The 115,343-nt window shown below is 71.0% G+C and carries 80 protein-coding genes and 4 pseudogenes (2 of these 84 only partly in view); 48 read left to right on the top strand and 36 right to left on the bottom strand.

What is annotated here, in order from left to right:
* The 4 genes and pseudogenes from AB0F89_RS31780 to AB0F89_RS31765 all read left to right on the top strand — a co-directional run.
* A protein-coding gene (locus AB0F89_RS31780; RefSeq protein WP_367129345.1) for a restriction endonuclease fold toxin crosses the window boundary here: on the top strand, nt 1–2,000 show its end. The gene continues 7,846 nt to the left of window position 1, outside the view; 2,000 of the gene's 9,846 nt are visible here — the last part of the coding sequence; the start codon falls outside the window, past its left edge; it ends in the stop codon at nt 1,998–2,000.
* 58 nt (nt 2,001–2,058) lie between these two features.
* On the top strand, nt 2,059–2,421 hold the full coding sequence (locus tag AB0F89_RS31775; protein ID WP_367129344.1) for a hypothetical protein: 363 nt from the start codon (nt 2,059–2,061) through the stop codon (nt 2,419–2,421).
* Nucleotides 2,422–2,499: 78 nt separating this feature from the next.
* Entirely contained in the window at nt 2,500–2,730 is a 231-nt protein-coding gene (locus AB0F89_RS31770; protein ID WP_367129343.1) for a hypothetical protein, read from the top strand.
* A gap of 93 nt (nt 2,731–2,823) precedes the next feature.
* Nucleotides 2,824–4,133 (top strand): annotated as a pseudogene (locus AB0F89_RS31765) (IS701 family transposase).
* Between the two features lie 503 nt (nt 4,134–4,636).
* Here AB0F89_RS31765 and AB0F89_RS31760 read toward each other — a convergent pair.
* The 3 genes and pseudogenes from AB0F89_RS31760 to AB0F89_RS31750 all read right to left on the bottom strand — a co-directional run.
* Nucleotides 4,637–4,762 (bottom strand): annotated as a pseudogene (locus AB0F89_RS31760) (integrase); the annotation flags it as partial.
* Between the two features lie 63 nt (nt 4,763–4,825).
* Entirely contained in the window at nt 4,826–5,626 is an 801-nt protein-coding gene (locus AB0F89_RS31755; RefSeq protein WP_367129342.1) for a transposase, read from the bottom strand.
* Nucleotides 5,627–5,836: 210 nt separating this feature from the next.
* Nucleotides 5,837–6,286 (bottom strand): DUF2690 domain-containing protein, encoded by a 450-nt coding sequence (locus AB0F89_RS31750; protein ID WP_367139067.1) that lies wholly within the window; start codon nt 6,284–6,286, stop codon nt 5,837–5,839.
* Nucleotides 6,287–6,435: 149 nt separating this feature from the next.
* Between AB0F89_RS31750 and AB0F89_RS31745 the strand changes: the two genes are divergently transcribed.
* On the top strand, nt 6,436–6,996 hold the full coding sequence (locus AB0F89_RS31745) for an RHS repeat domain-containing protein (RefSeq protein WP_367129341.1): 561 nt from the start codon (nt 6,436–6,438) through the stop codon (nt 6,994–6,996).
* A 76-nt stretch (nt 6,997–7,072) separates the two neighbouring features.
* Here the strand turns inward: AB0F89_RS31745 and AB0F89_RS31740 are convergent, their stop codons facing one another.
* Nucleotides 7,073–7,942 carry an SDR family oxidoreductase gene (locus tag AB0F89_RS31740; RefSeq protein ID WP_367129340.1) on the bottom strand — a complete coding sequence of 290 codons (870 nt, stop codon included), beginning with the start codon at nt 7,940–7,942 and terminating at the stop codon, nt 7,073–7,075.
* On the bottom strand, nt 7,899–8,261 hold the full coding sequence (locus tag AB0F89_RS31735) for a nuclear transport factor 2 family protein (protein WP_367129339.1): 363 nt from the start codon (nt 8,259–8,261) through the stop codon (nt 7,899–7,901). Before AB0F89_RS31735 ends, AB0F89_RS31740 begins: the two co-directional genes overlap by 44 nt.
* 78 nt (nt 8,262–8,339) lie before the next feature.
* Between AB0F89_RS31735 and AB0F89_RS31730 the strand changes: the two genes are divergently transcribed.
* From AB0F89_RS31730 to AB0F89_RS31720, 3 genes are all read left to right on the top strand, one after another.
* Nucleotides 8,340–9,134, top strand: coding sequence for a MerR family transcriptional regulator (locus AB0F89_RS31730; protein WP_367129338.1), 795 nt, complete (start codon nt 8,340–8,342; stop codon nt 9,132–9,134).
* 473 nt (nt 9,135–9,607) lie between these two features.
* Nucleotides 9,608–10,111 (top strand): IS3 family transposase, encoded by a 504-nt coding sequence (locus AB0F89_RS31725; protein WP_367139065.1) that lies wholly within the window; start codon nt 9,608–9,610, stop codon nt 10,109–10,111.
* 707 nt (nt 10,112–10,818) lie between these two features.
* Complete coding sequence (locus AB0F89_RS31720) at nt 10,819–12,108, top strand: helix-turn-helix domain-containing protein (protein ID WP_367129337.1); 1,290 nt, start codon at nt 10,819–10,821, stop codon at nt 12,106–12,108.
* Here the strand turns inward: AB0F89_RS31720 and AB0F89_RS31715 are convergent.
* Both AB0F89_RS31715 and AB0F89_RS31710 read right to left on the bottom strand, forming a co-directional pair.
* The gene (locus tag AB0F89_RS31715) at nt 12,078–13,343 is read right to left on the bottom strand and encodes an MFS transporter (RefSeq protein WP_367129336.1); all 1,266 of its coding nucleotides are present in this window, start codon (nt 13,341–13,343) and stop codon (nt 12,078–12,080) included. The genes AB0F89_RS31720 and AB0F89_RS31715 overlap by 31 nt on opposite strands.
* A complete protein-coding gene (locus tag AB0F89_RS31710; protein ID WP_367129335.1) occupies nt 13,340–13,960 on the bottom strand; it encodes an ArsR/SmtB family transcription factor in 621 nt (206 codons plus the stop codon). The genes AB0F89_RS31715 and AB0F89_RS31710 overlap by 4 nt, the downstream gene beginning before the upstream one ends.
* A 228-nt stretch (nt 13,961–14,188) precedes the next feature.
* Here AB0F89_RS31710 and AB0F89_RS31705 point away from each other — a divergent pair, with 228 nt between their 5' ends.
* From AB0F89_RS31705 to AB0F89_RS31660, 10 genes are all read left to right on the top strand, one after another.
* Entirely contained in the window at nt 14,189–14,404 is a 216-nt protein-coding gene (locus AB0F89_RS31705) for an MbtH family protein (protein ID WP_367139063.1), read from the top strand.
* A gap of 85 nt (nt 14,405–14,489) precedes the next feature.
* Nucleotides 14,490–22,460, top strand: a complete 7,971-nt coding sequence (locus AB0F89_RS31700; protein ID WP_367129334.1) for an amino acid adenylation domain-containing protein — start codon at nt 14,490–14,492, stop codon at nt 22,458–22,460.
* A complete protein-coding gene (locus AB0F89_RS31695; protein ID WP_367129333.1) occupies nt 22,457–25,603 on the top strand; it encodes an amino acid adenylation domain-containing protein in 3,147 nt (1,048 codons plus the stop codon). The genes AB0F89_RS31700 and AB0F89_RS31695 overlap by 4 nt, the downstream gene beginning before the upstream one ends.
* Entirely contained in the window at nt 25,600–32,673 is a 7,074-nt protein-coding gene (locus AB0F89_RS31690; protein ID WP_367129332.1) for an amino acid adenylation domain-containing protein, read from the top strand. The genes AB0F89_RS31695 and AB0F89_RS31690 overlap by 4 nt, the downstream gene beginning before the upstream one ends.
* A gap of 86 nt (nt 32,674–32,759) precedes the next feature.
* Nucleotides 32,760–33,722, top strand: coding sequence for a TauD/TfdA family dioxygenase (locus AB0F89_RS31685; RefSeq protein WP_367129331.1), 963 nt, complete (start codon nt 32,760–32,762; stop codon nt 33,720–33,722).
* A 4-nt stretch (nt 33,723–33,726) separates the two neighbouring features.
* The gene (vioD, locus tag AB0F89_RS31680; RefSeq protein ID WP_367129330.1) at nt 33,727–34,893 is read left to right on the top strand and encodes a capreomycidine synthase; all 1,167 of its coding nucleotides are present in this window, start codon (nt 33,727–33,729) and stop codon (nt 34,891–34,893) included.
* Nucleotides 34,894–34,945: 52 nt separating this feature from the next.
* On the top strand, nt 34,946–36,742 hold the full coding sequence (locus AB0F89_RS31675; protein WP_367129329.1) for a carbamoyltransferase: 1,797 nt from the start codon (nt 34,946–34,948) through the stop codon (nt 36,740–36,742).
* A complete protein-coding gene (locus AB0F89_RS31670) occupies nt 36,729–40,004 on the top strand; it encodes an amino acid adenylation domain-containing protein (protein WP_367129328.1) in 3,276 nt (1,091 codons plus the stop codon). Before AB0F89_RS31675 ends, AB0F89_RS31670 begins: the two co-directional genes overlap by 14 nt.
* Nucleotides 40,001–41,497 (top strand): amino acid adenylation domain-containing protein, encoded by a 1,497-nt coding sequence (locus AB0F89_RS31665; RefSeq protein WP_367129327.1) that lies wholly within the window; start codon nt 40,001–40,003, stop codon nt 41,495–41,497. The genes AB0F89_RS31670 and AB0F89_RS31665 overlap by 4 nt, the downstream gene beginning before the upstream one ends.
* 24 nt (nt 41,498–41,521) lie before the next feature.
* The gene (locus AB0F89_RS31660) at nt 41,522–42,556 is read left to right on the top strand and encodes a Rieske 2Fe-2S domain-containing protein (RefSeq protein ID WP_367129326.1); all 1,035 of its coding nucleotides are present in this window, start codon (nt 41,522–41,524) and stop codon (nt 42,554–42,556) included.
* Between the two features lie 190 nt (nt 42,557–42,746).
* Here the strand turns inward: AB0F89_RS31660 and AB0F89_RS31655 are convergent, their stop codons facing one another.
* The 4 genes from AB0F89_RS31655 to AB0F89_RS31640 form a co-directional block, all read right to left on the bottom strand.
* Nucleotides 42,747–43,301, bottom strand: coding sequence for an IS481 family transposase (locus AB0F89_RS31655; RefSeq protein WP_367129325.1), 555 nt, complete (start codon nt 43,299–43,301; stop codon nt 42,747–42,749).
* Nucleotides 43,301–43,744, bottom strand: a complete 444-nt coding sequence (locus tag AB0F89_RS31650) for a hypothetical protein (protein WP_367129324.1) — start codon at nt 43,742–43,744, stop codon at nt 43,301–43,303. The genes AB0F89_RS31655 and AB0F89_RS31650 overlap by 1 nt, the downstream gene beginning before the upstream one ends.
* Nucleotides 43,741–47,601, bottom strand: a complete 3,861-nt coding sequence (locus AB0F89_RS31645) for a toll/interleukin-1 receptor domain-containing protein (RefSeq protein ID WP_367129323.1) — start codon at nt 47,599–47,601, stop codon at nt 43,741–43,743. Before AB0F89_RS31645 ends, AB0F89_RS31650 begins: the two co-directional genes overlap by 4 nt.
* A 249-nt stretch (nt 47,602–47,850) precedes the next feature.
* The gene (locus AB0F89_RS31640; protein WP_367129322.1) at nt 47,851–48,315 is read right to left on the bottom strand and encodes a group II intron maturase-specific domain-containing protein; all 465 of its coding nucleotides are present in this window, start codon (nt 48,313–48,315) and stop codon (nt 47,851–47,853) included.
* A gap of 151 nt (nt 48,316–48,466) precedes the next feature.
* On the opposite strand from AB0F89_RS31640, the gene AB0F89_RS31635 reads away from it, so the two are divergent.
* Nucleotides 48,467–49,996 carry a serine/threonine-protein kinase gene (locus tag AB0F89_RS31635; RefSeq protein ID WP_367129321.1) on the top strand — a complete coding sequence of 510 codons (1,530 nt, stop codon included), beginning with the start codon at nt 48,467–48,469 and terminating at the stop codon, nt 49,994–49,996.
* Between the two features lie 18 nt (nt 49,997–50,014).
* Nucleotides 50,015–50,188: a hypothetical protein gene (locus tag AB0F89_RS31630; protein ID WP_367129320.1), complete on the top strand. Its 174-nt coding sequence runs from the start codon at nt 50,015–50,017 to the stop codon at nt 50,186–50,188.
* 186 nt (nt 50,189–50,374) lie between these two features.
* Here AB0F89_RS31630 and AB0F89_RS31625 read toward each other — a convergent pair whose 3' ends face one another.
* The 5 genes from AB0F89_RS31625 to AB0F89_RS31605 form a co-directional block, all read right to left on the bottom strand.
* The gene (locus AB0F89_RS31625; RefSeq protein WP_367129319.1) at nt 50,375–52,669 is read right to left on the bottom strand and encodes a sialidase family protein; all 2,295 of its coding nucleotides are present in this window, start codon (nt 52,667–52,669) and stop codon (nt 50,375–50,377) included.
* A gap of 696 nt (nt 52,670–53,365) precedes the next feature.
* Nucleotides 53,366–53,890 carry an integrase core domain-containing protein gene (locus tag AB0F89_RS31620; RefSeq protein ID WP_367129318.1) on the bottom strand — a complete coding sequence of 175 codons (525 nt, stop codon included), beginning with the start codon at nt 53,888–53,890 and terminating at the stop codon, nt 53,366–53,368.
* A 224-nt stretch (nt 53,891–54,114) separates the two neighbouring features.
* On the bottom strand, nt 54,115–55,500 hold the full coding sequence (locus AB0F89_RS31615) for a serine/threonine-protein kinase (protein WP_367129317.1): 1,386 nt from the start codon (nt 55,498–55,500) through the stop codon (nt 54,115–54,117).
* A gap of 207 nt (nt 55,501–55,707) precedes the next feature.
* Nucleotides 55,708–55,929 (bottom strand): hypothetical protein, encoded by a 222-nt coding sequence (locus AB0F89_RS31610; RefSeq protein WP_367129316.1) that lies wholly within the window; start codon nt 55,927–55,929, stop codon nt 55,708–55,710.
* Nucleotides 55,926–56,741 carry a diacylglycerol kinase family protein gene (locus AB0F89_RS31605; RefSeq protein ID WP_367129315.1) on the bottom strand — a complete coding sequence of 272 codons (816 nt, stop codon included), beginning with the start codon at nt 56,739–56,741 and terminating at the stop codon, nt 55,926–55,928. The genes AB0F89_RS31610 and AB0F89_RS31605 overlap by 4 nt, the downstream gene beginning before the upstream one ends.
* Before the next feature lie 145 nt (nt 56,742–56,886).
* Here AB0F89_RS31605 and AB0F89_RS31600 point away from each other — a divergent pair, with 145 nt between their 5' ends.
* The 8 genes from AB0F89_RS31600 (at nt 56,887) to AB0F89_RS31565 (ending at nt 64,260) form a co-directional block, all read left to right on the top strand.
* Nucleotides 56,887–57,072, top strand: a complete 186-nt coding sequence (locus tag AB0F89_RS31600) for a hypothetical protein (RefSeq protein ID WP_367129314.1) — start codon at nt 56,887–56,889, stop codon at nt 57,070–57,072.
* A 153-nt stretch (nt 57,073–57,225) separates the two neighbouring features.
* Nucleotides 57,226–58,038: a glutamate ABC transporter substrate-binding protein gene (locus tag AB0F89_RS31595; RefSeq protein WP_367129313.1), complete on the top strand. Its 813-nt coding sequence runs from the start codon at nt 57,226–57,228 to the stop codon at nt 58,036–58,038.
* 285 nt (nt 58,039–58,323) lie between these two features.
* Nucleotides 58,324–59,904 carry an ABC transporter substrate-binding protein gene (locus tag AB0F89_RS31590; RefSeq protein WP_367129312.1) on the top strand — a complete coding sequence of 527 codons (1,581 nt, stop codon included), beginning with the start codon at nt 58,324–58,326 and terminating at the stop codon, nt 59,902–59,904.
* Nucleotides 59,886–60,878, top strand: a complete 993-nt coding sequence (locus tag AB0F89_RS31585; RefSeq protein WP_367129311.1) for an ABC transporter permease — start codon at nt 59,886–59,888, stop codon at nt 60,876–60,878. Before AB0F89_RS31590 ends, AB0F89_RS31585 begins: the two co-directional genes overlap by 19 nt.
* Nucleotides 60,871–61,755: an ABC transporter permease gene (locus AB0F89_RS31580; protein ID WP_367129310.1), complete on the top strand. Its 885-nt coding sequence runs from the start codon at nt 60,871–60,873 to the stop codon at nt 61,753–61,755. Before AB0F89_RS31585 ends, AB0F89_RS31580 begins: the two co-directional genes overlap by 8 nt.
* Entirely contained in the window at nt 61,749–62,672 is a 924-nt protein-coding gene (locus tag AB0F89_RS31575) for an ABC transporter ATP-binding protein (protein WP_367129309.1), read from the top strand. The genes AB0F89_RS31580 and AB0F89_RS31575 overlap by 7 nt, the downstream gene beginning before the upstream one ends.
* Complete coding sequence (locus tag AB0F89_RS31570; protein WP_367129308.1) at nt 62,654–63,295, top strand: ABC transporter ATP-binding protein; 642 nt, start codon at nt 62,654–62,656, stop codon at nt 63,293–63,295. Before AB0F89_RS31575 ends, AB0F89_RS31570 begins: the two co-directional genes overlap by 19 nt.
* A 185-nt stretch (nt 63,296–63,480) precedes the next feature.
* Nucleotides 63,481–64,260 carry a Calx-beta domain-containing protein gene (locus AB0F89_RS31565; RefSeq protein WP_367129307.1) on the top strand — a complete coding sequence of 260 codons (780 nt, stop codon included), beginning with the start codon at nt 63,481–63,483 and terminating at the stop codon, nt 64,258–64,260.
* Here AB0F89_RS31565 and AB0F89_RS31560 read toward each other — a convergent pair.
* Complete coding sequence (locus AB0F89_RS31560; RefSeq protein WP_367129306.1) at nt 64,244–67,189, bottom strand: BTAD domain-containing putative transcriptional regulator; 2,946 nt, start codon at nt 67,187–67,189, stop codon at nt 64,244–64,246. The genes AB0F89_RS31565 and AB0F89_RS31560 overlap by 17 nt on opposite strands.
* A 90-nt stretch (nt 67,190–67,279) precedes the next feature.
* On the opposite strand from AB0F89_RS31560, the gene AB0F89_RS31555 reads away from it, so the two are divergent.
* Nucleotides 67,280–68,515 carry a hypothetical protein gene (locus AB0F89_RS31555; protein ID WP_367129305.1) on the top strand — a complete coding sequence of 412 codons (1,236 nt, stop codon included), beginning with the start codon at nt 67,280–67,282 and terminating at the stop codon, nt 68,513–68,515.
* Between the two features lie 156 nt (nt 68,516–68,671).
* Here the strand turns inward: AB0F89_RS31555 and AB0F89_RS31550 are convergent, their stop codons facing one another.
* Nucleotides 68,672–70,258, bottom strand: coding sequence for a S8 family serine peptidase (locus AB0F89_RS31550; protein ID WP_367129304.1), 1,587 nt, complete (start codon nt 70,256–70,258; stop codon nt 68,672–68,674).
* Between the two features lie 289 nt (nt 70,259–70,547).
* On the bottom strand, nt 70,548–72,125 hold the full coding sequence (locus AB0F89_RS31545; RefSeq protein ID WP_367129303.1) for an FAD-dependent oxidoreductase: 1,578 nt from the start codon (nt 72,123–72,125) through the stop codon (nt 70,548–70,550).
* Nucleotides 72,126–72,220: 95 nt separating this feature from the next.
* On the opposite strand from AB0F89_RS31545, the gene AB0F89_RS31540 reads away from it, so the two are divergent.
* The 3 genes from AB0F89_RS31540 to AB0F89_RS31530 are packed head-to-tail and all read left to right on the top strand — an operon-like array spanning nt 72,221 to nt 75,605.
* Nucleotides 72,221–73,030: a carotenoid biosynthesis protein gene (locus AB0F89_RS31540; protein ID WP_367129302.1), complete on the top strand. Its 810-nt coding sequence runs from the start codon at nt 72,221–72,223 to the stop codon at nt 73,028–73,030.
* Between the two features lie 5 nt (nt 73,031–73,035).
* Nucleotides 73,036–74,145, top strand: coding sequence for a glycosyltransferase family 2 protein (locus AB0F89_RS31535; RefSeq protein WP_367129301.1), 1,110 nt, complete (start codon nt 73,036–73,038; stop codon nt 74,143–74,145).
* Nucleotides 74,145–75,605 carry a phytoene desaturase family protein gene (locus AB0F89_RS31530; RefSeq protein ID WP_367129300.1) on the top strand — a complete coding sequence of 487 codons (1,461 nt, stop codon included), beginning with the start codon at nt 74,145–74,147 and terminating at the stop codon, nt 75,603–75,605. Before AB0F89_RS31535 ends, AB0F89_RS31530 begins: the two co-directional genes overlap by 1 nt.
* Here AB0F89_RS31530 and AB0F89_RS31525 read toward each other — a convergent pair.
* Complete coding sequence (locus AB0F89_RS31525; RefSeq protein WP_367129299.1) at nt 75,577–76,287, bottom strand: CDP-alcohol phosphatidyltransferase family protein; 711 nt, start codon at nt 76,285–76,287, stop codon at nt 75,577–75,579. The two genes, AB0F89_RS31530 and AB0F89_RS31525, sit on opposite strands and share 29 nt — an antisense overlap.
* A gap of 55 nt (nt 76,288–76,342) precedes the next feature.
* Between AB0F89_RS31525 and AB0F89_RS31520 the strand changes: the two genes are divergently transcribed.
* A complete protein-coding gene (locus tag AB0F89_RS31520; RefSeq protein WP_367129298.1) occupies nt 76,343–77,155 on the top strand; it encodes a YhjD/YihY/BrkB family envelope integrity protein in 813 nt (270 codons plus the stop codon).
* 18 nt (nt 77,156–77,173) lie between these two features.
* Here AB0F89_RS31520 and AB0F89_RS31515 read toward each other — a convergent pair whose 3' ends face one another.
* Nucleotides 77,174–78,562 (bottom strand): oxygenase MpaB family protein, encoded by a 1,389-nt coding sequence (locus AB0F89_RS31515; protein WP_367129297.1) that lies wholly within the window; start codon nt 78,560–78,562, stop codon nt 77,174–77,176.
* A 185-nt stretch (nt 78,563–78,747) separates the two neighbouring features.
* The gene (locus AB0F89_RS31510; protein ID WP_367129296.1) at nt 78,748–79,146 is read right to left on the bottom strand and encodes a MerR family transcriptional regulator; all 399 of its coding nucleotides are present in this window, start codon (nt 79,144–79,146) and stop codon (nt 78,748–78,750) included.
* A gap of 168 nt (nt 79,147–79,314) precedes the next feature.
* On the opposite strand from AB0F89_RS31510, the gene AB0F89_RS31505 reads away from it, so the two are divergent.
* Genes AB0F89_RS31505 through AB0F89_RS31495 form a run of 3 tightly spaced genes read left to right on the top strand, consistent with a single transcriptional unit; the run spans nt 79,315 to nt 82,679 of the window.
* Nucleotides 79,315–80,610, top strand: a complete 1,296-nt coding sequence (locus AB0F89_RS31505) for a hemolysin family protein (protein WP_367129295.1) — start codon at nt 79,315–79,317, stop codon at nt 80,608–80,610.
* Nucleotides 80,607–81,650 carry a hemolysin family protein gene (locus AB0F89_RS31500; protein WP_367129294.1) on the top strand — a complete coding sequence of 348 codons (1,044 nt, stop codon included), beginning with the start codon at nt 80,607–80,609 and terminating at the stop codon, nt 81,648–81,650. The genes AB0F89_RS31505 and AB0F89_RS31500 overlap by 4 nt, the downstream gene beginning before the upstream one ends.
* Before the next feature lie 36 nt (nt 81,651–81,686).
* Entirely contained in the window at nt 81,687–82,679 is a 993-nt protein-coding gene (locus tag AB0F89_RS31495) for a sporulation protein (protein ID WP_367129293.1), read from the top strand.
* Nucleotides 82,680–83,074: 395 nt separating this feature from the next.
* On the opposite strand, the gene AB0F89_RS31490 is transcribed toward AB0F89_RS31495, so the two are convergent.
* A complete protein-coding gene (locus AB0F89_RS31490; RefSeq protein ID WP_367129292.1) occupies nt 83,075–84,517 on the bottom strand; it encodes an ATP-binding protein in 1,443 nt (480 codons plus the stop codon).
* A 226-nt stretch (nt 84,518–84,743) separates the two neighbouring features.
* Between AB0F89_RS31490 and AB0F89_RS31485 the strand changes: the two genes are divergently transcribed.
* Nucleotides 84,744–84,980: a hypothetical protein gene (locus AB0F89_RS31485; RefSeq protein WP_367129291.1), complete on the top strand. Its 237-nt coding sequence runs from the start codon at nt 84,744–84,746 to the stop codon at nt 84,978–84,980.
* A 68-nt stretch (nt 84,981–85,048) separates the two neighbouring features.
* Here the strand turns inward: AB0F89_RS31485 and AB0F89_RS31480 are convergent, their stop codons facing one another.
* A complete protein-coding gene (locus tag AB0F89_RS31480) occupies nt 85,049–86,272 on the bottom strand; it encodes a serine/threonine-protein kinase (RefSeq protein ID WP_367129290.1) in 1,224 nt (407 codons plus the stop codon).
* Between the two features lie 423 nt (nt 86,273–86,695).
* Here AB0F89_RS31480 and AB0F89_RS31475 point away from each other — a divergent pair, with 423 nt between their 5' ends.
* Nucleotides 86,696–86,995 carry a hypothetical protein gene (locus AB0F89_RS31475; protein WP_367129289.1) on the top strand — a complete coding sequence of 100 codons (300 nt, stop codon included), beginning with the start codon at nt 86,696–86,698 and terminating at the stop codon, nt 86,993–86,995.
* 163 nt (nt 86,996–87,158) lie between these two features.
* Here the strand turns inward: AB0F89_RS31475 and AB0F89_RS31470 are convergent, their stop codons facing one another.
* Nucleotides 87,159–87,542, bottom strand: coding sequence for a hypothetical protein (locus AB0F89_RS31470; protein WP_367129288.1), 384 nt, complete (start codon nt 87,540–87,542; stop codon nt 87,159–87,161).
* A gap of 444 nt (nt 87,543–87,986) precedes the next feature.
* Between AB0F89_RS31470 and AB0F89_RS31465 the strand changes: the two genes are divergently transcribed.
* Both AB0F89_RS31465 and AB0F89_RS31460 read left to right on the top strand, forming a co-directional pair.
* On the top strand, nt 87,987–96,608 hold the full coding sequence (locus AB0F89_RS31465; RefSeq protein WP_367129287.1) for a DNRLRE domain-containing protein: 8,622 nt from the start codon (nt 87,987–87,989) through the stop codon (nt 96,606–96,608).
* A 105-nt stretch (nt 96,609–96,713) separates the two neighbouring features.
* Nucleotides 96,714–97,427, top strand: a complete 714-nt coding sequence (locus AB0F89_RS31460; protein ID WP_367129286.1) for a hypothetical protein — start codon at nt 96,714–96,716, stop codon at nt 97,425–97,427.
* Nucleotides 97,428–97,764: 337 nt separating this feature from the next.
* Here AB0F89_RS31460 and AB0F89_RS31455 read toward each other — a convergent pair whose 3' ends face one another.
* From AB0F89_RS31455 to AB0F89_RS31445, 3 genes are read right to left on the bottom strand one after another with little or no spacing between them, the layout of a single operon-like run.
* On the bottom strand, nt 97,765–98,085 hold the full coding sequence (locus AB0F89_RS31455; protein WP_367139061.1) for a dienelactone hydrolase family protein: 321 nt from the start codon (nt 98,083–98,085) through the stop codon (nt 97,765–97,767).
* Nucleotides 98,055–98,465 carry a dienelactone hydrolase family protein gene (locus AB0F89_RS31450; RefSeq protein ID WP_367129285.1) on the bottom strand — a complete coding sequence of 137 codons (411 nt, stop codon included), beginning with the start codon at nt 98,463–98,465 and terminating at the stop codon, nt 98,055–98,057. Before AB0F89_RS31450 ends, AB0F89_RS31455 begins: the two co-directional genes overlap by 31 nt.
* Nucleotides 98,462–98,710, bottom strand: coding sequence for a hypothetical protein (locus AB0F89_RS31445; RefSeq protein WP_367129284.1), 249 nt, complete (start codon nt 98,708–98,710; stop codon nt 98,462–98,464). Before AB0F89_RS31445 ends, AB0F89_RS31450 begins: the two co-directional genes overlap by 4 nt.
* Before the next feature lie 579 nt (nt 98,711–99,289).
* Here AB0F89_RS31445 and AB0F89_RS31440 point away from each other — a divergent pair.
* The 3 genes and pseudogenes from AB0F89_RS31440 to AB0F89_RS31430 all read left to right on the top strand — a co-directional run.
* Nucleotides 99,290–100,360: a serine hydrolase domain-containing protein gene (locus tag AB0F89_RS31440; RefSeq protein WP_367129283.1), complete on the top strand. Its 1,071-nt coding sequence runs from the start codon at nt 99,290–99,292 to the stop codon at nt 100,358–100,360.
* A 243-nt stretch (nt 100,361–100,603) separates the two neighbouring features.
* Nucleotides 100,604–100,839: pseudogene (locus AB0F89_RS31435) on the top strand (transposase); the annotation flags it as partial.
* Between the two features lie 281 nt (nt 100,840–101,120).
* Nucleotides 101,121–101,216 (top strand): annotated as a pseudogene (locus AB0F89_RS31430) (IS5/IS1182 family transposase); the annotation flags it as partial.
* A gap of 52 nt (nt 101,217–101,268) precedes the next feature.
* On the opposite strand, the gene AB0F89_RS31425 reads toward AB0F89_RS31430, so the two are convergent.
* Both AB0F89_RS31425 and AB0F89_RS31420 read right to left on the bottom strand, forming a co-directional pair.
* Nucleotides 101,269–102,393: a fatty acid desaturase gene (locus AB0F89_RS31425; protein WP_367129282.1), complete on the bottom strand. Its 1,125-nt coding sequence runs from the start codon at nt 102,391–102,393 to the stop codon at nt 101,269–101,271.
* An 11-nt stretch (nt 102,394–102,404) separates the two neighbouring features.
* Nucleotides 102,405–103,460, bottom strand: a complete 1,056-nt coding sequence (locus AB0F89_RS31420) for a ferredoxin reductase (protein ID WP_367129281.1) — start codon at nt 103,458–103,460, stop codon at nt 102,405–102,407.
* A gap of 83 nt (nt 103,461–103,543) precedes the next feature.
* Here AB0F89_RS31420 and AB0F89_RS31415 point away from each other — a divergent pair, with 83 nt between their 5' ends.
* The gene (locus AB0F89_RS31415) at nt 103,544–104,677 is read left to right on the top strand and encodes a PucR family transcriptional regulator (protein ID WP_367129279.1); all 1,134 of its coding nucleotides are present in this window, start codon (nt 103,544–103,546) and stop codon (nt 104,675–104,677) included.
* Nucleotides 104,678–104,850: 173 nt separating this feature from the next.
* Here AB0F89_RS31415 and AB0F89_RS31410 read toward each other — a convergent pair whose 3' ends face one another.
* From AB0F89_RS31410 to AB0F89_RS31400, 3 genes are all read right to left on the bottom strand, one after another.
* A complete protein-coding gene (locus tag AB0F89_RS31410) occupies nt 104,851–105,309 on the bottom strand; it encodes a hypothetical protein (protein WP_367129278.1) in 459 nt (152 codons plus the stop codon).
* A 170-nt stretch (nt 105,310–105,479) separates the two neighbouring features.
* Complete coding sequence (locus AB0F89_RS31405) at nt 105,480–106,106, bottom strand: response regulator (protein ID WP_367129277.1); 627 nt, start codon at nt 106,104–106,106, stop codon at nt 105,480–105,482.
* Entirely contained in the window at nt 106,103–107,227 is a 1,125-nt protein-coding gene (locus AB0F89_RS31400; RefSeq protein WP_367129276.1) for a sensor histidine kinase, read from the bottom strand. Before AB0F89_RS31400 ends, AB0F89_RS31405 begins: the two co-directional genes overlap by 4 nt.
* A gap of 155 nt (nt 107,228–107,382) precedes the next feature.
* Between AB0F89_RS31400 and AB0F89_RS31395 the strand changes: the two genes are divergently transcribed.
* Entirely contained in the window at nt 107,383–107,946 is a 564-nt protein-coding gene (locus tag AB0F89_RS31395; RefSeq protein ID WP_367129275.1) for a VanZ family protein, read from the top strand.
* A 326-nt stretch (nt 107,947–108,272) separates the two neighbouring features.
* A complete protein-coding gene (locus AB0F89_RS31390) occupies nt 108,273–108,467 on the top strand; it encodes a hypothetical protein (protein ID WP_367129274.1) in 195 nt (64 codons plus the stop codon).
* 91 nt (nt 108,468–108,558) lie between these two features.
* Here the strand turns inward: AB0F89_RS31390 and AB0F89_RS31385 are convergent, their stop codons facing one another.
* Nucleotides 108,559–109,221, bottom strand: coding sequence for a hypothetical protein (locus AB0F89_RS31385; protein ID WP_367129273.1), 663 nt, complete (start codon nt 109,219–109,221; stop codon nt 108,559–108,561).
* A 1,359-nt stretch (nt 109,222–110,580) separates the two neighbouring features.
* Nucleotides 110,581–112,224 (bottom strand): lectin, encoded by a 1,644-nt coding sequence (locus tag AB0F89_RS31380; RefSeq protein ID WP_367129272.1) that lies wholly within the window; start codon nt 112,222–112,224, stop codon nt 110,581–110,583.
* Nucleotides 112,225–112,807: 583 nt separating this feature from the next.
* Between AB0F89_RS31380 and AB0F89_RS31375 the strand changes: the two genes are divergently transcribed.
* Both AB0F89_RS31375 and AB0F89_RS31370 read left to right on the top strand, forming a co-directional pair.
* Nucleotides 112,808–113,329 (top strand): RNA polymerase sigma factor, encoded by a 522-nt coding sequence (locus AB0F89_RS31375; RefSeq protein WP_367129271.1) that lies wholly within the window; start codon nt 112,808–112,810, stop codon nt 113,327–113,329.
* Nucleotides 113,322–114,329 (top strand): CU044_5270 family protein, encoded by a 1,008-nt coding sequence (locus AB0F89_RS31370; protein ID WP_367129270.1) that lies wholly within the window; start codon nt 113,322–113,324, stop codon nt 114,327–114,329. The genes AB0F89_RS31375 and AB0F89_RS31370 overlap by 8 nt, the downstream gene beginning before the upstream one ends.
* A gap of 48 nt (nt 114,330–114,377) precedes the next feature.
* Here AB0F89_RS31370 and AB0F89_RS31365 read toward each other — a convergent pair whose 3' ends face one another.
* Nucleotides 114,378–115,343, bottom strand: partial view of a calcium:proton antiporter gene (locus AB0F89_RS31365; RefSeq protein ID WP_367139059.1) — the 3' portion only. 75 nt of this gene lie beyond the right edge of the window; the window shows 966 of its 1,041 coding nt (coding positions 76–1,041); the start codon falls outside the window, past its right edge; the stop codon is at nt 114,378–114,380.

Raw genomic sequence — 115,343 nt, 5'->3', positions numbered from 1 at the left:
CGACGACCACCACGGGCATGGCCGACTCCGCCGCGTTCGACCCGTTCGGCACCACCACCGCCACCACCGGCACCGCGCGCCAGGTCGGGTTCCAAGGCGACTGGACCGACCCGGACACCGAACAAGTCAACATGGGCGCCCGCTGGTACCAGCCGGGCACCGGCGGGTTCGCCTCACGCGACACCGTCTCGGCCTCGTCCGGCACCTCCACCCTGTTCAACCGCTACACGTACGGCGCGGGCCGACCACTCGACCTGATCGACCCCGACGGCCACTGGCCCAGCTGGAAGAAGATCGGCTCCGTCGCGCTGACGGTCGTCAAGGAAGCCTCACCCGTCGGCGACATCGTCAGATTCGCCCGCGACCCCAGCTTGGGCAACGCCTTGTGGGTCGCATCCAACTTCATCCCCGGCGGCAAACTCCTCAAGGGCGCGAAGTACCTCTACAAGGGCGCCAAGCACCTCGCCAAGCGCGGAGACGACTTCGCAGGCGCGGCCCGCAAGTCCGGTCGACGCGGCGGCTCGGCCGTGCGACGCTCCGGTGACGACGTGGCCTCCAGCGGTCGTCGCGGAAGCAGGTCGGGATCCAACGCCCGCCGTTACGGCGACGAAGCCGCCTCAGGAAGACACCGCTACGGCGACGAGGCGGCAAGCTGGTCACGACGCAATGTAGGCGGCTACTCCTCGACCGCAGCCCGTGAAGCAGCCCAAGCCGCCGCTAAACGAGCCGCAGCCGCTGCCGCAGCAGCCGCTGCGGCAGCCCGCCGTGCCGCGATGGAAGCGGTGACCAGACGCGCCCAGGCCGCGATCGCCGAGGCCGCCAAGAACAACCCGATGCCGGTCCTGCAAGCGGCACTGAAGCCGAAAATCGCCACGAAGGACCTGGTGTCCTCGGCGGCCAACTTGCCAGCGAGCAAGGTCTCCTCCGTCACGGCCAACGTGCAGGACGTCAACAAGGTTTGGGAAACCGTCAAGGCCACTATCGTCAAACCTGGCGTCAACATCATCCAGTCCGTCGGCGAACAGGCCGTCTCCGACTTCACCAACAGCCAGGTACCCGGCCTCGGCGACGTGCTCTCGCTGCTCGGGCCAGGTCGCAAGCGCGGCAACGGCGCCGCCCGCGACGCGGGTGACAACTCGCGCGGCGAGGCCAACGGCAGCTGCCCGATGTCTCTCGACCGCAACAGCTTCTCCGGCGACACCCCGGTCCTGATGGCGGACGGATCACGCAAGCCGATTCGCGACGTGCGCGTCGGCGACTCGGTCCTGGCCACCGACCCGACCACCGGCGAAACCGGTCCGCGAACCGTCACCGACACCCGTTCTCACCAGGCCGAGCGCCTGCTGTACAAGATCTCGATTGCGGTGGACGGCGGCGAAGGTGACATCGTCGCGACCGACGAACACCCGTTCTGGGTCGAGTCGATCCAGAAGTGGGTCGAAGCCGAAGGCCTGAAGCCGGGCTACACCTTTGAAACGGCAGACCACCGCCCGGCCACCGTCACCAGCGCCCGTCCGTTCTCCCCGGACCGCGAGGTCTACAACCTCACGGTCGACGGCCTGCACACGTACTTCGTGGGTGCAGTATCGGTACTGACTCACAACGAGGATACCGAATGCCCGTCTGGACAGGGCGGAATGCGCCTGAGCGATGCGGCGCGAAAGTACTACGACAGGGGCGACTACTCGCGCGCGATCGACCTGATGTACGAGGAGCGGGTTCGTGCGGTGTCCGGGGGCAGGGAAGGCTACATCAACGGACGCCAGTACGACTCCGTCACCGACGAGGCGATCATCGAGGCGAAGCGGTCGATGTCGGCGCTGAACAAGCCGAAGAACTTCCTCTCCAAGAGCACCAGGAAGCAGATCAATGCCCTGGTCGACAATGCGGCGGCAGTCGGCCTGCGTCCGGAGATGTGGTTCAAGTACGGCGTGCACCCTGGTGTGCGGGCGAAGCTGGAAGGCAAGGACATAACGGTCCGGCTGGGATTGGGCGACTGAGTCGATTACCCTGCAAGGCATCGGTCGACATGCGTTAGCTGGGGCATCGGGAGGGGCTGTGTCGCGGTACGCGAACATTCGAGGATTTCTCGACTGTGACTGGGAGGACTTCGCCGTTATCAGGAAGATCGTCGCCGAAGTCGCCGCGCAGCATCGGGACCGTGTCTTCTCGGAGGAAGTTCTCGCCGATTACTGTTCGGGCTGGGTCTTCCAGCCCAAGGTGGTGAACTGGGTGGCGCACGCCTTCTACGGGGGCTCTGTAAAACTCGTGAATGAGGACCTACTGCTCGACCAGTTGCGCGGTATCGCGGCGGCACTGCCCGAGATCGAGGGTGTCTTCTACGTCGACGATGACGAGGGGGAAAAACGTCTTCTGTGGACGGTTCACAACGGCACGGTTGTGGAGTCGTGGCGTCTGTGACGAGCCGTGTTCGGCGGCATGACCGTCGGGCTGTGGAATCGACGGATTCCAAGATCGTCCTCGAAATGTTCACCTCGGGTGTTGCTGGCGTTGGACACCTCGGAGGGTGAGGTCGATGCGAAGGAGGTGGTCGCGGCCCGGCTCGGGGTCTCGGGCGAGACGCTGCGGCTGGTCGCCAAGCGGTTCGTCGACACCGGAGGCGATATGCATGCCAGGATTTCGCGCAAGAAGCGCGTACTGCCGCCGGTGGCCTCGGTGGTGACTAGGGAGGTCGAAGCCCGGTTGATCGCGCTTGTGAGGTGCCAATAGTCGGCTACATGGCCTGACCTGCGGTTAGTACTCCAGCCGCACTTCGTGATCATGTTCTGGTAGCTTGTCGATCTTGTGTTGGTTGATGAGGACATCCAGGCTTGGGTGAGCGGCTTGGACGAGTTGTTCGGGCGGGTGGCAGGACGGTTTCTGCGGGCGGAGCCGCGGCGTCGGGCTCGGGCGTATGTTCGAGGTCTGTTGGCTCCGATCGCGGGCAAGAACGGCTGGACGTTGGCCGAAGTGGCTGGTGAGACGACGCCGGACGGGATGCAGCGGTTGCTCAACGCCGCGACATGGGACGTCGACGGGGTCCGCGACGACGCCCGCGACTATGCCGTGGAGCACCTGGCCGACGGCGATGGCGTGCTGGTGGTGGACGAGACCGGGTTCCTGAAGAAGGGCGACAAGTCGGCCGGGGTGCAGCGGCAGTACTCCGGTACCGCCGGTCGGATCGAGAACTGCCAACTGGGCGTGTTTCTCGCTTACACCACGGGCAAAGGTCGCACGCTGATCGACCGGGAGCTGTACCTGCCCAAGTCCTGGGTCGCCGACCGGGAGCGGTGTCGGGAGGCGGCGGTGCCCGACACCGTGGAGTTCGCGACCAAGCCCGTGCTCGCCCGCGCGATGCTGGCCCGGGCGTTGGACGCCGGTGTGCCGGCCCGTTGGGTGACCGCGGACGAGGCATATGGCGGCGACTCGAAATTCCGGGCCTGGCTTGAAGATCGACGTATCGCCTATGTGGTAGCCGTGCCGAGCAGTCAGACCATTCCCGCCACCGCGGGCGCCACACGCGCCGACCATCTGACCGCCGACGCCCCGGAAGCGGCATGGAAGCGCCGCAGTTGCGGCCAGGGTGCGAAAGGGCCACGTCTGTTCGACTGGGCGGTGGCCTCATTACCCGTCTACGACGACACCACACCTGCCGGGTGGCGACGATGGCTGCTGATCCGCCGCTCCCTGACCGCGAACCGTCGTGGTGAGCACGAACTGGCCTATTACTTGTGTTGCGCCCCAATGGGAACCACCGACGACGACCTGATCCGGGTGGCCGGAGCCCGCTGGGCTGTCGAGGATTGTTTCCAGACCGCCAAAACCGAGGTCGGCCTGGACCAGTACCAGGTCCGCCGTTACGACGCCTGGTACCGCCACATCACCCTCGCGATGCTCGCCCACACCTACCTCGCCGTTACCGCCGCCATCGCCCCAAAAGCCCTGGCAGCGGCCTCATCCCGGTCACCCTCGGCGAGGTCAGGCGTCTCCTGGCACACCTGATCACCACCATCCCCGAGCGTGCCACCACCTGGGCCTGGTCCCACTGGCGCAGGCGCCACCAACACCGCGCCAAACAAGCCCACTACCAGCGAAGACATGCCATATACAACGAAGTGCGGCTGGAGTACTAGTCCGATTGGCGGTTCGGGGTCTTGAGGAGCGTGTAGGAGCGGGCGGTGGGAGCAAAATGGGAGCCGTCGGACGCGTTCAACAGCGTCGAACCGCATTCAACGGCACCCAATAGCCGCGTTTTTCCTGCGCTAATTCTATTCGTGCTGGTAGAGGCTTTATATTGGCTTCATTCACACCGAAGAGGTCACTGGTTCGATCCCAGTATCGCCCACGCAGATCAGGCCCCGTCCAAGTTGAATTGGACGGGGCCTGATCTTTAGATTGTCAGCACCCAGTCAGCGGATGGGCTGACACAGGCCGTCATCGTCGTCATCAAGCGCCTTCAAGATCCTCTCGTGGTCTAGTGTGCGGCGGGTGTAGGGCTGCAATGTGGTCGAGGCGTGCTCGTGTGGGGTGCCAATAGTCGGCTACGCGGTCTGACCTGCGGTTAGGCGGCTGCGTTCGTAGTCGTTGATCAGGCCGGCGAGGACTGGACGGCGATGTATCGACGTGCAGTTCGGCTCTACTGCCGGCCTGTCCGGTCGTGGTGGTGTGAGCTGGAGTGCTCGGTGGGCCGGCGGTGGTTGTAGTGGGCCGCGTAGCGGTTCAGCACCGTCCGCAGGTGGCGTTCGTTGACGATGAGCAGTCGGTCGGTGGCTTCGCGTCTGACGGTGCCGACGAACCGTTCGGCGTAGGTGTTGGCTCGCGGGCATCATGGTGGGATCTTCACGATCTGAATGCCGGTGGCGGAGAAGACCGCGTCGAACGAGGCGGTGAACCGACCGGCCCGGTCGCGGATGAGGAACCGGAAGCTGTCGGCTCGGCCGTCGAGGTCCATGAGCAGGTTGCGGGCTTGTCGGGTGGTCCATGCCCCGTTGGGGGTGGTGGTGCCGAGGATGTGGACGTGGCGGGTGGCGACTTCCATCACGGAGAAGACGTATACGCGTGTGAGGGTGACGGCGCAGTCGACGTGGAAGAAGTCACAGGCCGACATGCTCGTGGCCTGGGCGCGGAGGAACCGCCGCCATGACATGTCGGTGTCACGATGGGGTGCGGGCGGTATTCGCAGGCGCTTGAGCACGCGGTGAATCGTTGAGGCGGCTATCCGGTGGCCGAGCTTGGGCGGTTCGCCCTGGATCCTGCGGTAGCCCCAGCCTGTGTTCTCCCGCGCCATGCGCTCGATCAACGTCATGAGGGTGTCGTTGACCGGCGGTCGGCCGGTGCGGTTCGGACAGGTCCACTTCCGCGCGATCAGGCGTCGATGCCATCGCAGGATGGTTCCCGGTGTCACCAACCGGTGCTCGCGCAGCCATCGGGGGAGTCGGCGAACCAACGCGGCGAGCACCGCACGATCGGCCCACTCCAGCCGCGGACCTGGGTTGGTTCGTCGCAGCACGGCGACCTCGTGCCGCAGTACCAGCAGTTCGACGTCCTTGGCCGCGGAGGACCGGCCGAGCAGGACCAACCAGTCACCGAGCCGGACGAAGATCAGGTACAGCAGTCGTGACGCCACACCTCACGATCATGCCCAGGAGGTCCAGCGTGCGCGATCGTCGCAGCTCAGCATGCCAGTGCAGAGTTCTGGCGCCCCACAGGTGCTGGTGACGTCACGGCATGCAGCCAGTGCTGCGTGTGGGTCGCCGTTCATGCGCGGCAGCACAGCAGCTCGGGACGGTGCACAGGTGCCGAGTGGTAGGCGGGCCAGCACCAAATCGCGGGGCGCTCAGCAGAAAGCCACCCAGGGGTTATTGGGATCCCCGGCCCCCGTAAAGGCTGCGATCTGTCCAGAATCCGTGTGCACGACGCTCATCGCATAGATGCAGGTGCTTCCAGGAGCGTACACCTGCATGCCGAAAGAACTCCCAACGGCAGGGTCGCTCTCGAGGTCCTCATAGAATCCTAACCAGCCGCCTTGACCGTCCGGTTGACTTGATGGGCGTCGGATACCTTTAGTGACCGTGTTCGTACTGCTGGAGGCGTTGATGACGGCGCGAACCCAGTTGGTTCCGCATGAAGGTGAATAGCGCACTTCCATCGTCCCGTATAACGCCTGCGGACTTCTGATCGGCCTGGTTGCGATCGTAATCGCATCCGCCCCGCACCCGGTCGTCAATGGGTTCGTGCTGGTGTACGGGTCGTATGACGCCGCGGAGGCCGGTGCCACCACCGTCATGGCGATACCAATAGAGACCGCTGATACCGTGAGCGTTCTTCTTCCGATCCTGGGCACGATGCTCCTGTCCGGTTGTGTCGCCGTATCCCTACATCGAACGACGTGCCGTCACCGGAGGTAAGAGCCAATCGGGTTGCGCGTAGGACGGCATGGGCCGCCCGACCACCGCGATCCAGCGCAAGTTCGGCGTCGAGCAGTGGCGCACCACCACCTCCTACGGCGGCGACCGCGTCAAGACCACCCCGCCCCTGGGCGGCACCGCTACCACGCTGATCAACGACGCTCAAGGCCGCACGGTCGAGAAGCGCCGGCACACCGCCGGCGTCGACAGCCCCTTCGACACGACGACGTACACCTACAACGCCGCCGGCATGCTCGGCGTGCTGACGGACCCGGCGGGCAACCAGTGGCGCTACACCTATGACCTGCGTGGCCGACTGGTCGCACCGACGACCCCGACACCGGCCACAGCACCGTCACCTACGACGCCGCGAGCCAAATCCTGTCCACCACGCGCAAGAAGTGGTGACCTCCTACCACAACTCGACCAACGGGGTGCTGGAGTCGACCAGTTCGAACCTCGGTGTCTACGTCGGTGCGACCGGCTACTCCAGCTTCGGAGAAGTCCTCCGGCTCACCTGCAACGACCCGGCCCCGAACGCGGCAGGCGACGGGACGTCTGCCTGCCGCAGGTCACGAGTGATCGATGAACATCAGTGGCTGATGCTGTCCACCACCTGCCGGTCGAACTGTTCGGCGAGCCGCCGCTCGCGACCGGCTCCTGGCTCAAACGGTCGGGACGGTCCCACCGTCGATCACGTACTCGGCGCCTACGATTGCCGAGGCGCGGTCGGAGACCAGGAATCCGACCAGGTCCGCGATTTCCGCGGGGTTCGCGAACCGGCCCAGCGGCACTCCGCCGAGTGAGTCGAAGATGGTCTGCTTCGCTTCTTCGCGGGTCAGTCCGTTGCCCTCGGCGATCCGGTCGACGAACTGCTCGTAGGCCTCGGTCTCGATGCCGCCGGGGCTGATCGCGTTGACCCGCACGCCGCGCGGTGCGAGCTCGTTGGCGAGTCCCTTGCTGTACGTGCGCAGAGCGGCCTTCGCCGACGCGTAGGCCAGGGACGCGTCGTGCAGGGGCATTTCACGCTGGATCGAGGTGAAGTGCAGCACCACGCCCGCCCCGACCTCGATCATCGCCGGGAGCAGGGCCCGGTCGAGCCGCACCGCACCGAGGAAGTTGAGGTTCAGCTCGGTGAGCCACTGGTCATCGGTGATGACCGCGAACCCGCCGGCCGGCGTCGACGCGCCCCCGACGACATGCACCAGGATGTCGAGCGCGCCGCCCTCGGCGATACGAGCGACCACCGCGTCGGTGCCCTCGACCGTCGTCGTGTCCGCTTCGATGAACCGGTCCGGGTACTCGTACCCGTCGGGCATCGTCCGGGCCGTCACGTACACGTCGGCCCCCAGCTCCCGGAGCCTCTGCACGACGGCCTTGCCCGCGCCCTTCGAGCCGCCCGTGACCAGTACCCGGCGACCGTCGAGACGATCGCGATCCGAACCAGGCATTTCTCTCTTCTCCTTGATGGTTGGTGTGACGTGGGTTCGGTCAGGCCGTGTGGTTGGCGATGACGAGGTCGGCGATGAGGCCATCGCGCAGCGTGAACCGGTAGTCGAGTTCGGCGACGCCGCCCGGGAAGGTGCCCTCGAGCCGCACGGTCACCACCCAGTGGTTGTCGTCGATTCGGTGAGCGCCGACCTGTTCGGTCGTGTGCTCGAACTCGGATCCGGCGTCCCGCAGGAACGCGTGGGCCTCCTGTCGACCGCTGAAGGTCTCGTCCTGGTCGACGATCACCGCGTCCTCGGTGAGGAACGACGAGGCGGTGTCGGCGTCGTGGACGACGTGGGCGGCGAAGAACTCGCGCACGGTCGCCGGGAGCAGATCGGACGGGAGATCGGTGTGCTGTGTCATGAGCCCAGCGTGTGACCTCACTGCGCGGGAGGGTCAAGCCGTGGACTCTCCCCCTGGGAGAGAGTCCAGAATGTGGGGGTGCTGACCATCGGGGAGTTCTCGCGGCTGACCCACTTGAGCGTGCGGACACTGCGTCGATATCACGAGGCGACCCTGCTGGAACCCGCCGTGGTGGACGAGATCACCGGTTACCGCTACTACGGCGTCGACCAGATCCCTACCGCGCAGGTCATCCACCGGCTCCGCGAACTCGACGTCCCCCTGAGCGATGTACAGCGAATCCTGCGGACCCCCGACCCCGGTGTCCGGGCGGCCCTGGTCGCGGACCACCTGCAACGCCTCGAGGACGTGCTCGACCGCACCCGGGCCGCGGTCGTGTCGCTGCGGCGCCTGCTCCGGCCCGACCCCGCGCCGATCGACGTCGAGTTGCGCGCGCAGTCCGCCCGGACGGTCGCGGCGGTGGAGGCCGTAGTCAGAGGTCGCGACATCGCGACCTGGTACGCAGGCGCGATGGCCGAATTGGAGTCGGCCGTCGGCGCCGCCGCGGCCGGACCGCCGGGCGGCTGTTACGACAACGCCCTTTTCGAGCAGGAGCGCGGTCACGCGCTCGTCTACCTGCCGACCGCTGAGCCACCTCGCACCGGACGCGTGCACCCCGCAACCCTTCCGGCCTCGGAACTGGCCGTCACTACCCACGTCGGCGAGCACGACGGCATCGAGGTCACGTACGGCGCACTCGGGACCTGGGTGGTGGAGAACGCGATGTCGGTGGCCGGGCCGGTGCGGGAGGTCTACGTCGTCGGTCCCCGTGACACACCCGATCCCGCCGCGTGGCGCACCGAGATCGGCTGGCCGGTCTTTCGCGTCACCTGACGCGGTCAGTGCGGAGCGGAGTCTTGGAACAACGAGACAACCGCCTTGATCGCGGAATTACCGCCGAGGTGAGCTTCGAGTCATGTCAAGAGGCCAGTGGCGGCATTTCGTCAGTCGGTTGGTGATCTAGGTACGTGCCGCCGCCCTGGCCGGACTTTGGGGAGGGCGCCAACCTGCGCGGGATCGTTGTGCGCAGGGCCATCCTTTGGGCGGGAGTACCAAGGGATGGAACAGGACTGAGCAGCAGCTTATAGCGGCAGCCTGGTGATCGAGTGTCGATTCGTGCTCCAGCCGCCGCACTGAGTGGCTAGGCGGTGGGCGGAGTGTGGCGGGGCCGTCCACCGCCTACATGCTGCTCCGCGCGCTGGCGCAGCAGTCGCCCTCGCCGGTGTCACCGTCGCTCGTGGAGCCATAGGCGTGCTGGGCGACGGGCCCCGCACGCTCACCCTCGACATCACTCTTGACCAACGGATATCGACACACGGTGGTGCGGGGACATCACCTACATCCGCACCTGGGAAGGGTGGCTCTATCTGGCCACCGTGATCGACATCGCCTCCCGGCGCGTCGTCCGCTGGGCCACCGCCGACCACCTGCGCACCGACCTCGTCACCCAAGCCCTGGACAACGCAGTGCGCCAACGACGCCCCGAGCCCGGAGTGATCTTCCACGTCGACAGGGGCTGTCAACGCACATCCGACCGGCTCGCCACCCTCGCCGCCGACCTGGGCATCCGATTGTCGGTCGGCCGCAAGGGCCAACGCGTGGACAACGCCGTCACCGAGTCGTTCTTCGCCACCATCAAGACCGAACTGCTCGACCGGCAGCCCTGGCCCACCAGGACCAGGGCACACAAAGCGACCTTCGAACACATCGAAGGCTGGTACAACACCCGTCGCCTGCACTCCAGCCTCGGCTACCTCAGCCCCGCCGCCTACGAAGCCACCCGACACCATCCGGTGGAGCGAGTAGCCTGACCACACTCATCGACCCTGTTCGTCAAACGGGTCAATCCCATGCGGGTGACGGCTCGGACTAGTCGCGGTGCGCGTGGTTCCGGTGTCCGACTGCGCGTATCCACAGTTGAGCTGCTGACGTGCGCGGGACAGGCGATAGTCGGGCGCGTTCGCGCTGGGTGAACCGGAGGTGCCTCAACGGGCGCGGTCTTTCCGCGCCGTGTCCCGCCGGAAGGACCGGGGGCGACGGAGGGATGCCGTGGTGGCCAGGGTTGTTCGGGTTGTGCCGGAGAGGTTTCTGCTGTTCACCTGATGTCCGATCGTTCGGCATCTCCTCCTCGGTCGCATCGGTCTGGTAGGTCGGGTCCCTCGGGGACGGGTAATGTTGCCGTGGACTGTCCATCCGCGGCGAGCGGATCGCTGTGTAGCTGGTTCGTTGCGCTTCGGCTATGGTGGTGGAAATGTTCCTCCTCGGAGGGATCAGCCTGTTCGGCATCTTTCTCCGCCTTTTGGCGTGTCGATGTTTCGGACTTGTCCACCGGTGATCCGAACTCGTGCGGTGCGGAGGGGGTGCGTTCTGTCCATCACTGTTCGGTGACACTGCCTTGGGTTGCTCAGTTGATTTCCGTGTGGGGGACTCGTGTCGAGGGTTTTTCCGCTGTTCTTTGGCTCGTTCCGCGGGATGTCGGTTTCTGTTCGATGTGTTCGGAACCGCGTGGTGGTGGGCTGTGCGTGACGACTCGGTGTTCGGGCGCAGACTCCGCGAACTCCGGCAGCGCAAGCGGCTCAGCCAGAAGATGTTGGGTGATCGGGCGGCCTTGAGCGTGCGCGCCATCCGGGACCTGGAGGTCGGTCGGGTTCAGCGGCCCCGGGAGCAGACGGTGCGGCTGCTCGCCGACGGGTTGCAGCTCACCGGGTCGCAGCGCGCCGCCTTCGAGAGGGCCGCTCGGGGAACCGGCCAGGACCCTCCTGGTCACGGCGGGGCTCCGGACGCCGGCGGGAACGGCCCGCCGGTCTTCTCCGGGCCGTTCATCGGTCGGGAAGCGGAACTCGCCATCCTCACCGAGTTGCTGACCACCGACACCCAGCAGGTGATCTCGATCGCGGGAGTCGCCGGGGCCGGCAAGACGCGGCTGGCGTCGGAGGTGTCCAAGGCGGTCCTGGGCCGGCCCGACTGGCGGGTGCTGTGGTACTCGGGCAACGAGGTGGTCGCGCCCCGCTCGGACATCCGCGAGCCGCACGACCCTTCCGGGTTCCCGCCGCTGGACGGCGGGACGTCCCCCGGTGTCGACCTGTCCAAGGTGCTGGTGGTGTTCGACGGCGCCTCCCGCGCCTCCGCCCAGGTCCTCGCCGAACTGCTGAGGCACACGCCCCGGCCGCACCTGCTGATCACCGCTCGCAACCCGCCGGGGTTGCCGGGGGAACTGGTGTTCCCGGTGGGTCCGCTGCCGGTTCCCACGTCGTACGAGGGCATCCAGGACCTCGTCGGCAACCCGTCGGTGCGGCTGCTGCTGTGGCACGTGCGCCGCGTGTACCCCTCGTTCCAGCTCCGCGGCGACAACGCCGCGGCGGTGGCGCGGCTCTGCCGGCTCCTGGACGGGTTGCCGGGAGCGCTCGAACTCGGCGCCGCCATGTGCACCGTGCGCTCTCCGCAGCGGTTGGTCGACCAGCTGATCGACCGACCGGCGGCCATCCGGGACTGGCGGTCGAGCGCCGGGTCCGGCGAGCTGCTGCTGTCCTCCCTGGGCGAGAGCCTGAACCCGCTCCGCAGGGCGGAGCGGATCCTGCTGAACTCGTTGGCCTCGTCCGACGGCGACTGGTCCGTCGACGAGGCCGCCGCGGTGGCCGAGCTGGCCGGCGCCGACGCGGTCGAGCACATGGAGCTGCTGGTCCGCCGCGGCCTCGTCCGGCACGACCGGCAGGCGGACGAGCCGCGGTTCTCGTTGCTGAAGCTGGTGCGCACGGCGCACGACGCGACCCCGCGCGATCACGCCTCGACGTCCACCCCGGTCTGTTGACGACGGGGTTCGGCCGGCACCCCCTCGTCCTCCCGGTCGGTCCCGGCGAGGGGGCGGGACTCGCCGGCGTGGCGGCCGGACCAGAGGTAGGCCGCGGCCACCAGCAGGCCCGCGACCATCGTCGCCATCACGCCGCGGTAGTCGATCCACGCGACCAGGGTGGCGCCCACGGCGAGCGAGACGACCTGGGCCAGCGAGGTGATGCTGCTCGCCGTCGCGGCGACCCGGCCGACCAGCCCGCGTGGTGACCGGCGCTGGACCTGGGTCATGAACGACACGGACACCAGCGGGACACCCAGGCCCATGATGGCCATCCCGATGAACGAGACGGCCACCACCGGCACCGCCAACAACCCGATCCCGGCGGCCAGGAAGGCGCACCCCGCGACGAGGCCGCGCACCTCGCCGAGCCGGTTCAGCACCCACGGCGCCGCGAAGCCGCCGGCGATCCCGCCCACCGCCTGGGTGCTCACCAGCACCCCGACGAACTCGGGCGGCCGGTGCAGCCCGGACCCGACGAGGGCGAAGACCGCGGCGTCGGCCATCTGGAGCGCGAGGATCGCGATCGCGGTGCCGATGACGACGGACCGCAGCGCCGGGTCGCGGAAGATGACGGTCGCGCCCTCTCCGACCTCCCGACGCCACCCGCCACCCGTGGACGGGGTTCCGGGGTCGTCGACGCGGAGGGCGAGGGCCGCCGTCGTCGCGACCGCCAGGAGCCCGGTGGTGATCAGCGCGACGGTCGTGCCGCCCAGGGCCGCGTAGAGCCCGGCGCCCGCGAGCGGGCCGAACAGGCGGAGGCCCTGCTTGACCGTCTGCGAGGCGCCGTTCGCGCCGGCCAGCAGGTCCTCGGGGATGACGAGCACGACCAGCCGGGTCAGCGCGGCGTCCACGAGGATGACCGAGATCCCGTAGACCACGCCCACCGCGTAGATCACCCAGAGGTCCCCGGGGTCGCGGACGGTGAGGAGCGACAGCACGGACAACGCGGTCCCGGCGTAGGTCGCCACCAGGACCTTCTTCGCGCCGACGCGGTCCACGAGCCAGCCGCCGACCGGGGCGAGCAAGTAGGGGACCGCCACGAACAGCAGCGCGACCGCCGCGGCCGTCGCGCTCCCCGTGAGCTCGTTCGCCCAGATCGCCAGGACCAGCAGGAGGACGGACTCCCCGGCCATGCCGAACGTCAGGGCGGCGAGCAGCACCCGGAAGTCCGCGTGCCGCAGTGCTGTCCTCATGGTGTTCCCCCTCCGCGGTCGGACTGCTCGGACGTGGTCCCGGTCTTCTCCGACGCACCCGCCGCGCCCGGGACGCCCCAGGCGACGAGCCGCACGGGACGGGCGTCGGCCGGCCGGGACGCCGGCGCCTCCCCGCGGTGGGCGACCTGCGTGATCAAGGTGGTGATCGTGTCGCGCAGCACGGCGAGTTCGTCGGGCGTGAGCCAGGCGATGGCCCTCAGGTCGAACCCGGCGTCCCGCCATCGCGGAAGCTCGTCGTGGCGCGCGTTCTGCCACTCCTGCAACGCGTCCAGTTCCCGTTGGTGGATCGCCGTGCTCGCGGCGACCCCGGCACGGCCGGCTTCCCCGTGCGCCGCGTCGAAGTTCTGGACCTCCACCCGCACCCGCCACGGACGCCGCCGCCCGGCACCCCCGGGCGACTCCTCGACGAAGCCGTAGTGGGCGAGTTGTCGCAGGTGCCACGAGCAGTTCGCCGGGCTCTCACCGACGAGTTCGGCCGCCTCCGTCGCGGTCAGCGGGCCGTTGAGCTGCAGCAGCTCCAGGATCCGCAGGCGCGTCGGATGGGCGAGGGCGCGCAACGCCTTGGGGTCGTCGAGGCTGCGGCGGGGCACGTGCATGATGGAAAGATATCCTTCGAAAGAAGTCTTTTCAAGGGGTCGCCCAGGGCGGCCTCGGGCGCCCCGGGCGCGTCAGGGGTGGGGTGGCGGCAGTCCCGGCACGCGAACTGCCGTCTTTTCGCGCGTTGTTGCCGGTAGAAGTTCCCCGTATTGCCGACCAGGTGACCTAGATTCCCGGTAGAGGCTTTCGGCAAGCATCGGGACGTGTTCGGGAGAACGGGAGAAGCGATCGTGAGCAATGTCTTCGACGACGAGAACGGGGTTTTCCTGGTGCTCGTCAACGACGAGGCGCAGTACTCGCTGTGGCCCTCGTTCCTGGACGTTCCAGCAGGTTGGAGCGTCGACTTCGGTCCGGACGCGCGCTCCGCGTGCCTGGACCACATCGAGCGGAACTGGGTCGACATGCGTCCGCGCAGCCTGGTCGAAAGCATGGGCCAGGCGTAGTCGGGCTTCGTCGGGAGCACCGTTCCGCATTTCCTGTCCGACTGTCGGCGCTTTTGTTCGTTCGCTATCTGGAGGTTGTGGGGACATGGTCGGCAGGGCGGAGTGGAATGCCGCGACCGCGGCTCGGGCCGGTGGGGAGCGGGTCGCGCGGAGGACCTGGCCCGCGACCCGCGAGCAGCGCCGGCTGTGGTTCCTGGACCGGTGGACGTCGGAGAAGGCCACCTACAACTCCCCGGTCACGTGGCGGTTCACCGGGACGGTCGATGGCCACCGGGTGGTGGACGCGGTGCGCGCCGCCGTGGCGCGCCACCCCGTCCTCCTCTCGTCGTTCGACGAGGTCGACGGCGAACCGGTGCAGGTGGTGCGGTCGGACCGGGAGCTGACCTGCGCCCTCGTCGACCTGACGGCGCGGGACCCGGACGAGGCCCGCGCGCTCGTGGACGAGGGGATCGCGGCCGAATCGCGCCGGCCTTTCGACCTCGGCGAAGGGCCGCTGGTGCGTGCGGCCGTGTACCTGGTTCGCCCCGACGAGTGCGTGGTCCACCTGACGTTCCACCACATCGTGTTCGACAGCTGGTCGTTGGAGGTGTTCCAACGCGACCTCGTCGAGGCGTACCGCGATCCCGGCGCCGTCGTGGCGCCGGCGATCGGGGACTACGGCGACTACTCGCACGGGCAACGCGAATGGCTGGCGACGGACGAGGCGAAGCGGTCGATCGACTTCTGGAGGTCCGCGCTGGAGGGCGTGCCGGACGTCGTCGAACTCGGCCGGGACCGCCCGCGACCGCGCGAGTTCACCCATCGCGGCGAGACGCTGGAGTTCTCGCTGGGACCGGATGTCCGCGACTCGGTGCGCGCCGCCGCCCAGCGGTTCGGGGTCACGCCCTACATCGTGCTCCTGGCGGCTTTCACGGCCTTCGTGTCCCGGGAGGGCGGTCAGCGGGACTTCGTGGTGGGCTCACCGGTGGCGGGGCGGTCCGACGGGCGGTTCGCCGACGTGGTCGGCCTGTTCGTCAACACCCTGGTGCTGAGGTCCCGGGTCTCGCCGTCCCGGTCGTTCGAGGAGCACGTGGCCGCCACGCGGGCGACCGTGCTGGACGCGCTGCAGAACCTCAAGGCGCCCTTCGACTTCCTGGTCGACAACCTGGGCTCGAACCGCGATCCGAGCTACGGCGCGGTCGTCCAGGTGCTGTTCGCGTTCCACGAGACGACTCCGCCGGTGCAGGTGGGGGAAGGGCTCCGGCTCGACCACCGGATCGGTTCGACGGGCACCGCCAAGTTCGACCTCACCCTTTCCGTCCACTCCGGGGCGTCCGGCTACGACGTGGAGGTCGAGTACTGCGTCGACCTGTTCGACCGCGAATCCGCCGAGCGGTTCTCCTCCCACTTCGGCGAGATCCTCCGCAGCGGTCTGCGCGAACCCGGGACCGCGATCGGGTCACTGCCCATGGCTCCCGCCGGTGAGGTGGGGGTGGTGGGGTTGTGGTCGGGTGTTTCGGGTGGTGTTGGTGGTGGGTGTGTTCATGAGTGGGTTGAGCGGTGGGCGGTGGTGTCGCCGTCCGCGGTGGCGGTGGTGTGTGGTGGTGTGGGGTTGTCGTATGCGGAGTTGAATGCGCGTGCGAATCGTGTGGCGTGGGTGTTGCGTGGTCGTGGTGTGGGTGTGGAGTCGTTGGTCGGTGTGAGTGCGCGTCGGTCGTTGGACCTGGTTGTGTTGTTGTTGGGGGTGTTGAAGGCGGGGGCGGCGTATGTTCCTGTCGATCCGGGTTATCCGGTTGATCGTGTGGGTTATTTGTTGGCGGATTCTGGTGTTTCGTTGGTGTTGGTGGAGCCGGGTGGGGTGGTTCCGGAGGGGTCGTGGGAGGTGTTGGAGGCGGATTTGGGTGGTCCGGTTTTCAGGGATCAGCCGGTTGTTGATCCGGGTGTTGTGGTGGTTCCGGGTAATGCGGCGTATGTGATTTACACGTCTGGTTCGACGGGGCGGCCGAAGGGTGTGGTGGTGAGCCACCACAACGTCACCCGACTCGTCGAAGCCGCCAAGGAGAACTTCTCGTTCTCCACCGATGACGTCTGGTCGCTGTTCCACAGCTACTCCTTCGACGTGTCCGTGTGGGAGATGTGGGGTGCGTTGACGACGGGTGGGCGTCTGGTGGTGGTCCCGTTCTGGGAGTCCCGGGACCCGGACGAGTTCTACGAGTTGGTGGTGCGTGAGGGGGTCACGGTCCTGAGCCAGACCCCCACGGCCTTCGTCCAGTTCGAGGCCGTCGACGCGAAGCGCCGCGCCGACCTCGCGCTCCGCTACGTCATCTTCGCGGGTGAGGCGCTGGACCACGGCTCGGTGCGGCGATGGGCGGACCGCCGCGGGTGGGACCGGCCGCGGTTGGTCAACATGTACGGGATCACCGAGACCACCGTCCACACCACCTTCCGCCGACTCGACGCCGACGACCTGACCAGGGCGCTGACGCAGGTGGGTCGGCCGCTGGTCGACACCGGCATCCACCTCCTCGACGAGAACCTGCGACCCAGCCCGCTGGGTGTCGTGGGCGAGATCTACGTCAGCGGCGCGGGCGTGGCGCGGGGCTACCTCGGCCGATCCGCCCTGACCGCGCAGCGCTTCGTGCCCGACAGCGTCACGGGCACGCCCGGCGCGCGGTTGTACCGCAGCGGTGACCTCGCGCGGATGAGGTCGGACGGACGGCTGGAGTACGTCGGGCGGGCCGACGACATGATCAAGATCCGCGGTTTCCGGGTGGAGCTCGGGGAGATCGAAGCGGTGCTCGGCGATCACCCCGGTGTCACGGGCGCGGCGGTCGCCCTGCACGAGGACGACGAGGGCCGGCCACTGCTGGTCGGCTACGTCGCGCCCGCCGGGACCGCGCTCACGGAGACGGAACTGCGCCGCTGGGTCGCCGCGGAACTGCCCGACTACATGGTCCCCGCGCGTTTCCTGGTGCTGGACGCCGTGCCGGTCACGCCCACCGGCAAGGTGGACCGCAAGCTGCTGCCCGTGCCGGGCGCCGATCGCCCCGGCATCGCACAGGGCTTCGACCCCCCTGTCGGCGAGGTGGAACGGCGGTTGGCGACCGTGTGGGAACGGGCGCTGGGCCTGGACGCGGTGGGCCGCTGGGACAACTTCTTCGAGCTGGGCGGCGATTCGATCCGCAGCATCAAGGTGATGGGGCTCGCCGCGGACGAGGGCATCGCCTTCACGCTCCAGGACCTGTTCCGCCGCCCGACGGTCGCCGGCCTGGCCGAAGTGGCGACATCGGCCGCGGCCCCGACCGCCCGCCCCGGTGCGGTTCCCTTCGACCTGGTCGCCGAGGTCGACGCCGCACTGCTGCCGGACGACCTGGTGGACGCCTACCCGATGGCCGCGTTGCAGGTCGGGATGGTGTACGAGATGGAGCGGGACCCGGACCGCCTGCCCTACCACAACGTCGACAGCTTCGAGGTGGAGGCGGTCTTCGAGGAAGGGGCGTTCCGCCGGGCGCTGGAGCACGTCGTGCTGCGGCACCCCATCCTGCGCACGTCGTTCGCGCTCGCCGACTACAGCGTGCCGATGCAGCTCGTCCACCCGCACGCCGAAATGCCCCTGCACGTGGAGGACCTGCGTGACCAGGGCCGCGCCGCCCAGGACGAGGTGGTCCGCGCCTACCTGGAGCGCCAGCGCCGGAGCCCGTTCGACCACGCTCGTCCGCCGCTGTTCCGGATGGCCGTCCACCGGCGTTCCGACGCGGTGTTCCAGTGGACGCTCACCGAGCACCACGCCGTGTTCGACGGCTGGAGCCTGCACTCGACCATCGCGGAGATCTTCGAGGTCTACCTGGCGATCCTCGCGGGTGAGGAGCCGGTCCCGCAGCCGCAACGATCGCTGTACCGCGACTTCATCGCGTTGGAGCAGCAGGCGGTGAAGTCGTCCGAGAGCGAGGAGTTCTGGCTCCGGCGCCTCAGCGGGAAGCCGGTCACCCAGCTGCCGAGGTGGGCCGACACCGAGACCGTCACCTTCCCCGAGGAGATCGCCGTCGGCGGTGAATGGCGCTACGCCAGCCCGGAGCAGAAGTACGGCGCGGTGGAGACGCTGCTGACGCAGGAGCTCGGTGACGGCTTGGAGGAGCTCGCGCGCCGGTGCGGTGTCCAGGTGAAGGTCGTGCTGCTGGCCGCCTACCTGCGAGCCGTCAGCCACCTGACGGCCTCCCACGAAGTGGTGGTGGGCGTCACCGCCAACGGGCGGGTGGAGGAGGTCGGGGGTGAGGAGGTCCGCGGGCTGTTCCTGAACACGCTGCCGCTGCGGCTCACCCTGCCGGACGGCACCTGGGAAGACCTGATCCGGGCGGTCTCCGCGGCCGAGCAGGAGATGCTCCCCCACCGCCGGTTCCCCCTCGCGGCTCTCCAGCGGAAGTTGGGCGGCGGCCGGCTGATCGAGGCCAACTTCGTCTACAACCACTTCCACGTCGTGAGCGGCATCTTCGAGCGGGGTGTGAAGTTCATCGACGGGAAGATCGACAGCTTCACGACCCAGCGCGCCGAGCCCACCGACTTCCCGCTCAACGTGGGATTCCTGCGGAACCCGGCCGCCAACGGCCTGCTGCTCGGCATCGACTACCACCTCGACGTGCTCCGGGAGGACCAGGTCGTCCTCTTCCGCGGGTACCTGCTCAAGGCCCTGAGCGCGATGGTCGCCGAGCCGTCCCAGCGCTATCTCCACAAGTCCCTGTCCTCCGCCGGTGAGGTGGGGGTGGTGGGGTTGTGGTCGGGTGTTTCGGGTGGTGTTGGTGGTGGGTGTGTTCATGAGTGGGTTGAGCGGTGGGCGGTGGTGTCGCCGTCCGCGGTGGCGGTGGTGTGTGGTGGTGTGGGGTTGTCGTATGCGGAGTTGAATGCGCGTGCGAATCGTGTGGCGTGGGTGTTGCGTGGTCGTGGTGTGGGTGTGGAGTCGTTGGTCGGTGTGAGTGCGCGTCGGTCGTTGGACCTGGTTGTGTTGTTGTTGGGGGTGTTGAAGGCGGGGGCGGCGTATGTTCCTGTCGATCCGGGTTATCCGGTTGATCGTGTGGGTTATTTGTTGGCGGATTCTGGTGTTTCGTTGGTGTTGGTGGAGCCGGGTGGGGTGGTTCCGGAGGGGTCGTGGGAGGTGTTGGAGGCGGATTTGGGTGGTCCGGTTTTCAGGGATCAGCCGGTTGTTGATCCGGGTGTTGTGGTGGTTCCGGGTAATGCGGCGTATGTGATTTACACGTCTGGTTCGACGGGGCGGCCGAAGGGTGTGGTGGTGAGCCACCACAACGTCACCCGGCTCATCGACTGGGCCCGATCGGAATACGCGCTGGACGAGGGCGACGTGTGGTCGCTGTTCCACAGCTACTCGTTCGACTTCTCGGTGTGGGAGATGTGGGGTGCGTTGGCGACGGGTGGGCGTCTGGTGGTGGTCCCGTTCTGGGAGTCCCGGGACCCGGACGAGTTCTACGAGTTGGTGGTGCGTGAGGGGGTCACGGTCCTGAGCCAGACCCCCACGGCCTTCGTCCAGTTCAACACCGTGGACGCCAGGGCTCGCGCGGACTTGGCGCTGCGCCTCGTCGTCTTCGGCGGAGAGGCCCTCGACCGGGCTTCCGTCCGCGACTGGGCGGACCGCCGCGGGTGGGACCGGCCGCGGTTGGTCGACATGTACGGCATCACCGAGACCACCGTCCACGTCACCGCCCAGGTGCTCGACGACAGCGCGATCGGCGGACGCTTCACCCGCATCGGCAGGCCCGTCGCGGGACTGGAGGGCCGTGTGCTCGACCCGGCGGGGATACCCGTCGCGCTGGGGGCGACCGGTGAACTCCACGTCGGCGGCGAGCGCCTGGCCAGGGGATACCTGGGTCGCCCGGCGCTGACCGCGCAGCGGTTCGTCGCGGCGACCTCCGGAGCCCGGCTCTACCGCAGCGGTGACCTGGTCGTGCAACGACCGGACGGCGCCCTGGAGTACGTCGGCCGCGCCGACGACATGGTCAACCTGCGCGGTTTCCGGATCGAACCCGGTGAGATCGAGGCGACCCTCGCCGGGCACCCCGCCGTGGCCGGTGCGGTGGTGGTGCTGCGCCACGACGCAGCCGGCGGCCCGGCCCTCGCCGGCTACGTCGTGCCGAAGGACGGCGCCGAGGACGTCGACGCCCGCGGTGTCCGCAAGTGGCTCAGGGAGCGCCTCCCCGAGCACATGGTCCCCTCCTGGCTGCGCGTGGTGCCCGAGCTCCCGCGCACCCCCACCGGCAAGGTCGACAAGGACCGCCTGCCGAACCCGGAACCGGAACACGCCGTCGAACCCCTCCGCCGCGAACCCCGCACCCCCGAGGAGGAGCTGCTGTGCGGGCTGTTCGCCGAACTGCTCGGCAAGCCCGAGGTCGGCGCCGACGACAACTTCTTCGAACTGGGCGGGGACAGCATCGTCTCCATCCAGCTCGTCGGCCGGGCGCGCAAGGCGGGCATTCCCCTCACACCGCGCGACGTGCACCAGAACCCGACACCCGCCGCACTGGCGCACCTGTCGGGGCGCGCACGGCCCGGCACGCCGGACGCACCCGACGACGGCCTGGGACACGTGCCGCTGACCCCGATCATGCACTGGGTCGAGTCCTTCGCCGGTCCTGTCCGGCGCTTCGCCCAGTCCGTGCTACTCAAGGTCCCGGGCGAACTCACCGAGGACGCGCTGACCACCGTGCTCCAGGCGGTCCTGGACCGGCACGACGTGCTGCGGGCCCGGGCCGTGGTCGACGCCGCCCGCACGTCGGGGTTGGACATCGCACCGCCCGACGCGGTCCGAGCCGGCGACCACCTGGTGCGGGTGGACGTCAGCGGGACGCGCGAGGAAGCGCTGCCGGCGGTGGCCGAGGAGCAGTTGGAACTCGCAGTCGGTGAGCTGGACCCGGCGAAGGGCGTGGTGTTCCGCGCGGTGTGGTTGGACGGCGGTCCGACCGCGCCGCACCGCCTCCTCCTGGTGGTGCACCACCTGGCTGTGGACGGCGTCTCGTGGCGCATCCTCATGTCCGACCTGGCCGCCGCGTGGGCGGAGGTGGGGGCGGGGCGCGCCCCGGCCCTGGAACCGGTGGCCACCTCGTTCCGGACCTGGGCGAGGAGGCTGGTGGAACGTGCGCACGCCCCCGATGCCGTGCACCAGCTGAACACCTGGACCGGTGTGCTCGACCGGGCTGAGACCTCGTTGGGGCGACGCCCGCTCGACCCCCGCGTCGACGTGGAGGGCAGCAGCCGCACGATCGCGCAGGAGTTGCCCCCCGACCTGGTCGAACCCCTGCTCACCACCGTCGCCGGTGCTTTCCACGCGGGTGTGGACGACCTCATGCTGGCCGCACTCGCCGTCGCCGTGGCGGAGTGGCGGGACCGGAGAGGCGCGGACGCGGGCACCTCCCTCCTGGTGGACGTGGAGCGGCACGGCCGGGAGGCGGTGGAGGGCGACGTCGACCTGTCCCGCACGGTCGGGTGGTTCACCAGCCTGCACCCGGTGCGGCTCGATGCCGGGCAGGTCGACCGACGGGCGGTCGAGGACGGCGGCGCCGCGCTCGGCCGCGCCGTGAAGCTCGTCAAGGAGCAGTTGCGGGCGGTGCCGAACAACGGGTTCGACTACGGCTTGCTCCGCTACCTGAACCACGACACGGGTGCTGTCCTGGCCCGCTGCCCGCAGGCCCAGGTCGGGTTCAACTACCTCGGGCGGTTCGCCGCCGGGACCGGGGCCGACTGGGCCGCGGCGCCGGGGAGCACCGCCCTGAGAGGGCTCTCGGCACCGGACACGCCGCTGCCGCACGTCCTGGAGGTCGCCGCGATCACGTCGGACGAGACCGGCGGACCGCGCATGACGGTGCTGTGGACGTGGCCCGGCGGTGTGCTCGACGAAGCGGACGTCGCGGATCTGTCCGACACCTGGCGGCGCGTGCTGGACGGACTGGTCGCGCACGCCGGGAAGGCCGGTGCGGGCGGGCACACCCCGTCCGACCTGACCCTGACCACGTTGTCCCAGGACGAGGTCGACGAGTTCGAGGAGCAGTTGGCAGCCGAGCGGGAGGGCTCACGATGAAGCAGTCGCCGTTGGAGGACGTCCTACCGCTGTCCCCCTTGCAGCACGGAATGGTGTTCCACGCCGCGTACGACCCGTCCGGTCCGGACGTGTACACGCCGCAGCTGGTGCTGCACCTCCACGGACCGCTCGACGTCGCCGTGCTGCGGAAGGCCGCGGCGGCTGTCGTCCGCAGGCACCCGCCGCTGCGCACCGCCATCCGCAGGCGGAAGAACCAGGAACCGGTGCAGGTCGTCCAACGCCAGGTCGACCCGCTGTGGACGGTGGTCGACCTCCTCGGGGCGCCGGCGGGCGCGCTGGAGCGCTCGATCGCCGGGGAACGGGCACGGCGGTTCGACCTCGACAAGGCCCCGCTGCTGCGGTTCGCGCTCCACGCGCAGGCGCCGGACAGGCACGTGCTGGTCCTGACCTACCACCACATCGTGCTCGACGGCTGGTCGGTGCGCCTGCTCGTCGACGAGTTGTTCACCTTGTACGAGCGCGGCGGCGACGACTCCGCGCTGCCCCCGGCGCCGGCCTACCGGGACTTCCTGGACTGGCTCGCGCGCCAGGACCGCGAAGCGGCGGTCTCCGCGTGGCGCGAGGCGTTGCGGGACGTCGACCACTCCGCCCACGTCGCCCCGGTGGACCCGACCCGTCCACCGCGCTGGCCCGAGGCGGTCACCACCGATGTGCCGGAAGACCTGACCGCCGCGCTCGCCGCCCTGGCGAGTCGGGCCGGTGTCACCGCCCACACCGCGATCCAGTGCGCCTGGGCGCTCCTGCTCGGCGAACTGACCGGTGGTTCCGACGTCGTCTTCGGCATCACCACTTCCGGCCGCTCGGCCGACGTGCCGGGCGTGGAGGACATGGTCGGCCTGCTGATCAACACGGTGCCCGTGCGGGTCGCGCTGCGCCCGGAGGAGTCCGCGGCGGCCCTGCTGGCGCGAGTGCACCGGGAGCAGGCGGCGCTGCTGGAGCACCAACACCTGGGACTCGCGGAGATCCAAGCCGCCGCCGGGGTGGGCGAGCTGTTCGACACGCACCTGCTGTTCGAGAACCACTCCGGCGCGGCGGCGTCGCACCGGGGACCGGGCGGCGAGCTGGAGGTGTCGGTCGACGGCGCCGACGCGACGCACTACCCGTTGAGCCTCACGGCGGGTATGGGCTCGCGGCTGCACCTCAGGCTCGAACACCTCCCCGAGCTGTTCGACCGCGACGCCGCCCGGAACCTGCTCGATCGGTTCACCCGCCTGCTGGGAGCGCTGGTGGCCGACCCGTCGGCGCCCGTGGGGCGGATCGACACCCGCGAACCGGGCGACCGCGGGGCGGTCCTGGAGCTCGGGCTGGGGGAGACCGCGCCGCGCGCGGCGGACACCTTCGCCGAGCTGTTCGACCGACAGGTCGCCCGCACGCCCGACGCGCTCGCCGTGGAGCACGGGACGACCCACCTCAGCTACGCGGAACTCGACAGACGGGCGACGAACCTGGCGCGGTACCTCCAGGCGTCGCCGGAGCCGGAACCCGTGGTGGCCATCGCGATGGAGCCCTGCGCGGACCTGGTCGTCGCGGTCGTCGGCGCGCTGAAGGCCGGGGTCGCGTTCGCGATCACCGACGTTCACCTCCCCGCGGATCGGCTGGCGCGCACCTGGGCTGACGCGGGTGCGCGGTCGGTGATCACCCGGCCCGCGGACCGCGCCACGGTGGCCGCGGTGAGCGGCCTCCCGCTCGTCACCCCCGACGAGGTGCCCGAGCTGACCGGTCCGGTGCGCGCGCCGCACCCCGCCGGGCTCGCCTGCCTCTTCTACACCTCCGGCACCACCAACGAGCCCAAGGGCGTCATGTTCGTCCAAGCCGCCGTGGCCGACTACACCGCGGCGATGGTCGACGCCTTCGGACTCGGCCCGGACGACCGGTTCCTCCAGGTCGCCTCGCCCGGTTTCGACGTGCTGCTGGAGGAACTGCTGCCCGCCCTCGCCTGCGGCGCCGCCGTCGTGGTGCCGGAGGACCGCGTCCTGCTCGCGGGAACGGACCTGGCCGACCACGTCGAGCGGCACGGCATCACGGCGCTGGAGCTGACCACGGCCTACTGGCACGAGTGGGTCGGCGACCTCGGAGCCGCCGGCCGCACCACACCCCCGTGCCTGCGGTTCGTCGCCATGGGCGGCGAACGGGTGCTGCCCGACCGGCTCGCTGCCTGGGAGGGGGTCGGCGCGGACCTGGTGCACGTCTACGGCCTGACCGAGGCGACCGTGACGTCCACGACGTGGCGCCTGCGATCCGGGCAGACCTCGCCGGCCACCGGGGAGGTCCCCATCGGCCGGGCCATCCGGAACGCGCGGGTGTACCTCCTCGACGCCAACCTGCGGCCCGTGCCGCCGGGAGTGGAGGGGGAGCTGTACGTCGGCGGGGACGGCCTGGCCCGCGGATACCGGGGACAGCCCCGCCGCACCGCGGGCAGGTTCGTCGCCGACCCCTTCGGCGCTCTCGGCAGCCGGATGTACCGGACCGGGGACGTGGCGCGGTGGAGTGCCGCCGGGGACCTGGAGTTCGTGGGCCGCCGAGACGCCCAGGTGAAGGTCCGGGGGTTCCGCATCGAGCTGGGCGAGGTCGAATCCGTGGTGGCCCGGCACCCGTCCGTCGCCCACGTGGTGGCAGAGGCGAGGGAGCGGCAGCCCGGTGAGCGGGTGCTGGTGGCGCACGTCGTTCCCGCGGTGCCCGGGGAACTGGACGTGGCCGTGCTGCGGGCCCACGTCGAAGCCGTGCTGCCCGACTACATGGTGCCCGCCGCGTTCTCCGTGCTGGACGCCTTCCCGCTCAACACCAACGGCAAGGTCGACCGGCGGGCGCTGCCCGACCCGGACTTCCGCCCCGCGCCAGCCGAGCGCGCACCCCGCTCCCCCGAGGAGGGTGTGCTGTGCGCCCTGTTCGCCGACCTGCTCGGCGTGCCGGGCGTCGGCGTGGACGACAGTTTCTTCGCCCTCGGCGGGCACTCGCTGCTCGCGACCCGCCTGGTCGGTCGGATCCGGGCCGAGCTGGGCGCCGAGCTGAGCGTGCGCGACCTGTTCGGGCACCCCACGCCCGCGCGGCTCGCCGAGCACCTGCCCGAGGCCCGGCGCGCGCGCCCCGCGCGGCCGCTGCCGGTGAAGGGGGCCCGGTCGTGAACCCGCTGTCGTTCGCCCAGCGGCGCCTGTGGTTCCTCAGCCAGGTCGAGGGCGCCACCTACAACGTGCCGTTGGCGTTGCGGCTGTCGGGCGTCGTCGACCTGGTCGCGCTGACCGCCGCCGTACGGGACGTGGTGGCCCGGCATGAGAGCCTGCGCACCGTGTTCCCCTCCGCCGAGGGCGAGCCGCACCAGGTGCTGTTGGACGCGGAACCGGACCTGCGCGTCGTGCGGACCACCGCCGGGCTCCTGGACGACCTGCTGGCCGAGGAGGCGGCGTACCGCTTCGACCTCACCGGGGAGCCGCCGTTGCGGGCGGTGTTCTTCGACGTGGCCGAGGAGGACCCCGTCCTGCTCCTGGTCGTGCACCACATCGCCACCGACGGCTGGTCCTCCGGCGTGTTGCTGCGGGACCTCGGCCACGCCTACCGGGCACGCCACGCGGGGACCGCGCCGGGCTGGAGCCCGCTCCCGGTGAGCTACATCGACTACTCGGTGTGGCAGCGGGAGGTGCTGGGGGAGGAGGACGACCCCGACAGCCCGCTCGTTGCGCAGCTCGCGTTCTGGCGCGCCGCCCTGACGGACGTCCCGGAACAGCTCGTCCTGCCGGTCGACCGCCCGCGCCCGGCGGTGTCGTCGCACCGGGGCGGGCTCGTGTCGGCGCGGCTGGGCGCCGGTCCGCACGCGCTGCTGATCCGGATCGCGGCTGAGTCGCCCGCCACGCCGTTCATGGTCCTGCACGCCGCGTTCGCAGCCCTGCTGACCAAGCTCGGCGCGGGCTCCGACGTGCCGATCGGCACGGTCATGTCGAACCGGTCGCAGGACGGGCTGGACGACCTGGTCGGGTTGTTCGTGAACACGCTCGTGCTCAGGCTGGACACCTCGGGCGACCCGACGTTCCGCGAACTGGTCGAGCGGGCGCGGGAGGTCGACCTCGCGGCCTACGACCACCAGGACGTGCCGTTCGAACGGTTGGTGGAGGCGATCAGCCCGACCCGCTCGCTTGCGCGCCACCCGCTTTTCCAGGTGGTGCTCTCGCTCGAGCGGGTCGACCCGGACGTGCCACCGGTCCCGGGCCTGGCCGCCGCGTTCATGCCGCTGCACCCGGGCACCGCGAAGTTCGACCTCGCGCTGAGCGCGATCGAGCACGTGGCGGAGAACGGCGATCACCGCGGGATCGACCTCGGGCTCGAGTACGCCGAGGACCTCTTCGACCGAGAGGGCGCCCAGCGGCTGGCCGAGCGGCTGGTGCGACTGCTGACCGCGGTCGCGCACGCACCGGACCTGCGGTTGAGCCAGATCGACGTGCTGTCCCCCGACGAACGCGACCGGGTCCTGGTCCGGTGGAACGACACCCGCGTCGAGCCGCCGCTCACCACCGTGGTCGGACTGGTCGAGCACTGCGCCGCAACGACGCCCGACGCCCCGGCGGTCGTGTTCGGGAACTCCGTGCTGTCCTACGGGGAACTGGATCGGCTGGCCAACCGCACAGCACACCGGCTGCGCGCACGCGGTGTGGGGCCGGAGGTCGTGGTGGGCGTGGCCGTGCCGCGCTCACCCGACATGATCATCGCGCTGCTCGGTGTGCTCAAGGCCGGCGGCGCGTACCTGGCGATCGATCCCGACCACCCGGTGTCGCGCCTGCGCTTCATCGTCCACGACGCCCGACCGGTCGTCGTGCTGACCACGGGCGCGCACGTCCCCGTGCTGGAAGAACTCGGTGTCGACCTGTGGGCGCTCGACGGCCCGGAGGAGGCGGAACTCCCGGCGACGTCGGCCGTCGACCGCCTGCTGGAGCACGGCGACCCGGCCGCGCCGGCCAACCTCGCCTACCTCGCCTACACCTCCGGGTCGACCGGGGAGCCGAAGGCGGTGGCGGTCACGCGGCGCGACGTGCTCGGCCTGGTGTCGGACCGCCGGTTCGCGACACCGGCGCACCGCCGGGTGCTGGTGCACTCGCCGCTCGCGTTCGACGCGTCGACCTACGAGATCTGGACACCGCTCACGCGGGGCGGGTGCGCGGTGCTGGCCCCGCCGGGGCCGCTGGACGTGCCGCTGCTCGGGCGGCTGTTGAGCGAGCACTCCGCAACCGCGCTCTTCCTCACCGCGCGGCTGTTCGCCGTCGTCGCGGAGGAGGCGCCGTGGACGTTCGCCGGGACGCACGAGGTGTGGGCGGGTGGCGAGGCCCTGTCCGGTGAGGCGGTGGCGCGCGTCCTCGCGCACTGCCCGGACACGCTCGTGGTCGACGCCTACGGGCCGACCGAGACGACCACGTTCGCCACCGCGATGCCGTTCAGGGCGCCTGACGGCGTCCCGGACGCGCCACCCATCGGCCGCCCGCTGGACAACACGCGCGTCTACGTCCTCGACCAGGCGCTGCGCCCGGTGCCGCCCGGCGCGATGGGCGAGATCCACATCGCCGGTACCGGGGTGGCGCGCGGTTACGCGAAACGGCCTGCCCTGACCTCGACCCGGTTCGTCGCAGACCCGTACGGACCCGCCGGCTCCCGCATGTACCGCACGGGCGACCTGGGGCGCTGGAACGGCCGTGGCGAAGTCGAGTACGCGGGTCGGGCCGATCACCAGGTCAAGATCCGGGGGTTCCGCATCGAACCCGGTGAGGTCGAGGTCGCGATCACCCGCCACCCTGACGTCCAGGACGTGGTCGTCGTGGTGCGCGAGGACCGACCGGGCGAGAAGGCGCTGGTCGCCTACGTGGTGCTGCGACCCGGTGCGGCGGGGCTTGACCCGGTCCGGGCGCACCTGGCCGACACCCTGCCCGCCTACCTGGCGCCGTCGGCGTTCGTGGAGCTGGAACGGCTGCCGCTGAACCCGACCGGCAAGGTCGACCGGAGGGCCCTCCCCGCGCCGGACCCGCGTGCGACGGACGGCACCGCACGACAACCGCGCACGGCGGCGGAGGCCGCGATGTGCGGTCTGTTCGCCGACGTGCTGGGCGTGGGCGGCGTCGGGCCGGACGAGAGCTTCTTCTCGCTGGGCGGGCACTCGCTCCTGGTGATCCGCCTGATCAGCCGGATCCGCTCGGTGTTCGGCGTGGTGCTGGACGCCGGCACGGTGTTCCGGCACTCGACGGCAGCGGCCCTGGCGGCCACGCTGGACGACCTGTCCCCCGACCGGGACCCGCTGCGCCCGGCGCCGCGCGCGGACCGCACGGCGCTGTCGTTCGCCCAGCAGCGGCTGTGGTTCCTCAACGAGTTCGAGGGCAGCGCCGCGACCTACAACATCCCGCTCGCGGTGCGCCTGCGAGGAGCCTTGGACGTGCCCGCGCTGAGCGCCGCCGTGGACGACGTCGTCCGGCGGCACGAGAGCCTGCGCACCGTGTTCGCCGAACTGAACGGCGTGCCCCACCAGGTCGTCACCGACACGAGCCCGGTGCGGCTGACGCGTGCCGGGATCACGGCCGACCGGTTGCCGGGCGTGCTCGCGGAGGCGGCGAACACCCCGTTCGACCTGGCCACGGCCCCGCTCCGCGTTCACCTGCACGCGCTCGGCGAGCAGGAGCACGTGCTGTCGCTCGTGGTCCACCACATCGCCTGCGACGGCTGGTCGCTGGCGCCCCTGTTCCGCGACCTCGCGGACGCCTACGCGGCGAGGCGCCGCGGCGAGGCGCCTGCCTGGCAACCGCTGCCCGTGCAGTACGCGGACTTCGCGGTGTGGCAGCGTCGGACGCTCGGCGACGCGACCCAGCCGGGCAGCTCGTTCGCCCGCCAGGTCGCCTGGTGGCGGGAGGCGCTCCGGGACGCGCCCGAGGAGCTGGCGCTGCCCGCGGACCGCCCCCGGCCCGCCGGTGGCGGCCACCGCGGCGGGGTCGTGCGGCTGGAGGTCGACGAGTCGCTGCACCGCCGCCTGCTCGACCTGGCCACGGAGTGCGACGCCACCCTGTTCATGGTGCTGCACGCGGCGTTCTCCGCCCTGTTGTGCCGGCTCGGCGCGGGAACCGACATCACCATCGGCACCCCCGTGGCGGGACGCGGTGACGAGGCGCTCAACGACCTCGTCGGGTTCTTCGTGAACACCCTGGTCCTGCGCACGGACCTGTCCGGCGGTCCGACGTTCCGCGAACTGGTGGCGCGGACCAGGGAGCGGGACCTCGCGGCCTACGCGAACCAGGACGTTCCGTTCGACCGGCTGGTGGAGGCGCTGAACCCGCCGCGGTCGGCCGCGCGGCCCCCGCTGTTCCAGGTGATGTTCGCGTTCGCGGGTGGCATGACGTCGGAGGGGTGGCAGCTGCCGGGCCTCGACACCAGCCCGGTGCCGGTGGAGGCGGACGTCGCGAAGTTCGACCTCACCCTGAGCCTGGAGCAGCACGAGCACGGTGGCGCGCCCGGTGGGATCACGGGCTCGTTCGAGTACTCGGCCGACATGTTCGACCTCGATACCGTCGAGGCGATGGCGGACCGGTTGGTGCGTCTCCTGGACCAGGTCGCCGCCAAGCCGGACACCCCGTTGGACGACATCCGGCTGCTGACCGACGACGAGTGGCGTGAGCTGGTCGTGGAACGCAACGCGACCGCGACGGACACCGGCTCGGACCGGTGCGCCCACCAGCTGTTCGAGGAGCAGGCGCGTCGCACGCCCGACGGCGTGGCGGTGGTCGCCGGCGCGGTGCGGTGGAGCTACGCGGAGCTGAACGCGCGGGCGAACCGGATCGCGCACCTCCTGCGCGGATCGGGGGTGGGGGCGGAGACGCTGGTCGCGCTGGCCCTGCCGACGTCGCCGGACGCGGTGGCGGCGCTGCTGGGCGTGTTGAAGGCGGGCGCGGCGTACCTGCCGGTCGACCCGGCGCACCCGGCGCGCCGCACCGCCTTCGTGCTCGCCGACGCCCGACCCCTGGTCGGCTTGACCACCCGGGCGCTCGCCGGTGCGCTGCCGGAGCCGTCCGGCGGCTGGTTGGCGCTGGACGACCCCGCGGTCGTGGCGGCGCTGGCGGACCGGCCCGACCACAACCCGGGCGACGGGCCCTCGCCGCCGCCCGTGACAGCCGCCAACACGGCCTACGTGGTCTACCCACCGGGATCGACCGCGCGGCCCAAGGGCGTTCTGGGCCCGCACCGCGGCCTGGTGAACCGGCTGGAGTGGTTCGCCCGCGCCCACCCGGGGCAGCGGGACCAGGTGGTGGCGGTGCGGACGTTGGACTTCGTCGAAGGCACGGCCGAGCTGCTGGGCGCCCTGCTGTTCGGTGGCACGGCGGCGTTGCCCGTCCACACCGAGGGCGACTTCGTCGACGTCGCCGGGTTGGTGCGCACCTCCGGCGCGGGACGGTCGACCCTGGTGCCGAGCCTGCTGGAGAGCCCGCCGGCGGACGACGTGGCGGCGCTGCGGTCCTGCCGGTTCTGGGTGAGCGGCGGCGAGGTCCTGCCGGCGTGGGTGGTCGCCCGGTTCCGGGAACTGCTGCCCGGGGCGGTCCTGCTCAACCTCTACGGCCCCCCGGAGGTCGGCGGGGGCGGGCTGACCGCGGAGATCGGCGGGCCGGGCGCACCGATCGGCACACCGATCGCCAACACGCGGGTGTACGTGCTGGACGACCGGCTGCGGCCGGTGCCGCTCGGCGTGCCGGGCGAGCTGTACCTGGCGGGCGCGGGCCTGGCCAGGGGTTACCTCGGACGTCCCGCGACGACCGCCGGGTGCTTCGTCGCCGACCCGTTCGGGCCGGCCGGTTCACGGATGTGCCGCACCGGTGACGTGGTGCGCTGGGGCGCGGGTGGCGTGGAGTTCGTCGGCCGCGCCGACGACCGGGTCGAGGTGCGGGGTTCCCGCCTGGAACTCGCGGAGGTGGAGTCCGCGCTGCGTGCGCTGCCTTCGCTAGGGGAGGCCGCCGTCGCGCCGCGCGACGGTCGCCTGGTCGCCTACGTCGTGCCCGCGCACGGCGGCGAGCCGGACTTCGCGGAGATCCGCGAAGCCCTCTCCGCGGTCCTGCCGGACCACGCGGTGCCCGCGGTGTTCCTGCCGCTGGACGAACTGCCCGTGCTGCCGAACGGGGAGCCGGACCGCCGCGCCCTGCCGGACCCCGACCCCGCGGCGGCCGCGAGCACCACCGAACCGGCGACCGCCGCGGAGGTGTTGCTGTGCCGGGCGTTCGCGGAGGTGCTGGGCCTCCCGGCGGTGGGTGTCCAGGACGACTTCTTCGAGCTGGGCGGGCACTCGCTGCTGGCCACCAGGCTGGTGAGCGCCGTCCGGTCGGAACTGGGCGTGCGCATCGGGGTGCGGGACGTGTTCCGGGCGCCGACACCGAGGGGTCTCGTCCGCCTGGCGGAGAACCTGGGCTCGATCGACGCGGACCTCGCGGCCCTGCTGCCGCTGCGGTCCGGGGAGAGCGGGCACCCGCTGTTCTGCGTGCACCCCGTCTCCGGGTTGAGCTGGTGCTACTCCGACCTGGTCCGGCGACTCGACCCGGGCCGGCCGGTCCACGGCCTCCAGTCGCCGGGGCTGCTCACCCCGGGCTGGTCACCGACCTCGGTGGAGGCGGTCGTGGACGAGTACGTGGCGCACATCCGCCGCGCCCAGCCCCACGGGCCGTACCACCTGCTCGGGTGGTCGCTCGGCGGGAACCTGGCGCACGCGATCGCCGTGGCGCTCCAGGCCGCCGGCGAGCGCGTCGAGGTGCTCGCACTGCTCGACTCCTATCCCCGCCTCGGGCTGGACGACCCGGCCGAGGCGCTCGAGCAGGACGTGCTGGAGTCCGTCGCGCGCACCCTCGACTCGGAGCCGCGCGGCCACCGGGGCGTCGCCGGGTTCGTGGACCTCCTGATGGAGAACGAGCGGTTCGGGTACTTCGGCCGCGTTGTCCTGACCGGGCTGCTGACCTCGTCCGTGCGGCTCGTGCGGCTGCTCGCGGCCCACGAGCCCGGCGTGTACCGGGGCAGGGTCCTGTTCTTCGCGGCCGCGCGGGACGGCCGGTCCGCGGCCGGGGCGGCGCGGCGCTGGGAGCCGCACGTCACCGGGTCGTTCGAGGGCCACGACATCGACACGACGCACGACGGCCTGGTCCTCCCCGGACCCGTCGGCTCCATCGGCGGAGCGCTCTCCTCCGCCCTGCTGTCGACCCACTGACCGGCGCTCCTGCCCCGCCCTCCTCCACCGCGGACCGGGGGGTTCGGACAACGGGTGGCGCTACCACACAGACCTCGGAGGTTGGCTTGCTGCCGATACGACGATACGAACTGAGCGCGGAGGAGGCGGCGGAGGCCTTCGCCCTCGCCGACCGGTGCGTCCGCGAGTACGACTCGGTCGAGGGACCCGACTTCCTCGAACAAGCCGCCGTGGTGGCGGCGGAACTGCCGAAGCCGTTGCAGCGCTTCATGAACCGCGCGCGGCTCGACGACCGGAAGCACGCGGTCCTCATCGCGGGCAACGAAGCGCGCCACGCCCGGCTGGAGGACACCCCGGAGCACTGGAAGCTGGCGGACACCGACGGCAGCCGGGCGCACGGGTTCCTGCTCGCGCTCTACTCCTGCCTCCTGGGTGACCTGATCGGGTGGACATCCCAACAAGACGGCCGGCTCGTCACGGATGTGCTGCCCGTGCGCGGGCTGGAGCAGAGCCTGGTGAGCTCCAGCAGCCACAGGGAACTCGGCTGGCACACGGAGGACGCGTTCTCGCCCTACCGCGCCGACTACGTGGGCCTGCTGTGCCTGCGCACGAGGGGGGACACGGCCACCACGGTGTCCTACGTGGACGTCGGGTCGCTCCCGCCCGACGTCCACCACGTGCTGCGCCAGCCGCGTTTCCGCATCGTGCCCGACCCCTCGCACGCGCTGTCCGCGGACGCCGGGCAGGATCGCGTGCCGTTGCTGCACGGCCACCCCGACGCGCCGACCCTGTGCATCGACCGGGACTTCACCTCCGGCGTCGAGGGCGACGACGAGGCCGAGCGGGCGCTGGCCCACCTCGTCGCCCACCTGGACGAGAACCTCTACGAGGTTCCGCTCGCCGCCGGGGACGTGTGCTTCATCGACAACCGCAACGTCGTCCACGGCCGCCGGCCGTTCCGCCCGCGCTACGACGGCAAGGACCGCTGGCTCAAGCGGGTCAACCTGGTCGCCGACCTGCGTCGGGTCCGACCGGGCAGGCGCACCGCCACGTCGAGGGCGATCGGGTGATCCGGTGGTGAACCTGGGATCGGTGGCGCCGGCCCTGCTGGAGGACTGGTTGCGCGAGCGCTACTTCACCGTGCCGATCGACGTCTCCAGCTCGGGCGTCCGGAACTACTCGCTCGGCGAGCTGTCCGAACTCGTCGGGCTGGACGACGGGGAGCTGTCCCGGACGGTGTTCCGGGACAGCCCCGGCGTCGGCTGCGAAGGGCTGCGGGAAGCCCTGGCGGCCAGGTACGCGCCGGGAGCGGCCGGGCGTGTCATGGTCACGCACGGATCGAGCGAGGCGATCTTCCTGGCCTTGGCGGCGCTGCTGGAACCCGGTGACGAGGTCGTGGTGCTCGCGCCTGCCTACCAGTCGCTGTCCTCGATCGCGGAGGCGCTGGGCGCGACGCTCAAGGTCTGGCGGCTGCGCCCGGAGAACGACTTCCGACCGGACCCGCGCGAGCTGCGCGCGCTCCTGGACGCGCGGACGAAAGCGGTGATCGTCAACTTCCCGCACAACCCGACCGGGACCACGCTCGATCGGCCCGCCTACCGGGAACTGCTGGAGCTGGTCTCGGCGCACGGCTGCCACCTGCTGTGGGACGGGGCCTTCAGCGATCTCGTCTACGACGCCCCGTCGTTGCCGGATCCCACGACGGAGTTGGAGCGCTGCGTGTCTTTCGGCACCCTGTCGAAGGCGTACGGTCTGCCGGGGCTGAGGGTCGGGTGGTGCTTCGCCCCGCCGGAGCTGCTGACCGGGATGGCGCGCATCCGCGATTACCTCACCATCAGCACGTCACCGCTGACGGAGCTGATCGCGACCCGGGTGGTCGAGAACGCGGACCGGGTGATCGGTCCCCTGCTGCGGACGGCGGCCGCGAACCGCGAGGCGTTCCTGACGTGGGTGGCCGAGAACGCCGACATCGTGGCGTGCGCTCCTCCGCAGGGCGGCGTGTCCGCGTTCCCGCAGCTCTTCGGGGTGCCGGCCGTGGACGCGCTGTGCGAGGACCTGGCGGTGGACCGCGGCGTGCTCGTCGTGCCCGGCAGCTGCTTCGGTCACCCCGACCACATCCGCATCGGTTTCGGCGGCGACCGGACCGAGTTCGACGCCGGGCTCACCGCGATCGCGGAGGCGATCCGCGCCGGCGGGGCGAACCGGGTCCGGCGCGTGCGCGACATCCTGTCGCCGGGCTAGCCGCCATCACCCCACAGGAGGGAACCGACATGACACTAGAGAGGAAGTGGCGGTGCTAGCACTCGGCATCAGCGGCCTGGACCGCAGCGCGACGTTCAAGGCCGAAGTCCTGGGACCCGGGCTCACGCGTGAGAGGCGCATCGCCCAGGGTTTCGACTCCGCCGCCGTCCTGGTGGACGAGAACGGCGTGGTGGCCGCGTCCGCACAGGAACGGCACGACGGTGTGAAGGCCACCGGCGCCTTCCCCCGGGACGCCATCGAGGGCTGCCTGCGCATCGCGGGGGTCACCATGGCCGACATCGACGTGGTGGCGCACGGCTTCCGCTACGAGGACTCACCGCTCTGGCAGCTGGACGACAACCTCCGCGGCTGGTACTCGCGGGTCTACGCGCAGGACGTGCAGCGCGAGACGTTCACCGCGTACCACCCGCTCCGGTCGGATCAGGAGTTCCTGCACGTCAAGCACCACTTGGCGCACGCGGCGAGCACCTACTACCCGAGCGGCTTCGAGGACGCGCTGGTGCTGGTCGCGGACGGCATGGGGGAGAGCGAGGCGACCTCCGTCTACACCGGTCGGGGCGGACGACTGGACCTGGTCGACGCCCATTCCGCGCTCAACTCGCTGGGAGTCCTCTACGGGGTGGTCACGCACTACCTCGGCTTCCTCATCAACATGGACGAGTACAAGGTCATGGGGCTCGCGCCGTACGGCGACCGCCGGCGCTACCGGGCGGAGTTCGGCGAGTTCCTCCGGCTGCGCCCCGGCGGCAAGATCGCCGTGCCGCTGCTGAGCGAGAACAAGACGCCGTTCGAGCGGGAGACCCACCAGGGCGTGGTGCGACGACTGGAGGAGGCGCTCGGCCCGGCGCGCCGACCGGGCGACGAGGTCGAGCAGCGCCACATGGACATCGCCGCCACGTTGCAGGACTCGCTCGAACGAGCGCTGCTCCACGTGCTGCGGGAGCACCGGGAGCGGACCGGCCTGCGGAAGCTGTGCATGGCGGGCGGCGTCGCGTTGAACTGCTCGGCCAACGGCGTGGTCCTGCGCGAGGGCCTGTTCGACGAGGTGTTCGTGCAACCGGCGTCGGGTGACGACGGCAGCGCGCTGGGCGCGGCTCTGGCGGCGGTGCGGCGGCGGCACGACCTCAAGCCGGCGCGGATGTCGATGCCGTACTGGGGCGAGTCGTTCCCCGCCGCCGACGTCGAACGCGCGCTCGGGTCGCTCGGCGGCGGGTTCACCCGGGAACGCCTCGACCGCGCCGACCTCGTACGGCGCGCGGTGGACCTGATCCGCGCCGGATCGGTCGTGGCCCTGTTCCAGGGCGCGATGGAGTTCGGGCCCCGGGCGCTGGGCAACCGGAGCATCCTGGCCGACCCCGCGGTGCCGTCGATGCGCGCCCACCTCAACGCCGTGGTGAAGCAGCGGGAGGAGTTCCGCCCGTTCGCACCGGCGGTTCCCGCCGAGGACGCGTCCACCTACTTCGACATCCCGGAGGGGTCGGAGCGGACCTTCCACCACATGCTGTTCGTCGTGCCGGTGCGACGGCGGTACCGGGAGGTGCTGCCCGCCGTGACCCACGTCGACGGCTCGGCGCGGGTGCAGACCGTCGAGCGGGGGCAGTCCCCGCTGTTCTGGGAGCTGCTGCGCGAGACCGGTGACCGCAGCGGCATCCCCGTGTTGGTCAACACCTCGTTCAACCTGAGGGGACAGCCCATCGTGCGCACACCCGAGGAGGCTGTCGCCACGTTCCGGCGGTCGACCCTGGACGCCCTCGTCATCGGCGACTTCCTGGTGCGGCGCGACACGGCGCCGGACGGCGCGCGGGAGGTGTCTGATGCCGGCGCGTGACGACGAGGCGGTGCTCCTGTCGATGTGGCGGGAGCTGCTGGAGGTCGAGGACATCGAGCCGGACGACGACTTCTTCGAGCTCGGCGGCAGTTCCACCCAGGCGGTGGAGCTGGCGCTCCGGCTGCGTCGGGAGTTCGACGTGGACATCCCGACGGACGCCGTCTTCGGGCACCGGACCCCTGCCGCGCAGATCGACCTGGTGGGACGGGTCTCCGACGCCCTACCGCCGCTCACCGCCGCCCAGGAGCGGCTGCTAGTGGCGCAGGGGGTGCACCCCCGCTCGCCCCTGTACTCGGTGCCGGTCCTCTACGAGTTCACCGGCGAAGTCGACCCCGACCGCCTGCGGGACTGCCTCCGGCGGCTGGTCGACCACCACGAGGCGTTGCGGACGCGGTTCACGCCCGAAGGGCTGCGGGTGGTCGAGAAGACCGCAGTGCTGCCCGTCAGGGTGGTGGAGGCCGCGGGCGACGCCGCGTACGCCCTGGTGGACGAGGAGCTGCGGGAACCGGTGCGGCTGGACGAGGCGCCGGCGGCACGGGCGCTCATCGTCCGCGCCGCCGAAGACCGGTGGAAGCTCCTGCTGATCGTGCACCACGCCGTCGCCGACGGTCATTCCCTGGATCTGCTCGACCGGGAGCTGCAACAGCTCTACGGAGCGGGCTCCTCGCCGCCGCCGCCGAGGAACGGCATGGCCGTCCTCCCGCACCGGGACGAGTCGATCGCCTACTGGGAGCGCCAACTGGACGGCGCGAGCGGGAAGCCCTTCCTGCCCAACGACCGCCCGCGACCCGGGGTCGTCGGCGTCGCGGGAGGGGTCTCCTCGGCGCTGCTGGACGAGGCGTCCGACGCGGCGCTGGACGACCTGTCCCGGTCGTCGGGCGCGAGCGCCTTCATGGTGGCGCTGGCCGCGTACATCGCCTTCCTGCGCCGTTGCTCGGGGGACGACGTGGTGGTGGGCGTCCCGGCGGCAGGCCGGACGCCCGCCGACGAATCCACCGTGGGCATGTTCGTCAACATCCTGCCCATCCGGGTCCGGGTCGATCCGCGGGGGACGTTCACCGACCTCGTCTCCTCGGTGCGCCGCGTGGTGGCCGACGCCCTGGCGCATCAGCAGATCGGGTTCCAGCAGATCGCGCGGGACTGGGCCGTGAGCGCCGGCTTCCGGCACCATCCGCTCGTCCAGGCCGCGTTCTCCTACAGCGACGAGTCGGCGTGGACGTGGGCCCCGGAAGGCGCCGAGGCGGTGCGCCGTGTCCTGCCCAACGGGGGCGCGAAGTACGAGTTGCTGTGGACGCTGACCCGTCGACCCGGCGGCACCGCCTCGGAAGTGGAGTACAGCGCCGACCTGTTCTCCCCTGAACGGGCCGAGCACTTCCACACCGGGATCCGCGGGACCCTGGCCGCTCTGCTCGCCGCGCCGGACGAGCCGCTGGGATCCGTGCTCCTCCGGGACGAGCCCCGTCCCCCGCCGGTCGACGGGCCGGGCGAGGGTGTGCACGACCTCGTCGTGGCGACGGCAGCCGAGCGGCCTCGGGCCGTGGCGCTGCGCGACGGTGACGCGGAGCTGACCTACGGCGAACTGGAGGCCGCCTCCGGTCACCTGGCGCGCGAACTGGTGAACAGCGGTGTCGAACCGGGTGATCGGGTCGGGATCGCCGCCGGGCGCGGAGCGGCGGCGGTGGTCGCCCAGCTCGGAGTCCTGCGCGCCGGAGCCGCGTACGTCCCGGTTGACGTGGGGCAGCCGCCCGCTCGCAGCCGGACCGTCCTGGCCGACGCCGGGGTGCGCCTGGTGTTGTTCGGGACGGGTGGGGACGCGCACCTCCCGCCGGGCGTCCCGGCACTGCCGTTGGCGGACCCGGCCGACCTGGCGGCGCGCGGGCCGTTCCGCGGGGAGCTGCCGCGGGTGACGCCGCAGCACGTCGCTTACGTCGTGCACACCTCGGGGTCCACTGGCGTGCCCAAGGGCGTGACCGTGCCGCACGACGCCGTCGCGCGCCTCGTGCCGCGCTCGAACTACGTCCGCATCCAGCCCGACGACGTCGTCGTCCACCTGTCGAACCCCGCGTTCGACGCCGCGACGTTCGAGGTGTGGGGCGCCCTCACCGCCGGGGCGACACTCGTCGTCGTGCCCCGTGACGTGGTGCTGTCGGCCCGCCGCTTCCACGGGTTCCTGCGGTCCCGCGGCGCGACCGTCGCGTTCGTCACGACGGCCTTGTTCAACACGCTGGTGGAACAGGTCCCGGACATCTTCGCGGAACTGCGGGTCCTGCTGTTCGGCGGTGAGCAGCACGCCGTGGAGCCCCTGCGCCGCATGCTGGACGCCGGACCGCCCACCGACTTCCTGCACGTGTACGGGCCAACGGAGAACACGACGTTCAGCACCTACCACCCGGTGACCGCGGCGGACGTCGCGGACGGGCAGGTGCCGATCGGGAAGGCCGTCGAGGACACCTGGCTGCGGGTCCTCGACGACCGGCTGGCGCCCGTGGCGGTCGGGGGGACCGGCGAGCTGTACGTCGGCGGTCGGGGCTTGGCGCACGGGTACCTCGGCGACCCGGCGCGCACCGCCGCCGCGTTCGTCGCGGACCCGTTCTCGGACGTGCCCGGACAGCGGCTGTACCGGACCGGTGACCTCGTGCTGGTCGAACCGGGCGGCAGCGTGGTGTTCCGGGGCCGCCGGGACGCCCAGGTGAAGATCCGCGGCTTCCGGGTCGAGGTCGGCGAGGTCGAGCGGACGCTGCTCCAGTGCCCGGGCGTGACCGACGGCATCGTCCTGGTGCGCGACTCCGGCGCCGGCCGGGAACTCCTCGGCGTGGTGGTCGGGCCGGTGTCGGTCGAGGACGTCCGGGCTCACCTGTCGGAGGTCCTGCCCGAGTACATGGTGCCGACGAGGTGGGCGTCCGTCGGCTCCCTCCCGATGACCCCCAACGGCAAGGTCGACCGGGAGGCGCTGCTCGCGGCTGCCGCGTCCACCACCGCACCGGCCGGCGCGGGCGGTCCGTCGTCCGACCGGGACAACGGCTGGATCGCGCTCGCCCTCGGCGCGATCTGGAAGGAGGTGCTGGAGGTGGACGAGGTCAGCGCCGAGTCGGACTTCTTCCGGCAGGGCGGCGAGTCCATCAAGGTGTTGCGCCTCGTCGGCGCGGTCCACCGGAGGTTCGGCGTGGAACTGGACGTGGTGTCGGTGTTCCGCGAGCCCGTCTTCGCCTCCCTGACCGGGGTCATCGAGGCCAAGCTGGTCGAGGCGGGGGTCTCCGGGTGACCGCGATCGACCGGCCGCGGCGCGTCCCGGAGCTGTTCGCGGAACAGGTGTCCGTCCGACCCGACGCCCCCGCCCTCGTGGACGACTCCGGTACGTGCAGCTACCGGCGGCTGCACGACCTGGTGCGCGAGCGGGCCGCGACCCTGCGGGGGCTCGGGGTCGAGCCGGGTGACCGCGTCGCGCTGGAACTTCCGCGGTCGGGGGAGTACCTGGTCGCGTTGCTGGCGGTGTGGACCCTCGGTGCGGTCGCGGTGCCGCTCGACCCGGACGCGCCCGCGGAGCGGCGGGTCCACCAGATCCGCACGGCGGGCTGCCGAGCGGCCCTCACCGGGGGCGGCGGCGACGGGGTCGCCGTGGACGCCGCCGCCGGGGTCGCGCGCGGCGAGCGGTGGGGCCTCGTCCCGCCGTCCGGCGACGAAGCGGCCTACGTGCTGTTCACATCGGGTTCCTCCGGGCGGCCCAAGGGCGTCCAGGTGGGCCACCGGTCCCTCGCGGGCCTGCTGACCGACTTCGCCGACCGGCTGCCCGCCGGTCCGGGGCACCTGGTGCTCTCGCTGACCACCCCGGTGTTCGACGTCTCGCTGCTGGAGATGCTCCTGCCCCTCGTGACGGGCGGGGCGGTGGCGATGGCGCCGGCGCGCGCCCACTTCGACCTCGAAGGACTGGCGGCGTGGCTGGAGCGCAGGCCAGTGTCGGTGGCGCAGGCGACGCCGACCTGGTGGCGGTTGGCGCTGCCCTTCGTGGGACCGGCGCTGCGCGGAGCCGTCCTGCTCACGGCAGGCGAAGCGCTCTCCACCGACCTGGCGCGCCGGCTCCGGGAGTGCTCCGAGGAGGTGTGGAACCTCTACGGGCCGACCGAGGCCACCATCTACACGACGGCGTGGAAGGTCGTGGACGACATGGCGGATCCGCTGCCGATCGGATTCCCGGTGGCGGGTGCGGCGGTGCGGATCGCCGGTCCGGACGGCGGCGCCGTTCCAACCGGGACCGCGGGGGAGCTGCTGGTCGGGGGGCCCGGCCTCGCGCACGGGTACATCGGTGACCGCGAACTCACGGCGGCGAAGTTCCGGGTCGGCGCCGGCGGCACGACCGAGTACCACACCGGCGACCTGTGCCGGGTGGCTCCGAACGGGGTGTTCGAGTACCTCGGGCGGATGGACAACCAGGTCAAGATCCGGGGCCGGCGCGTCGAGCCGGAGGAGCTGGAGGCCGTCGCGCAGCAGCACCCCGCGGTCGTGAGCGCTGTCGCGCTCGCCCGGGAACGCGGCCACGAGACGGTGCTCGACCTGGTGGTCAAGCTCTCGACGGGTGAACCCACCACCCGTCGGGAGCTGAGGGCCGTGCTGTCCCGCCGGCTCCCCGAGCACATGCTGCCGCGGCACGTCTACGTCGCGGACGACATCCCGCTCACCGCTTCCGGAAAGGTCGACCGGCGCGAGGTGGCCCGCATCCTCGACGGCGGCACCGACCTGTTCCGGCGGCTGACCCGTTGACGACCCCTTCTACGCGGAGATCCCATGCTCGACATCGAACGCGAACTGCTGAACCGGACGTGGTTCCCGGTGGCGCGCCTGGCGGACCTGGAGAACGGGGTCGCCAGGGGCAACATCCTGGGCGTGGAGCTCGTCGTCTACCGGGTGGGCGACGAGGTCACCGTGGCCAGCGCCTTCTGCCCGCACCGGGGCGCCGCCCTGCACATGGGCGACATCGACGAGGGAGGACTGCGGTGCCCTTACCACGGCTGGCTCTTCGCACCGGGTGACGGGCGCTGCGCGCACGTGCCTTCGCTGCCCGCGGGCAGCACCCCGCCCCGCACTTCGCTCACCGTCTACCCGGTCGACGTCGCCTACGGACTGGTGTGGAGTTGCCTGGGCGAACCCCTGTTTCCGCGCCCCGGACTGCCCACCGCGGTGGACGCCGATTGGGCCGTGGCAGCCGGGACGCCGTTCCGGGTGCGGTGCGGGATGCGGCAGCTGACCGAGAACTTCCGGGACAAGGCGCACTTCCCCTTCGTGCACGCGGACTCGATGGGAACGGTGTCGAAGGTGGTGGAGCCGTACCGGGTCGAGCGCGACGGCTGGCAGTTGACGTGGTCGGCTTCCGTGGGACCGGAGTTCGCGGGCCCCGAAGGCCCGGTCGAGGACGACACCTATCGTCTCGACTACCACATCACCCTGCCGATGTTCGCCTCGATCCGCGTGACCGCGCCCAGCGGCGGCAGGAGGTTCGTGGCCCAGTTGGCGACCCCCGTCACGGCGGACGGCGGTGAAGTCGCGCAGTTCTGGCTGGCGGGGCTCGACCCGGTGTCGCTCGCGCAGGGCGCCGACATCGAGGACGCGCTCGACTACGAACGGCAGATCTTCGTCGAGGACCACCCGGTCGTGGAGAACCAGCACCTGCGCGAGGCGCCGCTCGACCTGCACGGCCAGGTCCACACGCCGGCTGACAAGTTCAGCATCGTATTCCGGCGCACCTACCGGGAGCTCCTCGACTTGATCGGCCCGCCGGCGGGCGAGCGGGAGCTGCCGGTCCGCCGGGGAAGCACTGGATGAGCAGGTCGGGCGGCGTGTCGCCCGTTGAGGACGACCTGGTGGCGACCAGTGCTCGCGCGGTGCGGTGCCGAGGCCGCGTCGGTCCGGGCGGCTATGTCGACGTCGGTGCTCGCCGGGTGTGGTGCCCGGCGAGCGGCGGTCGGTGGAGGTGCGCTGACCCTGTGCCTGCCGAAAACGTCGTCCGTTCAGGTCAGGCGGCGTGGTGGTACTCGTCGAGGATTCCGCCCAGCCGCTGTCGTTGGCGGATGTCGAGGTGGGTGAGCGCTGCTTGGTCGGTACGGGTGGTGGTACGGCGCGTAGTGGTCGGGTGTTGTGGATGACCTTGGTGGGGTCGGTGGGTGTTGTAGAACTTCTCGTACTCGCGTAGTGCGTGGAGAAGATGCTGTTGATTCCAGATGAGAGTGCGGTCTCGGATCAGGAACCGTACGTGTCTGCCCTCGTCTGCGAGGTCCATGACGAGGTTCCTGGCGGCTTGGGTGACCCAGGATGCGGTCGGGTGCGCGGTGGCGCCCAGGATCCGGCGGCTGGCGTGCTCGATCACCGCGAGCACGTACAGGCGGGTGCCGCTCAACGTGGAGGTCTCGAAGAAGTCGCAGGCCGGCAGGGCGTCGGCCTGCGTGTGCAGGAAGGCCGACCACGTCGTCGTGGTGCGTTCCGGCGCCGGGTCGATTCCGGCGCCCTGGAGGATCTGCCACACCGAGGATGCGGCGACCTTGATGCCGAGCACGAGGAGTTCGCCGCGCATCAATAGGCGGAGCCGACGAAGTGCGTCGACCGGGAGTCGGTGCGGCAGCGCCGCGAGGAATGCCCAGTCGCCGGGGGAGAACCGCGGACGGGTGTTGCTGATTGGCGTTCCAGGATCGTGAGCTGGTGGCGTAGCGCCAGGATCTCCGTGTCCTTGTCCCGATCGCTCATGGGCAGCAGGCGTAGCAGCGCGAACGCGTTGGTCACACCAAGGTAGCCAGTCGGAGCAGCACAGCCGGTCATCATGCGGTCCTGGTCGATGCCGCGGTGGATGACAGCCGCGTCTGTGAGCGTTTCGAGGTCTTGGACTTGTGCGCCCTCTACCTGGGTGGACGGAGTTATCGGCAAGCACAGCGCGATGATTCCGGCGCCTGCAACCGTTCGGCACATCGCCGCCCGAGTGGACGGCCAACAGGTCGACGAGTACTCGTAACCAACGTTCAACAGTACTTCTCGTAGGACATCGACGCGATGTAGGAAGGCCAGTTGGTCTCGGTCGGTGGTGGCGGGAGTTCCGCGCAGAGCCGACTGGCGGCCCGCTCGCCGTCCAGCTCCCATGCGTGGACGCTCCGGTCCTTGCCGCCGCTGATCAGGGTGTGGCTGTCAGGTGTGAATTCGAGGGTGCGGACGTCACCGAAATGGCCCACCAGTGTCGCCACCCCCACACTCACCGCGGGGTCCCGGATGTCCACGAGTTCGATTCGCCCGGATTCCGTGCCCACCGCCATGAGCGAGTCCTGGCTGATTTTGATTGACTTTATCCCCGCCGGATCGTGGGTCGACGAGGACGCGACGGCCGGGGCCGCCGGGTCGCGCACGTCCCACAGCCGCACCTGGCCGCTCGTTCCACCCGTGGCGAGCATCGTGCCGTCCGGCGTGAAGTCCGCGGCCCAGATCGCCTCGTTCTGCCGTGGGGTCCGCCCCACCTCACGGACCTCGTGCGGATTCGCGACATCCCACAGCGTGATGACGTCGTCCTCCCCCGCGACGGCGAGCAACTCTCGGCTGGTGGTGTGGCCGAGTGCGACCTTCGTGATCCGACCGTCACGCTGCTCGAGCGTCCGACCGGCGATCACCCTGCCGTTCTCGACGAACCAGAGCTTGAGCGCGCCGTCGAATCCTCCGGTGATCAAGGCGTTCCCGTTCGTCGTCAACACTGCGGAGACGATGCCGGTGTGCGGACCGCGGGCCCCGTGCGCGTCCGCGACGGTGTCGAGCAGCTGCGGTCGGGCACGGTCGGTGACGTCCCACGAACGGATCGAGCCGTCCAGGCTCGCCGTGACGAGCGTCGAGTCGTCCGGGCTCCACAGGGTGACGTCGACGTTGTCCTCGTGGCCCTCCAGGATACTCAGCAGGCGCAGCTGACGAGGATCGCGCGCATCCCACAGCCGAACGTCCTTGTCGGCGCCGGAACTGGCCAAGGTGTCGCCCCGGTGGTCGAGTTCCGTCGAGAGCACGGGGTCCGGGTGTGCCGGCGCGAAGGCCGTGGCGTCCCAGGCGCGGAGGGTGGCATCGCCACCCGCGGACACCAGTACCTTCCCGTGCCGGTCGATCGCGGCCGACGTGGTGGCCGAGCCGAATGGGCCCTGCACGGTCAGCAGAATCGGCGCCGTCGAGTCGGAGACATCCCACCAGCGGGTAGAGCCGTCGTGGTTCGTCGTGCCGAGGTGTTCGCGGTCGGGGCTGAAGACGATCGACGACACCCAAGACTGCCCGTCGGTGACCTCGCCGACCTTCGTCGGTGGGTCGAGACGCCACAGCGCGACCCGCCGATCGGCACCACCCGTGCCCAGCAACCGCCCATCCGGGCTGAACGCCATTGACAGGACCCCTTCCGCGGGCGGGCTGAAGGTGTCGACTTCGCGCACGTTCAGGAATTGGTCCATCCGCCACACCGTCACGGTGCGATCGACGCCGGCGGTGACGAAGGTCCGGCCGTCGGGGCTGAACGCCACGCGGATCTCGCCTGTGTGCCGGTCGATGCGGTGCAACTGCCTCGCGTCGTGCGGCAGCAACAGGTCCCACAGAGTGGCCGTGTGGTCGGAGCTGCCGACGAGGAGGAAGCGGCCGTTCAGGCTGAGCGCGACCGAGCTGACCTCTCCGGTCACCTCGATGACATCAACGGCCGTGACGTCGTCGGTCGAGGTGTCCCACAGCACCAAGTCCCCGTCAGCGCCGCCGGTCGCCATGAGGTCGCCGTTGCCGCTGAAGGCCACGGAGCGCACCGCGCCGCTGTGCCGGGAGAGGGTGATCGGGTCGCGTGGCGCACGAAAGTCAGAGACGTCCCAGAGCGTCACAACCCCCTTGACGTCCCCGGTCGCCAGTCTTGTTCCGTCGCGGCCGAATGCGACCGCCTCGATGTCATCGGACTGCTGCAGCCGTGTCCACGTCGGAGATGGGGTTCCGGAGGCGCTCAGCAACCCGCTCAACGCATCCGGCGTCGGGTAGACCTGATAGGCGGCCAGGCTGAGCCGAGCCGCCGCCGCCGCGTCCTGGCCCCGCAGCGAATTCGCTGCTGCTGCGGCCTTGCGTGAATTCGCCATGTCCCGCAAGTCAAAGGCGGTCGTCGCGGCGAAGTAGCCACCGACGCCGATGCCGAGTACCGCCGCCAGTGACAGCGCCACGACCGTGACCAGTCTGCGGGATCGGCGGACCACGCGCCGAGCGTCGTCAGCGCTGGCCTGGATGTACTCCCGTTCGAGGACGCTCAGCCGATCCCGGTCTGTGCTCATCTTCTCCCGCGCAGCAGCGAGCGGAGCGCCGCGCAGCAGCGCGCCGGGATCACGCCCACCGTCGATCCACTGGTCCAGGTTCGCGTTCAGCCGTGCCTGCCACGACCGGAACTCGCGCGCCTCGGCGAGCCACTCGGCGAGCTGGTCCCAGTGCCTTACCAGGGCTTCGTGCGCGATCGAAACGTAGTCGGCGTGGCCAATGCCTCGCCGGATCACCACGAGCCGGGACTTGCTCAGCTCCAAGGCCAGCTTGCCCATCTCCGAATCCAAGCGATCGAGCCGCACCGGAGAGAGGATGTAGCCGCGACCCTCGTCGTCGCGTGGTCGTGCAAGGCGGGTGAACAGCTGCCTGAACCGCCTGGCGTCCGCCGGTGTTGGCATCTGCTCGTAGATCTCCTGGGCGCGTTGCCGCAGCGCGCCCTCGACGCCACCGAGCCGGTCGTAGCCTTCGGTCGTGAGTGGGCCGGGCGGTTCGGCCTCCCACAGTTCGGTCAACATGAACTCGACCAGGGGAAGCTGGGACGGCTGCTCGCCCGCGTCCTGGATGATGCGCTTCACCAGGGCGGGCTCGACATCCCGCCCAGCCTTCAGCGCGGGTTCGCGGATTGCCTCGGCGAGCTGCCCTGCTGTCATCGGCTGTACCAGGAAGCCGCCGTTCTCGACCAACTCCGCGGATCCGGGGAGGTTGTGCAGGTCGGCGGACGAGCGGACGGTGATCACGACACGGACCGCCGGATTCGCGCGGACGTGGTGGGTAAGCAGCCTGAACAGGGTCCGTGCCGCGTCGAGGTCAGAGGCGACGAGCTGCTCGAACTGGTCGACGCACACGACGACTCTGTCGAAGCCGTCCCACGTCGTCTCGGACAGCATGGATTCCAGTCGGGAGTCCTGTGAGTCCGCCACGACGACGAGCGCGCCGGCCTGGCGCAACGCGGTCACCAGACCGGCGCGGACCAGCGACGACTTGCCGCTGCCCGATCCGCCCTCCACCGCGACGAAAACCTGCCTGTTCAGTCTTTCCACCAGCCGCGCGGTCTCCTCCGACCGTCCGAAGAAGTAGTCGGAGTCGCTTTCGGTGAACGCATCCAGGCCCCGATATGGAGAGGGCCGCACGGTGAGCATGGTGCGGAGTACGGCGACCAACCGGTCCATCGCACCGTCAAGCGTGCTCTTATCCGCCCTGATGAACTGGATTTCAGCGAGCGCTGCGATGTCCGATGGCAGCTCGTTGGCGGCGAGCCGTGTGGTTCCGTCGAGCAGGACCGGGAGGATGGCGCGGCCGGCTCTCAACATGAAGCGGATCTCGCGGCGTACCCAGTCCTCCGAGTTGTCGATCTTGCGTAGACCGTTTGAGGACCGGGCGAGCCAGTTCGGGCCGATGACCGCGACGAGCACCTCACTGCGGTCAAGCGCCTCGTTCAGGCGATCGACGAACGGAGAGCCTATGTCGATGGACTTCGAGGCGAAGAAGACATCGCCCTCGACGAATCGGCTTTTCAGCCCTTTGGCAATCGCCACGGCCGCCCAGTCGCCATCACCGGTGCGGTAGTTGACGAAGATGCCGCCCATCGTCCCCCCGGGTCGTGTGGTGCTTCCGCAAGTCTGACGGTCGCGATTCAGTGACGCCAGGTACCGTTCGAGTGAACCTCGACGTCGATCGCCTTCTTATTGGACGCCGCACCTCCGTGTCGGGCTTGTCGCGGAACTGCTTCGCTCCAGGGAGCGAACATGCCGTCATTGTCCAATTTGCTGTCCAGTAAGACGTCGTCAGGCCAATGGCACGAAGGTCGCTGTACTGCCGTCAATCGACACTCGCGCCTACAACGCCCTGCTACGCGGACTGCGCTGCCTGGGTGAACACGGATTCGCCCTGCTTGCCGGACGCTGGCGAGCCCTACGGAACTTCACTACCAGTTCACGCAAGATCGGCGACATCGTCGAAGCCGCCCTTGCTCTCACCCATTTCGAGCATGGGCGACTCGTTCGAAACTCGCTGGGAGGCCGGAAACTGGCGCGGTACCTGTTGATCAGCGGTAGGGCATGGAGCCGCAGTGCCCGTGTTTCGGAGTGTCGGCTGCGACGACATCGTTTGCTGATGGACAGCGCGATCCTCATCCGCACGTACTGTCTGATCTTGCTGAAGCGTTGGGCCGAGTGTTCGTAGTGGAAATACCCGGTCCAGCCGCGCGGGAAATCGTTGACGTCCCGCACGACCTCGCTTACCGGCAGCCGGAGCCTGCGTCGATTCGTGAGTTCTCGAATCCGATCGCGGGCGTGCTGCATAGCCTTGTCCGCGGGCCGGCGGACAAGGAACGTGAGCGTCGGCGGGCGTCATCCGATCCGGCCGGGCAGTTCTGCCAGGACGAGGCGGGCACTGGCACAGCACGGGTGTCGGTGGGTTCCTGGCGCTGGTCCTTTGTAACGAACGGGTGGGGTGGCCCGACGTGTGGGTGGTCGGGCGCGGTACGAGGGCCGGAGGGGTTGTTCGGTGGTCTGGGAGTATGGGCCCTATCGGGTGGAGTCGCTCATCGCGCGGGGTGGGATGGGTGAAGTGGTGCGTGCCTACGACACCCGGCACGACCGGATGGTCGCGCTGAAATTGCTCGCCGCGCGGTTCGCGGAGGACCAGGAGTACCGGGAGCGGTTTCGGCGGGAGGCGCACGCGGTGGCGCGGTTGCAGGAGCCGCACATCATCCCGATCCACGCCTACGGCGAGCTGGACGGGCGGCTGTACCTCGACATGCGGCTTGTCGACGGGCAGGACCTGGCCGCGCGGTTGCGCAGCGGCGGCCCGCTCGACCCCGGGGAAGCAGTGGGGATCGTCGAACAGGTCGCGCAGGCGCTCGGCGCTGCCCACGCGCAGAACCTGGTGCACCGGGACGTGAAGCCGTCCAACGTCCTCATCGCCGATGCCGGGTTCGCGTATCTCGTGGACTTCGGCATCGCGCGGGCGCTGGACGCGACGACGGGGCTGACCGGGACCGGCGCCGCGATCGGCACGCTGGACTACATGGCGCCGGAGCGGTTCGGCGATGGCCCCACCGATTACCGGGTGGACGTCTACTCGCTGGCGTGCCTCCTCCACGAGTGCCTGACCGGCAGCAAGCCGTTCGCCGGCACCACCGCCGCGTCGCTGATCGGCGCGCACCTGAACCAGCCGCCACCCTCGCTCGACGCGGTGCGACCCGGGCTGCCGCCCGCCCTGAACGCAGTCATCGCTAAGGGGATGGCGAAGAACCCGGCCGACCGCTTCGCGAGCGCGGGCGAACTGGCCGCCGCCGCGCGGGCGGCGCTCGCCGGACACGCGCTGCCCGCCCCGCTGCCGCCGGTCGCGCCCCGGCCGACGTTGGTGCACGCGGTCGCACGGCCTCGGCGGACGCTGTGGCTGGTCGCGGCCGTGGCAGTCGTGCTGGCGACGGCCGCGGTGAGCACTGTGGTCAGCCTCGCCGGACGGTCGACGCCGGGGACCGCGACCAGCGCCGGCGGGGTGCCGGCGGAGCGATCCACCCCGGCGAGCGGCGCCGAGACCACCACGTCGTCGACGCCGACGCCCTCGTCGGCGACAACAGCGGCACCGGTGACAACCTCACCACCGCCGGTCAGCGTGCCGCCGGTCGTCGTGGCGCCTCCCGGTGCCGACCTCGGGCTGGCCGAGCCGATGAGCGTGCCCCCCTGTGACGGCGCCTACGTCACGTTCGTCGGGGCGGCCGTCGAACCCGCGCGATACCGCGCCGACGTCCAGCGGCTCCTGGCCAACCACCCCGGCACGCGGTACCTGCACACGCCGACCACCGGGTGCGGCTCGCTGCGCAAGCAACTCGATGGAGCCGACATCTACGCGGTGTACTACGGCGCCTTCGCCACCCAAGACGACGCGTGCGCGCAGCGCGCCGCCACCGGCGGGGACGCCTACGTGAAACGGCTCGACCACACGACCCCGCCGTCTCAACTGCTCACCTGCTGAGCGCGGATCCGCGAACTGTTGGAGAGCGCACTGCGGCTCGCCGGGTTCGACGTGGCGGTGGCCGGATCCGGGCGGACGTGCCTCGACGCGGTCGTAGACGCCGACCTGGTCTTGCTCGACGTGATGCGATCCCACCCGGATGGGTTCGAGCTGGTGCGGCTGCTGCGATCTCGGCAGGTGCAGCACCAGTAGCCGGAGTCGACGAAGCGTGGAGCCCGGGAGTCGAGGCGGCAGGGGGTGAACAGGGATTAGGTGCAGCATTCGTGACGTCGCGTCTTGTGGTCATTCCCCTACGGCTGGTGTTGCGCGATCAATGCAGATGAGCTGCCCTGCTCAGGGTGCTGACACTCGCACGGCAAGCACAAGGTGGAGCGTCGGTCAGCTATTGCTGGTGTAGACGTCGTCGATGAGGAACGTCTCGTTGGCGAGTGCTGTGCTGCTGGCCGAGAACTGGTGCCCGGTTAGGTTGCTCGTCGCGCTGTCCGCTCTCGGGGCCGTGCCGATCACCGAGCCGTTCACGCTCACCGTGGCCTGTGTCGTCGTGGCGCGGACGGTGAAGGTGGACCAGGTGCTCGTGGACGGGTTGAACGACTGCCCGGCGCCGACGGGGGTCCAGGTGTTCGTGGCGGTCACGTAGTAGCGGATCACCCCGTCCGAGCCGGCCGCGAAGTGGAACGCCGATTTGCGCGTGCCGTTGACCGGGGTCGCCAGCACGGTGAACAGCAGGGCCGACCCCGAGCCCTGCGCCGCGGTGCGCCACGTCTGCGGGCTGAAGCGGAAATCCAGGGTCTTCACCGCGCTCGACGAGTCCGAGCGTCGGATGGCGGGCAGGTGGACCGTGCTGCTGTCGTCGATCAGCAGGGCTCGGCTGCTGCCGCCGGCGACTGTCTGCGTCACCCAGATGCCCTGGTAGCCCCTACCGTTGTCGTCCACCGTGTAGTCCAGCGAGTAGCCGCGCGGGACGGCGCCGCCGATCGCGTCGTTCTCGAACGAGTCGACGTCGTCGCTGTAGAGCTCCAACTCGTTGAGCACGCTGCACGGCGCCGCGACACCGGGCGGGCAGTAGGACGCCCGACCGGTCAGCACGCGGACGTGCTGCGCCTTCCGGGCGCCGGGGGAGTGGTACTTGAGGGCGTGACCGGTCTGGTCGGTCACCGAGAGCCAGTCCTGCCAGGCGTCGCCTGCGTGGAGCTTGGTCTGGACCGTGGCGCTCTGCGCACCGCCCAGCGCCAGGCTCAGCCCGACCTTCGACAGCGTGTACGGGCGGTCCAGGACGAGGTCGAGGGTGCCCGAGTCGCCCTCTTCGAAAGCGCTGGACCACAATTCGTGGCTGCCGTCCACGGCGCCGCGCGCGCCGGTCCTGGCGTGGCCGGGCACCGCGCCCAGGTCACCGCTCAGGGTGGCCTTGCGGGCCAGGTCGATCTTGCCGGTGCCTGCGGTCAGGATGTCCGCGAGCACGTGCTTGATCTGGAACTCCTCCGTGCCGCCCGACATCGGGGCGTTGTGCCAGGCGCACTTGTTGTAGTGCGTGCCCTGGTAGGTGATGGCGTGGCAGGAGTCCGCCACCAGCACGGCGCGGTTGGCCGCGGTCCACGCGAGGTCGGCGTTGCCGCTGGTGCCCTCGTTGAGGTTCTGCGGGTCGGCGGTCGAGTGGTTGTCGTAGAAGACCTTCTTCACGTTCCACGAGTTGCCGGTGCCGTCGTAGGACAGCGCGACGTGGTTGTCCGGCCGACCGGCCACCAACGCGAGGATGCCGTTGGGCAGCAGCGCCAGTCGCGGGTTGATCCGGCCGAACGGGCGGTTGCCCGCGGAGTCCGGTGCGAATTCGGGAATCGGCGCCGCGGCGGCCGTCCAGGTCTCGCCCAGCGTGGTCGAGCGGCGCTTCCACAGGTTGTCGTAGTCCGATGAGCGGCTGACGGCGATCAGCGCCCCGTCGGACGCCAGCACGATGGCCGTTTCGGTGAACTTGCGGGTGGCGTTGCCCAGCACGATCGGACTGCGCAGCGTCCACGACTGACCGGCGTCGTCGCTCTCCATCAGCAGCGCGCTCTGGCCGTGGGTCGCCAGGTTGGTGTAACCGGACATGAGGAGCGGGCCGTTCGGTACCTGGACCACCGCGTTCGGGAAGAAGTTCGCGCTGGAGGCGACGAAGCTCTGCGGCGCGACGTTCACCGTCGCTGTCACCGCGGAACCGAACGTCGCCCCGTCCGTGGTGGAGTAGCGCATCGTCATGCGGCGCTGCTGGAGGCTGTCCGAGGTCTGACCGGTGAGCTCGGGGGCGAGCACCCGGCCGTCGGTCAGCCGCGCGCTCGCCTCGAAGCCGTCCTGCGAGGACGTGACGAACGAGGAGCCGCCGTCGGTGGAGAGCAGCGCTCCCAAGGGCAGGTACCCATCGGCGTCGTACCACTTGACGTACCCGGCGTACACCGGGCGGGTGGGGGAGGCGACCGTCCCGGAGTCGTGCGCCTCGGCGACGGCGTTCCAGGTGGGCGGGTCACCCGCGGGGTTGTACGTCGTGGCCTCCCGGAACAGGAACAGGCCTGGGGAGTTCGGTGACGCGCCGGCGATCTCGGACTTGGTCACCGCCTCGGCGACGGCCTGGTTCGGCGCGGGGATGATCGCCGCGATCACCGCGCTCACGATGGCCGCTGTCAGCAGCGGGTGGTTGCTCATGGCAGATCCCGTTTCCGCGACGTCGAGTGTCAGGTGGAACGCCCGTCGGCCGGCGGTGCGATCGACGGTATCCACTCGCGGCTCACGGCACAACGGTTGTCGCCAAGCCGAATGCGGGCTCTGCCGCTACATCGCGATAGTTCCGGAGACCGGGATTAACCCGTTTGACGGACAGGGTGGATGAGCATGTGGGGTGCCAAAAGTCGGCCACGTGGTTTGGCGTGTGGTTGGGCTGTGAGGTATCAGAACTCTGCGCGGGGATGCTGAGCTGCGACGATCGTGCAGTCCTGGCGCCAGTTCTTGATCGTCAGGTGTGCATCCTGACGTCGTGAGGTTGAGTACGAGTGGTGTGATCCTCACCCCGGCTGGCGTAGGACGGGGCGTCGGCGGCGGTTGTGAACATCTCGAGGCATAGAGCAGGGCGTTGGCCGACTTGAGGCGGGTGCGCCATCGTCGGTGATCCAACAGTTCCGTCCGCACACGCCCTCAGAACGATTCGATCATGGCATTGTCGTAGCAGTCGCCGATCGATTCCATTGACGGCGGAAGACCGGATTCCTTGAGCGTTGTTCAGAGGGTTGCCGGCCTCGGCGGTAGTGCTCGAGGGTGGTGGCGAGGGTCCTCCGTGCTTTGAGGTGGGCGATGGCGTGTTCGACGGCCCGTCTGATGCGGCTGACGCGGATTGGTATTCGTTGGTCAGGCCGTCGAGGACTGGTCGGCGATGTATCGACGTGCAGCTCTGTAGCGAGCCACGTAGTGCTGCAGCACCGATCTCAGGTGGCGTTCGTCGAGGATGAGCAGTCGGTCGGCGGCTTCGCGCCTGACGGTGCCGACGAACCGTTCGGCGCGGGCGTCGGCTCGTGGACACCGTGGTGGGATCCAGGCGACCTGGATGCCCGAGTCGGAGAAGACTGCGTCGAACGAGGTGGTGAACTGACCGGCCCGGCCTCGGATGAGAACCGGAAGTCGTCGGCCCGGTCGCCGAGATCCATCACGAAGAACACGTAGACCGCTTGAGCGCCACCGCGCAGTCGACGTGGAAGAAACCGCAGGCCGACATGCTCGCGGCCTGCGGCGCGCGAGAACCGTCGCCAGGAGGTGTCGGTGTCGCGCTGGGGTGCGGGCGGTGCTCGCAGGCGCTTGAGCACGCGGCGGACGGTTGAGGCGGCTGTCCGGTGGTCGAGCTTGAGCAGCTCGCCCTGGATTCGGCGGTAGCCCCACCCGGCGTTCTCCCGGGCCATCCGCCCATCAACGCCACCACTGTGTCGTCGATGGGCGGGCGCCCGGTGCACTTCGGGCAGGTCCACTTCTTTGCCACCGGACGTCGGTGCCGGCAGAGGAGGGTCCCCGGTGTCACCAACCGGTGCTCACGCAGCCGTTGGGGGGAGTCGGCGCGCCAATGCGGCGAGCACGACGGGGTTCTGCTCCGGTATCCGAGCCGGGGTTCAGCCTTCGCCTTCCTCGTTGCCCCTTTCCTCGTCCTTCTTCTTCCTTTCCTCGTTCTTCTTGCCCTTCTCGTCGTCCTTGCCGCCTTCGAGGCGTTGCGAGGACAGCAGTTCGTCCGAGTCGATCAGCAGCGCGCCGTCGCGCGTGATCAGCCGCAGTCGGTGCGTTTCCCGGACCCGGCCCCGTTCCTCGGCTTCGTACTCGATCCCGACGGTCACCGCGTCCGGACCGGTCGCCTGCGGCGGGGTCGAGACGCGCAGTTCCTTGACGCGCTCCCAGAACTCGTCGTACTGCTTGCGGCCCTGGGCTTGCAACCCGGGGCCGAACCGCGTCCACGCGCGGTCGGTGTCGTCGGGCAGCAGCGCGTAGTAGTCGGTCACGGTCTGCTGGAGCTGTTGCGGGGACGGCGTCGGTGCGGTGGTGGTGGTCGTTGTCGTCGTCGGGCTTGCCGTGGTGTCGGTGTCGGGTGTGCGGTTGGACAGCAGGATCGCGGCCACGACGGCCAGCACCACCACTAGCGCCGCCACGCCGATCGGCAAGCCCCGGTTGACCGGTCGCGCCGGCGGTGCCGGGTTCAGGTCCAGCCGGGTCGGCGCGGGCGACGAGCGCAGGCGGTGTGCCACCTGCGCCATCGTCGGACGGGCTGTCGGATCGGTGCGCAGCATGTCCATCAGCACCGGCGTGAGCGCACCCGCGCGCTGCGGCGCCGGGAACCCGCCGGCGGCCACCGCGTGCAGCAACGCGATCGCGTTGTCCCCGTCCCCGAACGGCGGCGTGCCCTCCACCAGCGCGTACAGCGTCGAGCCGAGCGCGAACACGTCCGAGGCGGGTCCGGGCTCCGCGCCCCGCGCCACCTCCGGGGCCAGGAACGCGGGCGTCCCGGCCAGCAGCCCCGTCCTGGTCACCTGCACGTCCCCCACGGCGCGGGCGATGCCGAAGTCGGTGATCTTGGCCGTGCCGTCCTCGCCCAGCAGGACGTTGCCCGGCTTGACGTCGCGGTGCACGATCCCGGCCGCGTGGACGGCGGCCAACGCGGCCGCGACCTGCGCCCCGATCCGCCCGACCTGCTCGGGCGGCAGGACCCGACCGGCGAGGCTCGGGGCCGGCACGTACTCCATCACCAGGACCGGCACCCCGCCGTCCTGCACCACGTCGTGCACGGTCACCGCGTTCGGGTGTTGGACGCGCGCCGCGATCCGCCCCTCCCGCGCCGCCCGGCGCGCCGCCTCCGCGGGGTCCACCCCGGCCGGCACGACCAGGTGCTTGAGCGCGACCGTCCGGCCCAGGTGGTCGTCGAACGCCCGCCACACCACGCCCATCGCGCCGGCGCCGATCCGCTCCACCAGGCGGTAACGCCCCGCGACCAGGCTGCCCACCTCCGTCACCGGCTTCCCGTCCCTTCACGCCACCCTGGTCGAATAACCGTTCGAAACCCCGGGCAACCCTACGCGACCACCCCGAGCCGGATGATCACAGCGAACGGAGTGGTGGCGACCCCCGGTCGCCGGGATCAGGGTCCGGGAAGCGTGTTCACGGCAGGGAGGGGAGACCGCCGACAGCACGACGACCAGAGCGCTCGGTTCGGCTTCACGTCACTGCCGGGCGCGTGCCGTCACCGGCTCCGCGAGAGCTGTGGAGTGGTCGGTGGGCGCCAGCCACTCCCGGCCGTCGGCGCAGTCGATGCGGACCGCCGTGCCGGCCGGCACGCGCCAGGTGCGCGCCCTGCAGGGTCTGCTGCGGGTCTTCGACCTGCGGTTGTGCCAGTCGCAGGGCTTGGTGGGGCCGGTGGTGGTTGCGCGGGGGGTCGGTCTCATGCCGGCACCTTGACGACGAGCGCTCCGGGGTCCACCTCGACCTTCAGCGACCTGGTCGTCCCGCAGACTTCTCCGTCGACCTCGAACGGCTTGGTGCGGCTGCTGCGCAGTTCGAGGCGTCGGAACCGGAACCGCTCCACGGCCGGCCCGTCCACCCGGCGGGAACCGATCAGGCGCCCCGCGGTGACCAGCCAACCCCTGGCTCGCACGTCGCGGAGCAAGGCCAGGTCCAGGAGCCCGTCGGCGGGGTCCGCCTCCGGCAGGAGGGAGACCCCGCCCTGCAGGGCGCCCACGTTGCCGACGACCGCTCCCAGGACGCGGCGGGTCAGCCAGGGACCGTCGTCCACCCGGACAGCCACCCGGCCGGCGCCGGATCTCAGGCCCTTGAGGACCGCAGGTAGGTATGCGGGCCACCCCAGGAGGCGCTTCATCCTGGGCGAGGTGTCGCGGACCATCTCCGCGTCCAGGCCGATCCCGCCCATGCCGACGAACGGGCGTTCGTCCAGCAGGCCCATGTCGATGCGGCGGTCCGCCCCGTCGAACGCGGACGTGACGGCGTCCCGCGCCCCGCTGCCGATCCCCAGGTTCCGGGCCACGAGGTTGCCCGTGCCGATCGGCACGATTCCCATCGCCACCCCGGTGTGCGCCAGCCCGGTGGCCACCGCGTTGACCGTGCCGTCCCCACCGCACGCCAGGACCAGGCGCGGGTGGCCGCGCAGGGCGAGTGCCGTCACCCCCGTCCCGGCGTCGTCACGGGTGGTCTCGAACCACCGCGGCTCATCCCAGCCGCGGTCCCGCGCGGTGCGGGACACCAGATCCCGGAATCCGGAGTGGTCCACCACAGCGCCCGGGTGAACGACCACGGCCACACCGAGCTTGTCACGCCACGGATCCACCCGAACCGCCTTCACGAGGTCGACTACCGGGCCGGATGCCCATCGGCAGGTGAACGTACACGTGGACGCGGCACCCGAAGTGCTGTCCGAGCGTGCGCGCGGGTGCGGTGGCGCCCTGGGCAGTCGTCAACAGAGGTACCAGGTGTGGGAGTACGGGGTGGCGGGCTTCGGCGGGTGGCCGGCCACCGGGCTGGTCGTGCCCGGCACGCCGCCCGAACCAGGGCCGGTGACGGCGGAGGCGGCGTAGCAGAACTCGGAGGTCTTCCAGCCCGTGCACGGCGGGAGTGGGCGAAAAGGTTCACGGCGCGCGGCGGCCGAAGGGGCACTGTGGGCTGTCCTACCGGACACACCGGACCGGGCCGATCTTCCGCGCGCACTCCCGCTGCCCGACCGTGGGCGCATGGGAGCGCTCCCCCTCGTCAGGTCCCTCGCCGCCCTGGTCCTCGTCGTCGCGTGCGGTGCGCCCGCCGACACGCTGGAGGCCAAGGCCGGGGACGGCCTCACCATCGGCATCCGCTTCGACCAACCCGGCTTGGGGCTGCGCCGGGCCGACGGCAGGCACGTGGGGTTCGACGTGGACGTCGCCCGCTACATCGCCGCCGACCTCGGGGTCGAGGAGGAGGACATCACCTGGCGCGAGGCCCGCCCCGCGGACCGGGAGGCGCTGATCGAGGACGACTCGGTCGACTTCGTCGTCGCCGCCTACTCCATCACCGACGAGCGGCGGAAGCGGGTCGCGTTCGCCGGGCCCTACTTCGAGACCGGGCAGAGCCTGCTGGTCCGGTTCACCGACACCGGCATCACCGGTCCGGACGTCCTCGAAGGCAGGGGCCTGTGCTCGGTCAAGGGCTCCACGTCGGCGCAGAAGGTCCGGGACGCCTTCGCGCGGGGTGTGCGGCTGATCGAGTACGGCGACTACTCGGACTGCGTCACCGCGCTGCTGGTGGGCAAGGTCGACGCGGTCACCACCGACGAGGCCATCCTCGCCGGGTACGTGGCGGCGAACCCGGAACTGCTCAAGCTCGTCGGCGAGCCGTTCACCGCGGAGCGGTACGGCGTGGGCCTCGCCCGGGACGACACCACCGGTCGCGCGGCCGTCGACGCCGCCTTGGAGAAGATGATCCGGTCCGGCGAGTGGCGGGCCGCGCTGGAGCGCAACCTCGGCGGCTCCGGCATGGACCTCCCCGACCCGCCGAGCCCGAGCGGGGGATGAGACCGGATCGCCGTCGTCGGCTACGGCGCCTACCCGGTAGGCGCACTGCGGCCCGTGGCAATGTCCGTCCAGAATGGATGGACACTGCCACGCCGAAGGCGACTGCGCACCGCTCTCCGTTCTCCGGCGCCTCCGGGTGGAGCGGCAGCGGGCAATGAGGTCACGACACGCGGCACCCGGCACCCGGCCACGTCGCCGGGTCCCTCTCGGGCAGGCTTGCTTATTGCAGGTAATTTGCTGTTAGCTGCACCTGGCAGTAATCGAACCCTGACTGAGGTGGTGCGCGTGCGCCGTGGAGCGGTGGTCGCCGTTGTGGCGGCAGGGTTGGTGGTCGCGTGCACCTCCCCGGACGGCGGCAGCGGCGCGAACACCGGGCAGTCCATCGTCATCGGAGCAGGCAGCGAGCCGGAGAACCTGAACCCGATCCTCGGCTACGGCCCGGACGGGGCGTCGAAGGTCTTCGACGGCCTGGTCTCCCGCGACGCGCAGCTCCAACTGGTGCCCGCGCTGGCCGAAGACGTCCCGACCGCGTCCGCGGACGGCTTGACGTGGACGGCGGAGCTCAAGGACGGGATCACCTTCTCCGACGGCTCGGCCCTGTCCGCCCAGGACGTGGTGTTCACCTACGAGTCCGTGCTGGACGAGGAGGTCAACTCCACCGTCGCGTCGCGTTTCGACGCCCTCTCCGACGTCACCGCACTCGACGACCGGACGGTCGAGTTCAGGCTGTCCTACCCGTACGCGCCGTTCGTGCAGCAGTTGACGCTGGGCATCGTCCCGCGCGCGGAGTTCGAAGGTGTCGACATCAACAGCGCGCCCTTCAACACCGCCCCGGTCGGCACCGGCCCCTACACCGTGGCCGAGTGGCGCAAGGGCGACCGGATGGTGTTGAAGGCCAACGAGAAGCACTGGGCCGGCCCGCCCGCGATCAAGGCGGTGACCGTGGTGTTCGTGCCCGACGACAACGCTCGCGCCACCCGGATGGCCGCCGGTGAGTTCGACGGCACGGTGCTGCCCCCGAAGCTGGCCAAGACCTACACCGGCAAGTCCGGCTACCGGGTCGTGCAGAACCCGTCCGCGGACTACCGCGGCCTCGGCCTCCCGTCCGAACTGCCGTTCACCTCCGACGCCAGGGTGCGGCGCGCGATCAACCTCGGCATCAACCGCCAAGCCATGATCGACGTCGTGCTCGCCGGAGCCGGGAAGCCCGCCGCCACGCCGATCTCGCCGCACCTCTCGGACTGGCACGACGCCGGTGCGACGTTCCCCCACGACGTCGCCGAGGCGGAACGCCTGCTCGACGAGGCGGGGTGGCGCAAGGGCGCGGACGGCAAGCGCGCCAAGGACGGACAGCCCGCGCGCCTGCCCGTGCTGTACCCGGCGCCGGACGTCCTGCGCAAGGAGCTCGCGCTGGCCGCGGCCGGCGACATCGCCAGGCTCGGCGTCGACGCGCCGGTCGAGGCGACCACGTTCGAGGTCATGCTGCAACGGCAGCAGAAGGAGGCGGCGGCGATCTGGGGCGGCGGCGACCCGTACGACCCGGACACCGCGGCCTACACGCTGCTGCACTCCAAGTACGCGGGCCAGGACGGCTACGTGAACATGACGCTGTACCGCAACCCCTCGGTGGACACGGCCCTGGACACCGCGCGCAGGTCGCTGGACCCCGCCGTCCGCAAGCGGGCCTACGCGGACCTCCAGAAGACCTACCTCGCCGACCCCGGCTGGGCGTTCCTGGTGTTCCTCGACCACACCTACGTGCTGCGGGACGAGTGGAACGGCCAGGAGACCCAGGTCGAGCCGCACGACCACGGCCTGGTCCACGCGGTGTGGTGGAACCTCGAAAAGTGGACGCCGAAGTCGTGAGAGGCCGCGGCACCGGCAAGCTCGTGCTGCGCCGGCTCGGCTTCGCGGTCCCGGTGCTGCTGCTGGTCAGCTTCGCGTTGTTCGTGCTGGCCAAGGCGTCCCCGTTCGACCCGGTAGAGCGCTACTTCGGCGTGCGGATCATCGGCGCCTCACCGGAGCGCGTCGCGCAGATCCGCGCGAACTGGGGCGTCGACCAGCCGGTGGTCCAGCAGTACCTCGCGTGGCTGCGGCACGCGGTCGCCGGCGACTTCGGCGACTCGCTGTCGTTCCAGCAACCCGTGTCGCAGGTGATCGGCGACCGGCTGGGCTGGTCGGTGCTCCTGGCGGGCATCGGGTTCACGCTCGCGCTGCTGCTCGGCTTGCTCCTGGGCACCGCGGCGGCCTGGTTCCAGGGCAGCCCGCTGGACCGGGTGATCACCGCGACCTCCTACGCGCTCGAAGCCGCGCCGGTGTTCTGGCTCGGGCTGGCCGCGCTGTACGTGTTCGCGCTGCGGCTGCGGTGGCTGCCCGGCGGTGGGCTCACCGACGTGGACGCCTCGGTGTCGTTCGGGCAGGTAGCCGCGCACCTGGTGCTGCCGGTCTCGGTGCTCGCGATCTCCCAGGCCCCGTGGTTCGTGCTGTTCGTCCGGCAGAACCTGCTGGAGTCGTTCACCCAGGACCACGTGGTCGGCGCGCGCTCACGCGGCCTGCCCGACCACCTCGTGGTCTCCGGGCACGCCCTGCGCACGTCGCTGCTGCCGTTCCTGACCCTGCTCGGCGCGCGGCTGCCGGAGCTGATCACCGGGGCGTTGCTGGTGGAGACCGTGTTCTCCTGGCCGGGCATCGCGCGGGCGACGGTGGATGCGGCGCTCAACGTCGACTTCGCGCTGCTCGGCGCGCTGACCGTGCTCGCGACGGCGGTGGTGCTGCTGGGCAACCTGCTCGCCGACCTGCTCTACGCGCTGGCCGACCCGAGGGTGTCGCTCGATGGCTGAACCCACCTGGCGCCCCGTGCCGCGATCCCGCATCGCCGCTGCGAGCCCACCCAGGTCGCCGCGGTGGCGGCTGATCCCGTCGGCGGTGGTGCTCGGCGTGCTGGCAGCGGCGGTGCTGGTCGTGCCGCTCGTGGTGGACCTCAACCAGCAGTACGTCGACCTCGCCGCCGCGAACCGGCCGCCCTCGGCGGAGCACCCGTTCGGCACCGACGAACTCGGCCGTGACGTGCTGTTGCGCTGCGTCTACGCGTTGCGCGTGTCGATGACCGTCGGTCTGGTCGCCGCGGTGATCTCGTCCGTGCTCGGCACGGCCCTGGGGGCGCTGGCCGGGGTGGTGGGGGGCTGGGTGGACCGGCTGCTGATGCGGGTGGTCGACGCCGTCGCCTCGGTGCCGCACCTGCTGCTGGGCATCGTGATCGTCGCGATCATGCGCCCCAGCCTGACCGCGGTGGTCGTCTCGATCGCGCTGACGCACTGGCTGTCCTCGGCGCGGATCGTGCGCTCGGAGGTGCTCTCGCTGCGCGGCAGGCCGTTCATCGACGCCGCGATCGTCGGCGGATCCTCCCGCACCCGAGTGCTGGTCCGACACCTGCTGCCCAACGTCGCACCCCAGGTGCTGCTCGCCACCACCCTGGCCGTGCCGCACGCCGTCTGGCACGAGACCGCGCTGTCGTTCCTCGGCCTCGGCCTGCCCCCGCACGCGGCCAGCATCGGCAACATGATCAACGACGCCCAGCGGTCCCTGCTCATCGGCGGTTGGTGGATGTCACTGGCGCCCGGCTTGGCCCTGATCGCCACGACACTGGCCATCTCCGGGCTCAGCGGTGTGTGGCGGGACCGGCTCAACCCCAAGCGCCGCACGGAGCTGACGTGGTGACCGAACTCGTGCTCGACCGCGTCAGCGTCCGGTTCTCCCTGCCCGGCGCCACCGTGGCCGCGGTCAACGACGTGTCGCTGAGCCTGCGGCCCGGCGAGTGCCTGGCGCTCGTGGGTGAAAGCGGCTGCGGCAAGACCGTGCTCGCCAACGCCCTGCTCGGCTTCCTGCCCGGCAACGCCGAAACCGCCGGCGCCGCGACGCTGCGCGGCGACGGCCCCGAACTCGACCTGCTGACGACCTCCGACCGGGAACTGGCCACCACCGTCCGGGGCCGCCGCATCGGTCTCATCCCGCAGAGCCCGGCCTCCCACCTCACCCCGGTCCGGACCGCCCGCGCCCAGATCGAGGAGGCCATCCGCGTCCACCGGTCCCCGCACACCGCCGACGGTGTCGCGGCCCGCGCCGGCCTGGCGCCCGAGGACATCGACCGCCACCCCCACGAACTCTCCGGCGGCATGGCCCAACGCGTCGCCAACGCACTCGCCCTCGTCGGCGATCCGTGGCTGCTCATCGCCGACGAACCCACGACCGGCCTCGACCGACACCTCGTCGACGGCCTCATCGAGGAGTTCCGCCGCATGGTCACCGAAGGCCACGCCGTCCTGCTCATCACCCACGACCTCGCCGCCGCTCAGCGCATCGCCGACCGCGTCGCCGTCATGTACGCGGGCCGCGTCATCGAGATCGGCCCCACCCGCGACGTGCTGGGGGCACCCCGCCACCCCTACAGCGGAGGACTGGCCAACGCGCTGCCGGACCGCGCGTTCACCCCGATCCCCGGACAGCCACCGCTGCTCACCGACCTGCCACCCGGCTGCTCCTTCGCCCCGCGGTGCGACCGGGTGGCGCCGATCTGCGCCGAACGCCCGCACCTCACCGGCGACGAGCACGCCGTCGCGTGCCACCGGCCGTGCTGACCGGCGAGAACATCACCGCGGGCTACCGCCACCCGGTGATCACCGACGTCAGCCTCACCGTCCACCCCGGACAGGTCCTCGGCGTGGCCGGTCCCAGCGGCAGCGGCAAGTCCACGCTCGCGCGGGTGCTCGCGCTGCTGCACAAGCCGTTCAGCGGGACGGTGCGCGTCGACGGCACACCGGTCACGGGCTACCGGCATCGGGCGCCGCGGGTCCTGCGCACTCGAATCGGTGTGCTGTTCCAACAACCCCGGCTCTCCGTGGACCCGCGCATGACGCTGCGGGAAGCCATCGCCGAGCCGCTGCGCGCGACCCGATCGCCCGACCGCGTCGACGAACTGGCCGAACTGGCCATGCTCACCACCGACCTGCTCGGTCGGCGGGCGCACGAGGTCAGCGACGGCCAGCTGCAGCGCGCCTGCCTGGCCCGCGCCCTCGCGCTGCGCCCGGCGTTCCTCATCTGCGACGAGATGACCACGATGCTCGACGCCTCCACCACCGCCGCGCTGGTCGGGGTCATCCGGGACTACCAGCGGGCCACCGGGGCCGGCGTGCTGGCCATCTCCCACGACACCGCACTCCTCGACCGCTGGGCCGACCACACCCTCCTGCTCCGCGGCTGACGCAGCGGGGACCAGCTCACGCGCGGACCCGTCGAAGCCACGTCGTACGCCGAGGAGTCGTCCGCACGGCGGTGAGCCCGCCACGTCCCGCGGGGGAGCCGTGCCGCACTGCCGACCGGCGGGCGCGACCCGCCCTGACCTGTGGCACAACCCAAACACAACCGGGCGCGCCTAGGAATCACCCCATGAAGTTCACGATGAGACGACTGCTCTTGGTGGTGGCCGCGGTGGTCGGGGCGCTGGCGCCCGCGTCGGCCGTGCAGGCCGCGGAGTGCTCCCCGGCTCGGGTGTCGGTCGCGGAAGCGAACCAGTACGAGGGCACCGAGGTGGCCAACGACCTGGCCTTCCAGGTCATCGCGGCGGCCGACGCGGGCTGCGCGCCCAGCGGTTCGGTCCGCTACCGCGTCACCCCCGACACCGCCGAAGAAGGTTCCGACTACACCAAGGTCACCGGCACGGTGGTGTGGACGGCCGCTTCGTCCAGGACCCAGGTGGTGTCGGTCCCGGTGGTCAACGACATCGCGCCCGAGCGGGACGAACGGCTGATCCTCGAACTGTTCGACGCCACCGGGCTGGTGCTGACCAACGGGACCGCGGTCGGTTGGCTGCGGGACGACGACGGCATGGTGGCCAGGCCGGTCGAGACGACCGTCGAGGGCGGGAAGATCTGCTGGGTGCCGGACGCCTGCCTGATCCGGATCAGGTTCTCCGTGCCGCTGCGCGCGCCGGTCACGCTGCACTACCGCACCCGTGACGTCACGGCCACCGCCGGTCTGGACTACGTCGAGGTCGTCGACGCCAAGGTGACCGCGCAAGCGGGCGTGACGACGGTCCTGGCCCTGGTCAAGCTGCTGCCCGACCAGACCGCGGAGCCCGCCGAGGTGTTCGAGCTGGAGGTCTTCGCCCCGACCGCGGGCCGGGTGGTCGGGGGCATCGCCCCGGTGACGATCAAGTCCGGCCAGTAGCCTCGGCCTCGGCCGTCGCGCCGACCTGCCGGTACAACCGGACCGCGCGGTCCCAGTGCCCGCGCGCGGCGACCTCGTCGCCGCGGCGGGCGGCGAGGTCGCCCAGGTCGCGGTGCACGTGGGCCTCCTCGAAAGGGTCCGGCACGCGGGAGCGCTCGGCCAGCGCGGCCGCCAGCGCTCCCGCTGCCGCGTCGAGGTCGCCCGCCCGCAGGTGGGCGCGGCCGAGCAGGTCGAGCACGGTGGCGGCGCCGTGGCGGTCGTCCACCTCGTGGCTGATCGCCAGCGCCCGCTCCAGGTGCTCGACACCGTGCCCGGCCCGCTCCAGGTGCGCCACCCTGATGTCGGCCAGCACCTCCCACTCCAGCCACCGGTCGCCGCTCTCGCGGCTCAGGTCCAGGGCCTGCTCCAGGTCGCGCAACGCCACGTCCGGCTCGCCGCGCAGCAGGTGCGCCTCGCCGAGCGTGTCCAGCGTGCCCGCTTCCAGCCGGGCGTTGCCCAGCTCGCGGAACACCTCCAGGGCTCCGCGCAGCGGTGCGAGGCTCGCCTCCGCGTCACCCATGCGGATGTAGGTGTGCCCGAGGTTGCGCTGGGACAACGCCAAGCCGAGCCGGTTTCCCGCGCGGGTGCAGCAGTCCACCGCGAGCAGGTGCGATCGCACCGCCTCGTCGAACCGGCGCAGCTCGGCCAGGGCGTTGGCGATGTTGTTGTGCACGTGCCCCTCGCCGGCCAGGTCGCCGATCCGCCGCACGATCACCAGCGCCTTGTGGTTGGCGTCGATCGCCTCCACCAGCCGGCGGGTCATGAACAGCGCGACGCCCAGCGCCCGCAGCATCTCCGCCTCGGCGGCCTGGTCACCGAGCCGGCCGGCGGCGTCGGTGGCGACCCGGCACAGCTCGACCCGCTCGTGCCAGTGCCCGGTCGCCTCGTAGAAGCCGGTCAGCAGGTAGGTGAGCTGCCAGGCGGCGGTCAGGTCGCCCCGGTCGCGGGCGAGCTGCACCACGGGCAGCAAGTTCTCCCGCTCACCTTCGAGGAACGTCAGGGCGGCGTGCCGGTCGGGCCGGAACGGCGGCTCGCGCCACGGGTGGCGGATCACCGGCCGCACCAGGTCGCGCGCCGGGTTCGCCAGCAGGTTCACCTCGTGCGCGGCCTGCGCGTACCAGTCCAGCAGGCGCGCGGTCGCCTGCGCCTCGTCGTCGCCGGTGAGCCTGCTCCGGGCGTACTCGCGGATCAGGTCGTGGAACCGGAAGCGGTCCGGCTCGACCTCGGTGACCAGGTGCGCCGCGCTCAACGAGGCCAGCGACTCGCGCGCCGACCCGATGTCGGACAGGGCCGCCGCCAACCAGGAGCTGAACGTCGGGCCCGGCGCGACGCCGGCCCGGCGGAACACGCGTGCCGATTCCTCGTCCAGCGGGTGGTAGGCGCTCGCGATGACGGTGCGCACGGTCCGCGAGTCGCCCTCCACGGCGAGCCCGTCCAGCCGGGCGCCGGCCAACTCGGCGACGAACGACCCGACCGCCCTGCGCGGACTGCCGAGCAGCCGGGCCGCGGCGATCCGCAGGGCGAGCGGCATCCCGCCGCACAGCTTCGCCAGGGCCGAGATCGCCTCCGGCTCCGCCTCGACCCGCCGCTCACCCAGCACGGCGCGCAGCAGGGCCACCGACTCGTCGTGCGACAGGGCGTCCAGCGGCACGGCGTGGACGGCGTGCCAGGCGGCCAGCGCGGCGGCCGACTGCCTCGTCGTCACCACGAGCAACGTCGCGCCGCCACCGGGCACGAGCGGCAGGACGTCCTGCACCGCGTCGGCGTTGTCGAGCACGATCACGCACCGCCGGTCGTGCACCAGCGTCCGGTACAGCGCCGCGCGCTCGCCCTCGTCGGCGGGGATGCGGTCTTCGGGCACGTCCAGCACGCGCAGCACGTGCGCGAGCGCTTGGGCGCCCGACAACGCGCGTTCCGGGTCGTGACCGCGCAGGTCGAGGAACAGCCGCCCGTCGGGGAACCGGGGCGCGACCCGGTGGCCCCACTCCACCGCCAAGGAGGTCTTGCCCATCCCGGCGGGACCGGAGATCACCGCCACCGGCAGGTCACCGCTCTCGGTGAGGAGCTGGTCCAGGCGGGCCAGCTCCTCACCGCGCCCGGCGAAGTGCCCCACCCGGGCGGGCAGCTCGGCGGGCGCCCGACCGGTCGCCACGTCCAGGGCCGGGTCGCGGCGCAGGATCGCGGTGTGGAGCTCGACCACCTCCGGGCCGGGGTCGACGCCGAACTCCTCGGCGAGCAGCCGGCGCACCCGCTGGAAGGCGTCCAGCGCGTCGGTGTGCCTGCCCGACCGGTACAGCGCCAGCATGTGCAGCCTGGTCAGGCGTTCACTGGTGGGGTGGGCGGCGAGCAGGGCGGGGAGTTCCACCACGGCCGCCTCGTGCCCGCCCGCGCGCAGCTCCGCGTCCCACAGGTCCTCCCAGGCCGAGAGCCGCAGCTCGTGCAGCCGGTCCACCTCGCGCAGCGCCCACCCGGTCAGCGCGACGTCGGCGAACGCGTCACCGCGCCACAACTCCGTCCCGGCGCGGAACAGCTCGGCCGCGCGCGCCGGTGACCGTTCACCGCGCCCGGCCCGGACCAGCGCCTCGAACCGGCGCACGTCGACGTCACCGCCCACCAGCAGGTAGCCGGGCTCACGGGTGAGCAGCACGTCGCGAAGCCCGGAGTCGGCCAGCGCGCGGCGGATGCGGGCGACGTGGCTGTGCAGGGTCTTGATCGCGGTGCGCGGCGGGTCGTCGCCCCACAACGCGTCCACGAGCCGGGTGAACGGCAGCACGCTGCCGGCGTGCAGCGCGAGCACGCCCAGCACCGCCCGCTGCCGTGCGCCGATCAGCGCCACCGCGCCCAGCGGACCACGCGCCTCGACCGGTCCGAGCAGGCTGACCTGCGGCACAACCGGTCCACAGCCGAACGACAGCCCACCGTCCGTAGACCTTTCACCACGACGGTCCACGTGATCGTCCACGCACAGAAAGGTACCCGGATGAACACCAGAGCCCGCAGCCGCTTTTCAGCGCTGCGCCGCGCGTCCGTGCCGCTGGTGGTGATGGCCGCGGCCCTCGCAGGGCCGGGCCAGGCCGTCGCCGACGCCCAGGTGGCGGCCGTCGCGGACACGCAACTGCCGCCGACCCCCGGACCGGCCTCGCCCGAGCGGACCAACCCTCAGGTCTTCGCGCTCACCCAGGACGCCGACTTCGCGTTGCGGTACTCCTTCGCGGCGGTGGCGGCCGACCTGGGCAAGACCCACCCCGCGGGCACCGTCGAAGCGGACCTCAGGGCCGGTCTGCTGACCCTGCCGTCCGCTCGGCGCGACCCGATCGTCGCGGTGGCGAAGCAGGCCGTGACCGCCGGCGCCCAGACCCGGATGACCCAGTTCGGCAGGCACGGCGCCCTGACCGTCGAGCAGTACCGGTCGTTGGGGTTCGCGGGGGCGTTCTCCTCGGCGCGGGTCGACGCCACCGCGCTCAAGGCAGCGATCACCGGTCGTGCGCAGGACCTGGCGCGGGAGGGCAAGGCGGCTGAGACGGCAGCCAGGAACGCCGCCGCCGAGCGCTTGCTCGACCTGATCACGACGCCGAAGGTCAAGGCGCTGGACTTCCGGGTCGACCGGGTGACAGCGGTCGACGAGACCAACCCGGAGCTGGGCGGGGACTCGATCCTGCTCGGCGGCCTCAAGACCGACAACCTCGGCGTGACCGGCAAGGTCGGTCAGTGGCTGGTGCACGACGACTTCGACGACGGCGAGTTCGTCGACTACGCCGACCCCGGCAGGGCGTTCGCCCAGTTCTCCACGACCACGACCGGCGGGTGGCCGCGCAGCTTCGTGGCCGTGGTGATGATGGCCGAGGAGGACAGCGGCGGTTTCGCGAGCGCGGTGAACTCGGCCTGGGCCAAGGTCAACGACAAGGTGAAGGAGCGGATCGCCGCGGAGGTCGCCGACGCGAGCTCCGAGCACGTGGCCGCGGCCATCGCCGAGGCGATCGGCCAGGTCGTCGCCTGGCTCGTCAACGCCTTCGTCGACTGGTTGCTCAGCTTCTTCGAGGATGACCTGTTCGAGGCGCGGACCGCGCTGGTGACGCTGCCGCACCGCTACGGCTTCCTCTACCGGAACTCCTCGGACCTCGGCTGGACCAACTTCCGGCTGCCGCCCACCGAGATGCAGTTCGCCGGGCACGGCGGTGACTACCGGGTGAAGGTGCACTGGCAGGTCCACCTCTGACCGACCACCACCACTGGGGCGGGGCCTCCCCGGCGCGAGCCGGGGAGGCCCTGGTCGTCCCCGCCACCTCGGGTTCCGCGCGGGCAGCCCGGATCGGGGGACCGGCGCCCCGGGAGGTCCCCGGGGCGCCGGTAGGTGGGTCAGGGGGTCAGAGGGTCAGAGGGTCAGCGTCCACGAGTCGATGTAGCCGACGTCGTTGGCGACGACGTCGCGCACCCGCAGCTTCCAGGTCCCGCTGCGGGATTCGGCGGACAGGTTGACCGTGGCGGTGCCGGTGACGTTGTCGGCGCTGTCGGTGCTGCTGGAGTTCTTGAGCCGGTACGCGCTGCCGTCCGGGGCGATCAGGTCGATCACCAGGTCACCGCGGAAGGTGTGCTTGATGTCGAGCTGGACGGTGCTGGACGCCGACGCGGCGCCGGAGCAGGTCAGGCTGATCGGGCTCTCGACGGTGGTGAGGTCACGGATCGTGACGTTGTCGGCGTTGGTGTTCGCGCAGTCCGTCGGGTCCGGGTCGGGGCCGGGGTCGCCGGTCATGAACCCGGTGTAGAGCAGGCGGTTCGGGGAGCCCGAGCCGATGCCGGTCAGCTTGCCGGAGGTGGCGTTGGTGACCAGCGCGTCACGGGCCTGCGCCGGGGTGGCGGAGGGGTTCTGCGACAGGTACACCGCCATCGCGCCGGCCACGTGGGGGGACGCCATCGAGGTGCCGGTCATCGTCGCGGTCCCGGTGGTGCTGGTGTGCGACGCCGACACGATGTTCGTGCCGGGGGCCCAGATGTCCAGGCAGGAGCCGTAGTTGCTGGTGCTGGACCGGGCGTCGGAGCTGGTGCTGTTGCCGACCGTCACGCCCGCGGTGACGTACTGGGGGCTGTAGCCGCACGCGTCGTCGGTGGAGTTGCCCGCGGCCATGACGAACTGCACGCCGCTGGTGATCAGCGCCTTCACCGCGTTGTCCAGCGACGGGTCCGAGCAGCGCTGGCGGCAGCCGATGCTGTAGTTGACCACGGCGGGCTTGACCGCGTTGGTGCGGACCCAGTTGATGCCCGCGATGATGTCGTCGTTGGCGCCCGAGCCCTGGCAGTCCAGCACGCGCACCGCGTGGACCGTCGCCTTCTTGGCCACGCCGTAGCGGGTGCCCGCGGCGGTGCCGGCGACGTGGGTGCCGTGACCGTGGCAGTCGCCGGGGTTGGCGTCGCCGTCGACGAAGTCGTAGCCGGTCGAGGTGCGGCCGGTGAAGTCGGTGTGACCGGCGTTGATGCCGGTGTCGAGCACGTACACGTGCGCGCCCTGACCCGCGTTGGTCGGGTAGGTGTAGGCGTTGTTCAGCGGCAGGTCGCGCTGGTCGATGCGGTCGTCGCCCCAGTTCGGCGGGTTGGTCTGGGTGTCGGCGACCGTCATCAGGTGCGCCTGCTGGACGTAGGCGACCTCGGGGTCGGCGGCCAGCCTGCGCGCCCGCTGCTCGGTCATGGTGACCGAGAACCCGTTGATCAGGTCGAGGCGGTGGCGCAGTTCGCCGCCGTAGCGCTTGGCCTTGTCGGTCGAGGCCGCTTGCAGGGCGCCGGGGACGTCCTTGAGCTTGACGATGTAGCGGTCCTTGACCGCGCCCTGCGCGTTCGCGCCGAGGATCGCGTTCTCGGCGGCCGCCGGCGCGGACACCACGACGATGCCGGTGGCGGCGACCCCGAGCAGCGTGACCGCTCTGATCGCCACCGCGCGCAGGGGGGACTTCGTGTTCTTTTGTCGCATAGGAGCTCTCCATTGAGCGTCACCGGCGGAAACACCAGCCGGAGGAGCACCCGTCGGGCAGGGACGATCGTTGACGGGCGCTCGACGTCCACGATCGAGCGCCGCACCGCCGTGAACAATCCGGGTCGCGCAAATCAGGGATACTTAAGATCAACAACACGGGTCCGGCGGTCCGCCCGGCGCCCGGCCGCCCTTCCGGCAGGGACCACCGGCACTTTTCGCACCATTGGGCTCTACCCCGACCGGGCGGGCCGTCGGGGAAGCGTCGTGGAGCGCGAGATCCCGGCGGTCAGGCCCGTGCCTTGCTCCGAGCCCTGCCGGCGGCGCGGCGCAGGAGGGCTGAGCGACCGCGGTTGGGCACGGTCCACAGGTCGTGGCCGCGCAGGCCCCAGCGGTCGAGCAGGGCGTTGGCGGCGAGGAAGCCGGTGGTGGCGGCGCGTTCCATGAGCGCGACGGGCAGGTCGACGCGGGCCAGGTCGCCGGCGACCACCACGGCCGGGTCGGGGGTGGTGACGGTGGGGCGGGCGGTGAACGAGCCGGGTGCGAACAGGGGGCAGTCGGCGGACAGGACGTGTTCCGCCTGGCGCACCCGGGCGCCGGCCAGCTCCGGGTAGACCGCCTCCAGCTCGCGCGCCAGCCCGGTCGCCACCGCGTCCTGGTCGCAGCCCTCGTCGAGGGCATAGGCGTGCAACTCCACCACGGAGCCGCCGGTGCGGTCGCGGTAGTCGCGCGCCTCGCCCTCGAAGTGGTCGAGCACGCTGACGTTGTCCAGCCACCGGAAGCCGCTGGTGCCCAGGAACGGGGCGCGGTCGGCCCGCGCCGGGCGGTCCAGCCACAGCCTGCTCACCAGGAACGGCGGTGTCGTGCGCAGGTCCGCGACCCGCGCGCGCCACTGCGGTGTCACGAGGTCCGGTGAGGCGCCTGTCAGGGCGCGCAGGCCCTTGACGTCCATCGCGAGCACGACGGCGTCCACGTCCTGCTCGTCACCCGCGGTCACCCGGAGGCCGTCGGCGCGGCGGGTGACCCGCTCGACCGCGCTGCCGGTGCGGACCTCCACGCCGAGCGCCAGCAGGTGCTCGCGCATCGGCTCCCAGATCGCCGCCGGGTACGGGTCGTCGGGCACGTCGAACAGCAGGCCCTCGCTGGAGCCGAGGAAGTAGATGTGGAACATGGTCACGAGTTCGGCGGCCGACAGCGCGGACGGGTGGGCGAAGAAGCTGCGCGAGAACACCTCGAACGCCAGGTGCCGGGCGGCGTCGGGGAAGCGGATGTCGCGCAGGAGGCGGTCGGCGTCGACGTCGTCCAGCTCGGCGTAGGTGCGCGGCAGCGACACGTCGAACAGGGCGGTGGCCGCGCGGGTGTCCATCCTGGCCAGGTCCCTCAGCGCGAACGTGTCGCTGCGCAGCACGAACCCGGCCACGTTCCACGGCGGTGTCAGCGGCAGCCGCGCGAAGCTCTCCCGGGTGCCGTTGGCGTGCAGCAGCGGGTAGTCCGCCACCGGGCGCAGCCGCGCCAGGTCCGGGTCGGCGCGGCGCAGCAAGGCGCGCAGGTTGTAGTACTGCCGGAAGAAGGCGTGGAACCCGCGGGTCATCGTCTCGCCGGTCGGGGTGGTCCAGCCGCGGACCCTGCCGCCCAGCTGGTCGTGCCGCTCGTGCAGCACCACCCGCACGCCGCGCTCGGCCAGGGCGACCGCCGCGGCGACCCCGGCGATGCCCCCGCCGACGACGGCGACGCGCGGCTCGTGCCCGCCTTCGGGCCGTGCCCGCCCGGGACGTCCGGGCAGCAGGCGCGCTCGGCGGTCCCGGCCCGACGGCGGGACCTCCCGACCGTTGAGCAGGAACAGCGGCAGGCCGGGGAACGCGCTCATGCCGACGATCCTGGCACCGCCGGCCCCGTCCTGCCTGATGGGTGATCGCGGCGCTCATCAAGCCCGATCAGGTGACCGCCGTTAGGTTCTGTGACATGTCGATGCCGTTGGCCGCCCGCCTTCCCGTCCGAGCAGCGCCGATCGTGGCCTGGTTGTCCGGGGTCGGCGTGGTGGTCAGCCAGATCGTCTACTCCAGGACCGAGCCCGCCGACCGGCTGCTCACCACGGTGCTCGCGGTCGTGCTGTTCTGCGTGGCGTCGGTGCTCGACGCGGCCTCCCGCTTCGGGGTCCGCGCGGCGGGGGCGCTGGTGCTGGTGGCGGGTGGCGGCGGGCTGGTGGCCGAGGCGGTCGGCGTGCGCGCCGGGTTCCCGTTCGGCTCCTACTCCTACACCGGGACGCTGGGCGCGCAGGTGCTGGGCGTGCCGGTGGTGGTGCCGATGGCGTGGGTGATGATGGCCTGGCCGGCGTTGCTGGTGGGGCGGGCGCTGGCGAACCGGCTCGCGGGCGGCGCCTGGGCGGTGGTGCCGGTGGCGACGTGGGCGCTGGCGTCGTGGGACGTGTTCCTGGACCCGCAGATGGTCGACGCGGGCCACTGGACGTGGGTGGACCCGACGCCCGCGCTGCCCGGCGTGGCCGGCATCCCGCTGACGAACTTCGCGGGGTGGCTGGTGGTCGCCGCGCTGATCACCGGCGCGCTGCACGCGCTGCTCGACCGCGAGCCCGGCGCGGGCGACGTCGACCTGCGGCACGGTCCCGCGCCCGCGCTGTACCTGTGGACCTACGGCTCGTCGGTGTGGGCGCACGCGGCGTTCTTCGACCGGCCCGGCTCGTCGGTGGTCGGTGGGCTGCTGATGGGCCTGGTCGCGGTGCCGTTCGCGGTGGTGCTGTGGCGGGCGCACCGGTGAGGCGGGTGCTGGGGGCGTTGGTCACCGGCGGGTCGGCGGCGGCCGTGCTCGGCACCGCGCACGCCGTGGTGAACGCGCGGCTGGTGCGCACCCCGCCGGCCGACCCGCCGCCGTGCGCGGAACCGGTGTCCGTGCTGGTCCCCGCGCGCGACGAGGCGCACCGCATCGGGCCGACGGTGCGGTCGTTGCTGGCGCAGCGGGGCGTGCCCGACCTGGAGGTGCTGGTCTGCGACGACGGGTCGACCGACGGCACCGCCGACGTGGTCCGCGCCGTCGTCGCGGGTGACCCCAGGGTGCGGGTGATCACCGGCTCACCCCCTCCGGACGGCCTGCCCGGCAAGCCCGCGGCGTGCGCGCGGCTCGCCCGTGAGGCGCGTGGCCGGGTGCTGGTGTGCGTGGACGCCGACGTCGTGCTGGAGCCGCACGCGGTGGCAGCGGCCGTGCACCTGCTGCGAACGGCCCGGCTCGACGCGGTGTCACCCTTCCCGCGCCAACTGGCCGACGACGTCCCGACGCGCCTCGTGCAGCCGCTGCTGCAGTGGTCCTGGATGGTGTTCCTGCCGCTGCGGTGGGCCGAGCGGACCTCGCGCGAATCGTCGAGCGCGGCGAACGGCCAGTTCTTCGTCATCGACGCGCAGGCCCTGCGGCGCTGCGGCGGGTTCGAGGCGGTGGCCGACGCCGTGCTGGACGACATCGCGCTCATGCGGGCGGTGAAGCGGTCCGGTGGTCGCGGTGCGGTGGCCGACGGCTCCGGTGTGGCGCGGTGCCGCATGTACGAGGGGTGGGCCGAGGTGGCGGCGGGCTACGAGAAGTCGCTGTGGGCGGCCACCGGCAGCCCGGTGCGCGCGGCGCTGCTGGCCGCCGTGCTGGGGTGGGTGTTCGTGCTGCCGCCGGTGGCCGCGCTGGCCGGGTCGCGGGTGGGCTGGCTCGGGTACGCGGCCGCGGTGGTCGGGCGCGTGGTGACGGCCCGCCGGACCGGGGGCCGCGCGTGGCCGGACGCGTTGGCCCACCCGGTGTCGGTCGGCGTGCTGCTGCGCCTGCTGGCGGGTTCCTGGCGGGCCCGGCGCGCGGGGACGTTGACCTGGAAGAACCGGCCGCTGCACGGGAGCCGCTGATGGCGCGGGTCGTCGTGGTCGGTGCGGGGATGGGCGGGTTGGCCGCCGCCGCGCGCCTGGCCGCCACCGGGCACGAGGTCACGGTGCTGGAGCAGTCCGGCACGCACGGCGGCAAGCTCGGCGAGCTGCGCCGCGACGGCTTCACGTTCGACACGGGGCCGTCGTTGCTGACCCTGCCGCAGGTCTACCGCGACCTGTTCGCCGAGACCGGCGGTGATCTCGACGCGGTGGTCGAGGTCGTGCCGGTCGACCCCACGTGCCACTACCGGTTCGCCGACGGGTCCGAAGTGGACGTGCCGCACGACGCGGCCGCGGTGCCCGACGCGCTGGAGGCCGCGTTCGGCGGCGGAACCGGGCGGGAGTGGGCCGGGCTGATGGCGGACGCGGCCCGCTTGTGGGACCTCGTGGGCGAGTCGGTGCTGCGACGCCCGCTCAACGGGGTGGGCGACCTGGTGCGCAGGTCGGCGAGCGTCCGGGACCTGTGGGCGCTCGCGCCGTGGCGGACCCTGCGCGCGGTCGGCCGGAGGTTGTCCGACCCCCGTGCCCGGATGCTGCTCGACCGCTACGCCACCTACAGCGGCTCGGACCCGCGCCGGTTGCCCGGCCTGATGACCGTCGTGCCCTACATCGAGCAGCGCTACGGCGGTTGGTACGTGCGCGGCGGCCTGCGCCGGCTCGGTGACGCCCTGTTCGCGCACTGCGGTGAGCTGGGCGTGCGCTTCGAGTTCGGCGCCCGGGTCACGGAGGTGCGCGCGGCGGGCGGTGGGGTCGTCGTGGAGGGCGGCGGGGTGGTGCCCGCCGACGTCGTCGTGTCCGACGCCGACGCGCGACACCTCTACGACCGCCTGCTCACCGACCGGCGGGCCCGCGGGCCGCGCCGGGCCCTGGCCCGCGCGGTGCCGTCCCTGTCCGGGTTCGTGCTGCTGCTGGCGCTGCGCGGTCGTTCACCGGAGTCGCACCACCACCGCGTGCTGTTCCCCGCCGACTACGACGCCGAGTTCGACGCGCTGTTCGGCCCGGAGCCGCGCCCGGTGGCCGACCCGACGGTCTACGTGTGCGCCCCGGACGACCCGGCCGTCGCACCGGACGGCCACGAGGCGTGGTTCGTGCTGGTCAACGCCCCGCGCCAGGGTCAGGTCGACTGGACCGCGCCCGGTGTGGCGGAGCAGTACGCCGACCGCGTGCTGGACGTGCTCGCCGAACGCGGGCACGACGTGCGCGACCGCCTGCTGTGGCGAGAGGTCCGCACCCCCGCCGACTGGGAGCGCGACACGGGTTCGGTCGGCGGCGCGCTGTACGGTTCGTCGTCCAACGGGGCGCGTGCCGCGCTGCTGCGCCCCGCCAACCGCAGCCCCGTGCCGGGCCTCTACCTGGTCGGCGGCTCTGCCCACCCCGGCGGCGGGCTGCCGCTGGTCGCCCTGTCCGCCAAGATCACCGCGGAGCTGATCGGTCGGGCGTGACGCCGCGCACGCGGTCGCGCCGCTCTCCGCGCAGCTCTCCGCGCAGCTCTCGGCGCAGCGCGACCGCCAGGTGCGCACCACCGGCCACGGCGACGAGCGCCCAGAGCGCCAGGCACACCGTTCCCCACGACCACCCCGTCCAGGGCGTGCCACCGGGCCACAGCCCGGCGCCCAGGCACGCCACCGCCACGATCACCACCCGCGTCGGCCGTTCGGCCACCGTGATCGCACCCGCGCCGGTCATGCCCACGCCTTGAGCGCGGGCGCGGGCGTACTCGTGCAGGAACACCGAGCACCCCACGGCCACCGCGAGCCACCCCGGACCGCCCAGCACGACCAGCAGCCCCACCAGGCACACGTCGGCGAGCCGGTCGGCTACCGCGTCCACCACGGCGCCCAGCGGGCGGGCGCGGCCCGTGCGCAGCGCCACCGCACCGTCCACCCCGTCGAACAGGCCCGACAGCACGACCAGCGCGCAGGCCGGCAGCGCCCACCGGCCACCCGCCGCCGCCACCGCGACCGCGCCGGCGGCGATCACCACGCCCGCCGCCGACAGGACGTCGGGGGGCACCCGCACCAGGCCCTTCGCCAGCACGTGGACGAGCTTGATCCAAGCCACCGCCACCCGGTTGCCGGACACGTCGTGCCCGTGCAGCCGCGACCACTCACGCACCTCGTCCACTGCACCACCGTAGGTCGGCCGGTGTGCGCGTGCCGGTCGCGGGGTACACGCGACCATGCGAACGGCCCGTGCGGTGCTGCGGCACGCCCTGGCAGCCCTGCGCGGACGCGACCTGGCGCTGTGGGCGGCCGGCATCACCTTCTTCGCCGCGCTGGCGGTGGTGCCGGTGCTGCTGCTGGCGCTGCGCGGCGCCGCCGTGCTCTTCGGGCCGGCTCTGGTAGTCGACGGCGCGCGGTTGCTGGGCGGTGCGCTGCCCGACGCGCAGCGGCCGGGGCCCGCGCTGCGGACGCTGGCCGACGCCGCGCTGGGCGCGTCCTGGCCCGTGCTGCTGTCCACGCTGCTGCCCGCCAGCCTGTACGGCGAAGGGCTGCGGCGCGGACTGCTCCAGATCGCGGGCGAGCCGTCCGGGGCGAAGACGGGGTGGCTGGGCCGGATCGGGTTCATCCCCGTTCTGCTGGCCGCGCCCCTGCTGCTGGCCGCGCCGCTGGCGCTCGCGCCGTCGGTCGCCGCCGACTACCGGGCCGGCGGCTGGTCGGCGGTGTGGGGCGTCGTGGTGTCGTTCCACGTGGACTGGATCGCCCTGTCGGTGGCGCTCTGCCTGGTGTTCCTGGCCACCGGCCCGAACCTGCTGCCGCGCGCGACCGCCGTCGTCGGCGGGTTCTGCGCGGGCGCGGTGCTGACCGGGTTCCTGCACGGGTTCCTGCTGTTCCTGGCCATCCCGGTGGACTGGTCGTTCCCGTTCGCCGGCCTGGAACCGGTGGGCGTGGTGGGCGCCCTGGGCCTGTGGCTGTACCTGCTGCACATCATCCTGCTGCTGGCCTACCGGGTGCTGTTGAGCTCGCACGCCGTCAGGTCGGGGCGGCGGTGACGCGCCCCGGCTCGGCGGTCAGACACGGCCGAGCAGTTCGCGTGCGACGGCGAAGTCGTGGCGACCGGCCAAGAAGTCGTGCAGGGCGACCGCCAGCTCGCGGATGTCGAGGAGGCCGTCGCCGTTGCGGTCGAGCGCGCGGAGGTCCGCGATGATCTCGTGGCGCTTGGGGCTGTCGGAGAACAGCCGGGCGTACTCCTCCTCCGGGATCCTGCCGTTGCCGTCGCGGTCGATGAGGCGGCAGATCACGTCGACCACGTCGTCGACGCCGCGGGTGGTGGCGGTGTCGCCGGGGTAGCGGCCCTCGGTGACGGCCGCTTGGTACTGCGTGAAGGTGATGGCGTCCGCGCCGCCCGTGGCGTCGCGGAGCTGGTCCCACCAGGACTCGAAGGCGGCGTGGACCTCGTTCTCGTCGGCCTCGTCGAGGTCCAGGTGCACGGACAGCTCGCGGGCCATGGCGAGCAGGTCGTTCCACCGGACCTGGCCCTCGCCGGTCTGGTCGAGGACTGTGGTGAAGAACATCGCCGGGTCCATCGGGGTGTCGAGCCGCGGCGCGTTGCGCACCGCCCTGATGGAGGCCGCGGCGTAGGGCATGTAGCGCCACGGCTCCGGCAGCGCGTCCAGGACCACCCTGATCGCGTGGTGCAGGCCGAGCACCACCAGGTCGAAACCGGGCAGGGCGGTGAGGCCCCACTTGCGCCGCAGCGCCGCCGGCAGGGTGGTCACCGTCGCCTGCACCGCGGCGGTGGTGACCGCGCGCCACAGCGGTGCCCAGAGCGCCCGGGGGATTCGCACCCCGGGCGGCGGGGGAGCCTGGTGGATGCTGCCGAACAGCAGGTCGCGGACGGCCGCGTTGTCCTCCAGGACCTCGTCCACGACGCGGTCGAAGTAGGCGGTGAAGTCGTCGAGCGTGGCGGGCAGGTCGGCGTCGGTGATGCCGAACCTGTGCCCGAGCGCGCGCCACTCGGCGTAGAGGCGCTCGGCTTCGACGCGGGGCAGCGGGTCGCCGCCCAGGCGGTGCACCGTGAGCATGGAGTCGAACAGGGTCAGGTGGACCCACATCCTGGCGGCCGGGTCCGACGCGGTGAACGGCCTGCCCCGCTCGTCGACGCCCCGCATCCGCCGGTGCAACCGCTCCAGGCGGGTGATCTCCCGATCGCGCTGGGCCTGCGTGCCGTAGATGTAGAGCTGCAGGCTGTCGAGGGTGTGCAGCAGCCGCCGCCACGGTCGGGCCGAGTAGACGGAGAACTGGCTGATCGCGGCGCCGACGGCCGGGTGGGCGCCTTGCAGGACCAGCGTCCGGTGGGCCACCAGCAGCAGCCGCCACTTGCCCAGGTACCTCCACGAGGCGGAGCCGACGCCGAGTTCGTCCTCGTCCACGACGGCGTGCTGGGCCTGCTCCGACACGCGACCTCCCAGCCCGGACCGGCACGATCCTCACGCTCCGGGACATGATGAGGGGGCGCGGGCCGTTCGGGAAGATCCTCGCCGCCTGATCACCTGATCAGGCGGTCGACGGCACGGTGCCGTGTCGGTGTTCTCCAAGCCCGCGGTGTGGCTGTCAGTACCTCGACCGACGTCGTGGAGACCGGTCAGGGCAGGAGCAGGTCGGGCGGGATCTGCAAGGCGACGGTGATCAGCGAGTGGGCCCGGGCGGCGATCGCGGCGAGCAGGCCGTGGACCTCGGGGGAGGCGTTCTCGGCCGCGGCTTGGAGGGTGCGCAGGTCGGTGGTGATCAGGTCGAGGATGGCGGCGACGTCGGCCTGTCTGGTGCTCAGCGCGGTGGCGATCTCCTCCAGGGGAACTCCCTGGACCTCCAGGCGTTGGACGAGGTGGATGCGGTCGACGTCGGCGGGGTGGTAGAGGCGGTAGTTGCCGGCGGTGCGCTTGGCGGGGGAGATCAGTCCGAGGCTGGTGTAGTAGTCGACGGTGCGGGGGCTGACCCCCGCCCTGGCGGCCAGTTCGCCGATCTTGAGCAGGACCTCGGTCACTCTCGCCCCTCTCGTCGAACACTCACCGTCAACCCTACAGTCGCACGTGTTAGTGTGAAGTATGCCTGATGAGACTGACCCAGACGGTTGCAGTAGTCGGCCGGGCCAGGCCCGGCTGTTCTCCGGTTGCGGATCCGCGGCGGGCGCGCCGTGTTGATCCTGTCCGGTTTGCTCGCGATCGTGGCCCTCACCGTGGCCACGGGGTACTTCGTGGCCCAGGAATTCGCCTACATGGCGGTGGACCGGGGCCGGTTGACGCAGATGGCCGAAGCGGGCGACAAGGCCGCCGAGCGGGCGCTGCGCGTGACCCAGCGGTTGTCGTTCATGCTCTCCGGCGCCCAGTTCGGCATCACGGTGACCGCGCTGCTGGTCGGCTACGTGGCCGAGCCGCTGCTGGGCACCGGCCTGGCCGGGGTGGTGGGCCTGACCGGGCTGCCGCCGACGGCGGCGGTGTCGCTGTCCATGGTCGTCGCCCTGGTCTTCGCGACCGTGGTGCAGATGGTGCTGGGCGAGCTGTTCCCCAAGAACCTGGCCATCGCCAAGCCCGAGGCCCTGGCCACGGCCCTGGCCTCCTCGACCCTGGCCTACCTCAAGGTCGCCGGCCCGGTGATCCGGTTGTTCGACGCGGCGGCCAACAAGCTGCTGCGGGCGGTGGGGATCGAGCCGGTGGAGGAGCTGCCCCAGGGGGCCACGCCGGAAGACCTCAAGCAGATCATCGACGACGCCGGCACCGAGGGGCACCTGGACCCGGAGCTGTCGCGGCTGCTGGACCGCGGCCTGGGGTTCCGGGAGCTGGTGGCCGAGCAGGCCATGACCCCGCGCGTGGCCGTGCACACCGTGCGCGCCGACGAACCGGTCTCCCGAGTGGTGGAGCTGCTGGACACCGGCCACTCCCGCTTCCCCGTCACCGGTGAGGACCGGGACGACGTGCGCGGTGTGGTCGGCCTGGCCGAGGTGCTGAGCGTGACGCCCGAGCAGCGCGACAGCACGGCGATCGGCGACATCGCCTCTCCCACGCTGATGGTGCCGGCCACGCTGCCGCTGCCCGTCGTGCTGGAACGACTGCGTTCCGAGCACCGCCAGCTGGCCTGCGTGGTGGACGAGTTCGGCGGGTTCGCCGGCGTGGTGTCGCTGGAGGACCTGGCCGAGGAGCTGGTCGGCGAGATCCACGACGAGGACGACCTCGTCCAAGCTGCGATCGAACCGGCGGGCGAGGGCGCCTGGCGGGTTCCCGGTCGGATGCGCGTGGACGAGATCACGGCGGCCACCGGCGTGGAGCTGCCCGCCGACGACAGCTACGACACCATCTCCGGACTGGTGCTGCACCAGCTGGGCCGCACCGCCCGCGTGGGCGACGAGGTGACCGTGGACGGCGTGTCGATCAGGGTCACCGAGGTCGCCCGCAACGTGCCGGCCGGCGTCGTGCTCAGCGACGTGCCCAGGCAGCGGGAGGAAGTCCGATGAGCACCACCTGGGCATTGCTCGTCTCGCTGGTGCTGCTGGTGGCCAACGCCTTCTTCGTGGCCGCGGAGTTCGCGCTGATCGCCGCCAAGCGGCACCGGCTGGAGGCCGACGCCGAGACCAGCCGCGCCGCGCGTGCCGCGATCGCGGGCGTGCGCGAGCTGTCGCTGATGCTCGCCGGCGCGCAGTTGGGCATCACGCTGTGCACCCTGGGCCTGGGCGCGCTGGCCAAGCCCGCCCTGGCCGACCTGCTCGACCCGCTGCTGGGCGCGTGGCTGCCCGACGCGGTGGCCTACGCGATCGCGTTCACGATCAGCCTGGTGCTGGTGGTGTTCCTGCACATGGTGCTCGGCGAGATGGCCCCGAAGTCGTGGGCGATCACCCACCCGGAGCGCTCGGCCCGGCTGCTGGCCATCCCGTTCCGGGGTTTCGCCCACACCGTGCGCTGGGTGCTGACCGGTCTCAACGGCCTGACCAACGCCCTGCTGCGCGCGCTGAAGGTCCAACCCCAGGACGAGCTCGCCCAAGCCCACCGCCCGGACGACCTGCGGATGCTCGTGCGCCAGTCCGGCGAGCACGGCCTGATCCCCGAGGGCCAGCAGCGGTTGCTCACGCGGATGCTCCAGGTGCAGAACACCACCCTGGCCCAGGTCATGCTGCCCATCGAGCAGGCCGTCAGCGTCACCGAGCACACCACCGCGCGGTCGATCGAACGCCGCAGCCTCGAATCGGGCCGCTCCCGGTTCCCGGTGCTCGGCGCCCACGGCCGCTTCGTCGGCCTGGTCCACATCCGCGAGGCGGTCCGCGCGACCTCCCAGAGGCGCGACGACACCGCGCGCGAGCTGATGACCGCCCCGTTGGTGCTGGCGGCGTCGCTGCCCGTGGCCGCCGCGGTGACCGAGATGCGCGCCGAGCGCTCCCAGCTCGCCCTGGTCGCCGACACCGATGACCGGGTGGTGGGCCTGGCCGCCCTGGAGGACCTGCTGGAAGAGCTGATCGGCGAGTTCGAGGACGAGACCGACCCCCTGCTGCGCACCACCTGACCTGTCCGCTCACCCCCCTCCGGAGGAAGAAACCCGATGTTCAAACGGATGCTCAGCGCCTTCGGCGTCGGCGGCCCGTCCGTCGACACCGTCCTGGACACCCCGCACGCCCAGCCCGGCCAGGTGATCACCGGCCAGGTCCGCATCCAGGGCGGCAGCAACGACGCCCACATCGACCAGATCGTGCTGTCGCTGGTCACCCGCGTCGAGGTCGAGCACGGCGACCACGAGTACGGCGGCGTGTCGGAGTTCCTGCGCGCCTCCGTCGCGCAGGGCGTGCGCGTGACGGCCGGACAGCCGGTGACGGTGCCGTTCCAGCTGCCGATCCCGTGGGAGACCCCGATCACCGCGGTGGGCGGGCAGCCGCTGCCCGGCATGACCGTTGGCGTGCGGACCGAGCTGGTGATCTCCGGCGCGCCCGACAAGGGCGACCTGGACCCGGTGCTGGTCGGACCGCTGCCGTCCCAGGACCGGGTGCTGGAGGCGTTCGGGCAGCTCGGGTTCCAGTTCCGCAGCGCGGATGTCGAGGCCGGCCGGATCCACGGCGTCAACCAGGAACTGGGCTTCTACCAGGAGATCGAGTTCTTCCCGCCCGGCCAGTACGCGGGTGCGGTCAACCAGGTCGAGCTGACCTTCGTGACCAACCCGCACGAACTGGTCGTGGTGCTGGAAGCGGACAAGCGCGGCGGCCTGTTCTCCTCCGGCTCCGACGCCTTCGGCCGCTTCCACGTCACCCACGCCGACGCGATGCGCACCGACTGGGCCGGTGCGATCAACCAGTGGATGGCGCAGATCGCCCAACGAGGCGGCCACGCCGCTTACGGCCAGCCCGGCTACGGCCAGCCGGGCTACGGGAACCACGGTTACGACCACCACGGCCACCACGGACATCACCGCGGTCCCGGCATGGGCGGTGTCGTCGCGGGCGCGGCGGCCGGCGTGGTCGGCGGCATGGTCCTCGGTGAAGTCCTCGACGACGCGTTCGAGGGCGATGACGGCGGTGGCGAGGACTTCGCCTTCGAGGAGTGACCCGCCAACCCTGCGAGTGCCCGCAGTCGCACCGACTCGGGCACATCCGCTGACCTCCCAGGGGACCGGCGCGGCGGGCGGCCCACCCCCGTCCGCGCGCCGCTCCACCCCGGCTCCCGCGCCACTCTTGTGACCGCGGGAGCCGGCGTCGTCAGAGCGGCCCTTCCAGAGTGATTTCCGTGCCGCTGCACCACTGCGGCCTGATCGAGCCCTGAGCAGCCGGTTCCGAGCTGACGATCTCCACCGCCAGGCCGAGGGACTTGCGGCCCCGGCCGAGGAGCGGGCCGGTGTGGCCGCTGTCAGCCCATACCAGTGCGCCCGTTCCCGGCGATGTCGCGCGGGTGCCGGAGCAGGCTGCGGGCGGCGACCCTGTGCCTGCCGAAATGTCGGCTGTTTCAGGCCTTCCAGCAGTCCAGGATCTCTTCCGGTCCCCATGCGAGGTCGGCGTCGTCGGTGTCGATGTCGGTGCCGGACAGGGATACGACGGCCAGTCCGGAGCGGCCTGTTTCGTAGCCCGGGACGTGGTTGGCGGAGTGGCGGAGCGTTTCGAGGTCGTGCCGGTCGAAGGCGCTGCCGATCCACTTGATCGACCCGGCGAAGTCGATGCGGCCGGCGATGGGGGAGTGGTCGGCTCCGACGAGGTCGACCTCGGGGTTGTGCTGCCGGTTCCACCAGCCGCCTACCGCGGCGGTGTCGGGCCAGGGCAGTTCGCCGGCCTGGCCGGCGAGTTCGAGTGCTTCGCGGATGAGTGGTTCGACGGCGCGTCCGCGCCAGCTGGTCCACTGGCGTTGCAGGAAGCGGGCGCCGATGTGTGGGCGTCCGCGGCGGGCTTGTTCCTGGACGGCGCGTCCGATGGGCAGGTAGAAGCGCAGGTTGCTGTCGGCGATCCGGTAGAGGGCCGGTTTGCCGGGCTTGGTGGAGAGCGGGTGGTCCACCGCCAGGACCCGTTTCTCCTCGGTGAGTCGGCGCAGCAGTGGCGACAGCGTCCCGGAGGGGATGTGTCCCTGGTTGCTTCCGGCGGTGGCTGCGATGTTGGCGTGGGTGCGGTTGTCGCCGCCGATCGATTCCACGACGCGGTGGGCCTGGTCGGGTGAGGGGAACTCGGCCAGCAAGGAGGACTCCGGCACGCCGAACAGCGGTGCCGCCGGGTCGTCGCATTCCCCGCGCAGGAAGTCGGCCGGTGGCATGGCGTGGGGCCAGCTGCGGATGATGCCGGGCAGTCCGCCGGTGACGAGGTGGGCGTCGATGGCGTCCGCCGCGTCCAGGCCGAGGGCGTGGCCGGTCTCGGCGGGGTTGAGCGGTCCGAGCACGAGGTTGTCCGCACGTCCGTAGAAGGGGCGGTCGTAGGCGGTGAGGCGCTCCATCATGTGCAGGTCGCTGCCCAGCAGCACCAGCAACACCGGGCGCCGCGACCACAGCCGGTCCCACGCGGTCTGCAACGCGCCGTCGAAGACCTCGTCCTGTTCGGCCAACCACGGCAACTCGTCCAGCACCACGACCGCCGGGGTGTCCGGCAGTGTCGCGCCCAGGACGCGGAACGCGTCGGGCCATCCGCCGGTGACGCCAGTGGGCGGATCGACCTGTCCGGCGGCCAGGGACGAGTCGGCGAGTTCAGCGAGGAAGGCGGTGATCGACTCGACCGAGGACGCGCCTTTGGTGGCGGCGAAGTAGATGTAGGGAACGTCGGCCCGGTCGCAGAACTCCTGGACCAGCCGGGACTTGCCCACCTGCCGCCGGCCGCGGATGGCGATCGCGGCGCCTTCCCGGGAGGCGATCACCCGGTCGAGGCGCTTGCGCAAGAGGCGCAGCTCGGCCTGTCTTCCCACGAAACCCGACATGAACATTAGTGTAGAGAGGATCTACGTAGATTGCATCTACACAAATCGGGAAGCGGCTGTGGAGTGCCGATAGCCGGCCACGGATCGAGCGGATGGTCCTGGGCGACCGGGCCGCCTGGAGCGGGACCTGGCAGCGTGGCGGCGGGCGAGGAGGTCCCGGTGCCACCGAAGTACCGCCCGGCGCACCAGCGGTCGGAGCCGACGAAGCGCATCGACCGGGGAGTCGGTGCAGCAGCGCCGTGAGGAACGCCCGGCCTGGGCGGCGTGGACGCTGACCTACCTCACGCTGGGCCTGGTCCAGGAGGAACAAGCCGCCGCCCGCGGTGACGGGGCCCGACTGGCCGACGCCCTGGTGCCCGACCTGCACCCGGCACTGCACCGAACCGCCCACCACCTGGTGCCGGACGCGTTCGCCGAGCGGTTGGACTTCGGCGTGCGGCTGATCCTGGCCTCGCTGTCCTGACCGCGGGCCATCGCCTCGTCGCTGTCGGGACAAGAATTCCCAGCTGCGGATCCGGCACTCCAGGACTTCTACTTCTTGCCCTTACCTGGCGGCTTCGGCTTGTCCTTCTGCTTCTTCGCACCCGGTTCCGCAGCCGGGACTTGGGCGATTCGTTCCTCCGCCACCTCCGCCACCTCCGGCACGGCCGGAACGGGGGTGGCGGTATCGATCCGGGTGGAGGGCGATTCGGCCGGTGCCGTCACCGGTGTCGCAGCCTGTGGTGGCGTGGTGGGGACGGGGGCCGTTGTGCTGGAGGACGTGGCGGTCGTGGAACTGCTGGAGGTCGGTGCCGAGTTCACCGGTCGAGCCCCCGGGGCGATCGCCCACGCGATGCTGATCGCGCCCAACAGCGCCGCGGCCGAGGCCAGGAGCGCCTTGCGCGGCACCCGCGTCGGGGATGTCGCCTCCACCGGAACGGCCTCTGCGACGCCGACCGGAACCGGGGCGGTGTTGTCGACCGGAGTGCGCTGCAGGGCGCGGGCGCAGTCGGCGGCGGTCGGCCGTTGATCGGGGTCGGTTGCGGTCATCGACGACAGCAGGCTCGCCAGGTCGACCGGCAGGTGCTCGGGGATCGCGGGGGAGCGGTGCAGGCGGGCGACGGCCGCCTCCACCTCGCTGCCGGGGTACTCGCGGTGGCCGGTGACGCACTCCAGCAGGACCAGGCCGAGGGCGTAGACGTCGGCGGGGTGGTCGACGCCCGCGCCGCGGACCTGTTCGGGGGCGAGGTAGCCGGCCGTGCCGACCAGCTGGTCGGTGCGGGTCAGCCGGGTCGTGCCGGGCAGGTGGGCCAGGCCGAAGTCCGCCAGGTAGGGCTTGCCACGGGTGTCGAGCAGGATGTTGGCCGGCTTGACGTCGCGGTGCACCACGCCCCTGTCGTGCACGTAGGCCAGGGCCTCGGCCAACTCCGCCCCCAACCGCCGCACCCGCCACACCGGCAACGGCCCGTCGGCGATCTCGTCGCGCAGGGTGCGCCCCTCGACCAGTCGCATCACCAGGAACGGGGTGTCGCCGCCGGTGCCCGCGTCGTGGACCGGGACCAGCCCGGGGTGCGACAGCCCGGCCAGCGTGCGGACCTCCGCCTCGAACCGGTGCCTGGCCGTGTCGTCCCAACCGGGCCGGAACACCTTGACCGCCACCTCACGCCCCAGCACCACGTCCTCGGCGCGGTAGACCTCGGCCATCCCGCCGACACCCACCGACTCCAGCACCCGGTAGCGACCCGCCACCAGGCTGCCGTTCACCGTCAGTGACACCGCAGCACCCTTCATCACCCGACCCGATGCTTCCGAGTGCCCAGTTGCGGCGACGCGAAACAGTCGAGGGAAGGCTCGTGTCGTGGTCGTAACAGCGAGGAGCCGCCTGGGCCGACCAGGACGTGAGCCCATCCGACCCCGGCGGGCGGGGAAAGCCGTGGACATCGGCCCGGCTCGGCTGCCCGAACCGGTGCCCTCGACCGGTACCGTCGGCTCGTTTGTGCGTGGGTGCGCAGTGGAGGGGGTGGGGGCGTGCCGGTGAAGCCAGCCAGTAGTCATCGTGCCGTGGTGCGTCATCGGGTGAACTTCTGGGCGCGCAGCTCACCGGGGGAGGCCTCGTTCGAGTACCAGGGTGCCGTGCCGTGGGAGGTGCAGCGTCCAGCGGGCGGAGAACCGGTCGTGCGGCACCGGCTTCGGTGCGTCGTGTGCGCGCGTGAGTTGACGTTCACCGTGCACAGCGTCGCGGCGACGGAGCGCAGGCGCGCGCGGTGGCGGTGGGGCGTGTGGGCGAGCGGTGTGCTCGTGGTGCTCGGGCTGGTGTGCCTGGTTTCGGGGCGTCTTGGTTTGGCGGTGGCGGGTGGCGCGGTGGCGGTCGTCGGAGTGCTGGCCGGCGTGCTCGCTCGGGCCGGTGGCCTCGGGGAGGCCTGGGTGACCGGTCACGGGAACGGTGTGCCCGGCGTGCTGCCCAAGCACGCGGTCGTCCTGGACCCGCCGCACCCGTGACCCAGAGCGCTCCTGCCGGGTCTGGTCGGTGGAGGTCTGGGTGCAGTCGAACGAGCAGCCGCAGGTCGCGAAGATTCCGGAACTCCGGTTCTGTCGACAACAGCCCGCCGACGACAGGCTGCGTTCTCGTTCCGTAGCACGCGCAGCTTGGCTCAAGACCGGCTTATGAGCACCACCCCCATCCGCTCGTCGCGACTGCCGCGCCGGTCCAGCCGGCGTACTTGATGCAGTGCGGCGCGTATCCGCGGACCACGGCGTAGTACTTGTAGTCGCCCTGGTCGATGAGGTTCAGGCTGGAGTTCTCGGAGTCCCGGTACAACCCGGCCATCGTGTCCGTCGGGGTGCCGATGGCGGTCCACTTGATCGTCGCCACGCAGTTGTACCCGCCTGACTTGTACATCAAGTAGACGCCGCCGTAGGCCTTGCCGTTCCAGGTGGCCGGTCGGGAATCGATCACCCGGTAACCGGTGCCGCACACCTCTTCGGGTGTGTACGGGTTGGTGTCGGCGTTCGCCGGGCTCGCCATTGGTGCGGTGAACAGCGCCATGAGCGCGGCTACCGCGAATGATTTTTGTCCTATTCGTCGCATGATTCCCCGTCTCGTCGTGCCCGAGGCTCTGCTCGGGTGTCCGTGGTGGGCGTGAGTCGGCAACACGTTACCGCTCCGCGTGGAGCGGTGGTCCTTGTTGTGACCGCTTCCGGTGAAGGTGATTCGTTCTCGCCTATTCCAGGTTGAGGGAAATACCCACTGTCGTCAGTGCTTTGTTGATCGCATTGCTCCATTGGTATTGCCCCCGTGCGGGGCGGTCAACTGTGGGTGGGTATTCAGTGCCGTGGTCACCTGATCGGCAGATTGTTGTCGAAAGATCACTCCGGTTGACTCCGGTGGACTTGCGTCGATCGGGGAAGCGATCCACTTCGGGTCGTGCCAACCGTGGGGGGAATAATGCGGGGATCGCGGCGTTTTGGGCTGCCCGGAAAACTGTCCATCGTGGTCATCCTGACCGCGTTGGTGTTCGTGGGACTTCCGGTCGGTCCGCCGTACTTCTCCGGCGAGTGGCCCGGGGTGGAGCGGGCGTTGGCCTGGCTGGACGGTCTGCTCACCCCGTCGGCGTCGGCGTCGGCGTCGGCGTCGGCCGAGGTGGAGGCGGCGGAGCCCCGGGTCGAGGCCGCGCCGCCACGTGACCCGGCCGAGCGCGTCCGGGAGGTCGCGGAGCTGCGGTCGGAGACCGCCAGGGTCTTCCAGCGGGTGGACGGCCAGTTCGAGGCCGAGGTGTCCGCTCGTCCGGAGCACTACCGCGACGCCGAGGGCCGGTGGCAGGCGGTCGACACCGCGATCCGGCCGGACGGCCGTGACGGCTTCCGGTTCGGCAACGACCGCAACGCCTTCCGCAGCTCCTTCGGGGACAAGTCGGACAAGCTGGTGCGCTTCGAGCACGGTGGCAAGCACATCGTGCTGGGCGTCGACGTCGGCCAGAAGTCGTTGACGCCGAAAGTGGAGCGCAACACGGTCGTCTACCCGGACGCCTTCGAGGGCGCCGATCTGGTCTACCAGGTCGGCGACTCGCTCAAGGAGAAGATCGTCCTGGACGAGGCGCCGGACGAGGCGGTCTACCGCTTCACCCTCCAGGCGGGCGGGGTCACGGCGAAGGCCGAGTCGGACGGGTCGATCGGTTTCTACCCCGGGCCCGATGCCGAGGGCACGCCGCTGTTCGTGATGCCCAGGCCGTTCATGCACGACAGCCGTGACGACGGCGCGTCGCCGTACGGCAAGGCGTGGAGCGACAAGGTCACCCAGACCGTCGAGCAGCAGGGCGCCAAGACGACCATCACCGTCCGCGCGGACCGCGACTGGCTGGCCGCGCCGGAGCGCGAGTACCCGGTGGTGATCGACCCGACGATCACGATCCAGCCGACCGTCACGCAGTCGCAGGACGTGATGATCGCCCAGGACCTGCCGACGTCGAACTTCGACGGCAACTGGCGGCTGTCCACCGGCACGACCAACGCCACCACGACCACCGCGTACCGCAGCCTGGTCCGGTTCGGGCTCGGCAGCGTCCCGTCCGGCGCGACGCTGAGCTCCGCCCAGCTGAAGATGTACTACGACCAGGACTTCGACCCCGTCGGCAAGGCGGTGGAGATCGAGGCACGGCGGGTCACCTCAGCGTGGAACGAGGCCACCGCGACGTGGAACTCGATGAACGCGGCCTTCGCGGAGGCCGCCACGGGCACCCAGACCAAGCCCGCCACCGTGTCCAGCGCCTGGCACTCGTTCGACGTGCGCGACATCGTGCAGTCGTGGCTGACCGGCGCCACCACCAACCACGGCTTCATGCTCAAGGCGAAGAACGAGGCCCCGCAGCTGGGCGGTCTGCGCTACGAGGCCGCCGAGTACGCCTACAACGGCGAGACCGCCAACTCGCCGAAGCTGGTGCTGGTCTACGGCCGGCCGAGCGCGGTCCTGGACGCGCCGACCACGATCCACGCCACCGGCGCCGAGCTGTCCTGGTCCCCGTACGTGGACCCCGACCCGGCCAACCCGGCCGACGACCTGGTCGAGTACCAGGTCCACCGCACGGTGTTCCAGACGTTCACGCCGTCACCGTGGACGTTGGTGGCCCCGCTGGCGCCGGGAACGACCAGGTTCGCCGACACCACGGCCAAACCCACGGCTGCGGACTCGCCGGACCCGTTCGGTGCGGCCTACTACTACATGATCGTGGTGAAGACGCGTGACGGGCAGCTCGTGCCGTCCACCACCGAGCTGGTCCGGCTCCCGAAGGCCGGACGGATCGTCAAGCTCTACCAGAACCTCACGGCCGACGCGCATCCCGACACCACGCTGTCCAGCGCGCAGCCGACCGCGAACCTCAACAGCCCCAACGGGCAGGCCTGGCAGCTCGTCGGCAAGGAGAGCAGCAGCTTCGGCACCACCAGGTCCATCCTGGACTTCGGCGACCTGACCGACATCCCCGACACGGCGCGCATCCTCGACGCCGAGGTCGAGATGTGGACCACCACCACGGTGGGCACCGGCGCGGCCTTCGACGCGCACCCGTTGACCAAGCCGTTCGTCGAGGGGCAGGCGACCTGGCAACGCGCGTCCACCGCGACCGCGTGGACCACACCCGGCGGTGACGTCGGGCCCGCGTTCGACAACGTCCCGACGATCACGAACGACCCGAAGTGGCACATCTGGGACGCGACCGGCACCGTGCAGGGCTGGATCGGCAACCGGGCGTCGAACAACGGCGTGCTGGTCAAGCTGCGCAACGAAACGTCGAGCGGCCCGACGCAGCGCGCGATCTTCCTGTCCGGCGAGGCCGTCGAACCGCAGCTGCGGCCCAAGCTCGTGGTCACCTACACCGCGCCCACACCCGAGCTGACCTACTACACCGCCGACACCCCGGCCACCCGGATGGTGCCCGGCGACGAGTACACCTTCCCGGTCACCCTGGCCAACACCACGACCACGCCGTGGCGCTCGGCCGACCAGGTGCTGTCCTACCGCTGGACCCTGCCGGACGGAACCGACGTCACGACCGGCGGCAACCGCTTGGAGACCGCGTTGCCCGCCGATGTCGCCCCCGGCGCGTCGGTCACCGTGCAGGCCAAGGTCAAGACTCCCATCCAGAGCGATTCCGGCAACAAGCGCGAGCAGTACGTCCTGCACTGGGACCTGCTCGACCGCACTACCGGTCAGTGGTTGTCGCAGACCGGGAACCTGCCCGCGATGCCGCAGAACGTGACGGTGGAGGACCCGACCTCCGACCAGCTGGGCCTGGAGAAGTTCTACCAGTACATCGGCACCGGCACGGGCAACGGTTCCGGGCTGAAGGTCAACCCCTACGCGGGCAACGTGGTGTGGAACCACGACCCGTTCAGCAACCCCGGCCGCGGCCTGGCGACGTTCGTGCGGATGACCTACAACAGCGTCGACACCGCCTCGACGTCGATGGGGCAGGGCTGGTCGCTGGCCGCGTCCAGCATCATGCGCCTGGGCACGCCGCTGGACCTGCACCCCAAGGGACAGGACTACCCGACCACCACCACGCTGACCGACGGCGACGGCACCAGCCACACCTTCGAGCTGAACAAGAACGGCAGCACCGACCCCGCGCGCTGGACCTACGACCGCCCCGCGGGCGTGCACCTGTTCCTGCAGCGCGACGGCGCGGCGGACCAGTCACGCCGCTGGAAGATGACCCGGCCCGACCGCACGGAGTTCCTGTTCGACGAGGGCGGTTGGCTGACCGCGATCCGGGACAAGAACGCCAACGAGCTCCAGTTCACCTACACCGAGCGCAAGTCCAACAACCAGCCGCGCAAGTTCCTGACCTACATCACCGACCCCACCGCACGGCGCACCCTGGCCCTGGACTACTACGAGAAGGGCCAGAACTACGCCTACTACGAGAACGGCGTCCGCAAGACCGGGACCAACCTCACCAACCCGAAGATCATCGACCAGGTCGAGACGATCAAGGACATCTCCGGCCGGACCCTGGCGCTGACCTACAGCGACAAGGGCCTGCTGGAGGAACTGGTCGACGGCGCCGGTGACGCGAAGGCCAAGACGTTCCGGTTCGCCTACGACGCCACCCAGGGCAACAAGAACGTCAAGCTGGTCAAGATCACCGATCCGCGCGGCAACGCCACGGACCTGTCCTACTACACCGCCCCGGTCGACCCCAAGGACAAGTGGAAGGTCCGGACGATCACCGACCGCGGTCGCGGGGTGTCCACCTTCTCCTACGTCGACCCCGACGGCACGGCGGGTTCGACCATCGAGGCCACCACGGTCGACGCCCAGGACAAGACGACCAAGTACACGATGGACGGCTACGGCCGTCCGACGAAGGTCGTCAACGCCAAGAACGAGACAACCGAGCTGACCTGGGACGACGACAACAACGTCGTAGCCGCCAAGGCGCCCAACGGGGCCCTGACGACGTGGACCTACGACCGGAAGACCGGTGTCCCGACCTCGGTCCGGGACCCGGAGGCGAACAAGAACAACACCCCGGCGGGCGCCCTCGGGTACCAGTTCGGGCTGAACGGCTACACCGCCGACCTCACCTCGAAGACCAGTCCCGAGGGTCGTCGATGGACCTTCGCCTACGACCCCAAGGGCAACCTGACCTCGGTCACCGACCCCAAGGGCACTTCGACGGCGACGGCGGGCGACTACGAGACCACCTACACCTACGACCAGCACGGCCAGCTGCTCAACGCCACCGACGCCAACGGCAACCCGACGACGTACTCCGACTACGACCCGGTCGGCTACCCCCGCACGAGCAAGGACGCGCTGAACAACGTCACCACCACGGCGTACGACGTGCGCGGCAACGTCACCTCGGTCACCGACGCCCGCAACAAGACGACGACGCAGACCTACGACGTCTTCGGCAGACCGCTGGAGTCGCGCGTCCCGAAGGACGCCGCCGCCGGTGACTTCATCGTCACCCCCGCCCCGGTCTACGACGCCAACGACAACGTGACCACCGAGACCTCGCCCAACGGCGCGGTGACCACGGCCGTCTACGACGCGCTGGACCAGGTGACCAGTGCGTCCATGCCCAAGGACGACCCGACCGGGCCCGCCCGCACCGCGTCGTTCACCTACGACAAGGTCGGCAACGTGCTCAGCGAGACCTCCCCGCTGGGCAACCTGACCCCGACCGACCCCGACGACCACACCACCCGCTACGAGCACGACGACATCTACCAGGTCGTCGCGGCGGTCGATGCCCTGGGTGGACGCGCCACCGTCACCTACGACAGCGTGGGCAACCCCGTCACCGTCGCGGACCCGCGCAAGAACGCGACCGCGGACCCGGCCGACTTCACCACGAAGTACACCTACGACCTCAACGGCAAGGTGCTCACCGAGACCGACGCGGCCGGGCACGTCCTGCGCAACGAGTACGACCGCGACGGCAACGCCGTGGCCAACACCGACCAGGACGGCAACCGGGTCGAGATCCGGTTCGACGAGCGCGCCAAGCCCGTCGAGATCAAGGCGCCGCACAAGCTCGACGGCGCCACCCCGATCAGCCGGATCACCCGCTACGAGTACGACGAGGTCGGCAACCGGACCCGCGAGATCACCCCGCGAGGGGTCGAGACCGCCGACGACCCCGACGACTTCGTCCGGCAGACCACCTACGACCAGCTCAACCGGGTGCGCGAGGAAATCCTCCCGTACGACCGGGACGACTCCCGGCACAACACACCCGACAAGATCATCAGCAGCTACGACGCGGTCGGCAACCTGGTGGAGACCAGCGCCCCGCCGTCCGGCACGCAGACCGTCCGCAACGTCGCCAAGTACACCCACTACGACAACGGCCTGGTCCGCAGCTCCACCGATGCCTGGGACATCACCACCCGCTACGAGTACGACGCGCTGGGCGGCCAGACCAAGGCGACGCTCAGCAGCGCGGGCGACTCGGTGAACCGCACGATCGTCAACACGTACTTCCCGGACGGCAAGCCGCGCACCAAGGCCGACGACGGGGTGCCGGTCGGCAAGCACGTCGCACTGGTGGACAACTCCGACACCGCCACCTCCACGGCAGGCGCCTGGACCACCTCGGGCACGGGCGCCGGCTACCAGGGCTTCGACTACCGCACCGCGACCGCCGGCTCCGGGACGTCCACGTTCACCTGGACACCGGTCGTCGCGGCCAACGGCACCTACGAGGTGTCGGTCCGCTACGCGGCGGGCACCGCCACCAACGCGCCCTATACCGTCCACCACGCCGGCGGCGCCACGACCGTCACCGTGGACCAGAAGACGCGCGTCGGCGAGTGGGTGAGCCTGGGCAGCTACACGTTCACCGAGGGCAACACCCACAAGGTCGTGCTCACCAACGCCGCCAACGGCACCGTGGTCGCCGACTCCGTGCGACTCGTGCGCGACAACAGCGGTGACACCGACACCGAGCAGAAGACCTTCGCCTACGCCTACGACGCCGACGGCAACCTGACCTCGTTGACCGACAGCGGTTCGGGGGCGCGGGTCGACACCTACGCGATGGCCTACGACGGCCTCGCCCGACTGGCCAAGGTGGAGGAGAAGCTGGCGGGCGCCGTGCGCGGCACCACCTCCTTCACCTACGACCCCATCGGCAACCCGCTGACCCGCACCCACGACCGGCAGAGCGCCACCTTCGAGTACGACCCGCGCGACCTGGTCAGCAAGGTCACCAACACCGAGGCGGGGGACGCGGCCAAGGTCACCACGTTCGGCTACACCAAGCGCGGCGAGATCGCGAAGGAGACCCGCGGCAACGGCAACGTCGTCGACTACGCCTACTACCTCGACGGCCAGGTCAAGGACCAGGTCGAGAAGACCTCCGCGGGCGCGCTCGTCGCCGAGCACCACCTGGAGTACAGCCCCAACGGCCACCGCACGCGCGACGCCGCGAAGCGGATGAACGCCGACGACAACTCCGCCCACCTCGACCACGTCTACGACTTCACCTACGACCCGCGCGACCGGATCGCCGAGCTGACCCGTTCCGCGGCCGGTGGCGAGGTCCAGGAGACCGAGACCTACGTCCACGACGCCAACGGCAACGTCACCCAGGAGACGATCGAGGGCAAGACCACCGACTCCACCTACGACCGCAACCGGCTGACCTCCAGCACCAGCGGCGGGTCGACGTCGACCTACAACTACGACCCGCTGGGGCGGCTGGACACCGTCACCTCGGCCGGGAAGGTCTTGGAGAAGTACGCCTACGACGGGTTCGACCGCGTCGCCTCCCACCGGCAGCTCAAGCCGGACAACTCCACCGAGACCACCAAGTACACCTACGACCCCTACGACCGCACCACCTCGCGCACCGAGAAGGCCGGCGGCTCGGGCGAGGAGACCACCGTCTTCTCCTTCTTGGGCCTGTCCAACGAGGTGGCCGCCGAGGAGATCGGCGGCGCGCTGAAGAAGACCTACACGTTCGGGCCGTGGAACGAGCGCCTGGGCATGGTCAAGCACGACGGGACCAAGGAGTACTCGTACTACTCCTACAACGCCCACACCGACGTCGAAGTGCTCACCAAGCAGGACGGCAAGGCGCGGGCCACCTACGGCTACACCGCCTACGGCAGGGACGACACCCAGCTCTATACCGGCGTCGACAAGCCCGACTCCGCCAATCCGGACAAGAAGCCGTACAACACCTACCGCTTCAACGCCAAGCGCCTGGACTCGGCCACCGGCGACTACGACATGGGCGCCCGCGACTACGACCCCCAGCTCAACCGCTTCCTCACGCGTGACATGTACAACGGCGCCCTGTCCGACCTGTCGCTGGGCACCGACCCGTTCACCATGAACCGCTACGCCTTCGCGGGCGGCAACCCGATCTCCGGCATCGAGATCGACGGCCACCTGTTCGGCATGAGCTTCTCCGACATCGGCCACCTGGCCCTCGACGTCGTCGGCCTGGTCCCGGTCGTCGGCGAGGTCGCCGACCTGGCCAACGCCGCCTGGTACGCCGCCGAAGGCGACTACCTCAACGCCGCCCTCTCCGCAGCCTCCGCCATCCCCTTCGCCGGCTACGCCGCCACCGGCGCCAAACTCGCCATCAAGGGCGCCGACGCAGTCTCCGGCGCGGTGAAGGCCTCCGACGACGTAGCTGCCGCAGCCACCAAGACCGGCACCGACGCATCCGGAGCCGGGGCCAAGACGGGCACTGGTGCCACACCATCCGGCGGCACCCGCGCAACCGACCCGGCACCGGCCAACCCGCGACCCGCACCTGAACCCTCCCCCATCAAGGTGCAGCCTTCGGGTAAAGCCTGCGACATCGGCAATAGCTTCACACCGGAGACCCTGGTGCTCATGGGGGACGGCAGCTACCGGGCGATCAGCGAGATCGAGGTCGGCGACCTGGTCTGGGCGACCGACCCGGAGGCCGGTAGCAGCCAGGCGAAACCGGTCAGCAGGCTGATCGAAGGTGAGGGCGTCAAACACCTGGTGGAGATCACCGTCGAGGACGGCTCCACGATCGTCGCCACCGATGCGCACCCGTTCTGGGTGCAGGAGCTACACCGCTGGGTCGACGCCGAGGACCTGCACGCGGGCAACTGGTTGCGCACGTCGGCGGGAACCTACGTGCAGGTCTCGGCTGTTCAGAGCCGTACGGCACACCAGCGGGTGCACAACCTCACCGTCGACAGCATCCACACCTACTACGTGGCTACTAGCGACGTCGACGTCTTGGTGCACAACTGCGGGAGTAGTGTTCCCGGTCCCAACAACGCGATGCGCGATCCTGGCAGCGGCCGGTTCGCCCCGAACCCGAACAAGCCGCCTGCCGCTGCCAAGAACAGCGGCCACGGCAACTCGCTGAACAGCAATCGCCTCACCTATCTCTACGAGCTGGTCGACGATGCGACCGGGCAGCGGCTCAAGTGGGGTATCACCAGCGAGACGAACCCGCTCAACCGCTATACCAAGAAGGAGTTGCAGGGCATCACGATGGTGGTCCACAAGAGCGGCACGCGGGCTAGGATGGCAGCCTTGGAACGGGCGCTCGTCCAGCGGTATCCCGGGCCCCGCAACCGTGAGTCCTATGCCGGGACGCGGAGAGGGTGAGGTTTCAGAGGCCGGCTCTACGGGACGAGGCCCTTGTCAGGAAAGGCGAGCCGCGACATGTCCGAAAGTGAACGGGCACCGTCCCTCGGTGACCGCAGGCGGTCGTTGACCGTCGGCACCAGGGTCGGTGGCCTGAGTGAAACCTCCAGGGCGGCAGCCGAGCAGACACGCCAGCTGTCTGTGGCCGTCACTCGCCAGGAGGACAGCTATGCGATCGGTGACGCGGAACTCGAGGCGTCGGTCAACGTGATGTTCGACGTGCCGGGGCCGGTCGTGGGGATCGACTACACCGGTATTCGCACGGGGTCGTGGTCGGCGAAGGAACGTTCCCAGATCGTCCAAGTGGCAGTCCCCGTGATGGCCGCTGATGAACTGCGGGACTTTGTCGCACGCGCGCTGGTGGCGGCGGTGGATCTCGCAGTGGCCACGATGGCGAAGCGCAGGACTCGTCATCCGCTGAGGCGGGCGGCGGCGATCGCGGCGGCTGTGGCGGAGCCTGCTCGCGGGCCGGCGTTCATAGCGGCGGAGACCGACCGGGGCAAAGCCTTCCTCGCGGCGACCCCTTCATCGATCAGAGCAGCCGTCGATGTGATCGAACGGCATGGATTCCTCACTCTGGACTTGGGTGGGCAGGACCGGTACGTGCAGGCCGCGTTCAGTGGTGACCACATGGTCTTGGAGTACCGCGATGGTGCGCCGGAGCAGCACTATCGCGCCGCTCCGATGACCCGAGAGCAGGTGGCGGATGCTATGTGGGCGTGGGTGAACAGTCCGAGGGAGCCCGTCCCGGGCTTTTCATGGACCCGCCTGGTCGATTGAGACCGCGAGAGGATCGGCAGAGGGCTCTGAACAGAAGTGATCGAGGCAGGGTGATGCCGGACCTGGATCCTGGCGGCGAGGTCGACCGCTTGATGCCAGCAGCGCACGGTGTTCAGATGCAGTCCCAACTCCTGGGTGGTACTCGCTTAGTCTCGTGGTCGTAGGCCGTCGTCTTCAGCCGCACGCGTTCGGCGGCACTCGGCCTGTCGGGCAGGCCGTGCGGAGGGCATGGCGGCCGAAGTGGATTCCCGGCGAGCCGCAGCCCTCCCCGCTCGCCGTGGTAGTGGGGCCCAGGGATCGCGGCGGTCAGCGGGGGCTTGAGCTTGGACTGGCCAGATCACTCCGCCACGGGCAGGCACTCGGCGAGCAGGTCGAGGACATCGCGCCAGGCTCGCTGCGCGTGTCGTGGGTGGTAGCCGACGCCAGGGACCACTGGGTGGTCGACCGGCGGGTGGTGGAAGGCGTGCAAGGCGCCGCCGTAGACCACGAGGCGCCAGTCGACGCCTGCGGCTTGCATCTCGGCGGTGAAGGCGTCCCGCTGAGCGGGCGGCGTGATCGGGTCTTCCGAGCCGACCCCGGCCCACATCGGGCAGCGAATGCGCGCCGCCTCACCCGGTCGGCCCGTGGTCAGTGCGTTGACGGTCCCGATGGCGCGCAGGTTGACGCCGTCGCGCCCGAGTTCCAGCCCGATGGCGCCTCCGGTGCCGTAGCCGACGGCGGTTCGGCGCGCAGCACGTCCAGCGCCGCGTGGCCGATGCCCCGCATCCGGTCAGGGCTGTCGAGCAGCGGCAGGCAACGGGCCGGCATCTCCTCGGGGTCGCTCAAATAGCGCCCGCCGTGGAGGTCGAAGGCCAGTGCCACGTATCCCAGTTCGGCGAGCGCGTCGGCCCGGCGACGCTCGACGTCGCTCAGCCCTGGCCCCTCTGGTCCGAGCAGCACCGCGGGCCGGCGGTCGGTACCAGCTGGGAGCGCGAGGTGCCCGATCATCGTCAGACCATCGGCCGGGTACTGGACCGTGCGCGTGGTGATCGTGGTCATGGGACTGGACCGTAGTGATCGTTGAGCCAGGTGGGGGCAGGGTTCGCGGCCGGTAGAACAGCGCGGGTGTTCCTCTGGTCGAGCGGCTTGTCTGCATTCGTTGATGGGTTCAGCTTGCGCCCGTACAGGGACAGCGCGATCTGCCCGGTCCGGTCGTTCCAGTACTGGTGCAGTTCGTCGTCCGGCGTGCTCCAGCCGAGGTCGCCGTTCGCGTCGACCGTGTAACCGTCCAGCGAGACGTTCATGCCATAGGTCAGCGTTCCCAGGGCGTCGCAGACCGCCGGAACGTGGGCGGTTCATCGCGCCGCCGCGCCGGCTCGACACACCACACCCCGGACAACCCGACGACGGCGCCGCTGTCAGCGTCCTGCCGTCGGCAGAGCACGAGTCCGGCGCCGACGCGGAGGCCGACGTGGTGGAGGTTGTCGGGTGTGCCGCAGAAGACGCCCCAGGTGCAGAGCAGGCGCAGCAGCACGAAGGCGTTGCGCGGCGTCGTCCGGCGTGGGTGGAAGCGCAGGCGATGTGGTCAGGCCGCGACGCGTCCCGGCAGTGCCCGTTTCCGAACTGAGGCAAGTGGAGGGTCTTTGGTGCGAAGTCGGGGGACTCCTGATGGATCGGACGTGGCTATGCACCGTCCTGCACGTCGAACGCGCCAGCTGTCTCGCCTTGGCGAACTCACCACCCGGACCGGGCGCTCAACGGCACGGATGGTCGAGCCGCGCTGATGCGAGCGGCTCGGCCATCCGTGCGGCATCCGGCTGATGGCGCGGTGTCGCGGGAGGGGAATTCTGGATGTCATCGACGTCGACAGGGAGGACACGTTGGTGATCAAGAGGGGGATTGCGCTCGCCGCCGCAGTGGGCTTGATGGTCGCGGGGGTCGGCGGGACAGCGGCGGCCGTGCCGGGAGGGAACCGGATCGACCGCCAGATGGTGCAGTCGGTGCTCGACGAGATGACCACCACCGGCGCGCAGGGGGTGCAGGTGCGGATCGTGGACGGGCACCACGAGTTCACCGCCCGCGCGGGCACGGCCAGGATCGACGCACCGGACCCGGTGCCGATCGACGGCCGGTTCCGGATCGGCAGCATCACCAAGACCTTCGTCGCCACCGTGGTACTGCAACTGGTCGGTGAGCGGCGGGTGGAACTGGACGCGCCCGTGTCGCGCTACCTGCCCGGGCTGCTGCCGCACGGTGGCCCGATCACCGTGCGACACCTGCTCGGGCACACCAGCGGACTGCCCGACCACACGTTCGAGTTACCCGACGACGCCGGCTTCCGCTCCTTCACGCCGGCCGAGTTGGTCGCCCTGATCGCGGACAAACCGCTGGAGTTCCAGCCCGGTACCGCGTCCGGCTACTCCAACACCAACTACGTCGTCGCGGGCATGCTGATCGAGCGGGTCACCGGGCGGTCCTACGCCGACGCGATCACGCACCGCGTCCTGCGCCCGCTCGGGCTGCGGGGAACGTCACTGCCGGGCACGCGGGTGGAGATCCCCGGTCCACACGCCCGCGCCTACCTCAGGTTCGAGGACGAGGTCTTCGACGTCACCGAGCACGACCCGTCGTTCATCGGGGCGGCCGGCGAGATGATCTCCACCACGGCGGACCTGAACCGCTTCGTGGACGCGCTGCTGGACGGCCGCCTGCTGCGCCCGGCCCAACTGCGGGAAATGATGACCACGGTGGACGGGAGAGGGCTGGGGCTGGTCACCTACGAGGTGTCGTGCGGAACGCGGGTGTGGGGCCACAACGGGCGTGTCACGGGCTACTCCAGCACGGTGGTGAGCAGCGAGGACACCCGCACGAGGATGACCTTCGCGGTGAGCTGGGCCTGGGACTTCGGGCCGGTCCCCGGCCGCGAGGCACTGCTGGAGGCGGTCTACTGCTGACCCGGTGACCGGATGTGGGACCCCGCCTGACCTGGCCGGGATTCCACGCGGCCACCTGGGCCAAGCCTTGTACCCGGTGCCGGTGCCGGTGCCGGTGCAGGTGCAGGTGGGGAGCCTTTGGTGCGCAGACGAGGGAACTCCTGGTAGATCGGACGTTGTCGAGGCGCCGCTCTGCCAGGAGTTCCGTTGTCACCGCGCTCGATCCCCGCGGGCGGTTCCACCGCGGGTGCCCCGTGCTGCCGCCTGGTCTCGTCCCACCAGCCTGTCCGGCGAACGGGTCGGTGTCCCACCGACGTCACCGACGCCCAGTGGGCCGAGCTGGACCCGCTGTTGCCCGGTCCGGCGTGCCTGGCCGGTCGTGGCGGGCGGTGGGAGAAGTACTGCCGTCGGGTGGTCGTGGACGCGATCCTCCACGCGGTGGACAACGGCATCAAGTGGCGTGCCCTGCCTGTGGACTTCCCGCCGTGGCAACGGTCTACGAGCGCTTCGCGGCTGGGGAGAAGGTCGGTGCGTCGCAGCGGCTGCTCGACGCGTTGCGTGACCGTGTCCGTCTGGTGGAGGGCCGGGTGGCGGCGCCGTCGGCTGCGGTGGTGGACTCGCAGTCGGTGCGCGCAGTCTGTTGCGGCGGATGCGCGCCACCGCCGGCGGTCGGGTGGCGTTGGTGTGGGCCGACGGCGGCTGCACCGGCGCCCTGATCGACTGGGCGCGGAAGAACTTTCGCCTGCTGGTGGAGACCGGCCAACGTCCGCAGGCGCCGTACTTCACCGTGCTGCCCAGAAGGTGGGTGGTCGAACGAAGTCTTGCCTGGATCACCGGACACCGCCGCTGCGTCCGCGACTACGAACGCCTACCCCGCCACCACGAAGGCGCGGTCCGCGGGTTCATGATCCGCATCACCACCCGCCGGCTCACCCAACCCCGGTAGCCCGGAAACGGGCACTCACGCGGTCAGGCGTCTTGACCTGCCTGTTCGGCAGTGACAGCCGGAAGACCTTGCGCCACGCCGAGAAGAGCTGCTTCGGCAGCGATCCGGTGGTGTACTCCAGGCCGTAGCGGTCGAACAGTTCCCGCACCTTCGGCGCGATCTCGCCGTAGCGGTTGCTCGGCAGGTCCGGGAACAGGTGGTGCTCGATCTGGTGCGACAGGTTGCCGGTCATGATGTGCAGCACCTTGCCGCCGCTGATGTTGGCCGAGCCGAGCATCTGCCGCAGGTACCACTGGCCGCGCGTCTCGCCGACGATCGAGCGGCGTTCGAAGGTCTGCACCCCCTCTGGGAAGTGGCCGCACATGATCACCGAGTGGCTCCAGAGGTTGCGGACCAGGTTCGCGGTGAACGTCGCGGCGAGCGTCGTGAGGAACGACGGGCCGGACACCAGCGGGTGGATGACGTAGTCCTTCAGGACCTGCTTGCGGATCTTCTTGCCCACCTCGCGGGCCCGCGCCCGGAACTCGGGGTCCTTGCGGCGGCGCTTGTGCAGGTTCTTGCCGAGCTCCAGGTCGTACGCGGCGATGCCGTACTCGAAGAAGCAGGCGTTGACGAAGTTCCACAGCGGCTGGCCCAGATGGAACGGGTGCCACTTCTGGTCCTCGTCGACGCGCATGATGCCGTAGCCGAGGTCGTTGTCCTTGCCGATCACGTTGGTGTAGGTGTGGTGCAGCTCGTTGTGGGAGTGCTTCCACTGCGCGGCGGGCGAGACGTGGTCCCACTCCCAGGACGTGGAGTGGACCTTCGGGTCGCGCATCCAGTCCCACTGCCCGTGCAGGACGTTGTGGCCGATCTCCATGTTCTCCAGGATCTTGGCCACGGACAGGCCCGCGGTGCCGATCAACCAGGCGGGCGGGAAGAGGGAGAACAGCAGCACGCCCCGGCTGGTCACCTCGAGCTTGCGCTGCACCGAGATGACCTTGCGGATGTAAGCCGCGTCGCGTTCACCGCGACTGGAGATCACCTCGTCGCGCAACGCGTCCAGCTCGCGGCCGAGTTGCTCGACCTGCTGGTCGGACAGGTGGGCGGTGGGGTCGATGGCGGTCATGTGCTCGCTTCCTAGCGCTCGATCTCGCAGGCGCCCGCCGCGGCGGACACGCAGGTCTGGATGAGGACGCCGGGCTCGGCCGTGGTGACCTCACCCGTGCGCAGGTCGCGGACGGCGCCCGCGCGCAGTGGCGTGACGCAGCCGAAGCAGATGCCCATGCGGCAGCCGGACGGCATCAGCACGCCCGCCTGCTCGCCGACGTCGAGCAGCGGCGTGGACCCGTCGGCCTCGACGGTCCGGTCGGTGGCGGTGAACGTGACCGCGCCGCCCTCGCCAGTCACCAGCACGGCGGGGCGGAAGCGCTCGGTGTGCAGGAGGTCGGCGACGCCGTGCCGCGCCCAGTGCTCCTCGGCGGCGTCGAGCACGCCGGCCGGACCGCACGCCCACGTCTCGCGCTCGGCCCAGTCGGGCACGTGCTCGTCGAGGCGGGCGACGTCGAGCACGCCGTCGGTGTCGGTGTGCCGCTCGATCAACCGGATCGCCCCGTCGGCGGCCAGGTCGCGCAGGTCGTCGCGGAAGATGACGTCCGCCCCGGTCGGCGCGGAGTGCAGCACGACCACGTCGGGGAGGTCGGCGTCGCGCAACATGCCCATCGCGGGCGTGATGCCGCTGCCGGCCGTCAGGTAGAGCACCTTCGCGGGCTTGGTCGCGGGCAGCACGAAGTCGCCGGCGGCCTGGTCGAGGTGGATGACCGCGCCCGGCTCGGCCCTGCGGACCAGGTGGTTGCTGACCTTGCCGTTCGGCATCGCCTTCACGGTGATCGTGATGCGGCCGTCGGCCCGGTTCGCGGGCGACGTGACGGAGTAGGCCCGCCACAGCCGCACGCCGTCGACGTCCACGCCGACCCGGACGTACTGCCCGGCGACGTGGCCCCTCCAGCCGCGGCCGGGCTTGATCACGATGGTGGCCGCGTCGCTGGTCTCGGGGTGGATCGCCTCGATGCGGCCACGCAGGTCGGCGCCCGCGCGCAGCGGGGCGACCAGGTCGAGGTAGTCCGAGGGCAGCAGCGGCGTCGTGACCGCCTCCAGCAGCCTCAACGCCCTGGTGCGGAGGGCGACGCTTGTCATGTGTCCAGCATGATGTGGCTCAGGGCGTAAAGTCATGACCGCACGACGTGAACTCTGCTGTGGAATTTGTACTGGGAGAACAAATGAGCCGCGCTGTCGGAGGCGTCGCCGAGTTCGGCCTCGACCACGCCACGATCACGGCGCTGCGGGCGTTGCTGCCGGTCACGGCCAACGAGGTGGTCCAGGCGGTGATCGACGAGGTGCCCAGCTACGAGGGCGCGCTGTCGGGCCGGATGGGCGGCAGGATCCGCCGCGCCGTGCGCACCGCGCTGGGCCACTTCCTGGACGTGGCGGACGGCGCGGGCACCCAGGAGGACGCCACCGAGGCCGCCTACGAGCTGGGGCGCGGCGAAGTGCGCGACGGCCGCTCGATGGATGCCTTGCTCAGCGCCTACCGGGTCGGCGCCCGGGTGGCGTGGCGAGGTCTCGCCGCCGGAGCCGTGTCGTCCGGTCTGTCCGCCGGGGGTCTCGCCAAGTTCGCCGAGCTGCTCTTCGCCTACATCGACGAGCTGTCCGCGGCCAGCGCCGCCGGGCACGCCGACGAACTGGCCGTCCGAGGACGGGCGCGGGAGCGCTACCTGGAGCAGCTCTGCCGTGACCTGATCGCGGGCGAGGGCGAGGACGTGCTGCTCGCGGGCGCCGAACGAGCGGACTGGACGCCTCCCGGTTCCCTGACGGCTGTGCTGCTGCCATCCTCACAAGCCCGCTCGGCGCATCGGCTGCTCGACCCCCGCACGCTGCTCCTGGAGGACTCGCAGGACTCGACGGCCGTGCTCCTGGCGCCGGACGCGGACCGCGGGCACCTGCTGCAGCTGCTGGCGGACCGCTCCGCCGTGGTCGGCCCGACCCGGCCGTGGACGCGAGTGGTGTCGTCGTTCGTCCGGGCGACGCGGGCCCGTGCGCTGTCCGCGGACATCCGCGACACCGAGCAGTGCCTGGTCGACCTGGTGCTCAATGCCGATGCGGAGGCTTACACCGACCTCCGCGCACGGGTGCTGGCGCCGTTGCGCGATCAACGGCCGGCGACCGCGCGGCGGCTTGAGGAGACGCTGCGGGCGTGGCTGCTGCACCACGGGCGGCGGGACGAGGTGGCGGCGTCGCTGTTCGTGCACCCGCAGACCGTGCGGTACCGGATGGGTCGGCTGCGCGACCTGTTCGGCGATCTCACCTCGCCGGAGCGGGTCCTCGAACTCACAGTGGCGCTGGCGCGCGGTTAGGCACGGCTCCGCCGTGCCGCGTCCGCGCGTCGACGAGGTGGACTCGGGCAGTCCCGACACCCGGGGCGGCGGTCGGCACGCCGCGTTCGCCGGCCGGGGCGCCTGTGACGGGGCCACCCCGCTGCCGAACGCGGTTGACGGGGGCGGATCGGAGTGCCGCGGGTGTTGGTTGCCTACGGGCAGCTCAGGGTGTTCAGCGGCGGACGCTTCGGTGCGGTGTAGCCGTAACCGACGGTGGCCGACTGCCAGCTCAAGACCTGGTAACTGGTCTTGCTCATCGTGAACCTGACGGTCGCGTAGTTGGCCGGACCCCAGTTCTCGGTGTAGGCGTTGCCCCCGGCGCCGGTGAAGTCGAGCCGGCTGTTCCAGTTGACGTTGATCGACACCGCGACGGTGTTCGGGCGCTTGGCCCGCACCTTCAAGGTGATGGTGTCGGGCGTCTGCGCGACGCGGCAGGCGCTGAACACCGGCGTGTTGCGGTTGGTGGCGTAGCTGGACGGGATGGTCGTCCAACCGGTGGCCTGGACGTCGACCCCGGTCGTCGGGGCCGCGGAGGCGCCGGCCGGGACGACCGCGAACGTGGCGAGCGCCGCGACCAGCACTCCGGTGAAGGACGAGAGGGACCTGCGCAATTCGGGCGCACCTTTCACTCGGGAAGCGTTGGCACTCGTACCGCGACTGCGGTGCTGCCGGATCCCGGATGGTAGTCGGTCGCGGGTTCTCCACGGCGAAGCGAGGCACGAGTGACCTGATCGCCGCTCGTGACGAGCGTGCCGGCCGGCGCCGCTGACGCGCACGCGACTCAGGCGTCGAGCAAGCCGGACTCCCACGCCCAGGCGGCGATCTCGACGCGGTTGCGGGCGCCCAGCTTCGCCTGGACCGCCGCCAGGTGCGTCTTGACCGTGCCGACCGTGATGTGCAGGGCGTGCGCCACCTCGGCGTTCGTGCGCCCGCGGGCCACCAGGAGCACCACGTCCAGCTCCCGTGGGGACAGCGGCACGTCGCGGAGCTGAGCGCGTCGGCCCGCCAGTTCCCGGAGCAGGCGAACGGTGATCGCCGGGCTCACCAGCGCCTCGCCCGAGGCCGCGGCGCGAATCGCCTCCACCAGCAGGGTGGCGCCGGAGGTCTTGAGCACGAAACCGGACGCCCCGTGCCGCAGGGCCTCGCGCACGTGCTCGTCGTCGTCGAAGGTGGTGACCACCACGACCCTCGGGCCGTTGATCCGGCGCAGCGCCTCCAGGCCGTCCAGGCGGGGCATCCGGATGTCCATCAGCACGACGTCCGGGACGAGGTCGCGCGCCAGGGCCACGGCCTCCACACCGTCGACGGCCTCGCCGACGACCTCGATGCCCGGTTCGGCGGACAGGATCATGCGGAAGCCGGTGCGGACCATCGCCTGGTCGTCGGCGATGAGAACGGTGATCGTCATGCTTCTCCCCGGGCGGGCAGGACGGCCTCGACCGCCCAGCCCCCGTGCGAGGTCGGGCCCGCGGACAGGGTGCCACCCGCCGCCGTGACCCGTTCGCGCAGGCCGCGCAGGCCGAAGCCGCCGGAGTGCCCTGGTGTGGACCGGCCGTCGTCGGTCACGCGGACCAGGAGGTGGTCGCCGGTGCGGTGGACCGACACGTCGACGGCGGTGGCGTCGTGCGCGTGCTTGCGCGCGTTGGTCAACGCCTCCATCACCACGCGGTAGGCCGCGGTGGAAGCGGCGAGGGGCACGTCGGCGAACGGCCCGCGCACGTCGAGCGCGCAGAGGAGGCCCGATGAGCGGCGGAAGCGCTCCACCAGCTCCGCCACCTCGGCGACTCCGGGGGCCTGGTCGTCGCCGGTGTCGCGCAGCAGGCCCACCGCGCGGCGCATGGCGTCCACCGCCTCGGTGCCGGCGCGCTCGATCTCCCGGAGCGCGGGCAGCACGAGTTCGGGGTTGGCGCGGGCGACCGCCGCCGCGCCCTGGGCGTGCACCACGATCCCGGTGACGTGGTGGGCGACGAAGTCGTGCAGGTCGCGGGCGAACTCAGCGCGTTGGGCGGCTCGGGCGCGCTCCAGTCGCCGGGTGCGGGCGGCGGCGGTCAGGCGCGCCACCAGACCGGCCGCCACGGCGACCGCCACGCCGAGCGCCGACACGAGCACGCCGATCGCCGCCCGGAGGCCCTCGACGTCCCCCCACAGCGGCTGGGCCAGGACGGACACCGCCAGGGCGGGGGCGGCGACGACCGTCCACCGGGATTCGCCGCGCCACACCAGCAGACCGAGCACACCGAGCGAGGCGGCGGTCGTGGACAGGGTGAAGGGCATCTCCGCGGCCTGGTCGTGCCGGGCGGCCCACCCCGTGCCCGCCGCGCAGGCGGCCTGTGCCACCGCGAGCGCGGGCAGGCCGCGCGGGCCCGGCCAACCGGCGCAGAGGGCCACCGCCACCGCCGCCACCGCCCACGGCAGGCGCACGTTGCCCTGACCGCTGAACCCGCCCAACCACAGGTCGACCAGGCCGAGGGCGGCCAACGCGCACGCGGCGGCCAGCCAGGGGACCGCTGTTCGGAGGAAGAACCGCACCCGGCCAGCCTAGGGATCGCGGCATGGCCGCCGGATCCCTCGGGTGGGGGTCTGCCGAAAGGGGGAGGTGGGCCGGCAAGACCTGCCGGAAGGGGGAGGGCGCGCGGCGCCCCTCGGCGCACGCTGGCACCCAGTCCAGCCAGGAGGGTCCGCAGGTGTGGGATGACGTCGGTTACGCGGGTGTCGGGATCGAGTCGTGGCACGTGCTCGTGCCCGCTCTCGCGATGTGGGGCGCGGTGCTCGTGACCCGCGCGGTGCGCGGCCGGCCGGGGTGGACGGGGCGCCACCTCGTGACCAGGGCGGTGGTCGGGTTCTACGTCGCGGGGGTCGTGCACTTCACGCTGTTCCCCATCGACGTGCAACGGGGGCCCTACGCCAACCGGACCGCGTGGTACGAGCAGGTCAACTGGCTCCCGCTGCTGACCGCGGACGTGCCGTCGTTCGCGCTCAACGTGGTGATGCTGGTGCCGTTCGGCGTGCTCCTGCCGCTGGTGTCGGCGCGAGCCGCGAGCGCGAGGCGGGTGGCGGCGCTGTCACTGGCGTTCAGCGCGTCGATCGAGGTGGCGCAGTTGCTCGTCTACGTCTTCGCGCGCAGCGGGCGCAGCGTCGACGTCAACGACCTCCTCGCGAACGCGCTGGGCGGTGTGCTCGGCTACCTGCTGGTCAAGTCCCTGCCCGCGCTGCGGCGCACCGCGCTGCCCGGTTCACCGCTCGCCTGACCACGTCCGACGCGCTCTGCCACCGGACACGTTCGACAGCGGGTCGCGATGCCGCGGGGTGTCGTGCTCGGGGCGTGCCGCGCCGTGAGCAGGTCGGGACGGTGTGGGGTGTCGAGGCCGGGTGGGGCATCGGTGGGTATCGCGGCATTCGGGTTCGCGTGCACCGAAGTGCTCGTGCGGCGCGGGTGCCCGGCCTGGCATCCCACCGTGCCGTCAATGCCTAACCGGATGTCGGGCGTGATGGTTGGTAGCCGCCATGCGACGTGTTCCGGTCGCGCTGTTCCGACCGGCCTTCCCCTCGCGGGGCGGCTCTCAGGAGGTCAGCTGTGGTCAATGGTTCAGTTCGAGCACTCCGCCGATCCGCTGGCATCGTCGCGGCGGTCTGCCTGGCACTGGGTGTTGTTCCCGGCGGAATCGCCGCAGGGCAACCGGTCCACCCGGCCGAGCGCAAGAGCCGCACGGGCAAGCTGTTCATCACCGGCAGTGGCGTCGACGTCGACTTCGAGGTGCGGCTGCCGTAGCACCTGTCGCGGTGCCCTGTTCGGACCGTTCGGTTCGCACGCGCTCGGACAGTCCGAACCGGACAGTACCGGGGGCTCGGCCCGGGTCGGATCAGAAGGTGGCGTACACGTGGTCGAGGGGCACGTCGTCGCCGCCCACCAGCGGCACGTACTCGATCGGCGACGGCATGCCCGTCGCCCGGTGCCGGTTGAAGTCGCCGACCACGAAGATCGGCGTCGCCGGGTGGTTCTGCCGCATCTCCGCCACCTTGTCGCGCGGGATCTCGTAGTGCCGGTTCCACCGGGCCTGGCGCTCCGGGTGGGCGCCCCACGCACCGGAGATGAAGTGCGTGTTCACCACGATGAAGCGCTTGCCCGTGCCACGCAGTTCCAGGATGACCCAGTTCACGTAGCGCGCCGGGGTCACCCCCGCTTCCCCTGCGTGGGTGAGGATGCTGCCCGAGTCCGCCAACTGGAACCTCTCCACCCGCCAGGGGATGGGCACCGCCTTGGCCGGCTCGGCCGCGGGGAAGAACGTGTCGTACTCGGCGCCCAGCCGGTTGTTGAGCTTGGTGCGGTCTTCCGGCTCGTTCACCTCCTGCCACCCGATGACGCCGGCGAAGGGCTCGAAGCTTGCCGCGCCGCGGAACGTGTTGTGGGTGCCGATGGAGATCGTGTCGAGCGCCGCGGCGCCCGGCTCGGCGGAAGCCGGCGCCCCGACCGCCAGTGCGGTCAGGGCGACGATCACGGAGGTGACCGACCTGGTGAGTTTCACGGTGTTCCCCTCCGGGTGAATATCGGTTACCTGCCACCCAAAGTGATCGCAAGTGCGTGAACAAGGACCGCGGTCGACCTGATCCGCGTGCCGGTGCTGCGTCTCGGAACGTTTATCCGGTAATCGGGTCGGCCGTGGTGGCGCGGTGTCGGCAGCACGTGTGCCTGGTAGCCGACCTCCGAGGTCGAGGCCCACCCTCAGAGCGTCCGTTCCGCCAACCGAGTGATGTCAATGCTCCTGTCGATGCGCTGGAGGTCGCCGCAGGCGCGAAAAAGGTCGTATCGGTTTTCTTCGAAGGAGTGGTTGCGTCCACCGGGTGACCGAATTGCTTGTGGTGCGAACCGCTTTCAGCGCGTGGGTGGATCACCGTCCGCTCGCCGGAAACGAGTGGTGCCGGTACTGGAACCATTCGTATGGGGTGCGTGATCCGGGCATCACACTGACGGACGGGAAAAGATGAAATTCGGTTTCCGATCGGCCGGTCCTGTGCTCGGCGCCCTGCTCATGGCCGTGGGGGCGTCCCCGGGGGGCGCTTCAGCGAGCACGGCCCCGGTGGACTGCACCGGCTCGGTCGAGCACTACGACCTGACCTACCTCCGGAGGTGGATCGCGGATGGGCAGGCCGTCCGCTCGGGGCCCCGGGCGGACTGTTCCGCTCGCTTCCGCGGGCCGGTGGAGGTCGACGTGGACTGCTGGGTGGAGAACAACCGCGGGGCCACGTGGTGGTTCGTGCAGAGCAGGCTGGGACAGGGATGGGCTTACGAGGGGAACTTCGGCTCACCCCTCCCCGGCATGACCACGCCTATTGCTTCGTCCCGTAGTGACGATCCCTGGTTGCGGGGTTGACGGCGCCGGGTCGAGGTGAAGCCGGCTCCGGCGAGGAAGCCCGCTGGCGGGGCGGGTGGCGTTGGACGTGGCGCGGTCCGCGGTGGTGGCCCGGGGTGGGGCTCTCTCGTGCCGGGGGAGTCCTCGTCCTTGCCCCGGTCGCTCGTGTGCAGCAGGCGCGGAAGGCGAACGCGGTGGTCACACCGAGGTGGGCCGGTCGGAGCGGCGCAGCCGGTCGTCATGCCGTGCTGGTCGACGTCACGGGAGTGGCAGCCGTGCCGTCGGAGGCCACCCGGCCGGGCCTCGGGCCTGGCCGGTGACGCGCAGGAAGACGTGCGTGGCCGTGCGTGCCGTGCGGGGTGGTGTGGACGCGCACCAGGTCGGCGAGTCGAGTGCCGTCCTGCCAAGTGCTGAGCAGGGAGGTGCCGCCGGTGTGCCGGAGGCTGTTGCGGTGTTGCCGGGGACGTGCTCGGTGTGGTTATCGCGGCGGTGCGGAGCGTGGAGCCACCGCACCGCCGCGACCGGCCCGCCGGGTCAGGGCGCCGTGCGGGCCGAGCCGGTGCGGGTCCACCGCTGGTTGGCGCCGCCGTGGCAGTCCCAGATGATGACCTTCGTGCCGTTGGCGGTGGCGCCGCCGTTGACGTCCAGGCACCTGCCCGACGCCACCGCCGTCACGCTGCCGTCGGAGTTGAGGCGGAACTGCTGGTTGCCCTGGCCGTTGCAGTCCCACAACGTCACGGCGGTGCCGTTGGCCGTGCCCTGGTTGTAGACGTCCAGGCACTTCGCGCCGTCGTAGGCGCGCAGCTCACCGGCCGCGGTCGTGGTGAAGCGCTGGTTGGTCTGGCCGTTGCAGTCCCAGATCTGGGCCAGGGCGCCGTTGGTCGGCGTGCTCCCGGGGATGTCCAGGCAGCGGTTGGAGCTCTGGCCCACCAAGGAGAACGACGTGGGCACGGGGCCCCCTCCGCCGCTGACGACGTACACCGCCGTGCCGTGCGCCGGGACGCTGGCCGAGATGGCGCCGGACGTGGTGGTGGTGCCGTTGGTCCAGGCGTCGCGCAGCGTGAACGAGCTGCCCGACAGGCCGATCGCGCTCGCCGTGGTCGAGACGGTGGTCGTGCCGCCACCCTGGTTGAACAGGGCGACCGCGACGGCGCCGTTGGCCAGCCGCTTGGCCAGGACGCGCCGGGTGCCGTCGTGGGAGACCTGCCTGCCCTGCAGGCCGAGGCTGTCCTGGTTGATGGCGATGAGGTTCGCGTTCTTCAGGATGGTCGACGTGGCGGCGTCCATGTTGCGCAGGTCGTTGCCCGCGATCAGCGGTGAGGCCATGACCGCCCACAGGGCGAAGTGGCTGCGCATCTCGGTGTCGGTCATGCCGCCGCGGCCGACTTCCATCATGTCCGGGTCGTTGAACGCGCCCGGCCGGGCGTAGGAGGCGAGCGGCACGGTGACGTTGACGATGTTCTGGATGCCCATCGGGTAGCCGTTGGTCTGCCCGGTGTCCCACCTGTTGGTGATGTCCTCGGTGGTGCGCCACATGTTCGCGACGTCACCCCAGTCGCGTCGGGGACCGGTCTTGTCGTGGATGCTGTTGGAGTTGATGCTGTAGACGATCGGGCGCCCGGTGGCGCGCAGCGCGTCGCGCATCTTGGCGAACGTGCGCACCTGGTCGTCGATCGTGCCGCTGGGGTGGCACCAGTCGTACTTGAGGAAGTCCACGCCCCACGCGGCGAACTGCCGCGCGTCCTGCGCCTCGTGGTTCAGGCTGCCGGTGGCGCCGGGGTAGGAGTCGAAGTACTGCGCGCACGTCTCGGACAGCGGCGCCTGGTAGATGCCGAACTTCAACCCGCGGGCGTGGATGTAGTCGCCGAGCGCCTTCATGCCGCTGGGGAACCGGCCCGGGTCGCCCTGGAGGTTGCCCGCCGAGTCGCGGTTGGGGTTCATCCAGCAGTCGTCGACGACCACGTACTGGTAGCCGAGTTCGCGCATCCCGGAGTTGGCCATGGCGTCGGCCATCTGCCTGATCAACGCTTCGTTGATGTTGCAGCCGAACGTGTTCCACGAGTTCCACCCCATCGGCGGGGTGCGCGCCACTCCGTTCTCCAACGCCTGCGCGGACGGCGTGTGCAGCACCGCCGTCACCGCCGTCATCGCCGACAGCAGCAGCATGCCTGCCGCCAACAGCGCTGCCGCCCTGCGGGGGCGGGGAAGTCGTGTTGCTGTCACCTGTTCTCACTCCTCGGTGCGTACGACGTTCCGGCTGCCACCCGTGTTGCAGCACGGCCGGGCGAAGTGTTGCCCGATGCTCCGGAATCCCGATTGGACAGGTCTGCCGGCGGGCTGTGACGGGGCGGCTTCCGTCAGCGGCGCAGGCTTCGACGGGGACAGTGTCGCACCTATTGTTCACGCTCACAAGATGGTTCCGGTGAAAAGCGGTTCTCGCTAGTCGGATCGGAGTACCCATTCGAGACGGTGTGCTCAGTTATGGCCATACCCTCGCTTCTACCTGCGGATATGTGGCTTCGAGGTTGGCTGCCTTGGTGATGATTCGATGACACCGACATCGGGTGAGCGCTAACAATTTAGCTGTGGTGGTGCGTTGTTTCACCACTTGGGGCCTTTGCCGACCGGCCGGGCATGCAGGATCGGGCACGACGACAACGAACTCCTGGGGGAACGGGAGCGGGAACGCTCGCGGTGGCGAGTGGCAATCAGTTCCGTGCGAACCGACAGCGTCCCAGCGGCGCGCAGGAGGAGTCCCCCGGTGGAGCGGCTGGATGGGCCGGAAGCGCTGGCAGCCTGGTACGACGCCCATGCCCGCCCGCTGCACCACTACCTGGCCCGGCGGGCCGGGACGGCGGTGGCCGACGACCTCGTGGCCGACGTTTTCCTGGCCGCCTGGGAGCAGCGGGAGGGGTTCGACCCGAACCGCGCCGGGCCCAAGGCGTGGTTGTACGGGATAGCCACCAACCTGCTGCGGCGGCACCACCGCTCCGAGGAGACCCGGCTGCGGGCCTGGGCGCGGGACGGTGGGCGCCGGTCCACCCAGGACGAGGTCGACCACCGGGTCGCGGAGAGCGTGGACGCGGACGTGCGCGCCCGGCGGATGGCGGAGGCCATTGCGGGGCTGCGCGCGGAGGAGCGTGACGTGCTGCTGCTCGTGGCGTGGGGCGAGTTGACCGCGGCGGAGGTCGCGGAGGTGTTGAAGATCAAGGAGCAGACGGTGCGGACGCGTCTGCACAGGGCCAGGACGAAGCTGAGGACCGAGGAGGCGCGCGATGCGTGAGGACGAGATGGACCACGTCGTGCGGGACGTGCGCGGTGACACGGCTCCGATGACCGAGGAGAGCTTCGCCGCCAATCGGGAGAAGGTGCTGGCGCTCACCGCGGCCGGACGGCCGGCGGGCAGGCCGGCGCGGCGCTGGTGGGGTGTCGCCGCGGGCGTCGCCGCGCTGGCCGTGGGCGGGGTGCTGGCCCAGGTGGCGCTCGGTGGCCCGACGCCCGCGACCGCCGAGGCGGCGCAGGCGTTGACCAGGGCGGCGGACGCGATCACGACGACTGATCCGGTGCTGGGCCCCGGTCAGTACCGGTACGCGATCAGCCGCGGCCGGTCGGCGGTGCAGGCCCGGCAGGGCGGGCAGGACTTCCGGTGGCTGGGCGAGGAGGTCCTGGAGGTGTGGCTGCCCGCGGTCGAGGGCGAGGAGTACCTGGTCCGCCCCCGGGACACCGGTCGGCGGGACTGGTTGGTCGGCACCGAGGAGCAGGCGCGGAGCGCCGGGGTGGACCTGCGGCCCGCAATGCAGAACGAGGTGCGTGGCCGGTGCGACCGGCAGTGCCAGGAGGACCCGGGGGCGTGGCAGCAGCCCAACGCCCGGTTCCTGGCCGGCCTGCCCCGCGCGCCGGAGGCGTTGCTGGAGCGCCTGCTCGCGGACGGTCGGGGACGCGGGTCCAGCGACCACCAGGAGGCGCTGGTCCTCGCCTCCGACCTGCTGCGCAGCGGCAAGGTGCCCGCCGAGCTGCGGGCCGCGCTGTTCCGGGCGCTGGCGCTGCTGCCCGGCCTGGAGGTGGTCGACCAGTCGGCCAACCTGGACGGCAGGCGGGGCGTCGCGCTGGCCGTGACCGACGGCGACGGCCGGCAGGAGGTCATCGTCGACCCGGCCACCGGCGAGTTCATCGGCGACCGCCGCGTGCTGACCGAGTCGGACGGGTCCCTGCCGGCCGGGACGGTCGTGGAATCCAGCTCGGTGACGACGGCCGTGGTCGACGGGATCGGCGTCCGCCCCTGAGGTCCGGACCGCCCTTGGTCCGGTGGGAACGCCGAGGGGTCGATGAGGTCAGGGGTTGGCGGCGAGGAGGAGGAACGCGCCGAGCAGGATGAGGTGCACGAGTCCTTGCAGCCGGGTGGCCCGACCGGGAACGACCGTCAGGGTGGCGACGACGATGGTGATCGCCAGCATGACGATCTGGTTCGCGCCGAGGCCGAGCAGCAGGGGACCGGGGAGCCAGATCGTCATGATGGCGATCGCGGGGATGGTCAGGCCGATGCTGGCCATGGCGGAGCCCAGGGCGAGGTTGAGGCTGACCTGGATGCGGTTGCGGCGGGCGGCGTTGGCCGCGGCGAGGGTTTCGGGCAGCAGCACGAGCAGGGCGATGACCACGCCGACGAACGCGTGCGGCAGGCCCAGGGCGGCGACGGTGTCCTCGATCGCGGGGGACAGCACCTTGGCCAGGCCGACGACCGCGACGAGCGCGACGAGCAGCAGCGCCACGCTCGTGACGGCGGCGCGGTTGGTGGGCGGGTCGGCGTGGTCGTCGCTGTCGGCGTCGTTGACGACCACGCCATCGCTGGTGACGGGCAGGAAGAAGTCGCGGTGGCGCACGGTCTGGGTGCTGACGAACGTGGCGTAGAGGATGAGGGAGGCCGCGGCGGCGAACGCGAGCTGCGTCGGGGAGAACTCGGGCCCGGGTCGGGCGGTGGTGAACGTCGGCAGCACGAGGCAGACGACGGCCAGGGTGGCGACGGTGGACAGGGCCGCGCCGGTGCCCTCGGCGTTGAACACGGCGAGCCGGTGCTTCACGGCGCCGATCAACAACGACAGGCCCAGGATGCCGTTGCAGGTGATCATCACGGCGGCGAAGACGGTGTCGCGGGCCAGCGAGGCGGCGCCGGTGCCACCCGCGATCATCAAGGTGACGATCAGGCCGACTTCGATGACCGTGACGGCGACGGCCAGCAGCAGCGACCCGAAGGGCTCCCCGACTCGGTGCGCGACCACTTCGGCGTGGTGCACCGCCGCCAG

This window comes from Saccharothrix sp. HUAS TT1, from assembly GCF_040744945.1.
Taxonomy (GTDB): Bacteria; Actinomycetota; Actinomycetes; order Mycobacteriales; family Pseudonocardiaceae; genus Actinosynnema.
This window is presented reverse-complemented; position numbering and strand designations above follow the sequence as displayed.

Bases quoted from the DNA above. Each gene is read 5' to 3' on its own strand.
- AB0F89_RS31750 (WP_367139067.1), bottom strand. From the start codon at position 6,286: ATGACGGTGGTGGCACCGGCCTCCGCGGCGTCATACGACCCGTACACC.
- AB0F89_RS31745 (WP_367129341.1), top strand. From the start codon at position 6,436: ATGGGCCGCCCGACCACCGCGATCCAGCGCAAGTTCGGCGTCGAGCAG.
- AB0F89_RS31740 (WP_367129340.1), bottom strand. From the start codon at position 7,942: ATGGCCTCATCGCCGACCTCGTCATCGCCAACCACACGGCCTGACCGA.
- AB0F89_RS31735 (WP_367129339.1), bottom strand. From the start codon at position 8,261: ATGACACAGCACACCGATCTCCCGTCCGATCTGCTCCCGGCGACCGTG.
- AB0F89_RS31715 (WP_367129336.1), bottom strand. From the start codon at position 13,343: ATGAGGACAGCACTGCGGCACGCGGACTTCCGGGTGCTGCTCGCCGCC.
- AB0F89_RS31710 (WP_367129335.1), bottom strand. From the start codon at position 13,960: ATGCACGTGCCCCGCCGCAGCCTCGACGACCCCAAGGCGTTGCGCGCC.
- AB0F89_RS31700 (WP_367129334.1), top strand. From the start codon at position 14,490: ATGGTCGGCAGGGCGGAGTGGAATGCCGCGACCGCGGCTCGGGCCGGT.
- AB0F89_RS31695 (WP_367129333.1), top strand. From the start codon at position 22,457: ATGAAGCAGTCGCCGTTGGAGGACGTCCTACCGCTGTCCCCCTTGCAG.
- AB0F89_RS31670 (WP_367129328.1), top strand. From the start codon at position 36,729: ATGCCGGCGCGTGACGACGAGGCGGTGCTCCTGTCGATGTGGCGGGAG.
- AB0F89_RS31660 (WP_367129326.1), top strand. From the start codon at position 41,522: ATGCTCGACATCGAACGCGAACTGCTGAACCGGACGTGGTTCCCGGTG.
- AB0F89_RS31655 (WP_367129325.1), bottom strand. From the start codon at position 43,301: ATGCGCGGCGAACTCCTCGTGCTCGGCATCAAGGTCGCCGCATCCTCG.
- AB0F89_RS31645 (WP_367129323.1), bottom strand. From the start codon at position 47,601: ATGGGCGGCATCTTCGTCAACTACCGCACCGGTGATGGCGACTGGGCG.
- AB0F89_RS31640 (WP_367129322.1), bottom strand. From the start codon at position 48,315: ATGCAGCACGCCCGCGATCGGATTCGAGAACTCACGAATCGACGCAGG.
- AB0F89_RS31625 (WP_367129319.1), bottom strand. From the start codon at position 52,669: ATGAGCAACCACCCGCTGCTGACAGCGGCCATCGTGAGCGCGGTGATC.
- AB0F89_RS31610 (WP_367129316.1), bottom strand. From the start codon at position 55,929: ATGAGACCGACCCCCCGCGCAACCACCACCGGCCCCACCAAGCCCTGC.
- AB0F89_RS31595 (WP_367129313.1), top strand. From the start codon at position 57,226: ATGGGAGCGCTCCCCCTCGTCAGGTCCCTCGCCGCCCTGGTCCTCGTC.
- AB0F89_RS31580 (WP_367129310.1), top strand. From the start codon at position 60,871: ATGGCTGAACCCACCTGGCGCCCCGTGCCGCGATCCCGCATCGCCGCT.
- AB0F89_RS31565 (WP_367129307.1), top strand. From the start codon at position 63,481: ATGAAGTTCACGATGAGACGACTGCTCTTGGTGGTGGCCGCGGTGGTC.
- AB0F89_RS31555 (WP_367129305.1), top strand. From the start codon at position 67,280: ATGAACACCAGAGCCCGCAGCCGCTTTTCAGCGCTGCGCCGCGCGTCC.
- AB0F89_RS31550 (WP_367129304.1), bottom strand. From the start codon at position 70,258: ATGCGACAAAAGAACACGAAGTCCCCCCTGCGCGCGGTGGCGATCAGA.
- AB0F89_RS31545 (WP_367129303.1), bottom strand. From the start codon at position 72,125: ATGAGCGCGTTCCCCGGCCTGCCGCTGTTCCTGCTCAACGGTCGGGAG.
- AB0F89_RS31540 (WP_367129302.1), top strand. From the start codon at position 72,221: ATGTCGATGCCGTTGGCCGCCCGCCTTCCCGTCCGAGCAGCGCCGATC.
- AB0F89_RS31530 (WP_367129300.1), top strand. From the start codon at position 74,145: ATGGCGCGGGTCGTCGTGGTCGGTGCGGGGATGGGCGGGTTGGCCGCC.
- AB0F89_RS31520 (WP_367129298.1), top strand. From the start codon at position 76,343: ATGCGAACGGCCCGTGCGGTGCTGCGGCACGCCCTGGCAGCCCTGCGC.
- AB0F89_RS31500 (WP_367129294.1), top strand. From the start codon at position 80,607: ATGAGCACCACCTGGGCATTGCTCGTCTCGCTGGTGCTGCTGGTGGCC.
- AB0F89_RS31495 (WP_367129293.1), top strand. From the start codon at position 81,687: ATGTTCAAACGGATGCTCAGCGCCTTCGGCGTCGGCGGCCCGTCCGTC.
- AB0F89_RS31490 (WP_367129292.1), bottom strand. From the start codon at position 84,517: ATGTCGGGTTTCGTGGGAAGACAGGCCGAGCTGCGCCTCTTGCGCAAG.
- AB0F89_RS31470 (WP_367129288.1), bottom strand. From the start codon at position 87,542: ATGGCGCTGTTCACCGCACCAATGGCGAGCCCGGCGAACGCCGACACC.
- AB0F89_RS31450 (WP_367129285.1), bottom strand. From the start codon at position 98,465: ATGACCACGATCACCACGCGCACGGTCCAGTACCCGGCCGATGGTCTG.
- AB0F89_RS31445 (WP_367129284.1), bottom strand. From the start codon at position 98,710: ATGAACGTCTCGCTGGACGGTTACACGGTCGACGCGAACGGCGACCTC.
- AB0F89_RS31425 (WP_367129282.1), bottom strand. From the start codon at position 102,393: ATGACCGCCATCGACCCCACCGCCCACCTGTCCGACCAGCAGGTCGAG.
- AB0F89_RS31420 (WP_367129281.1), bottom strand. From the start codon at position 103,460: ATGACAAGCGTCGCCCTCCGCACCAGGGCGTTGAGGCTGCTGGAGGCG.
- AB0F89_RS31415 (WP_367129279.1), top strand. From the start codon at position 103,544: ATGAGCCGCGCTGTCGGAGGCGTCGCCGAGTTCGGCCTCGACCACGCC.
- AB0F89_RS31405 (WP_367129277.1), bottom strand. From the start codon at position 106,106: ATGACGATCACCGTTCTCATCGCCGACGACCAGGCGATGGTCCGCACC.
- AB0F89_RS31370 (WP_367129270.1), top strand. From the start codon at position 113,322: ATGCGTGAGGACGAGATGGACCACGTCGTGCGGGACGTGCGCGGTGAC.